This window comes from Desulfobacter hydrogenophilus, from assembly GCF_004319545.1.
GTDB lineage: Bacteria > Desulfobacterota > Desulfobacteria > Desulfobacterales > Desulfobacteraceae > Desulfobacter > Desulfobacter hydrogenophilus.
Genome location: NZ_CP036313.1, coordinates 288356 through 403698 on the forward strand (window position 1 = coordinate 288356; position 115343 = coordinate 403698).

89 protein-coding genes and 1 riboswitch (1 of these 90 cut by a window edge) are annotated in these 115343 nt (G+C 46.7%); of the genes, 43 read left to right on the forward strand and 46 right to left on the reverse strand.

Features of this window, described 5'->3' with window-relative positions:
* Positions 1 to 18: 18 nt before the first annotated feature.
* The 5 genes from thrS to EYB58_RS01395 all read left to right on the forward strand — a co-directional run bounded on the left by thrS (position 19) and on the right by EYB58_RS01395 (position 5429).
* The gene (gene thrS / locus EYB58_RS01375; RefSeq protein WP_111954624.1) at positions 19 to 1932 is read left to right on the forward strand and encodes a threonine--tRNA ligase; all 1914 of its coding nucleotides are present in this window, start codon (positions 19 to 21) and stop codon (positions 1930 to 1932) included.
* Between the two features lie 11 nt (positions 1933 to 1943).
* A complete protein-coding gene (locus tag EYB58_RS01380) occupies positions 1944 to 3017 on the forward strand; it encodes a class I SAM-dependent methyltransferase (protein ID WP_111954626.1) in 1074 nt (357 codons plus the stop codon).
* Positions 3018 to 3055: 38 nt separating this feature from the next.
* On the forward strand, positions 3056 to 3892 hold the full coding sequence (locus tag EYB58_RS01385) for an MBL fold metallo-hydrolase (protein WP_111954628.1): 837 nt from the start codon (positions 3056 to 3058) through the stop codon (positions 3890 to 3892).
* Between the two features lie 260 nt (positions 3893 to 4152).
* Entirely contained in the window at positions 4153 to 4452 is a 300-nt protein-coding gene (locus tag EYB58_RS01390; protein ID WP_242637512.1) for a UvrB/UvrC motif-containing protein, read from the forward strand.
* 251 nt (positions 4453 to 4703) lie between these two features.
* Positions 4704 to 5429, forward strand: a complete 726-nt coding sequence (locus EYB58_RS01395) for a PEP-CTERM sorting domain-containing protein (protein ID WP_207309114.1) — start codon at positions 4704 to 4706, stop codon at positions 5427 to 5429.
* 153 nt (positions 5430 to 5582) lie between these two features.
* On the opposite strand, the gene EYB58_RS01400 is transcribed toward EYB58_RS01395, so the two are convergent.
* Both EYB58_RS01400 and EYB58_RS01405 read right to left on the reverse strand, forming a co-directional pair.
* Entirely contained in the window at positions 5583 to 7640 is a 2058-nt protein-coding gene (locus EYB58_RS01400; protein ID WP_111954630.1) for an Ig-like domain-containing protein, read from the reverse strand.
* Positions 7641 to 7703: 63 nt separating this feature from the next.
* A riboswitch (cyclic di-GMP riboswitch) is annotated at positions 7704 to 7783 on the reverse strand.
* A 322-nt stretch (positions 7784 to 8105) separates the two neighbouring features.
* Complete coding sequence (locus EYB58_RS01405; RefSeq protein ID WP_111954632.1) at positions 8106 to 8714, reverse strand: master DNA invertase Mpi family serine-type recombinase; 609 nt, start codon at positions 8712 to 8714, stop codon at positions 8106 to 8108.
* A gap of 138 nt (positions 8715 to 8852) precedes the next feature.
* On the opposite strand from EYB58_RS01405, the gene EYB58_RS01410 reads away from it, so the two are divergent.
* From EYB58_RS01410 to EYB58_RS01445, 8 genes are all read left to right on the forward strand, one after another.
* Positions 8853 to 11930: a Tn3 family transposase gene (locus tag EYB58_RS01410; RefSeq protein WP_111954634.1), complete on the forward strand. Its 3078-nt coding sequence runs from the start codon at positions 8853 to 8855 to the stop codon at positions 11928 to 11930.
* Positions 11931 to 12239: 309 nt separating this feature from the next.
* Positions 12240 to 13241: a response regulator gene (locus tag EYB58_RS01415; protein ID WP_111954636.1), complete on the forward strand. Its 1002-nt coding sequence runs from the start codon at positions 12240 to 12242 to the stop codon at positions 13239 to 13241.
* A gap of 4 nt (positions 13242 to 13245) precedes the next feature.
* Positions 13246 to 13974, forward strand: a complete 729-nt coding sequence (locus EYB58_RS01420; protein WP_163354310.1) for a response regulator — start codon at positions 13246 to 13248, stop codon at positions 13972 to 13974.
* Positions 13974 to 16886 (forward strand): FapA family protein, encoded by a 2913-nt coding sequence (locus tag EYB58_RS01425; RefSeq protein WP_111954640.1) that lies wholly within the window; start codon positions 13974 to 13976, stop codon positions 16884 to 16886. The genes EYB58_RS01420 and EYB58_RS01425 overlap by 1 nt, the downstream gene beginning before the upstream one ends.
* A gap of 98 nt (positions 16887 to 16984) precedes the next feature.
* Complete coding sequence (locus tag EYB58_RS01430) at positions 16985 to 17212, forward strand: DUF3820 family protein (protein ID WP_211317995.1); 228 nt, start codon at positions 16985 to 16987, stop codon at positions 17210 to 17212.
* A gap of 55 nt (positions 17213 to 17267) precedes the next feature.
* Entirely contained in the window at positions 17268 to 17405 is a 138-nt protein-coding gene (locus tag EYB58_RS01435) for a hypothetical protein (protein ID WP_207309115.1), read from the forward strand.
* Complete coding sequence (locus EYB58_RS01440) at positions 17405 to 22624, forward strand: RecQ family ATP-dependent DNA helicase (protein ID WP_111954642.1); 5220 nt, start codon at positions 17405 to 17407, stop codon at positions 22622 to 22624. Before EYB58_RS01435 ends, EYB58_RS01440 begins: the two co-directional genes overlap by 1 nt.
* Before the next feature lie 178 nt (positions 22625 to 22802).
* Complete coding sequence (locus EYB58_RS01445) at positions 22803 to 23969, forward strand: hypothetical protein (RefSeq protein ID WP_111954644.1); 1167 nt, start codon at positions 22803 to 22805, stop codon at positions 23967 to 23969.
* 82 nt (positions 23970 to 24051) lie between these two features.
* On the opposite strand, the gene chrA is transcribed toward EYB58_RS01445, so the two are convergent.
* The 3 genes from chrA to EYB58_RS01460 all read right to left on the reverse strand — a co-directional run bounded on the left by chrA (position 24052) and on the right by EYB58_RS01460 (position 26607).
* Entirely contained in the window at positions 24052 to 25251 is a 1200-nt protein-coding gene (gene chrA, locus EYB58_RS01450; RefSeq protein WP_111954646.1) for a chromate efflux transporter, read from the reverse strand.
* A gap of 87 nt (positions 25252 to 25338) precedes the next feature.
* On the reverse strand, positions 25339 to 26187 hold the full coding sequence (locus EYB58_RS01455; protein ID WP_111954648.1) for an MBL fold metallo-hydrolase: 849 nt from the start codon (positions 26185 to 26187) through the stop codon (positions 25339 to 25341).
* Between the two features lie 120 nt (positions 26188 to 26307).
* Entirely contained in the window at positions 26308 to 26607 is a 300-nt protein-coding gene (locus EYB58_RS01460; RefSeq protein ID WP_111954650.1) for an AF1514 family protein, read from the reverse strand.
* A 147-nt stretch (positions 26608 to 26754) separates the two neighbouring features.
* Here EYB58_RS01460 and mtgA point away from each other — a divergent pair, with 147 nt between their 5' ends.
* Positions 26755 to 27447: a monofunctional biosynthetic peptidoglycan transglycosylase gene (mtgA, locus tag EYB58_RS01465; protein WP_242637513.1), complete on the forward strand. Its 693-nt coding sequence runs from the start codon at positions 26755 to 26757 to the stop codon at positions 27445 to 27447.
* Between the two features lie 3 nt (positions 27448 to 27450).
* On the opposite strand, the gene EYB58_RS24350 is transcribed toward mtgA, so the two are convergent.
* Positions 27451 to 28554, reverse strand: a complete 1104-nt coding sequence (locus EYB58_RS24350; protein ID WP_111954654.1) for a peptidylprolyl isomerase — start codon at positions 28552 to 28554, stop codon at positions 27451 to 27453.
* A gap of 555 nt (positions 28555 to 29109) precedes the next feature.
* Here EYB58_RS24350 and EYB58_RS01475 point away from each other — a divergent pair.
* The gene (locus tag EYB58_RS01475) at positions 29110 to 30048 is read left to right on the forward strand and encodes a cytidylate kinase family protein (RefSeq protein WP_111954656.1); all 939 of its coding nucleotides are present in this window, start codon (positions 29110 to 29112) and stop codon (positions 30046 to 30048) included.
* Between the two features lie 55 nt (positions 30049 to 30103).
* On the opposite strand, the gene EYB58_RS01480 is transcribed toward EYB58_RS01475, so the two are convergent.
* From EYB58_RS01480 to EYB58_RS01500, 5 genes are all read right to left on the reverse strand, one after another.
* Complete coding sequence (locus EYB58_RS01480; RefSeq protein WP_111954658.1) at positions 30104 to 31066, reverse strand: ketopantoate reductase family protein; 963 nt, start codon at positions 31064 to 31066, stop codon at positions 30104 to 30106.
* Positions 31067 to 31251: 185 nt separating this feature from the next.
* Positions 31252 to 32604 carry a sigma-54-dependent transcriptional regulator gene (locus tag EYB58_RS01485; RefSeq protein ID WP_111954660.1) on the reverse strand — a complete coding sequence of 451 codons (1353 nt, stop codon included), beginning with the start codon at positions 32602 to 32604 and terminating at the stop codon, positions 31252 to 31254.
* A gap of 14 nt (positions 32605 to 32618) precedes the next feature.
* Positions 32619 to 33974 carry a sensor histidine kinase gene (locus EYB58_RS01490; protein WP_163354312.1) on the reverse strand — a complete coding sequence of 452 codons (1356 nt, stop codon included), beginning with the start codon at positions 33972 to 33974 and terminating at the stop codon, positions 32619 to 32621.
* Between the two features lie 196 nt (positions 33975 to 34170).
* Positions 34171 to 35985 carry an SLC13 family permease gene (locus EYB58_RS01495; protein ID WP_165477744.1) on the reverse strand — a complete coding sequence of 605 codons (1815 nt, stop codon included), beginning with the start codon at positions 35983 to 35985 and terminating at the stop codon, positions 34171 to 34173.
* Between the two features lie 143 nt (positions 35986 to 36128).
* The gene (locus EYB58_RS01500; protein ID WP_111954664.1) at positions 36129 to 36692 is read right to left on the reverse strand and encodes a universal stress protein; all 564 of its coding nucleotides are present in this window, start codon (positions 36690 to 36692) and stop codon (positions 36129 to 36131) included.
* A gap of 421 nt (positions 36693 to 37113) precedes the next feature.
* Here EYB58_RS01500 and lon point away from each other — a divergent pair, with 421 nt between their 5' ends.
* Positions 37114 to 39180 carry an endopeptidase La gene (gene lon, locus EYB58_RS01505; protein ID WP_111954666.1) on the forward strand — a complete coding sequence of 689 codons (2067 nt, stop codon included), beginning with the start codon at positions 37114 to 37116 and terminating at the stop codon, positions 39178 to 39180.
* A gap of 83 nt (positions 39181 to 39263) precedes the next feature.
* Here lon and EYB58_RS01510 read toward each other — a convergent pair whose 3' ends face one another.
* Entirely contained in the window at positions 39264 to 40019 is a 756-nt protein-coding gene (locus tag EYB58_RS01510) for an ATP-binding protein (protein ID WP_111954668.1), read from the reverse strand.
* Positions 40020 to 40116: 97 nt separating this feature from the next.
* On the opposite strand from EYB58_RS01510, the gene EYB58_RS01515 reads away from it, so the two are divergent.
* Positions 40117 to 40902: a Crp/Fnr family transcriptional regulator gene (locus tag EYB58_RS01515; RefSeq protein ID WP_341273383.1), complete on the forward strand. Its 786-nt coding sequence runs from the start codon at positions 40117 to 40119 to the stop codon at positions 40900 to 40902.
* On the opposite strand, the gene EYB58_RS01520 is transcribed toward EYB58_RS01515, so the two are convergent.
* Positions 40879 to 41598: a 4'-phosphopantetheinyl transferase family protein gene (locus tag EYB58_RS01520; RefSeq protein ID WP_111954670.1), complete on the reverse strand. Its 720-nt coding sequence runs from the start codon at positions 41596 to 41598 to the stop codon at positions 40879 to 40881. The two genes, EYB58_RS01515 and EYB58_RS01520, sit on opposite strands and share 24 nt — an antisense overlap.
* Complete coding sequence (locus EYB58_RS01525) at positions 41599 to 53355, reverse strand: type I polyketide synthase (protein ID WP_111954672.1); 11757 nt, start codon at positions 53353 to 53355, stop codon at positions 41599 to 41601. It abuts the gene before it with no gap.
* Between the two features lie 209 nt (positions 53356 to 53564).
* Here EYB58_RS01525 and EYB58_RS01530 point away from each other — a divergent pair, with 209 nt between their 5' ends.
* From EYB58_RS01530 to EYB58_RS01545, 4 genes are all read left to right on the forward strand, one after another.
* On the forward strand, positions 53565 to 55049 hold the full coding sequence (locus tag EYB58_RS01530; protein WP_111954674.1) for a sigma-54-dependent transcriptional regulator: 1485 nt from the start codon (positions 53565 to 53567) through the stop codon (positions 55047 to 55049).
* 112 nt (positions 55050 to 55161) lie between these two features.
* Positions 55162 to 56268 carry a chorismate synthase gene (gene aroC / locus EYB58_RS01535; protein ID WP_111954676.1) on the forward strand — a complete coding sequence of 369 codons (1107 nt, stop codon included), beginning with the start codon at positions 55162 to 55164 and terminating at the stop codon, positions 56266 to 56268.
* 183 nt (positions 56269 to 56451) lie between these two features.
* Positions 56452 to 56631: a rubredoxin gene (locus EYB58_RS01540; protein ID WP_111954678.1), complete on the forward strand. Its 180-nt coding sequence runs from the start codon at positions 56452 to 56454 to the stop codon at positions 56629 to 56631.
* A gap of 347 nt (positions 56632 to 56978) precedes the next feature.
* Complete coding sequence (locus EYB58_RS01545) at positions 56979 to 57332, forward strand: DVU0772 family protein (RefSeq protein ID WP_111954680.1); 354 nt, start codon at positions 56979 to 56981, stop codon at positions 57330 to 57332.
* A gap of 91 nt (positions 57333 to 57423) precedes the next feature.
* Here the strand turns inward: EYB58_RS01545 and proC are convergent, their stop codons facing one another.
* A complete protein-coding gene (proC, locus tag EYB58_RS01550) occupies positions 57424 to 58275 on the reverse strand; it encodes a pyrroline-5-carboxylate reductase (RefSeq protein ID WP_111954682.1) in 852 nt (283 codons plus the stop codon).
* A 262-nt stretch (positions 58276 to 58537) separates the two neighbouring features.
* Positions 58538 to 58732, reverse strand: a complete 195-nt coding sequence (locus EYB58_RS01555) for a CNNM domain-containing protein (RefSeq protein ID WP_111954684.1) — start codon at positions 58730 to 58732, stop codon at positions 58538 to 58540.
* A gap of 309 nt (positions 58733 to 59041) precedes the next feature.
* Here EYB58_RS01555 and EYB58_RS01560 point away from each other — a divergent pair, with 309 nt between their 5' ends.
* From EYB58_RS01560 to nifS, 5 genes are all read left to right on the forward strand, one after another.
* Positions 59042 to 59284, forward strand: coding sequence for an Hpt domain-containing protein (locus tag EYB58_RS01560; protein ID WP_163354314.1), 243 nt, complete (start codon positions 59042 to 59044; stop codon positions 59282 to 59284).
* Positions 59285 to 59441: 157 nt separating this feature from the next.
* Positions 59442 to 60251, forward strand: a complete 810-nt coding sequence (locus tag EYB58_RS01565; protein WP_111954688.1) for a TIGR02757 family protein — start codon at positions 59442 to 59444, stop codon at positions 60249 to 60251.
* On the forward strand, positions 60244 to 60969 hold the full coding sequence (gene sfsA, locus EYB58_RS01570) for a DNA/RNA nuclease SfsA (protein WP_111954690.1): 726 nt from the start codon (positions 60244 to 60246) through the stop codon (positions 60967 to 60969). Before EYB58_RS01565 ends, sfsA begins: the two co-directional genes overlap by 8 nt.
* A gap of 84 nt (positions 60970 to 61053) precedes the next feature.
* On the forward strand, positions 61054 to 61638 hold the full coding sequence (gene nifU / locus EYB58_RS01575; protein ID WP_111954692.1) for a Fe-S cluster assembly protein NifU: 585 nt from the start codon (positions 61054 to 61056) through the stop codon (positions 61636 to 61638).
* 17 nt (positions 61639 to 61655) lie between these two features.
* The gene (gene nifS / locus EYB58_RS01580) at positions 61656 to 62822 is read left to right on the forward strand and encodes a cysteine desulfurase NifS (protein ID WP_111954764.1); all 1167 of its coding nucleotides are present in this window, start codon (positions 61656 to 61658) and stop codon (positions 62820 to 62822) included.
* Positions 62823 to 63101: 279 nt separating this feature from the next.
* Here the strand turns inward: nifS and EYB58_RS01585 are convergent, their stop codons facing one another.
* Positions 63102 to 63440, reverse strand: a complete 339-nt coding sequence (locus tag EYB58_RS01585; protein ID WP_111954694.1) for a TusE/DsrC/DsvC family sulfur relay protein — start codon at positions 63438 to 63440, stop codon at positions 63102 to 63104.
* 520 nt (positions 63441 to 63960) lie between these two features.
* Entirely contained in the window at positions 63961 to 64623 is a 663-nt protein-coding gene (locus EYB58_RS01590; protein ID WP_111954696.1) for a prepilin-type N-terminal cleavage/methylation domain-containing protein, read from the reverse strand.
* Between the two features lie 164 nt (positions 64624 to 64787).
* On the opposite strand from EYB58_RS01590, the gene EYB58_RS01595 reads away from it, so the two are divergent.
* Positions 64788 to 65012: a hypothetical protein gene (locus tag EYB58_RS01595; RefSeq protein ID WP_111954698.1), complete on the forward strand. Its 225-nt coding sequence runs from the start codon at positions 64788 to 64790 to the stop codon at positions 65010 to 65012.
* Between the two features lie 237 nt (positions 65013 to 65249).
* Here the strand turns inward: EYB58_RS01595 and EYB58_RS01600 are convergent, their stop codons facing one another.
* Positions 65250 to 65600 carry a DsrE family protein gene (locus tag EYB58_RS01600; RefSeq protein WP_111954700.1) on the reverse strand — a complete coding sequence of 117 codons (351 nt, stop codon included), beginning with the start codon at positions 65598 to 65600 and terminating at the stop codon, positions 65250 to 65252.
* Between the two features lie 16 nt (positions 65601 to 65616).
* Positions 65617 to 65754 (reverse strand): hypothetical protein, encoded by a 138-nt coding sequence (locus tag EYB58_RS23025; protein ID WP_163354318.1) that lies wholly within the window; start codon positions 65752 to 65754, stop codon positions 65617 to 65619.
* Between the two features lie 478 nt (positions 65755 to 66232).
* Here EYB58_RS23025 and EYB58_RS01605 point away from each other — a divergent pair, with 478 nt between their 5' ends.
* The 3 genes from EYB58_RS01605 to EYB58_RS01615 all read left to right on the forward strand — a co-directional run bounded on the left by EYB58_RS01605 (position 66233) and on the right by EYB58_RS01615 (position 70599).
* Positions 66233 to 68215, forward strand: coding sequence for a hybrid sensor histidine kinase/response regulator (locus EYB58_RS01605; RefSeq protein WP_111954702.1), 1983 nt, complete (start codon positions 66233 to 66235; stop codon positions 68213 to 68215).
* Between the two features lie 90 nt (positions 68216 to 68305).
* Positions 68306 to 69052 (forward strand): N-acyl homoserine lactonase family protein, encoded by a 747-nt coding sequence (locus EYB58_RS01610; RefSeq protein ID WP_111954704.1) that lies wholly within the window; start codon positions 68306 to 68308, stop codon positions 69050 to 69052.
* A gap of 884 nt (positions 69053 to 69936) precedes the next feature.
* Positions 69937 to 70599: a rubredoxin-like domain-containing protein gene (locus EYB58_RS01615; protein WP_111954708.1), complete on the forward strand. Its 663-nt coding sequence runs from the start codon at positions 69937 to 69939 to the stop codon at positions 70597 to 70599.
* A gap of 171 nt (positions 70600 to 70770) precedes the next feature.
* Here the strand turns inward: EYB58_RS01615 and EYB58_RS01620 are convergent, their stop codons facing one another.
* Positions 70771 to 71688, reverse strand: a complete 918-nt coding sequence (locus tag EYB58_RS01620) for a TIGR01777 family oxidoreductase (RefSeq protein ID WP_111954766.1) — start codon at positions 71686 to 71688, stop codon at positions 70771 to 70773.
* Positions 71689 to 71922: 234 nt separating this feature from the next.
* On the opposite strand from EYB58_RS01620, the gene EYB58_RS01625 reads away from it, so the two are divergent.
* The 3 genes from EYB58_RS01625 (at position 71923) to EYB58_RS01635 (ending at position 74133) form a co-directional block, all read left to right on the forward strand.
* Positions 71923 to 72138 carry a hypothetical protein gene (locus EYB58_RS01625; protein ID WP_111954710.1) on the forward strand — a complete coding sequence of 72 codons (216 nt, stop codon included), beginning with the start codon at positions 71923 to 71925 and terminating at the stop codon, positions 72136 to 72138.
* A 321-nt stretch (positions 72139 to 72459) separates the two neighbouring features.
* Positions 72460 to 72804, forward strand: coding sequence for an ArsR/SmtB family transcription factor (locus EYB58_RS01630; RefSeq protein ID WP_111954712.1), 345 nt, complete (start codon positions 72460 to 72462; stop codon positions 72802 to 72804).
* A 165-nt stretch (positions 72805 to 72969) separates the two neighbouring features.
* A complete protein-coding gene (locus tag EYB58_RS01635) occupies positions 72970 to 74133 on the forward strand; it encodes an SO_0444 family Cu/Zn efflux transporter (RefSeq protein WP_111954714.1) in 1164 nt (387 codons plus the stop codon).
* Positions 74134 to 74269: 136 nt separating this feature from the next.
* On the opposite strand, the gene EYB58_RS01640 is transcribed toward EYB58_RS01635, so the two are convergent.
* From EYB58_RS01640 to EYB58_RS01660, 5 genes are all read right to left on the reverse strand, one after another.
* Entirely contained in the window at positions 74270 to 75718 is a 1449-nt protein-coding gene (locus EYB58_RS01640) for an APC family permease (RefSeq protein WP_111954716.1), read from the reverse strand.
* A gap of 133 nt (positions 75719 to 75851) precedes the next feature.
* Entirely contained in the window at positions 75852 to 76778 is a 927-nt protein-coding gene (locus tag EYB58_RS01645; RefSeq protein WP_111954718.1) for an SAM-dependent methyltransferase, read from the reverse strand.
* Positions 76779 to 76808: 30 nt separating this feature from the next.
* Complete coding sequence (locus EYB58_RS01650) at positions 76809 to 79145, reverse strand: TonB-dependent receptor (RefSeq protein ID WP_163354320.1); 2337 nt, start codon at positions 79143 to 79145, stop codon at positions 76809 to 76811.
* A 136-nt stretch (positions 79146 to 79281) separates the two neighbouring features.
* Positions 79282 to 80274 (reverse strand): FecR domain-containing protein, encoded by a 993-nt coding sequence (locus tag EYB58_RS01655; protein WP_111954722.1) that lies wholly within the window; start codon positions 80272 to 80274, stop codon positions 79282 to 79284.
* The gene (locus tag EYB58_RS01660; protein ID WP_111954724.1) at positions 80271 to 80798 is read right to left on the reverse strand and encodes a sigma-70 family RNA polymerase sigma factor; all 528 of its coding nucleotides are present in this window, start codon (positions 80796 to 80798) and stop codon (positions 80271 to 80273) included. The genes EYB58_RS01655 and EYB58_RS01660 overlap by 4 nt, the downstream gene beginning before the upstream one ends.
* Before the next feature lie 490 nt (positions 80799 to 81288).
* Between EYB58_RS01660 and EYB58_RS01665 the strand changes: the two genes are divergently transcribed.
* From EYB58_RS01665 to EYB58_RS01675, 3 genes are all read left to right on the forward strand, one after another.
* The gene (locus EYB58_RS01665) at positions 81289 to 82032 is read left to right on the forward strand and encodes a TerC family protein (protein WP_111954728.1); all 744 of its coding nucleotides are present in this window, start codon (positions 81289 to 81291) and stop codon (positions 82030 to 82032) included.
* 29 nt (positions 82033 to 82061) lie between these two features.
* Entirely contained in the window at positions 82062 to 83693 is a 1632-nt protein-coding gene (locus tag EYB58_RS01670; protein ID WP_111954730.1) for an NADP-dependent glyceraldehyde-3-phosphate dehydrogenase, read from the forward strand.
* 81 nt (positions 83694 to 83774) lie between these two features.
* On the forward strand, positions 83775 to 83984 hold the full coding sequence (locus EYB58_RS01675; RefSeq protein ID WP_111954732.1) for a lipopolysaccharide assembly protein LapA domain-containing protein: 210 nt from the start codon (positions 83775 to 83777) through the stop codon (positions 83982 to 83984).
* A gap of 170 nt (positions 83985 to 84154) precedes the next feature.
* Here EYB58_RS01675 and EYB58_RS01680 read toward each other — a convergent pair whose 3' ends face one another.
* The 5 genes from EYB58_RS01680 to EYB58_RS01700 form a co-directional block, all read right to left on the reverse strand.
* Positions 84155 to 84787 (reverse strand): DUF6988 family protein, encoded by a 633-nt coding sequence (locus EYB58_RS01680; protein WP_207309116.1) that lies wholly within the window; start codon positions 84785 to 84787, stop codon positions 84155 to 84157.
* Between the two features lie 68 nt (positions 84788 to 84855).
* Positions 84856 to 85338 carry an adenosine-specific kinase gene (locus EYB58_RS01685; protein ID WP_111954734.1) on the reverse strand — a complete coding sequence of 161 codons (483 nt, stop codon included), beginning with the start codon at positions 85336 to 85338 and terminating at the stop codon, positions 84856 to 84858.
* 143 nt (positions 85339 to 85481) lie between these two features.
* Positions 85482 to 87233, reverse strand: a complete 1752-nt coding sequence (locus tag EYB58_RS01690; RefSeq protein WP_111954736.1) for a hypothetical protein — start codon at positions 87231 to 87233, stop codon at positions 85482 to 85484.
* Positions 87223 to 88728 carry a hypothetical protein gene (locus EYB58_RS01695; RefSeq protein WP_111954738.1) on the reverse strand — a complete coding sequence of 502 codons (1506 nt, stop codon included), beginning with the start codon at positions 88726 to 88728 and terminating at the stop codon, positions 87223 to 87225. The genes EYB58_RS01690 and EYB58_RS01695 overlap by 11 nt, the downstream gene beginning before the upstream one ends.
* A 48-nt stretch (positions 88729 to 88776) precedes the next feature.
* Complete coding sequence (locus EYB58_RS01700) at positions 88777 to 90654, reverse strand: hypothetical protein (protein ID WP_111954740.1); 1878 nt, start codon at positions 90652 to 90654, stop codon at positions 88777 to 88779.
* Positions 90655 to 90919: 265 nt separating this feature from the next.
* Between EYB58_RS01700 and EYB58_RS01705 the strand changes: the two genes are divergently transcribed.
* From EYB58_RS01705 to EYB58_RS01720, 4 genes are read left to right on the forward strand one after another with little or no spacing between them, the layout of a single operon-like run.
* A complete protein-coding gene (locus EYB58_RS01705; RefSeq protein WP_111954742.1) occupies positions 90920 to 91999 on the forward strand; it encodes a flavin monoamine oxidase family protein in 1080 nt (359 codons plus the stop codon).
* Positions 92000 to 92026: 27 nt separating this feature from the next.
* Complete coding sequence (locus EYB58_RS01710) at positions 92027 to 92341, forward strand: YbjQ family protein (protein WP_111954744.1); 315 nt, start codon at positions 92027 to 92029, stop codon at positions 92339 to 92341.
* A gap of 3 nt (positions 92342 to 92344) precedes the next feature.
* The gene (locus EYB58_RS01715) at positions 92345 to 92794 is read left to right on the forward strand and encodes a YbjQ family protein (RefSeq protein ID WP_111954746.1); all 450 of its coding nucleotides are present in this window, start codon (positions 92345 to 92347) and stop codon (positions 92792 to 92794) included.
* On the forward strand, positions 92794 to 93609 hold the full coding sequence (locus tag EYB58_RS01720) for a M48 family metallopeptidase (protein WP_111954748.1): 816 nt from the start codon (positions 92794 to 92796) through the stop codon (positions 93607 to 93609). Before EYB58_RS01715 ends, EYB58_RS01720 begins: the two co-directional genes overlap by 1 nt.
* Here the strand turns inward: EYB58_RS01720 and EYB58_RS01725 are convergent.
* The 4 genes from EYB58_RS01725 to EYB58_RS23740 all read right to left on the reverse strand — a co-directional run bounded on the left by EYB58_RS01725 (position 93602) and on the right by EYB58_RS23740 (position 99528).
* Positions 93602 to 95977, reverse strand: coding sequence for a DUF342 domain-containing protein (locus EYB58_RS01725; protein ID WP_131071980.1), 2376 nt, complete (start codon positions 95975 to 95977; stop codon positions 93602 to 93604). The two genes, EYB58_RS01720 and EYB58_RS01725, sit on opposite strands and share 8 nt — an antisense overlap.
* A gap of 355 nt (positions 95978 to 96332) precedes the next feature.
* Positions 96333 to 97067: a response regulator gene (locus EYB58_RS01730; RefSeq protein ID WP_111954752.1), complete on the reverse strand. Its 735-nt coding sequence runs from the start codon at positions 97065 to 97067 to the stop codon at positions 96333 to 96335.
* A 355-nt stretch (positions 97068 to 97422) separates the two neighbouring features.
* On the reverse strand, positions 97423 to 98241 hold the full coding sequence (gene phnD / locus EYB58_RS01735; protein ID WP_111954754.1) for a phosphate/phosphite/phosphonate ABC transporter substrate-binding protein: 819 nt from the start codon (positions 98239 to 98241) through the stop codon (positions 97423 to 97425).
* 147 nt (positions 98242 to 98388) lie between these two features.
* Entirely contained in the window at positions 98389 to 99528 is a 1140-nt protein-coding gene (locus EYB58_RS23740; RefSeq protein WP_242637443.1) for a transposase, read from the reverse strand.
* A gap of 271 nt (positions 99529 to 99799) precedes the next feature.
* Here EYB58_RS23740 and EYB58_RS01745 point away from each other — a divergent pair, with 271 nt between their 5' ends.
* Positions 99800 to 100657, forward strand: a complete 858-nt coding sequence (locus EYB58_RS01745; protein WP_146617248.1) for a cache domain-containing protein — start codon at positions 99800 to 99802, stop codon at positions 100655 to 100657.
* 71 nt (positions 100658 to 100728) lie between these two features.
* Here EYB58_RS01745 and tnpA read toward each other — a convergent pair whose 3' ends face one another.
* From tnpA to EYB58_RS01775, 6 genes are all read right to left on the reverse strand, one after another.
* Entirely contained in the window at positions 100729 to 101160 is a 432-nt protein-coding gene (tnpA, locus tag EYB58_RS01750) for an IS200/IS605 family transposase (protein WP_131071982.1), read from the reverse strand.
* A gap of 518 nt (positions 101161 to 101678) precedes the next feature.
* Positions 101679 to 102341 (reverse strand): AAA family ATPase, encoded by a 663-nt coding sequence (locus EYB58_RS01755; RefSeq protein ID WP_131071983.1) that lies wholly within the window; start codon positions 102339 to 102341, stop codon positions 101679 to 101681.
* Entirely contained in the window at positions 102338 to 104005 is a 1668-nt protein-coding gene (locus tag EYB58_RS01760) for an integrase (RefSeq protein ID WP_111953193.1), read from the reverse strand. Before EYB58_RS01760 ends, EYB58_RS01755 begins: the two co-directional genes overlap by 4 nt.
* Positions 103998 to 104555, reverse strand: coding sequence for a DNA methylase (locus tag EYB58_RS01765; RefSeq protein WP_111953191.1), 558 nt, complete (start codon positions 104553 to 104555; stop codon positions 103998 to 104000). Before EYB58_RS01765 ends, EYB58_RS01760 begins: the two co-directional genes overlap by 8 nt.
* 2 nt (positions 104556 to 104557) lie before the next feature.
* Positions 104558 to 104914: a CHC2 zinc finger domain-containing protein gene (locus EYB58_RS01770; protein WP_111953189.1), complete on the reverse strand. Its 357-nt coding sequence runs from the start codon at positions 104912 to 104914 to the stop codon at positions 104558 to 104560.
* Positions 104915 to 105168: 254 nt separating this feature from the next.
* A complete protein-coding gene (locus tag EYB58_RS01775; RefSeq protein ID WP_111953187.1) occupies positions 105169 to 105546 on the reverse strand; it encodes a hypothetical protein in 378 nt (125 codons plus the stop codon).
* 183 nt (positions 105547 to 105729) lie between these two features.
* Here EYB58_RS01775 and EYB58_RS01780 point away from each other — a divergent pair, with 183 nt between their 5' ends.
* Positions 105730 to 106164 (forward strand): GGDEF domain-containing protein, encoded by a 435-nt coding sequence (locus EYB58_RS01780; RefSeq protein ID WP_131071984.1) that lies wholly within the window; start codon positions 105730 to 105732, stop codon positions 106162 to 106164.
* A gap of 35 nt (positions 106165 to 106199) precedes the next feature.
* On the opposite strand, the gene EYB58_RS01785 is transcribed toward EYB58_RS01780, so the two are convergent.
* The 5 genes from EYB58_RS01785 to EYB58_RS01805 all read right to left on the reverse strand — a co-directional run bounded on the left by EYB58_RS01785 (position 106200) and on the right by EYB58_RS01805 (position 114870).
* Positions 106200 to 107252 carry a response regulator gene (locus EYB58_RS01785; protein ID WP_111959372.1) on the reverse strand — a complete coding sequence of 351 codons (1053 nt, stop codon included), beginning with the start codon at positions 107250 to 107252 and terminating at the stop codon, positions 106200 to 106202.
* Positions 107212 to 109602 carry a PAS domain-containing protein gene (locus EYB58_RS01790; protein WP_131071985.1) on the reverse strand — a complete coding sequence of 797 codons (2391 nt, stop codon included), beginning with the start codon at positions 109600 to 109602 and terminating at the stop codon, positions 107212 to 107214. Before EYB58_RS01790 ends, EYB58_RS01785 begins: the two co-directional genes overlap by 41 nt.
* Before the next feature lie 18 nt (positions 109603 to 109620).
* Entirely contained in the window at positions 109621 to 110676 is a 1056-nt protein-coding gene (locus tag EYB58_RS01795; RefSeq protein WP_111959375.1) for a PDC sensor domain-containing protein, read from the reverse strand.
* 72 nt (positions 110677 to 110748) lie between these two features.
* Complete coding sequence (locus tag EYB58_RS01800; RefSeq protein WP_111959377.1) at positions 110749 to 113610, reverse strand: bifunctional diguanylate cyclase/phosphodiesterase; 2862 nt, start codon at positions 113608 to 113610, stop codon at positions 110749 to 110751.
* Positions 113611 to 114030: 420 nt separating this feature from the next.
* On the reverse strand, positions 114031 to 114870 hold the full coding sequence (locus EYB58_RS01805; protein ID WP_207309117.1) for a mechanosensitive ion channel family protein: 840 nt from the start codon (positions 114868 to 114870) through the stop codon (positions 114031 to 114033).
* 257 nt (positions 114871 to 115127) lie between these two features.
* Here EYB58_RS01805 and EYB58_RS01810 point away from each other — a divergent pair, with 257 nt between their 5' ends.
* Positions 115128 to 115343, forward strand: partial view of a substrate-binding periplasmic protein gene (locus EYB58_RS01810; protein ID WP_111959378.1) — the 5' end (the start) only. 561 nt of this gene lie beyond the right edge of the window; the window shows 216 of its 777 coding nt (coding positions 1-216); the start codon lies at positions 115128 to 115130; its stop codon lies beyond the right edge, outside the window.

Consider the following 115343-nt stretch of genomic DNA (forward strand, 5'->3'; position numbering starts at 1 on the left):
TAACAGGAAGTAAAAAAAATGATTCAAATAACGTTCCCGGATAATGCAGTAAAAGAATTTGACACACCTCCCACAGGCATGGATGTGGCAAAAAGCATTTCCGAAGGATTTACCCGCAACTGCGTGGCCATGGAAATAGAAGGCAAAGCCATTGATTTAGGCGCTGTCATTGAAAAGGACAGTGCGGTGAGCTTTATCACAGCCAAAGACGACAAGGGGCTGGATATCCTGCGCCACTCTTCGGCTCATGTCATGGCTGAAGCCGTACTCAACCTCTATCCGGACGCCAAGCTGACCATCGGCCCTGTGGTGGAAGATGGATTTTATTATGATATTGATATGGAACCGGTGAGCGAAGCAGACCTTGAAAAAATAGAAGCTGAGATGAAAAGGATCATCAAGGCCAAGGCAGGCTTTGAACGCCGGGTGGTCACACGGGAACAGGCCCTGGCTATTTTCGCCGACAACCCCTTTAAGGTGGAGCTGATCAATGAACTGCCCGAAGGCGAAGAAATCTCTTTGTACCAGAACGGCAAATTCGTTGATCTATGCCGCGGCCCCCATATCCCCAACACCGGTATGATCAAGGGTGTTAAACTATTAAGAACGTCCGGTGCCTACTGGCGGGCGGACCAGTCCCGGGAACAGCTCCAGCGCTTGTACGGCATCTCCTTTTTTGACAAAAAGAAACTCAACGCCTATCTGAACATGATCGAGGAAGCCAAAAAACGGGACCACAGAAAACTTGGCACCCGCCTGGATCTGTTCTCTTTCCATGACGAAGCACCGGGCATGCCTTTTTTTCACGCCAAGGGCATTGACATGTGGAATGCGCTTTTGGATTACTGGCGCATGGAGCATAAAAAAGACGGGTATGTGGAGACCAAAACCCCTGTGCTGATGACCAGAAAACTTTGGGAACAAAGCGGCCACTGGGAGAACTACCGGGAAAACATGTATACCTCCACCATTGATGACGAAGAATACGCCATCAAGCCCATGAACTGTCCCGGCGGCATGATCCTTTACAAAACAAAATCCCACTCTTACAAAGACCTGCCCCACCGGGCCGGAGAGATCGGGATGGTACACCGCCATGAATTTTCAGGCGCGTTGTCAGGCCTGTTCCGGGTCCGGGCCTTTCACCAGGATGATGCCCATATTTTTATGACCCCGGACCAGATCCAGGAAGAAGTATTAGGCGTTCTGAAACTGGCTGAACGGGTTTATGCGCGTTTTGGTTTATCCTTTCACCTGGAGCTGTCCACAAGGCCTGAAAAATCAATCGGCACGGATGAGCAGTGGGAAACTGCCACCAACGGACTTCGCAATGCCATAGAAGCCTATGGCCGAGAATTTATGATCAATGAAGGGGATGGCGCATTTTACGGTCCCAAGATAGACATCCACATCAAGGACGCTTTAGGCAGAACCTGGCAATGCGGCACGATCCAGCTGGACATGGCGCTGCCGGAACGCTTTGACCTGACTTACAAGGGCGCGGACAATGAAAAGCACCGCCCCATCATGATCCACCGGGTGATCTACGGTTCCATGGAACGGTTCTTTGGTATCCTTGTGGAGCATTTTGCCGGCAAATTTCCCCTGTGGCTGGCCCCGGTCCAGGCCGTGATCCTGCCCATCAACCAGGAACTGGCCCCCTATGCAGAAGAAATCCAGCATCTGCTGGCGGTTCATGATATCCGTTGCGACGTAGATGACAGAAACGAAACCCTTAAAAAGAAAATCAGGGAAGCCCAGTTGAACTATATTCCTTTAATCATCACCATCGGTGACAAGGAAAAGGACGACAAGGTATTGTCCGTGCGCACTTTAGACGGCAAGGTCAAGATGGGGGTCACCCACAAAGAGTTCCTGACCAAGGTCTGCACCCACATCAGCGACCGGGTCCTGGAGGGAATTAGTCTTTAATATATTAAATCATGGCTGATTTTTCCGATAAACTGGTACAGATTCTAAATTACGGCTCCCTGAACCTGGGCTTAGGCATAGGCTACGCCCTTGAAATATTTGATGTCATGGATGAAAAAGGTTCCGCCCTGACCCTTGGAGAACTTTCCGGCGCGACGGGTCTGGACATGCGTTATCTCAAGGAGTGGCTGGGCATCATGGTCACCGGCGGCATTATTGAGATGACAAAAAAGCCGGACAATGAGGACACCTTTTTCCTGCCGCCAACCCATGGGGATCTTCTGTGCAGAAGGGCCGGAAACAACAATATGGGGGTTTATACCCAAGAAATTCCCCTGCTGACCGCCTGTGCCATGGATGCCGTAAAACAGGGATTCAAAACCGGCCAGGGCGTTCCCTTTTCCATTTATCCAGATTTTCAGGCATTCATGTCGGAACTGGCAGATGCCAAGCACCGCAAGGTGTTGATCCAGGAATTTATTCCCTATGTTGACCAGGGTCGACTGGAAAAAAGGCTGCAGCAAGGCATCCGGGTCTGTGATCTGGGTTGCGGCCAGGGCGTGGCAGCCTGTCTCATGGCCCAGGCCTATCCTAAATCTGAATTTATCGGCATGGACAACCATGAAAAAGCCCTTGAACAGGCCCGGGCTTTATCCGAATCTTTTGGGTTGTCCAATATTGCGTTCATCAACCAGGATGCGGCTAAAATTTCTGCTCTGCCAAAGTTTAACCAATACTTTGATTACGTATGCGCCTTTGATGCCATCCACGACCAGTCCCATCCGCTGGATGCGCTAAAAGGGGTGAAATACATGCTGCGTGAAGGCGGCCTTTTTTCCATGATCGATATCAAGGCCGCCACCAATATCAAGGACAATACCGATCATCCCATGGGGCCGTTTTTATATACGGTAAGCCTGATGCACTGCATGCCCATCGGGCTTAATGACAACGGCTCGGGCCTTGGCATGATGTGGGGGAAACAGCAGGCCATAGATCTGCTCAGACAAGCGGGTTTTTCAAAGGTTTGTGCCGAAGAGATCCCCAATGATTCATTTAATCTGCATTTTTTATGCGCCCCATAATTTAACCTATATCCCAAAAAACACAGGAGAAACACGCCATGGAAATCACCTGCCTGCTTGAAAACAACACCACGGACCCACAACTTGCATCGGCCCACGGCTTAAGTTTTTTTATCCGCACCGGCACCCGGTCCATTCTTTTTGATATGGGACCGGACAACAAATTTGCAGACAATGCAAAACATTTGGGTGTAGACCTGTCAAAAATGGACATGGCCGTGCTGTCCCACGGGCACTATGACCATGGCGGCGGCATCCCGCAGTTTCAAAAAATCAATGACAAAGCAGCAATCATCATGACCCGGGGGGCCATTGAAGGCAGATACTATGCCCGCTACAAGAATAATGAACCCCGGTATATCGGCCTTGACACCGATGCCATTGACAAAAGCCGCTGCCGGTTTCTTGGTGCGGACCTGGCCTTGTCCGAGAATTTAACCATTATCACAGATTTTTCAAAAAAGGGCTTTATCCCCCAGGGCAATTCAGACCTTTTGATGCAGCAGGAAGACGGGAAACTTATTGAGGATGAATTTTCCCATGAACTGGCCCTGCTGATCGTGGAAGACGGTACCTCGGTTCTGTTCACCGGATGCGCCCACTCGGGCATGGGGAACATGATTGATACGGTTCTTACCCGCACAGGCCGGGATCATATTGACCATGTGATCGGCGGATTTCACCTGTATAATCGCATAACCCGGGTCACAGAACCTGACAACCGCCTGGATATTCTGGTCAATGAATTGTCATCCTATGACGGCACAACCTATTATACCGGCCACTGCACGGGCCCTGATGCCCCGGCGTACATGGCCCGCAAAATGACGCGCCCAATCAACGTATTTGCCACCGGCACCCGGCTTGAAATCTGAAGTTTCACCATAATTTGAGTTTGATTGTCGCTGGATCAGATCGGGTGTAATTGCACATTTAGGGTAAATCCGTCATAGGGTTTGCCCTAAATGTGCAATTACACCCTATTATGAATCAAAACCGGTAGATTCCCTACCGGTCCTGATCCGACTTCAGATTTATAAATCCCTGAGAATGGATGGGGCTGGCATGATATTCCCCTCAAAAACCATGAAATGGTTTTGTCTCTGTGACATTAACATAGGTGAAAATCAGTATCATGTCCCCGGAATTCATGCAGGAGGCGTATAACCAAGCACACGGCATTACACCCGCCACCATCAGCAAAAAGATCAATACCTTTGATTATACTATGGCCGGCATGAATGCCAATACAATGGAAGCGGCCATAAATGAGGAACTCAAAGCCTATGATGCGGATGAGCTGAACCTGGAAGATGTGATCCGAAACCTTGATACCAAAATGAACGAATCGGCAGAAAGTCTGGAATTCGAGCAGGTTGCACAATACCGGGACAAGATTCGGGAACTGAAAAAGATTAAAACAGCCCAGCCATAATCAGTGACAAAATGATCAATGGGAAAATAAAAAGACTATCAATGTTTGTGTATTTTTTTTCTTTAAACTGTGTATTTTTTTTACATATTTGATAACCTGATTTATGTTACCTTCTTTTGATTTAAATAAAGTTTTATAAAATTAAGTAGTTATATGTTCACCTTGATGTTTGGCATTGTAATTGCTGTTATTCTAAAGATACAGAAAGAACTGTGAAAATAATAGCTTAATCATGTGAAAAGGAGAATAAAATGAGAAGAGTAATTCTCTCTGTTCTATTAATTCTTGGCCTCGCGACGAGTAGTGGGGCGTCGACTATATATAACTTCTCCGGTGTATCTGCATCCGGAATAGGGTCGGCTACGATGGACGTTTCTATATCGGGCAATGTCCTAACCGTGAAGTTGGACAATACCTCACCCATTTCGACCAGTACTTCGAACGACAATATTCCCGCCCTCGTTGCGTTTGGGTGGGACCTTGGCAACGATCCCCTGCCAACAATGGTCAGCTGGAGTTTAAAGGCTTTTGATGAGAATTTTGATGAGATCTATATTGACGACCAAGATGGTAGTACTGGTGAATGGGAAATAGATCCAGATGGCAAACTCGAAGGTACCTCACTGGATTTTATCCCCAACAACGATGGTGCTTCTAGCAATGTTGCGGCTGCACTTTACAATCCTGCGGCTGAATTAATTCTTGATTCAGATGGCCAAACTCCACATTATTTTACTCAAGCAGTCCTGACTATGGAATTCGATGATACACCACTTTTTTCCTATGAACAAAATGTAAGCCCGTACGTACGGATGCAAAGGGTTGGTAATGGTACTGCAGGCAGCTTGAAGCTGTATGGGGTGCTGGACGAGGGCGGCGGTGGCGGTGGCGGTGATCCAGTCCCAGAACCAGCGACTTTTATACTTTTCGGCATCGGTCTGTTGGGGCTTGCAAAAATTTCAAGACGAAAAAAATAATTCAGATTTGAACATGTCATAGAAAAAGGCAGGGTGAAAAAGTTCACCCTGCCTTTTTTATTCCGTTTGTTTTTTCGAAAGGATCTTTGTCCGATTTAAACCCTTTCTCTTTTCGTTGCGCGGCAGCCCAAAATCAGGACTACCACTTAATAGCTATTTATAGACCGTTATGGTATCTGCCCCTTCATTGCCCGCTGTATCAAATGCTTTCACTGAAAGCGTGTAAGCGCCTTTTGACAGCTTCCGGGTATTCCAGTTCCAACTCAATTCGCTTTTATATTTTACCGCTTTGAGTTCTCCGTCTATAAAAAGTTCCATCCGGTTGATGCCGCTGTCATCTGAAGCCGATGCCTGAACTGTTACTCGGTTGCCAATGGATGCACCGTCACCAGGTGAAGTAATGGTGACAGCAGGCGCCTCAGTATCTTGAAAGATTACGTTGTCCACGCTCACACTGATTACGCCGGACTGTCCTCGATTCCCGGCTGTATCATAGGCCACGGCCACTAATTCGTAAGTACCATCGGCATAAGCTGTGGTGTTCCAGAAAAATGCATAGGGAGACGTGATGTCTTCATCAAGAAGCTCACCGTCAAGATAGAGTTCTACCAGAGCGACGCCGCCCTCATCCGTGGCAGAGACATCCACAGTGATGCCGCCACTGACCAGCGCACCGCCTTGAATGGGTGTAATCGAAACAACGGGTGCCGTTGTATCATCAGCGCTCTCATTTGCCACAGTCACTGCAATAACACTGGACCAGCCGTCATTTCCTGCGCTGTCATAGGCCACGGCCATCAGTTCATGGTCGCCGTTTGCATAGCCATAAGTGTCCCAGGCAAATGTGTAGGGCGAAGTGGTATCAGAGGATAAAAGTTCACCGTCAACGTATAGTTCAACCCGGTCCACACCCCCCTCGTCCGCCGCTGAAACGCTTACAGTCAAGCTGCCGTTGACGGTTGTGTCATTCTGGGGTGATGTGATGGCCACAGAAGGATCAATGGTATCCTCGTCAGGAACAGCAGCCAATGCAGTCTGGATGCTCTGAAGGGCGTTTATTCTGCCGTAACCGAAATAGTTATCAAACCCTGTGGTGCCAAGATCGACAGCACTCTGGGTGAGGATATCCACAACCTGGACATTGGTTAACGACGGGTTGGCTGAAAGAATCAGGGCCACTACACCGGCGGTGATGGGGGATGAAAAGGATGTCCCGTTCCAGTTTCCATACCCACCACCGCGGGTAGTTGTCAAAATGTATGAGCCTGGCGCGGCTATGTCGATCCAGTCCCCGTAATTTGAAAAACTTGCCAGAGTGTCGGATGAAGTAGTAGCGGATACCGCTACCACATTGGCACAGGCTGCAGGATAGTATGGTGTGTCAGTTGAATAGTTATGGGCACAGGCAAGGATAACCGCACCCTTGTTCCAGGCGTAATTCACTGCATTCTGCAGGGTGGAGGAGTAGCTTGACCCACCAATACTGATGTTTATGACCCTGACGCCCTGGTCAGCAGCATAATTAATGGCTTGGGCGATGTCATAATACGTGGCATAATCATTGGCGTCTAAAACCACCAGGGGCATGATCGGGCTGTTCCATGCCACGCCGGCAACGCCGGTAGTGTTATCGGTCATGGCTGCGGCAGATCCGGCGACAGCCGTGCCGTGTCCGAGAACATCCTGAGTATCTGTATTGTTATCAAGAAAGTTATACCCGGCAATAAGATTACCCGCAAGATCGGGATGGGTGGGATCAACACCGGAATCAATGATGGCGATGGGAACGCTTTGGGAGCCCGTAGTCAGATCCCATCCGCTGGGAGCTGAAATTTGCGGCAGGTGCCACTGGGAAGGGTATTGGTCATCATTGGGCACATACCCTGCTTCAGCAATAAAATTTTCTTCTACAAACTGGATGTTCGGATTCTTTGATAGCGCCTTTTTCACCTGTTCAAGAGCATGCTCAGGCACCTTGATCCGACGTACTTTTATTTTTTCTATCTCTCCGGCCGTGGCAGCACCATGCGAGTTGAGAAGTTTATTCACATCACCTTTTGTAGCGCCCGATTTTACCTGAATCAGTAATTCTCCTGGCATAAATTTTTTACTGCTGCCTGCCTGGACAAAACCAGATCCAGCCAGAACCATTACCATTATGACGGCAATGGTCATTATTGTGTGTAAATTAATTTTTAATGTTTTTTTCATTTTGGACCTCCATTGATTACTTGCCAGGAAACAAGCATCCATAATGGAGGGAAGACTTGTTTCTTCGGCAACTCGGCTATCCGCCAGTGACGGACCCATAAGCTTTGTGTGCCGTGGTTACCCACGGGTTACCTTTGTCGGAAACGTCTATCTGAGAATACAGCAAAATATATACCACCGCCATATAAAAAATTAAAAAATTCCTTACCCCTTTTGCTGGTATACTTTTCCTTTCCCACCTAAATTTTGGTTTTCAACAAGAATTGACATTTTGCGCACATTATTTAACAATTGGTAAGATTCAAAAAGTGTAACAAGAGTTCAGGCAAATTTGACATAAACATTTTGTAACGTTGGGGTAAAACAATTTGGAGTGCATCATGTCCCTCAATGAGCAGAAGAATGCGTGCAATTGAATATTTAGGGGAAATTCGTCATGTGGTTTTGCGAATCAAACTTAGTTCTTCATGTCTCATCTTTGAGTTTTCTACTTTTAATGAAGTTGTCTACCGTCAACCGGTGCACCCCTAAAATTCTTCCAATCGCACTGACGGAAACTTTCTTCCTGAGCAGTTCTTTTATTTCTTCCTCTTTACCGGTAAGCTTTGTTTCCTTAGAGAGGCTTCCTTTGGGCCTTCCCAGCTTTTTACCTTCACTTTTTTTGCGAGCCAGTGCTTCCTTGGTTCGCTGAGAAATCAAAGTTCTCTCTATTTCAGCAGATAATCCAAAAGCAAATGCCAACACCTTGGAATTGATATTATTCCCCAGCTCATATCCTTCTTTGACTGCATAGACCTTGATGTCACGCTCCATACAGTCATGCAAGATGCTCATCACCTCCATCAAATTTCTACCCAAACGAGATAATTCACTGACAATCAGAATATCGTCTTCTTTGAGATTTCGTAGAAGTTCTCCCAATTTACGATCTTGATATTTTTTCGTAGCACTGACGGTTTCCTCAATCCATTCCTTGATGTGGATTTTTTTTGAGTCCGCAAATCTCAAAATTTCATATTTTTGATTTTTCACAGTCTGCTGATCTGTGCTGACTCGAATATATGCAAAAATCATATTATTATCCTTGATGTTATATTAAATATATTTTTAGAATTATTTTATATAAAAATTATATAAAGTAAAAGTATATTTATACAGACAAAAATAAACCATTACAAACGGACGTTTTATTAATCATCTTAAGGAGGTAATATGGCAACTCATCTTAAAATTCTAAATCAGAATGATATTAAAGAATTTGATTTTCCTCCACAATTTAGCGGTGAGGAGAGAAAGCGATTTTTCTATTTACCCAATTGGGCAGAGGAATTGGTTAACAGTTTTAAAACTCCAACCAATCAGGTTGGCTTTGCCTTGCAGTTTGGCTATTTCAAAGCATCCAATAAATTTTTTGTAGCCCGGAAATTTCACCAAAAAGATATTGAATTTATAGCCAAATGCTTGGGTTGTCAGCTCAATGAGCTTGATTTCGATAGTTATACAACGAGAAGCTTTCTCAGGCACCAAGAGCTTATTCTTGCCAATACAGGATTTCGAAAATATGATAATTCTGGCAGAAAATTTTTACAAAAAGAAGCTCAAAAATTATGTTATAGACAAATGAAACCCCGTCTCATGTTTATGTCTTTGGTGGATTTCCTAAAATCTCAAAAAATGGAAATCCCCAACTATCACACATTTTCCGAAATCATTACCGATGCCCTTAGAAATTTTGAAAAAACTCTCATTGAGGATATTGATAAGCACCTATCCACGGAAGAAAAATGTCTCCTCGATGATTTGCTTGAATTCGGGGAAGAGTACATCGACGGAGACAAGCAAGACTCGAAAATCAAGCGGTATAAAGTCACCCTTCTCAAAAAAAGCCATCAATCCACCAAGCCTTCAAAAATAAAATCCAATATCAAGTATTTACAGTACCTTGAAGGTCTCTTCAAAGAACTTGAACCGATAATCAGCACCCTCAATTTGTCGTCAGAGTTGATCCAATACTATGCTCAAGTGGTGATTAAATCGAGGGGCTTTCAAATGAGTCGGAGAGAAAGCCGAAGATATCTTTTATTGATATCTTTTGTGAGCTACCAATATTACAGATTGAATGACGTTTTGATTGATGCCTTACTACAATCCGTCCAAAGCACCATAAATACAACCGATAGAAATCACAAAGAGATTTTTTACAATCAGCGAAAGGAAAGGCATCAAAAACTACATGTCTTTTCCCAGAGAGTGACCAGTCATCTAACCGCCATTGAGCAAGCCCAAACAATCCTGCATGATAAAAATTTATCCGCTGATGAGAAGGTTGAGAGTCTACAGGCGTTGTTTTCTGAAAAATTTGAGCAGGACTCCGTTGAAATTCAAAATCAAGTAAACCAGCTTGGTGCGGAGGCAAAACAGATTACCAAAAATATTGATTTTTATGATCTGCTGGAGAGTAAATCCCTAAAACTGCAAAACAGAGCCTCCGAAATCGTCAAGCATATTCAATTCGATGAGCAAACTTCAAATAAAACTTTATTGCAAGCCATTGAGTATTACAAGAAAAAAGACGGGAACGTGGGGAAAGATCCTCCCGTGGATTTCTTAGACGTCAAAGAACAAAAGGTTTTGATCTCCTCCGATGGGAAATTCAGAGTCTCTCTGTATAAAGTTTTGCTGTTTTCAGAGATTGCGAACGGTATTCGGTCTGGTGCATTGAACCTCAAATTTTCCTACAAATATAGAGCTTTTGATGATTACTTGATTTCTCAAGATGTTTGGGAGGCTAACAAACAATATTTGTTGGAAAAGGCAGGTCTCGAAGGGGTTCAAGATTTTGCGGCGTTGGAAGACAAACTAAAAAAGGCCCTACAAGAACAATTCCGAGAAACCAATCAGAATATTATCAATGGAAAAAACGAATATGCAACGATTCAGAAAGACGGTTCATTAAAGATAAAAACTCCAAAACTGGAAAAAGATATAACCTCCGAAATTGTTTCTGATTTTTTTCCTAAAAATCGTGTCATCCCTTTGCTTGAGGTGCTTTCTACGGTTAATAAGATTTCTCAGTTTACCGACTGTTTTGAATATTGGCAGCAGAAACACGGTCGAGAGAAACCCGATAATAAGGTCTTCTTTGCTGGTATTACTGGCTATGGGTGCAATTTGGGGATAACCAAAACCTCTCAAATTTCCCGCAATATCAACCCATCTGAATTGGAAAATACAACCAGTTGGTATTTCAATCATGAAAACATCATTCGTGCCAATGACAAGATTCTGAGCTTACTGGATCGGTTACAGCTCCCTAAATTATTCAAACGGAATCAGGCTATCACCCATACCAGCAGTTACGGACAAAAATTCAGTATTGGCGTTGATTCCTTGAATGCCAGCTATTCCTACAAGTACTTCGGCAAAGGCAAGGGAGTCAGCGTATACAGCTTTATTGATGAGTGCCACCGGCTATTTTATTCCACTGTAATAAATTCGGCGGAAAGAGAGGCTGCATATGTGATTGACGGATTTATGCACAATGATGTGGTGCAAAGCGATATCCATTCCACCGACACTCATGGGTACAGCGAGATGATATTTGGGGTGACCCACCTGTTGGGAATTTCCTTTGCCCCCCGGATCAAGAGTTTTAAAAAACAGCAGTTGTACAGCTTTGAAAGCCCATCAATTTTGAAGGATCTTGGCTATCATGTATTGCCGAAGGGAACAATTGATCTCAAAATCATTGCTGAACAGTGGGATCAGATTTTACGATTTATCGCCACCATCAAGCTGAAAGAGACTTCCGCTTCGCAGCTTTTCAGACGACTGAGTTCCTACTCCAAGCAGCATCCGCTTTACAGGGCTTTGAAACAGTTTGGGCGGATCATTAAAACCCTTTTTCTGCTCAGATATATCGACGATGTGGAGTTGCGACAAATGATTGAAAAAATGTTGAACAAACTGGAAAGTTCCAACAAGTTTGGAAAAGCAGTCTTCCACGGCAATAATCAGGAATTTCAACTATCCACCAAAGAAGAACAGCTGATTGCGGACGGATGCAAACGGCTTATCGAAAATGCGATTATCTGTTGGAATTATATGTATTTATCCAAAAAAATAAATGACGCCAGCTCTGATGCAAAAAAGGACACCATGACCAAAACAATCAAAAATGGTTCTGTGATTACCTGGCAACACATCAACTTGCAGGGAGAATATGATTTTTCTGAGGAAAATTTAAAAAATCCGATTGAATTTGAACTTCCAGAATTATTGGATCTGTAGGTGCTTTAAAATGGGAAGTGGAATTTCGGCGTAAAACCTTGGGTGTATTGACATTTGATGAAATCCTATGACGGATTTACCCTAAATGTGCAATTACACCCATATATCTATTATAATAAATTTGAAAGATTCTCTTGGTTAGTGTAAACTCTTAAACATCGTAACTCTTTGTAATTTACTTTTTTTTCTTAACGATAAAGGTTGCATCCTGAAGTGTTGCGAAAGGCTCAAACCTTTGCATCATCCAATATATACCGGCCGGCCAGTTGAAAAAATCTTCCCCGCAACAAAACACAAAGGGGTAGCACCATGACAGAGAACGAAATCACATCAGGAAAAAAAATAAGTGTCCTGGTGGTGGATGATGAAAAAAGTATCCTGAAGCTGATACAACGGCTGGTTCGACAGGAAGGGTATGACTGTCTTATCGCTTCAAACGGACTTGAGGCGATCACAGTGATGGAAGAAACAGTGGTGGATGTGGTGATAACTGATATCGCCATGCCTAAAATGGACGGCATTGAGCTGACAAAACAGATAAAAGAAAACTACTCGGCAGATGTTATTATGATGACCGGATACTTCAAAGACCTGTCCTACGAAAATGCCGTTACAAAAGGCGCCAAGGATTTTATTCAAAAACCGTTCAGCACGAAAGAATTTCAGATCCGACTTAATCGGGTGATCAAGGAACGTGAAACCAATCAGGAACTCAAAAAAAGCCTGGAGCGGATGAATGAAATTGTAGACGGGGTCATAAACAGTTTGTCTTTAACGGTGGATGCAAGAGACCCGTATACGGCCGGCCATCAGAAACGGGTGGCACAGCTTGCCATTGAAATCGCCAGATCCATGGGACTTGGGAAAACACAAATCTCCAGTATCCGCATGGCCGGGATTCTACATGATTTAGGAAAAATTGCCATCCCGGCCGAAATCCTGTCAAAACCCAGCATGCTGTCGGACATCGAATTCCGTTTAATAAAAACCCACCCCCAGGTGGGTTACGATATTCTTAAAAACATAAATTTCCCCACACCTGTGGCCCGGATCGTTCATCAGCACCATGAACGCATGGACGGCTCTGGTTATCCTTTGGGGCTTGCAGGAGATGATATTTTACCCGAAGCAAGGATATTAATGGTGGCGGATGTGGTTGAGGCCATGTTTTCTCACAGGCCCTACCGGCCGGGACTTGGTATGGACAAGGCATTGGCGGAGATCAAAAAAAACAGAGGCAAATTCTACGATCCGGACGTTGTGGATGCCTGCCTTAAAACAATGGCCGAAAACTTTAAATTTGACGGGTGATCCATTGAGTGAAACACATACCTATCCAGTTCTGATCGTGGATGATGAAAAACCTATCGCCACGATTATCCAAAGGCTCTTAGAACCGAAAAACATCACAACTGAGTATGCAGCTGACGGTGAACAGGCGTTGCTGAAAATGCGTCAGGCCGCAACCCCCTATTCCCTGATAATCAGTGACCAGAAGATGCCGGAAATGACAGGGGATGCCCTTCTTGAAAAAGCTGCCCTAATCTCACCGGACACCGCAAGATTCATGATGTCGGGGTATACGGATCTATCGGCAATAATTCGGGCCATAAATAATGGGGCAATCAACCGCTTCATTCCAAAGCCCCTGGACAAGGAGACGTTCATCCGGGCGGTTTTAGATGCGGTGGCACAATTTGAGGCCGACGTTGAGGCCAAACGCCTGTTTGAACAGGCCAAAACCCAGAACCTAAAACTGTTTGAACTATATAAAGAGTTGAAACAGGAAACGCAGAAATTTGAACAAGTCATGGATGGGTTGGACGCAGAAATCGCTGAGTTGACCCATAGAATGGATGTGTTAAAACTCGCTGATTTAAAAGACAAAAAGGTACTGGACCGCATTGAACAATCCATGGAAGATAAAAAGTTACTGACCCAGGATAATTTTGCCGGGTTTGCCGCCCAGGTTCGGGAAGAAGTATACATCCAGTTTCAGGACATTGCGATTCGAAACGGTTTGACAATGCCGGGAAAAAACTGATGGAACCCATAAGCCAAGACATGCTGAACTCCGGAATTCTGCTGGTGGATGATGAACACAATATTACAAAAGCATTGCGCAGGCTGTTAAATCGCCATGGGTTCACCACCGTAAATACGGCGTTAAATGCTGAACAGGGATTAACCATCATCCAGAATACGGAGAAACCATTTTCCGTAATTCTGTCAGATCAGCACATGCCGAGCATCAGTGGATACGCATTTTTTAATAAAGTCATGGACCTTTCCCCTGACTCGAGACGGATACTAATGACCGGCCATCATGATTTTGATGTCGCCATGGATGCCATTAACCAGGGGGGGATTCACAAGTACATTACCAAACCATGGGACGAATCTGATTTATTGACGACGCTGACCACTGAGATTGAAATATATCACAGCATCCATGAAAAAAAACGGATTCATGTCATTATCAAAAATCAAAATACACAACTTTACCAACTGGCCAGACAAAAAACCCGGGAAAAAAAAGCATTTAAAAAGCAGGAAGCGGCTAAAAGGAACCAACTGGCATCCATCAAAAAGGTGCTGAACGAATTAAAAAAAACTGAAGGCATGGAAAAAACATTGCCTGGGCTGGACCATGTTTTTTGCGATAAACAAATTCAGAATCAATCCATCCTTATCCGGGCATTTGAAATCCTCAACCAGGAAATAGACACCATCCTTGGCAGTATGGCCCAAAAACACAACCTGTCTTTTCCCACAGGCGGCGGTCATCCAGGCACGACAGAGAAAGAAAGCGGCATGGCATCCCCCCCCGACTACGATCTGATTGATAAAGTCATAGGAATCGCACTCCAAAATGCTATACCGTTACTGACAAACATCCATCCGTCTTTTGGTGACGGAGTTGACATCGAATCGTACACAACAGTTCCGGATATTTGGGAATTGGCCCAAAAAGAGGGATTGATTGAGATGGAACAAATTTTGAAATTGCAGGCACAAATGGCACCGAAGAATGGCGCGCCACCTTCCTACAGGGAGCCTGAAGAGATACTCGCTGCATCAGGAACGATCTCTCGGCTGGATATAAGCCGCCTTATGGTAAAAAGGCGATTTATCCAGACAAGAATTCTGGATAAAGCCAGTTCCCAAAAACTGATTGATCAAAAGCTGATTTCACCCGTCGCCTTGGAAATCTGTCTGTTAGAACAGATGATGCGGTTTGAAAGGAATGGAGAATGCATTCCCGTAAGGGATCTTCTTTTAGAAAGAAATATGATCGACCGTCACACCTGGAAAAAAATGTTTGAAGATGCTGCCGGAACAGAAGTGATGCGTGACCCTGAAAAACCATCAGAAAAGGCGAATCTGACCGAGGATGAGATTCCCATTGAACTGATCGTTTCCTCCAATGGCACCACGGCATGGATCAAAAATAAGGAGCCATTGCCCAAAGAGATCAACACAATGCTGGTTAAGACTTTGCTGGAAAAAAGAGGCGTGATATGCGGTGTAATAGAGGATGAAAAAATAGCAGAGCAGTTAAGGAGGCATCCGGGAGCCGGACAAAAATGGGTCGTGGCAGAAACGCCTTTCACCCAGCCGGAAACAGACGGTAAAATTGAATATTTTATCAATACCCATGACCGGTGTCCAGGAATTTTTAAAGAGGACGGCACCATAGATTTTAAAGACCGGGGGGATCTCCCCTTTGTGAAAAAAGGAGAACTTCTTGCAAAAAAAATTCTCTGGGAGAAGGGTCCTGCTGTCCATAATGTATTAGGCGAACATATCCAGCTCGAACCACTGGAAAAAGTGACGTTAAAAGGGGGGACCGGGACAATGCTCTCCGAAGACGGGTTTGCATTATACGCGACCGACGAAGGCGATCCCTGTCTGGATAACAGGGGAATTGTTTCGGTTTATCAAGAACTTATCATTAAAAATGACGTGGATTTTGCAACCGGTCATATCGATTTTCAGGGCAATGTATTTGTTCACGGTACTATCAAGGATGGATTCAAGGTATCCTGTGCCAATCTGACTGTTAGTGAAATTAACGGCGGCATAGTATCTGCGAACGGGCATCTGAAAGTCTCAAAAGGCATTACGAATGCACAGGTTACGGCCCAAGGAAATGTAACGACCCAATTTATAAATAAATCAAAAATAAAAGCCCTGGGCGATATGACCGTAACCAGGGAGATAATGGAATCCTCAATTTCCATCAATGGGCAATTTCTGAACACGGAAGGCCGAATCATAGCGTCTACCATTTGTGCAAAAATGGGGTTGTTTGTAAGGCTGGTAGGTACGGAAAAGTCATCACCATCCGTACTCAAACCCGGCAGGAACGACTACCTTAATGAAGTTAAAAACAAACTGCTTAAAAAAGAAAATAAGACAAAAGACCTTATTACAACGCTGATCCAAAAAAAGAAATGCTTAGAAGAAAAAAATTTGAACATACATGAAAAAATTATGGTCCATTCTTATTCCTGCGAAAACCTGAAAAAAAAGGCAGCAAAACTTCAGGGTCAGGTGCCGCATATTACAAAAGACAAAAAAGCGCATTTAAAAGAAGAATACAAAGAGACCGTTTTCCGCCTGAAAACGGCGGAAAAGACCATTAGGGCGTTGTTCAATACCCAGGATGACCTGGTGGCTCAAATAGAGGCCCATCAGGAAAGCATTCAAAAGGCCCTGGATGACCAGGCTAAAATTACTGACAGCAAAACGGAAATTGAGCAGTTAAAAAAGCATGATACTGGGGTTCCCAGGGTTCAGATCTCAAAGCATATACAAGCCGGGACCCGAATAATCGGCCCAAATAGCGCCATGACGATTCATCACAATAGCGACGCATGTAACATACTGGAAGTAAAAAAAATTTACGGCAATCTACCCGCAGATAGAGAGATGGTGATCCGCAATTTTTAGCCCGAATTCAAGGAAAGAATCTGCGTTCAGGGGACTTGCGGACTTACGTCGTCATATCGTATTGTTTTGTAGCATATTTTCATAGGATACAGGAGGTCATGAAAATCTTGGGAACCGTTCTTAAACCTGATAAACAGGCCTTTGAGGCACTGACAAAGGCACGAATGCCATTTGGTAAATACAAAGGCTGTCGTCTGGTGGATCTGCCCGAACCCTATCTGGTGTGGTTCAGCAGACAGGGGTTTCCCCCGGGCAAATTAGGGGAGCAGTTGCGTACGGTGTATGAAATAAAGCGTAATGGATTGGAGTACTTATTTAAGCCATGAAAATACTTCACCTATTGTGGGCCATAATCCGGCGTTTCATGATTTTTGCAACCGGATGATGACAGACACAATCAGAAAAAAGCTGACCACCTGCGCCTATGCCCGGCTGGAACCGGACGCAGATGCCTGGAACCGTATCGGCCCAGGCAAAATGAAACTCTCTGCGTTTTTAACCCCAAAACTGTTCCGATAATGGAGATCTCCCAGGATAAAAATCAGGATAGTGACCGGGAATCGGGCGGGAAACCGACACACGCACCAACGAATCTGCCTGCCGACCGGCCCCTTGACCTCAAGACTTGCCTGTGCAAATCCCTGATCATTGATTTCGAAGCCACACCCAATGGCGAGGTGTTTCACATCGGCGCCGTATTTAACGACCGGGTTTTCAATGAAGAGAACATTTCAAATCCAGCCCCGGCACTCCAACAGCTTTCCCGATTTGCACAGGGTGCAAAATATATCCTCGGGCACAATATTATCAAGCATGACCTGGCCCTGGCCAAAGCCCATTGCCCGGATGCCGGAATTCTGTCTTTGATCCCCATTGACACCCTGGTGCTCTCTCCTTTGGCCTTTCCGGAAAATCCCTACCACCGGCTCATCAAAGGATATAAACTTTTGAGCGCATCAAAAAACAATCCTGTGGCTGATGCAAAGCTTTCCACGGTGCTGTTTGAAGATCAACTGGCAGCTTTTCTTCTTTTAAAAAAATGCGAACCCGGGCTCATTGCCTTTTTTGCCTGGGCCTTTGATCTGCCAACAGAAACGTTCCAGGGGATCAGTCAACTTTTTGAAAATCTTGGCGGCGAGAAACCCGGTGAAAGCCGTGCCCGGGATCTGTTTTTAAATTTGTGCCGGGACCGGGGCTGTGCCACGGCGGCCCGGGAAATCTGGGAAGAAATCAACCAAGCCACACACAGGAAACCGGAACTTGCCTACCTGGTTTCCTGGCTGCGGGTGGCCGGAGGCAACTCCGTTCTTCCCGGTTGGATACTTCACGAATTTGACGGTATCGCAGATCTGGTTTTAAGACTTCGGATGGCCTGCGGAAATGACGCCTGTTCCTTTTGCACACAACACAACAACCCGGAACGTCTTTTAAAAAAACATTTTGGTTTCAAAGCCTACCGGGCCATGCCCGACGGCCGGATGCTCCAGCGGGAAATCGTTTCGGCCTCCCTGTCCGGCCGCCACCACCTGGCCATACTGCCCACGGGCGGCGGCAAATCCATCTGCTACCAGATTCCGGCACTTCATCGGTACGAACGCACAGGGGCACTCACCATCGTCATATCACCGCTCAAGGCGCTAATGAAGGACCAGGTGGACAACCTCAATCATGCCACCGGCACCCAGGCAGCCGCCGCCATCAACGGCAGCCTGACCCTTCCCGAACGGGGGGCTGTGGTGGAGAAGGTGCGATTAGGCGACATCGGGCTTTTGTACATCTCTCCTGAACAACTGCGAAACAAAAGCGTAGTGGAGCTGATCGCCTCCCGCCAGGTGGGCTGCTGGATTTTTGACGAAGCCCACTGCCTGTCAAAATGGGGACATGACTTCAGGCCCGATTACCTAAACGTGGCAGACCTCATTGCCGACCAGAAAAAACAAACAGGCCGAATGCCGGTGATCGGAGCCTTCACAGCCACGGCCAAAAAAGATGTTAAAGAAGAAATCCGCCAACATTTTAATGAAAAACTCGGCCTTGACCTGGATAGCTTTGAAGGGGGTGTAGACCGGGAAAACCTTCACTTTTACGTCTATCCTGTCACAGCCGCTGAAAAATACGATGTCATTGCCCGCACCCTTCACGATAATCTGTCGGAAACAAAGGGCAGCGCCATTGTCTATTGCGCATCCCGGAAAGGCACCGAAGCGTTAAGCCAGTTTCTCAATGAACGCGGCATTGTCTGCCAGGCCTTCCATGCAGGCCGAACCGAACCGGACAAACGCAACATTCAAGATGATTTTTTATCAGGTACTATCCCTGTGATCTGCGCCACCAACGCCTTTGGCATGGGCATCGACAAAAAAGATATCCGGCTGGTCATCCATGCCGATATCCCGGGCTCCCTTGAAAATTATCTCCAGGAAGCCGGCAGGGCCGGACGGGACCAGGACCTTGCCGACTGCATCCTGCTTTATGAACAGGATGACATTGACAACCAGTTCTCCTTGAATGCCTATTCAAAACTCTCTTTGCAGGATATCAAAAAAATTCTCAAGGTATTAAAGGACCGGGGCAAAAAACATCCCGAAATCGTAATCACCCCGGCAGAGATCCTTCGCCTGGCAGGATATGAGCATATGGGCGGCGATGATCAAAGGGCCAGAATTGCCGTGGCCTGGCTGGAGAGACGGGGCTTTATCCGGCGCGATTTCAACCGCACCCTGTTTTTCAAAGGGGTGCCTTTGGTGAAAAGCCTGGATGAGGCAGAAAAAAAACTTAAAACGCTCAATCTGTCCAGAACCGTTCAGTCGGTATATATGACGCTTTTACAGACCCTTTTTAATGAAAGCAAAAACGCCCTGATCTCGGCGGACATGCTGTGCGAGGCATTAAGCCCCATTGAAAACCTGCCGGAAAAATACCTGGACCCAGGCACCATCATAAATGAGCTGAACAACATGGCCAATGCAGGATTGATCCGGGAAGGGGCGGTGATGACCGCCTTTATCCGGCCAAAGGGCAAAAACAACGCCGGGGATCTATTAATTTTTTTTTCCCGCATGGAAAAGACCATGGCCGACCTGATGGCAGAACTCTCCCCGGAATCCAGTGCAGACAAAGCCGACCTGATCAACCTGCGTCTAGTGGCCCAGCGTCTCAAGGACAAGGGCTTTGAAACCGCCACCACAGATATCTGCACCACTTTGCTGCACATCCTGGCTGCCGACCAGGGGGAGTCCGGGGGTAAAAGTCTGAAGATCGCCGGTAAAAAAGGTGCGGAACAGCAGCGGGTCTTTGTCAATGTGCCCTGGCAGATTTTAAAGGAACGCATGGACCTGCGCCACCGGTGTGCCCGGGTTTGCATTGACGCCATTATTAAAAATCTTGAACCGGAACTTAAAGCCGCCCGGAAAGAGATCCTGGGCCAATTTTTCATCTCGGACATCATCCAGGCCATGACCCAGGACATTTTTCTATCCGGGTTTAAGGGAAACGGCAACAGATTGGTGGAAAAAAGCTTGCTGTTTCTCCACGATACAAAAGTGATCACCCTTCAAAACGGTCTGGGGGTATTCCGCCAGGCATTTACCCTGTCCATGGAAGAGGCGGCTCTGCCCCGGCAGTACACCCGGGGAGATTACGAACCCTTGTCCCAGCACTATGATCAAAAAAATGTCCAGGTACATGTCATGGAAAAATATGCCGAATTCGGCATGGAAAAGATCCGCACCGCCCTGGACTTTGTCCGGGACTATTTTCAACACTCCCACGATAATTTCATTCTCAGGTATTTTCCCGGACAGAAAAAAATCATCACCACGGCCATGACGGCCAAAGCCTATGCAGATATTATCCAAAGCCTGGGTAATAAGGTACAAGAAGCCATTGTGGCCGCCCCGGAAAACAGGAATCTGCTGGTGCTGGCAGGTCCTGGCTCGGGAAAAACCCGAACAATCGTCCACCGGTGTGCCTGGCTGATCAAGGCACGATCAATCAACCCGGAAAGTATTCTTGTCCTGTGCTTCAACCACGGCACCATGATCGAACTTCGGGCCAGAATCAAAGCCTTGACCGGAAAACGAGCGGCCCAGGTGACGGCCATGACCTTCCACGGTCTTGCCATGCGCATCACGGGCCGCTGCCTGCTGGACCCGCACAGTGGACAAAATCAGAACCGGGAAATTGATTTCAACACAGTGATTGACGAAGCCGTTGAGATCCTTGAAGGCAAAAGACAAATCTCCGGAGTGGACACCGACCAGACCCGGCAGTACCTGCTGGCCCGGTACCGTTATATTCTGGTGGATGAATACCAGGACATAGACGAACGCCAGTACCAATTTATTACGGCACTCACCGGCCGACTGGCTGACGACGACGATACAAAAATCGCCATCATGGCTGTGGGGGATGATGACCAGAGCATTTACGGATTCAGAGATGCCAACGTCAAATTCATCCACCGGTTCAAGGAAGATTACAAGGCCCGCGAATCTTATCTCACCGAAAACTATCGCTGCCCCCACCCGGTGATTGAAACAGCCAATGACCTGATCGCCAGAAACAGGCAGCGCATGAAAACCCAGTCACGGTGCCGGATCAATGACAAACGAAAACACCTGGCCATGGCCCATGACAAGACGCCGGAAAAAGAGCGGGTGGCCATGGTCTGCTGCCGGGATATCCAAAGCCAGGCCGTATATACAGCCGGCTGCATCAAAGAACTTTTGGACCAGGAAGGCACAACGCCCCAAGACATTGCCGTGATCTCCCGCCAGGGCATTGGATTTCCCGCCCTTGTGGCGCTTCGCATGGCCCTGGCAAGGCTTGGCATTCCCATAAGTTACAGTCTTACATCCAGCCCTGGATTTCCGCTGTTCAAAATCCGGGAATTCCAGGAAACCTTGTATTTTTTAAATGAACACAAACATGAAAGCATGGCCCCAGAGGCCTTAAAAAAAGCGGTGATGGATCTGTTTAAAAACAGGTCTTCATGGACGGCGCAGGTCGGGGGTATTTTAAATGATTTTTGTTCTGTCATCAGCGGCACAGAGATTTCGGTTGTCCAGGCAAGGGAATTTTTCCTGAGCGCACTGATTGAAGAGAAACAGGCCCGAAAAACCGGCACCGGCGTTTTCACCGGAACGGTCCACAGCATCAAGGGCATGGAGTTTAAACACGTGTTTATCCTGGACCACGGCTGGAAAGATAGCGACATCGAAGAGGAGCGCCGCCTTTACTACGTGGGCATGACCCGGGCCATGGAACATCTGACCCTTTTTGCCGTTCAAAATTCAGGCAACCCTCACACCGCCGTTCTGGCCCGCCACCCCTTTGTCTACTGCAAGCAAACACCAAATGCCGAAATAACAGGCTTTTCAAAAAATGTGACCATCTCAATTCTTGGCATGGAAGATCTTTACATCTCTTTTCCCCAACGGTTTTCCCGGGATCACCCCATCCACGAACACCTGGCCACTCTTAGAACAGGAGACCGTATATTTCTGGAAAGAGACGGTGCCTATATCCGCATCCTCAACCCGGACCGTCAATGTGTGGGCAGCCTGTCCCGGAAAGGCGTTGAAAAATGGGAACACCGCCTGCCCGGCATCATCAATGCCCGGGTGTTAGGTGTGGTCATCCGCAATGCCGATGAAAGTGAGTTACCACAGAGACCCCCAACAGACATTGAACAATGGTACCTGCCCATTGTGGAGATTCTTCACACGAACGATTAAACTCTAATTAAATTGAATCCAACGCAACAAAAAAACATTAAAAATTAGGGGTTCTTTGATAGACATCTATTCAGATCAATGATACGAAATAAACGAATTTTACCCCAATGAAATTGATTATCGGCTTTATACTCGAAGTACCCGTTTGCTATAGTAAAATCATATTTTAGGTATCATTATGAATAAGAATATGAATGAAAAAAAAATTAAAAATGAGAATAATAGAAAAAGCGATCGTAGATATAGAGATCACATAGTCATTTTTCACGGTTTCTTATACGCATTGGTTTTTAAAACTATTGTCACAGATCTTATAGAAAATTGTTTTAAATATCATTCGTCTCCTTATTATTTGTTTCTTTATTTATCATTATCATGGGATCTATTTTTGTTGTTGTTCTTATTAGAAAGTTGGTGGGGCGTTTTACGGGACAGAGATTCGCTAAAAATAAGATTTTTGAGTCTTTGTTTGCCTCTTCTACATCCTGCATTGTTACTTCTCACACATTTATTTTTGAATAAACAGCTTTTAGACGTGTTTCCAAAAAATGAATTTGTGATGTATTCCTCAATTTATCCTTTAATTATTACTGATTTTATTATTATTGTATTTTTGATTCGAAAAAATTGTTATGATCGCTACACAATCATAAAACCATCCAATAAATTTAGGTTATACTCGGGTCTTTGTTTAATATTCATTTGTTTAATATTTTCTTTATTATATCAAAAGAAAATTCTTCCTGACAATTGGTTAACTAACGATATCTATCCTACTTTATGGACTATATTTCACTTATTAGTAGCCTTGATTGGTATGCTTTTAATCGCTTTATTTCTTTTTTTGCATAGAGATTTGGCATTTTCATTAAGCATACAGAGTGACCGAGACAAATTTTTTTATGAAATTCATAAACAAATTTTTTTGACGTTTAGAATCCTAAAAACAAAAAACTTTGATTTGTCTCAATCTGACAAAGGTTTTGGCTATATCGTGTTTTCGATGGGTGTTGAAAACATGGATAGTTATAAAGGTTTGCCCAACTTGTTAAGAGGGCATGACACTATTCATGCAGTCACGGAAAAACGATTTTTTAGTAAAAAAATTTCGATAATAACGGTTTTTCCAATTTTGAATAATCAAAACGATATATTGAAAATAAAAAAGCGGCTTTTTGAAAAAAAAATAATCTCCAATCTTATTGAGAGTGGCTACATAACCTACCATGACGTTGAAAAAAATATTTTAAAAACTTCAAGTAAAGTTACAAAAAACAATGTAAAGACCTATATAGAAGGAGCTATATATCCAATCAGCAACTTTGAATTGAAAAATATAACTTAGGGAGTCACAAATAAATTTTGAAATTTTCAGGCTGGTGGTTTGCTGCTAAGCCTACGGTCAGCCGCTTCTATTCTCGTAAGCCTTAATAAAGCAGCACCCCAATAAGCCCGGCACAGGGGATGATATAGGCGATATCAACCTTGAACCGCATCAAGGCGGCCAGGGCCGCAAAAAAGATGACCGGTGTGGCCCAATGGTATTCACAGCCACGGCCGATGACCACGGCAGCGGCAAAGACCATGCCCACCAAGGCTGCACGGATTCCGGTCAAAGCAGCCTGCATAGTCCCTGAACCCTTAATCCGGTCCAGGACCTGAGAGGCTGTGATCATGAGCAGGGCCGAAGGAAAAAATATGGCAAAGGTGGCAAGGGCGGCCCCGATGAGACCTTTAATTTTATACCCGATAAATGCGGCACTGATCAGAATGGGGCCCGGGGTGACCTGACCCATGGCAATGGCTGATGTAAATTCCGGCAGGCTGACCCAATGCAGACCATCCACCACAATCTCTTGAATCAGCGGGATAAATACAAATCCCCCGCCAAAGAGCATCAGGCTCATGCCAGAAAAAGTCACAAAGATCCTGGCCAGGGAATTATTTTCCAAGCCGGAAACCGGGATAAAAAAAAGAATCAGAAAAACAGCCAGTATCCCCAGCCCCAGGTAAAATCTGAATTTAGATATACCTGAAACGACCAAAAACCGATCCTGGGACACAATTGCGGTATCCGGTTTTTGCCCGGTATATAAAATCAAGCCTGCAAGCCCTGCCCCCACAATAATCATCAAGGTGGTGTAAAAGCCGCCAACACCTAAAAGGATCACTGCGGCAGACAGGCCCAGAAAAAATCCGGACCAATTGGTTATGGCCTTTTTGCCCATGTTCCACGCCGTAGTGATGATAATGGCGGTAACGGCGGGTATAAAACCGGCAAACAGCTTGCTGACCACCGGAATCGCACCATAGGTAAAATAAATGTGGGATAGCCCTATTAAAAGAAAAAATGAAGGAAGGATCACGCCTGTGACACTTAAAAAAGCGCCCCAGCCACCCCGGAGCCTGAACCCTGCATACCCGACGGTATTTACAGCAACGGGGCCGGGAAGCAGCATGGCTAAAGAAACCCCGTTGAGCATATCCTTAGTGGACAAAAGGCCGCGTTTGCGAATCATTTCATTTTCCACCACGGCGATCAGGGCTGTAAAGCCGCCAAAAGCAATGCAGCCAATTTTGACAAACACCAGGAAAAGAAACCAAAGGGAAACTTTTTTATCTGACATTTGCCCTGATTCCTTTGGGTTCTTTATTTGTCTGCCTGCCTGCCATCTATTTTATCTTTTCAGGTTCATCTTGTCAGATTTATAGAGTCAAGGCATGGGATCAAAATGAAGGGATAGCCCGACACCGGCATCTTTCAACGGCGCCACCCCGGCCAGGGCAACCTTTGAATTTAGATCCGTGCAGTGACAGGCATGAAGCGCCAGGGGCGTGATCTGCTTGAAATAATCCAGGGTTCCTGCCATCTGGGAGGCCGGCGGATTGAGCAGATGAAAACCACCGATGATGTCAACGATCCGCTCTTCCCCACACACCTGTTGGGCATGGGAAACGATGTTGCAGATTCCTGCATGGGAACAGCCCGTAATAATGACAAGCCCCTGGTCCGACTTATAGGCCAGGACAGAATCGTCCAAAATCAGATCCGGAACAGGTCCGTCAGGTGTTTGCTTTATCCCGATGGGCGTTTGGCCCTCAAAGGTATTTTCCCTGGGGATTTCACCTAAAAAAACAAGGCGGGGGCTTAAGTTGACAGGGGTTTTGGTCAGGGCCAGTTCCATGTGCCGACCGGCTTTTTCCTTTGTCACCAGACACCCGATCTCCGATAGCCCGTCAACACGCACGGAAGAAAAAACTTCCGGATGCGCCACAAGTTTCGGATGTTTTACGTCCAGGCCTTCAATGGTCCGTTCGGTCAAGTAACGGATAAAAGGGCCCAGCCCCCAGGTATGATCCAGGTGGCTGTGGGAAAGGACCAGAAAATCCAGACAAGACAGATCCTTTCCCAGTTTTTCGGCATTTTTTAAAAACAGATTTGAATAACCCAGGTCAAAAAGAACCGTTACATCTTCATCTTCAATCAGAATTGACAACCCTGGCTCGGCTGTCAGATACCGGTCGATAAACGTATTATTGTCCACCAGCAGGGTAAGATCCATTATGTGTCCTTTAACGGTATAGATGCCACCTAAATATTACACGCGTCCTTTGGCCTGATATGCAAGGCTCTGGACATGCAGCATTAGGTGGCAAGTTAATTGACGTAGTACTTAAAATGCTCAAATTTTAAGCACCATGAACAAATAGTCTCCGTCATTAATATCAATGGTGAGGTTTGCGCCCCTGCCCCTTGCATACCGAATCCAGAAAGGTTGGTCACTGACGCCGCACTCATAATCCGGATAGGTCTTCCCGGTAATCCCGTTTTTCCACGACAGAATCATGGGATGTGAACAAAGCTCAAGTGCCCTTTCTTTGGCCGCCTGTTTGGCCGCAGCGAAATCCAGGTCTGGCAAATTAATATGCATATTGATATATTCTTCGCACTGGTTTTGGGGGATACTGCCAATCGCTACCATAAAAACCTCCATATATTAGGCATAGGTTTAAAATCAAGGTTGCACGTGCAGTTTTCAGTACTACATGAAAAGATAAGCTCAGATTTGCGGTTTGGCAATCTTCTTAAAAATTGAAAACCGAAATACCGGGACGTAACCCAATAAAAAATGAAGAAACGATTAATGACCTGGATAAAAAAAATTATTACCGGACTGGTTATTGCCGTGATGGCGGCCACCTTTTTCCAGGTCATAATTTTCAGATACGTCAATCCGCCCTTCACGGTCAACATGATCTATGAAAAGGCCATTGCAGCCCACAAAAATATGCCGTTCAAGCCCAGGTCCTATAAATGGAAAAATTTAGAGCAGATATCTGTGTATCTGCAGCAGGCAGTGCTGGCCTCCGAAGACCAGCGCTTCATGAGCCACCATGGATTTGATTTCAGGGAAATAAAACTTGCTCTGAAGGACATCATCACCAGAAAAGGATTTAGGGGGGCATCCACCATCAGCATGCAGACAGCCCGCTCCCTTTTTCTGCCTTCAAGCCGCTCTTTGACCAGGAAACTTGCCGAAGCCTGGTACACGGTCCTGATTGAACTGGTCTGGGATAAAAAAAGAATTCTGGAAATGTATCTGAATACCGTGGATTGGGGAAAGGCCAATGTAGGTGCCCAGGCCGCAGCCCAAGCCTATTTCTCCTGCGATGCCAAAAACTTAACGGATAGACAGGCCGCCCTTTTGACCGCCATCCTGCCAAGCCCCCACAAATGGTCCGCAGTCTCCCCCGGCACCCATGTCCGGCTGCGTCAAACCCGCATATTACGGCAAATGAAAAACATGCCGGTACTTAAATAATGATTATTGAAAGTCTACCAGTTCTACGTCGAAAATCAGGGTGGACTTGGGCGGAATCGCACCAGGATACCCTTGCTCTCCATATGCCAAAGGATAAGGAATCAACAGTTGCCGGGCCTCGCCTTTTTTCATGCCTTCAATCCCGATATCCCAGCCTTTAATCACCTGTCCCTGACCTAATACAAATTCAATGGGTTTACCCCGATCTCTGGAGGAATCAAACTTTTTGCCGCTGGTGAACATCCCGGTATAATGCACCTGCACTGTGGCCCCGGAGGTGACGGCAGGGCCGGTGCCTTCCTGCACCGGTACATACATCAAACCGGATTCGGTTTCCACGGCATCAGGGTATTTTTCATGCATTTGTTTTTTAAACGCTTCCATATATTTGGCTCGGCTGTTTGTAATATTGGCCCTGCTGTTTGCAATAATGGCATCAAATCCGGCCTGGTCGGGTCTGAAAGCCTTAGCATCATCTCCGATTGCCATGATCTCAACAGTTTTAATTTTATCTTCTTTTTCAATGGCATTGACCACCGCCATGCCCTTGACTACCTTGCCGAACACCGTATGTTTGCCGTCCAGCCAGGGTGTGGCTTTATAGGTAATGAAAAACTGACTGCCGTTGGTACCAGGGCCGGCATTGGCCATGGACAAAATTCCGGGGGCGTCATGTTTTAATTCAGGGCTAAATTCGTCCTGGAACCGGTATCCCGGACCGCCCCGGCCCGTGCCTTCCGGGTCTCCGCCCTGGATCATAAAATCAGGGATCACCCGGTGAAATGTCAGTCCATCGTAGAACTTTTCGCCCTTTTTAACATTTGTATCCATTTTTCCCAGGGCGAGCCCGGCAAAATTGGTCACAGTCAACGGGGCCTGTTTGTAAAAAAGCTGGAGAAGGATGGTCCCTTTATCGGTATTCATTTTTGCATACAAACCGTCTGCAAGGTCAGCCGCGTCTTGGGCCAGGGCGCCGGAGGGAATCGTGGTCAAAGAGAAAAGAATCCCCCAGACCAGGACGAATCTTAATATTTTAAAACTAATCTGATTACAACAATCTAAAAAGGTGCCATGGCCGAGCTGGGCCGTTTGATTATTATTTTTCATCTGATGTATCCTGAGTTTGATTTTTCTTACTCGAGCATCAAGTTTTTAGGTAATTTGTTCAAATTCAAGGCGGAAATGATTTTTAACCGGAGGTTAATATACAACATATTTTAAGGATTAAAAATTTTTTCCAACGCCGAAGTTGGGCAAATTAACAAAAACTGATCATCGAGTCTTATGTTACCGGGCAATCGAAGCATTTATGATTTGCGGCCTTAAGTCCCGGTGCCTGAATCCAATTTCGGATCGAATATTAACATGTTTCTGTCAAAACACAAACGCCTTTAACCTGAATGTTGCAAAATTCAATCCGGTATTTAAATATGAAACACAGAGCAATATATCTGAATTTAAAGACAAATCACATCATATCACACAAATAGTTGCACAATGCAACACGCCATCAAAACAAAACCAAACAATTCACATCAAAATAATTCCAATAAATTAAAGCGATTACATATACTTACGCCTCCGGCACAATAGTTGCCATAGTCATTAACTAAAAATTCATAGAATTTAAATAAAAAAGGGCCGTTAGCAAAGGAGGCAGACATGAGTGTCATCACATTTTTTGGAAGATCCTACACAGGTAAAGCACAACTGGCACAAAAGGCAGCAGACGTACTGGGTTGTAAGGTATTGTACGACCAGGACATCATTGATGCGGCAGCTAAAACATACAATTTGGAAAAACGCAGCATTGAACGCAGTATTTTTAAAGATCCGCCGTTTGCAGATCGGTATACCCCGGCTAAAGCGAAATGCATCGCAGCGGTAAAGTCTGTTCTGGCTGATAAAATCGAACATGGACCTGTTATTGTCAGCGGATTTTTAGGTAAATTAATTCCTTCAGAACTGGGGCTGCACATACTGGTCACAGCGCCAAAGGGTTTTAGAAACCGGAAAATACAGTGCGAAACCGGCAACAAAAAAGGTGTTGACAGAAAAAAGCACCTGGAGTGTAGTGACCAAGCGTTTTTACGCTGGTCCCTTTACCTGCGTTCAGCTGAAAGCCGCAGACCCATGGATTGCGACGGCATTGTGAATGTCACCACCACCGGGCAAACCGATCTGATTGAACTGATTTCCAATACTGCATTAAATAAAAAAGAAGAGATGACTCCCCAAGAATTTACCCTGTCTGCTAAGGTCTGTCGCCTTATGGCTGAAAAAGGCCATCAGGTTTCAGTGGCAGCTCGACAAGACCAGTTGGACCTTATTGTCCACAAACCCGTACTGATGTTTTCCAGGTACGGCAAAAAACTGGCACGCCTTGTCCAGTCCGTCAGCGGGGTAAAGAAAACCAACACGAGGACCGGCAGGCTATTTTACCAAACAGATATCCTTCCGGGCAGCCATTATTTCAAAACCCCGACATCAGCCCCCATTAAAAAACAGTATGAACAGCTTTACGCAAGGGTTACCGAACACCGCCCTGCCTTTATAAACCGTACAATGGCAGAGCAACAACTTATTGCCGGCCATGCCTGATACAAAGGCGGCATTTAAACGCCGCCTTTTTTTCAAATTTTTAGGCGCACAGACCTTAAACTACAGGCTGCATATATTCCGGCTTGCCAATTGTGATTTTTTCTTTCACCCGGATCAAATTTAAAAAAGTACTGTTCACAGGTGTAGGAATTGTGTCTTCTTTGCCCATAACCTCAACAGCACCCGCAAAAATTTCCACTTCTGTTTTTCTTTTGGCCTCCATATCCTGGAGCATGGATGTTTTTCCATCCGGGGATAAGGTATTGAGCACGTCCACCCACTGATCAATGTCGGAGGGCTGAAGATTGATACCCCTGTGCCGGGCCAGGGCCACCACCTCCTGCATCAATGCGACCATCAGCGCCCGGGCCTCGGGCAAATTCTGGAAAACACCATAGGGAGCACCGAGCACGGCAGAGGATTGGTTGACGCCGACGTTGACCATAAATTTCCACCACATGGTTCTAAGGATATCCGGTGAAATTTCGTTGGGAATACCACCCATATCCAGGGCACTTTTTATCTGTTCCAGCCGATCTGTGTCATCTGCATTGGAAAGATCCGGATCATTCCCAAATATAATTTTGCCTGGATTGGCAAAGGTAAAACGATTATTTTCATGCACCGCATCAATACCGACGGCAATGGCAGGAACAATCTTTTCATAGCCGCAGACCTGACCGAGCAGTTTTTCACTTTCAAGCCCGTTCATCACGGACAGCACCAGGGTGTCCGACCCTGTCAGTGCGTTGATATCTTTGAGCACCGATTCCGTCAGATGGTGGTGTTTCAGAGCCACCAGCACCAGATCAAAGGAGCGCTCCACCCGATCGGGATGTACCACTGGAATTGTGTAATCCCTGCCGTTAACGTTGATGGTGGCCCCATCAAGGCGGGCAAAGCGATCCCCCCGAGCTGCAAAGCAAACATGGAGATCTGAGTTATCTGTAAATAAACGTGCATATGCCGCGCCCATGGCTCCGGCTCCGAAAATGGCGATTCTTTCTATGGCTTTCAACTTTTTTTCCTTAACGTCTTTTAAATTTATCAACTATTGGCTTTATCAAGCAGTAATTTTATGCTGTTCAAATAGGCGATATTTTGACAAGATTTGGAAACATCGTCAACAAAACGCTGAACTTCTGCAATGGGATAGTCTCATACCAAAATATCAGAATTATAGAAACCGATGGAAAATGACTGTTATTCCAATTTAAACGCTTTGATCTTGCGCCACAAAGAGACCCGGTCGATCTCCATTATTTCGGCAGCCCGGGTTTTATTCCAGTTGGTCTGTTCCAACACCCACTGGATATACCGTTTTTCCTGCTCCTTCATGGTGGGAATTTTGCCTTCCGGGGCTGTGCGGTAGGTTTCAATAGCCAGTTGAGTAAGATGATCGGGCAGTGCCTCGGGATATATCACTTCGCTGTTTTCCATGGCCACGGCGCGTTCTATAATGTTTTCAAGTTCCCGGACGTTTCCCGGCCAGGCATAGTTGGCAAGTAAATCCATGGTGATCCGATCAATTTCCTTGATGCTTTTTCCCATATCCCGGTTTTTCTTTGCCAGAAAATGATAGGCCAGAAGCGGAATATCCTCTTTTCTGTCTGCCAGGGCAGGCAGTATGATGGATGCCACGTTGAGCCGGAAATAAAGGTCCTGGCGGAAATGGCCCTGATCCACCTCGTGGCGCAGGTCCCTGTGGGTGGCGGCAATGAATCTTAAATCCACGCCGAGGGTCTGGGTGCTGCCCACCCGCATGATCTCTTTTTCCTGGATCACGCGCAGGATTTTGACCTGCATGGAGGGCGGCATATCCCCGATTTCATCAAAAAACACCGTGCCCTGGTCGGCAAACTCAAACAGGCCTTTTTTGGTTTTCATGGCACCGGTGAAAGCCTCTTTTTCATGGCCGAAAAGCTCATTGGCCATGAGGTCCTCTGAAAATGAACCGCAGTTAAAGGCCACCATTTCATGCTTTTTCCGGCTGGAAAGACTATGAATCGCCCTTGCCACAAGTTCTTTACCCGTGCCGCTTTCCCCTAAAATCAGCACGGAGATATCGGTCTGGGCCACCTGGGCAATGGTCTTTTTCACTTGAAGCATGGACGGACTGTTACCGATAATTTCGGGCAGCTTTGCCTTCTGGTCGAGCTGCTTTCTAAGCGATTGATTCTCCATTTGAAGGGATCGCTTGAGAAGGGCCTGTTTAATAATCTGCCGGACCTCATCTAATTTATAGGGTTTCGCAATGTAATGATAGGCCCCTTCTTTCATGGCGATAACAGCATTATCGACAGTGGCGTAGCCGGTGATCATGATGACTTCAGCGTAGGGCTGCAGTTCCCGGCTGTGTTCAAGGATCTGCATGCCGTCAATTTTCTTCATCTTGTAATCGGTGATAATCAGATCAAAAATCTTGGATTTGATAAGGTTCAACCCCTTGGTTCCGCTGTCGACGGCAGTAATCTTGTATCCATCCTTGAGAAGAATGTGTTCAAGATTTTTAAGAGCGATCTGCTCATCTTCGATAATGAGAATATGTTCTTGCATGGTGCTCCCTAATGTCACTCCGGCAGGCTGACGGTAAAGATTGTACCTTGGCCAAGGGTGGAATTTACGCGGATTGTTCCGCCGTGCTGCTCGACGATGCCGTGGATAATGGAAAGTCCTAGACCCGATCCCTTTCCTACTTCCCGGGTGGTAAAAAAAGGATCAAAAATTTTGGCCAAATGTTCTTTTTTTATCCCGTTGCCCGTATCCTGAACCGTAAAAATAAAAGCATGTGCCTGACTGTCCTTGAACGCTGAAATGGTCAGACATCCGCCGTTCTGGTCCTCCATGGCAAATACGGCATTAATAATCAGATTAAGCAGTACCTGCTGGATGCGCCGGGGATCCATGCGCCCTTCAATATCATCGGGAACGGTGATTTCCAGGTCAATATCCGAAGGGATATCCCCTGTAATAAGATGCATGGTGTTGTTGACCAATTTTTTAAACAGGACCGGCTCAAGGCTGAAATCACTTTGCCTGGAAAAATCAAGCAGTGCCCGGATAATTTCCTTTGACCGGTTGATCTCCTGTTCAACATTTGCCAAAAGCTTTTTTTTATACTTAATATCCTGGTCTTCAATTTCCTCCTGGATGATCTGGATACTGGTGGAAATATTGTTTAGCGGATTGTTCAGTTCATGGGCGACCCCGGAAGTAAGCGTGCCTAAAGATGACATTTTCTCGGCCTGGATAAGCTGGGTTTTACGCCGACCCAGCTCTCCAATCATATCATTCAGGCTTACGGCCAAAGATTCAAACTCGTCTCCGGTTTTTATTGCCGGAATTTTATCATAATCTCCCTTGGCAATGTGTTTAATCCCGGTTTCAATAGCCTTTAAGGGCCGGTTAAGCTTGATAACCAAAAAAATGGCGGCCAGCACCGTGAGGATAAATAAAGAGAACAGGGAAAACATCAGGTACTGCCTGGACCGGTCCAGCAGTTCAAATACCTTTTGTTTCTCTGTTTTTACCACCTGTTCAATATCAGTGGTGAACTCCCGCCCCAGCTGGGTCACCGTATTTTGAATCTGCAAAGACTGCGCCAAAGACACGGTACCTTTTTGATACAGATCTGCCAGGGTTTCCATGTTGCTGCGGTACGCATTGATGGCCTGGTTGCGTTGCTCAAAGGAGGGATCATTTGTCACAAAGTCAGAAAATTCTTTTTCAATAAGCGCTTGTTTTTCATCGATTTTACCGATGTATGACAGGGCCATGGACAGATCCTTGATGTCCTTTCTTAAAAAAAAATTTTTTTCGTAACGCCGGGCCTCGAGCACCGTATCCAACAGGTCCCGTTTTTTTTCAATGAGCACCAGGGTATTCAAGACCATGGAATTACTATAGTGGTTCACAAACCATATCATGCTGTTGACCACCATGAAAACCAGGAAAAGAAAGGATATTTTATGTCTAAGACTGAATCGCATAATCAATTTATATATATGTTCGCTATGGGAAACAAGGCCATAGCCGGTTTAATTGTTATCTCTTGACAATAAAAGGGCCGATCGGACACAAAGTCATCCGATCGGCCCGGGGGAACACCATTATTTTTCGAGTTTAAGAAATACCGTAGAAAAAATAGATCACGGCCAACTCCACAACAAGGAACAGCACAGTCATCACAGCACCGGCCTTGGTATAATCAATGGTCCTGTAACCACCCGGCCGCATGATCAGGGCATTAACCTGGTGGGTCGGCAACACAAAGGTGTTGGATGCGGAAATCCCCACCACCAGCGCAGCCATTCTCGGATCAGCCCCGGCCATGACAGCCATGTTCATGCACAGGGGCACCAAAAGCACCGTGGCCCCCACATTGGAGATAACCAGAGTAAAAAAGGATGCCATGACACCCACAACCGCCAGAAGAACGATGGGGGAAGGCGTTCCGATCAGGTTGAGCACGGTTTGGGCAATAAACCCGGCCGTGCCGGTCTTCTCAAAGGCAATACCCAAGGGGATAAGTCCTGCCAGAAGGAAAACCGTCATCCAGTCTACGGACTGATAGGCTTCGTCAACGGTGAGAACACCTGTGATGATCATGCCAAGCGCCCCGGACATAAGCGCCACTGACAACTGGATTTTTAAGACCACGATCTGAAAAAGGGCAAGTGCAAGCCACCCTACAGCCAGCATTGCTTTCTGGGGCCTCAAAATTTCGCCTTCCAGTTCAGAGGCGAACATTAACGATTTTGGGGCCGGCCGATTTTTAAGAATATGAAATTTTTCCCAGGGTCCCTGAAGCAGCAGGGTATCCCCCATGGACAGCCGGATATTGGTCAGTCCGGAATAGTACTTGCGGTTGTCCTTGAACAGCACCAGAGGATTAAGACCGAACATCTCTTTGAAATCCACCTCGTTCAAGGTTTTTCCGATCAGTTCGGACCTGGGAGACACAACAGCCTCCACCATGCCGGCATTGGTGTTTGCAAGGGACTCGGAAAAGGTATCCAGAGCCGGCTTCATTTCCCAGCTATATTCCGCTGCCAGCCGGTCAATATTTTCCTTTTTACCCACCACCACGATATCGTCGCCGGCATTAATGCCTTCGTAGCTGTGGGGCACATGGTTGGTGGTCCGGGTGGCGGGTGAAGAGATGCCAATGACCGTAACAAGAAATTGAGGCCGAATGTTTAGATCATCCAGAAGCCCTGTGGTGCCGCTTGATTCGGGCACATGCATCTCGACCAGGCTGTTGACCCCCTGGTATTCCTGGATCAGTACATCTGATGCGCCTTTGCCGGCATCGCCACTTGCGTTTGGAAGAATGAACCGTCCCAAAAACAGAAAATATAAAAGCGCCGTAAGCAACAGACACACACCGATGGGGGTCTGGGTAAACAATCCGAAAGGTTCAAGCTTTTCACCGCCCAAAACCATAAGATCGTTGAGCAGGATGGTCGGGCTTGCACCCACAAGGGTCAGGGTGCCGCCGATAATGGCGCAAAACCCCATGGGCATCAGGATGCGGGAAGTGGGAATGCCCACCCGCTTGGAGATTCTCTGGGTGGCGGGCAAAAACAGGGCTGCGGCCCCAATGTTCTGCATCATACTTGAAATAACGCCCACTGTGCCTGAAACCAGAAGCATGATCTTGGCTTCGCTTCTGCCTGCCAGGGCCAGGATGGGCTTGGCCACCTTATTCATAACGCCGGTTTTATCCAACCCCGCACCAATGATAATTACGGCAATAATGGAACAAACTGCATTGGAACTTAAGCCCACAAAGGCTTCTTTGGGAGAGATCAGTCCAATCAGGGGAAGAAGGACCATCATCATTATCCCGACCACATCCACCCGCACCCATTCGAACACAAAGAGGCAGATAACAAAAACCAGGATGATCATGGTCATAATCATATCAGGTGTCATTTAAAAAAACACTCCATTCAAAATTAACTATTATTCAGCACAGGTGCTATTCACCTTCATTTCTGTAGATAAAGCACAGCACCGCTGTAAACAAAATGAGACTAAGACCGATGACAAAATGAGCACTCATGAAAGATATCCTCCTAATTAACTGAATAAACGCAAAGCCGCTGGGCAATCCGGTCCTGGTTGACGGCAGCATCCCTTATCGCAGCAGGACGCTTGTTCTCGGAAATAATAAATTCAATATGCCCGCACTCTTTGGTGATATCGGCAATGGCATGGTCAACACCGGCCTGGCTTGTGGTATGGGCAAATTTCAGGCCCAGGTCTGCAGCCTTCGCCTCGAACTGCGCCACATTTTTTGCGGCCGTCTCCTTAAAATCGGTGTACAGTTCTTCCTGGGTGGTGGAAAAAAATGAGGTCACGTCATAGGTCAGATTGGCCGCATTCACCGCAATAATGCCATAATCCATTCGTTTTGCCATATCCAGGGCATAATCAACCATCTCATCGGAAAAACGGCTTTCAAGTGTGGCAACCACCAGGTTTTTCCCCTGGTTTTCGCTACATAACATGCATTGATCGGTATAAGTATCAGCATCACTGTTAACGCAAGGCTGGGAAAACGTAATGGTTTTTCCCGTATTGCCGTGTTTTTTGCCAAGAGTTAAGATTCTATCCTTTAATCCATTTAAAAACTGCATACGTAACCATCCTCCTTATAGATGTATTGGGTTTATCATCGTTGTTGACAAATAATGAGCAAGTTGCATACCAGTTTCCCCAAAACAGCCAGAACAGCCTATATAGCAAGGGTTTTCATAAGCTTGAGGCCGACCTCGCGCCCCCAGTGGCGTTGCATAATGCAATATTTTTTAAAATAATTATTTAAAGCCTTACCTCGCGCCTGTTTACGGATATTGCAATTCTCAATGTCGGTGTTGCGTAATGAAACAATTCATACCTGATTCGCCTTTTATTTTTGTTTGAGGAGGTGGGGAAAACCCTTATGAAATCATTTCTCAAAAGACCGCCGCACTCCCAATCAGGCATCAGGCATGGTAATTGCTGCATGCTAAAAAAACTTAATGATTTTGAAGAGTGAAGAGAAAGGGCTGTCAGAGGGTGAAACGAATCTTTAAAAAAGAGAAAGAGACTCAGGTTGTTGATACTGGAGCAGAAGAAGTTGCCGCGCTGCGCGAGGCCGTGCTGGACCAAAAAATCCCGGCCGAGGTTGAAAAAATTTTGCTCAAAGAGATTGAGCGGCTTGAAAAGATCAACCCGACTGCGGCAGAGTACACCATCGGGCTCAACCATATCGACTATGTGACGACCCTACCCTGGAACCGATATACCCAGGATAATCTTGACATCCAGCGTGCGCAAACAATCCTGAATTCCGACCATTACGGGCTTGACGAAATCAAGGAGAGAATTCTTGAACATCTAGCGGTCCGGCAGATGAAGCTGTCCCGAAAAAATACCATTCTTGTGGTTGATGATGAGCAGATCACCCGGATGAACTTAGAACATGTCCTGTCCAAGGAGGGCTATGAAGTCAGCACGGCTGACGGCGGCATCCAGGCCCTGGCTTTTTTAAAGGACAAAACCGTGGATCTTGTGATCACGGACCTTAAAATGGATAAAATTGACGGCATGGCACTTCTGGAACGTATAAAGGCCACAAGCCCCTCCACAGAAGTTATCATCATCTCCGGCTATGCCACGGTGCTCACTGCCGTGGACGCTATCAAACGGGGCTCCTTCCACTTTATTCCCAAGCCCCTCAAACTTAATGACATCCGGGAGACCGTTAAAAAGGCCCTGGGCAAAAAAACAGGACTCGTGGAAGCCAAGGGGCCTGTGATCTGCTTTGCCGGCCCTCCGGGCACGGGTAAAACCTCACTTGGCCAGTCCATTGCCCAAAGCCTGGAACGTAAATTTGTCCGAATCTCCCTGGCAGGCCTGAAGGATGAGGCCGACATCAGGGGACACAGGCGTTCCTATGCCGGCGCCCTTGCCGGACGAATCATCCAGGAAATCCGCCGGGCCGAATCGTTAAATCCCGTGCTCATGCTTGATGAAATCGATAAAATAGGACAGGATTTCAAAGGTGATCCTGCCTCAGCCCTGCTTGAAGTGCTGGACCCCCAGCAAAATTCAAAATTCATAGACCATTACCTGGACATCCCCTTTGATCTTTCCAAGGTGATGTTCATTGCCACGGCCAATATGGTGGCACGGATACCAGGGCCTTTGCTGGACCGATTTGAGGTAATTTCCATGTCCGGGTACACCATCGAAGAAAAAACCCACATTGCCCAACGCCACCTGATCCCCCGGGCCATGGAAGATACGGGGCTTTCGGGATTTAACCTTGAATTTACGCAAAATGCGCTTTGTGCCATCATCAGGGAACACACCCGGGAGGCAGGGTTACGAGGCCTTGAACGTAAAATTTCCGCTATCTGCCGCAAGGTTGCCCGGCGATATCTCGATACGCCGAATGCGTCCCGGCAGATAAAAATTGATGAGAGCACCGTGGAAAAACTTCTGGGCCCTGCCAGATACCACTATGAAATTGCAGGGGCAAGGGACCGGGTGGGATGCGCCACAGGCCTTGCCTGGACGGAAAGCGGCGGGGAAATTATCTTTGTTGAGACCACGCGGATGATGGGGGCTGAACGCCTGATCCTCACCGGATATTTAGGCGAAATAATGAAGGAATCGGCCCAGGCCGCCTTAAGTTACATCCGCAGCCACACGGAACAGCTTGGTCTGGGGGCTGACTTTTTCCAGGGCCGGGATATCCACGTTCATGTCCCTTCCGGCGCCATTCCCAAGGACGGTCCGTCAGCCGGGATGACCATTGCCGTGGCGCTGGTTTCCCTTTTAAAGGATATTCCCTGTCCCAGGGATATGGCCATGACCGGTGAGGTGACGTTAAGCGGCAGAATCCTTCCTGTGGGCGGCATCCGGGAAAAACTGCTTGCAGCCAAAACCGCCGGAATCAAGACAATCATCTTCCCTGCCAAAAACCAGGCTGAAATTGCAGCCATGGATGACAGCCTCAAGCAGGGAATAAAAATCTTTTCGGCAGGTGAACTGGACGAAGTGATCCGGCAGGTGTTGGGCCAACCCGCCATTGATTCGGCTTCAGTCTCACCGTTGATAAAAAAAAGCCGGCAATGATTGTCATAAACAGACCCAACACAAGGCACTACGCCATCTTTGACAATCGTTGGCTCTTTTGTATTGGCGAAACGGTTGAATTTTCATACACCGACAAGCGGTGAAACAGAAGCGTCTGACAATGGTTGGCCTGTCGTTGAAATGGTTACCCGGTGAACAGGAATGCTTTCACCTGATTTTTCCATGGCGCGCTCAACGATCCATTTCATTTGTGAACAGCAAGGAACTTCCATGACCATCATGGTGATACCCAGGATATTATTCCGGGTAAAAATGTCTGCAAGCTTGTCAATATAAAGATCTGCATCATCAAATTTGGGACAGCCTAACATGACGACCTTGCCTTTTAGGTAATCTGAATGAAACGACGGTGCGGCAACAGGAACACAGTCTGCTGTGATCAGCAGGGTTGCATCTTTTAAAAAAGGGGCTGTAGCGGGAATCAGCCGAAGCTGTACCGGCCAGTGTCCTAAGGCGGAGTCTCCAGTGGACCCGGCAGTCGGCACCCCCATTCCCGGTACCGGGGAGATGGGAAACATTGTTACCTGCTGTGATGGGCAACCCTTAGATTTTTGGGGGGCAATTATTGATTTTTGTGCATCAAGCCGTGCGTGTACAGCCTGTTCATCATATTCGTCAGCCCGGCGTTCAATGAGTTTAAGCGCACCTCTGGGGCAATCGCCAAGACAGGCACCAAGCCCATCACAATATTTATCGCCAATGACCTTTGCCTTGCCGTCAATGATCTGGATGGCCCCTTCGGCACAGGAGGGCACGCAATTACCGCAGCCATCACACTTTTCTTCGTCTATCTCTATAATTTTACGGATAATTTCCATGGGCTACTCCTTAAAATTTAAATTGAGTTTACATCCTGGCTTGAAGTTACTATAGACAAAAAAAGAAAACCTTGATCTGGATCAAGCCGTTAATTTTTTGCTGTTATCCAGATGCCCAAATCAAACCATTGCTGAAAAATATTTCGGGAGGCAAAGAATCGAAAAATATCTGCATATCATTCCCCTTTTTTCAGGGCTGACGGAAGACCAAAGTGAAACCCTTGCCGCGTTGTCCAATGAATTAACCGTCAACAAAGGCGAAATCATATTTCAGGAAGGTGACAGGGCCGAAGGATTTTATATTGTGGCAGCAGGCAAAATCAAAGTATTTAAAATGTCTTTTGAGGGAAAGGAGCAGATCCTGCATATATACGGACCCGGCCATACATTCGGTGAAGTTCCTGTGTTCCAGGGAAAAAGCTTTCCGGCCTCTGCCATGGCCCTGGAACTTTCAACCATTCTTTTTTTACCCCGGCAGGCGTTTGTCCAGCAAATTGGAAAGTCCCCCGCCCTTGCTATGAATATGCTCGCAGATCTGTCCAGGCGCTTAAGGGAATTTACGGTTCAGATTGAAAATTTAAGTCTGAAGGAAGTGCCTGCCAGGCTGGCCGCTTATATTCTGACCCTGGCCCAGGAAGGGGCGGGGCATTCACAAATGGTGCCATTGCAAAAAAAATCGCAAAAAGCACGCCTGCCGTCAGCCAGCGTGTCGTTGCCTGTTTCCAAGGTTCAACTGGCAAGCCTCATCGGCACAACCCCTGAAACCATTTCCCGTGTGTTAAAAAAGATGGGCCAGGCCGGATTTATCAAGGCGAAAGGAAAAAAAATTTTGATTCCAGATCAGGAGAGACTGGAAGAGTTATCCCATACCGGTCGTCTTTAGAAGTGGAAAAACCACCGAAAAAATAATGTTCTCCCGCTGGTATGATTTTACGAGAACGCCATCAATAGGGTTATGATTTTCATACAGCGTTTTATCCAACCATTCAATTTTTTTTGCAGAAGTTCTTAAACCGGTACGCCGGTATTTGAGCAAGGCTTCTTTGATGGTCCAAATTTTCAGGATGGTTTCAAGATCTGCCTCGGCGTAGGCGCGTTGCTCTTTATTTGAAAAGCCGGCGTGTAAAAGTGCCGGGATATCCACAGGGCATATGGCCTCCATATCGACACCCAGGGCATTGGCTTTTCCGCACAGAGCGGCCAAGGCGTAATCCCCTGAATGTGTAATGGATATGGCGTAATTAAAGGATGGCGCCAGGCCTGGTGCCCCGAATGCGTCATTATGTATCTCAATTGCATCCGGGGACAGGCCTGTCGCCTGCATGACAAGGTTTTTTACCGCCCATCGACCGGCCAGACGTTCCACCTGCTTTTTCAGGGCAAACAATTGATTTAACCTGTTCAGTTCCGCCGGGGAAAGTACTGGTTGTGCAAATTGATCCGGACGGAATTGGCAGCCGGGCTTGGTTTGGTAACCAGGCCCGACGATTTGGGGTAATAACGTCTTGAGCATTTCCGGGATGTGAACAAGGCAAAACTGGATGCCTTGTTCCCGGAACAGCAGAGTCATGCGTCGCATCTATCCGGCCATAAGGCTTTTTCCTGCCTGCTTGATTATGGACATATCCGGACGTTCCTCTTCGGTTAAGCGATCCACCCGGACCATTTGAAAATCCTGGATATCAATGATCACACGACCCGAAGGTTCTGCCAACTGCATATGATAGGTTTTGGTGTCACTGCCCTGGGCCATACGCCGGGTCACGCAGAAATAGGGCGTATTCGGCAGAACCGTCCCTGCAAATGATGCCTTGCGGATGGTATAAGGCAGCACCACGTCGGCACTGGTGAAAAATTCCAGTATGCCGCCGGTTTGGAACATGGCATCCATGATCACCACAGGGGTGGCAAATTCAGGATAGGTCCGACCCTTAAAAAATTCGCGACCGGGCCGCCATTGAACCACGGTGACCAGGCTATCCTGGTCCAGGGCGGCCAACTGATCCACGGAGCGAAACAGCCCGTCCATGAACAGGCGGTCAGGGTGGTAGATCTGTTTTTGCCATTCGGCATCGACCTTAAATTCAGACAACGCCGGGATGGATATCTCACCCAGGGCAGGTAAATCCGTCCCGATTTTAAATTTACCTTGGTAATGCAGGGTGTCCTGGACAGAGGCTTTGCCTCCCGGGGGGGTAAAAACAGAGTGGATCTCAGTATTTATTAAGCCGTCCGGCGTTTTTTCAGCATAGACCTCAATGTTTTTCGGACGATTTTTTAACAATTTGATGCCATAGGGGATTTTGAAATCACTGACTTCGAGGACACGCCCTTGGGCACCGTCATATTCCAGAGCCGCTTCAGCCATGGTTTCCAGACCGGTTGCCCCTAAAAATAAAGGCACACCTTTTCTGGCATGGTCGAAAAGGAAAAGATCCCTGTCCGCTTCCAAAAGGCGTTTGAATTTCAGACTGTCCCGGCCGGCATCCTTTTCCACGGTATCCAGGAAGGGACCTATGGCAAGCAAGCCGTCCGGGTCAAATGCGGCTGGATTGTTTTCAGGAGGCGCACCAATCAAAATTTCATTGCTGACCGGATTGAGCAGCTCTTCCTGGAAAAAACGAACCCCTTGGGCCACCGGAAGAAAGGCAATGCCTTTTTCCTTTAGCACGGCTTCAATAGTGCCCTGGGCAGCCATACCGATCTCGGCCCAGGCAGTCCACTCAAAAATCTTGTAAGTCTGTTCCGGTGTTTTCAGGGCGCTGGCCTGTATCATGGCTGCCATCATGTCGTTTCCGGCAGTGTAGTCTGACTGGGCCTCATTGCCGAATCTGGCCGTGATGGATGAAAACCCGATGAGATACCGGCAGCTTTTGTTTTCAATGGCGGCCAGTACATTGGCCATTCCCTTGACTTTGGTGTCAAAAACAAGATTGAAATCATCCATGGATTTTTTTTCAATCATAATGCTTCGGTCCACACCAGCGGCATGAATCACCCCGTCAATACGATCGTATTGGTTAACCGCTTTAAGAACGGCGTCGGGGTCTGTGACATCCACGGCATGGTAATCCACTGTTTTTACTCCGGCGCGCAATTGGGCCAAATTTTCCCGGGCCGTAAGAATCCGTCGCAGTCCGGCCGTTTTATTTTTCAGTTCCACGGGTTTAGCTTTCGGATGTATGGACTTAAGTGCGGCCATGATTTGTGTGTCATCCATGGCATCGGTCACAGAAATTTCCAATTCATCTTCCACCCGGCTGCGTCCTAAAATAACCAGGTTCATATCCGGACGAATAACCGCCTTGAGCAGTTCATAGGTGATGCCCGCAGCGCCCCCTGTAACCAGCAAGGTATCGGTATCTTTGATAACGGATGTCTCCGGCCCTTGGGGCTGGGATTCCTCGGGACTTCCGGTCTTTGCCCGGATGCCGAATCTTACACCCTTTTCAATGCCCACCTCCAGGCGGGTGCTGGCGCTGAACACTTCGGCCATAAACATGGCGGCTGCTTTATTCATATCCGCAAGCTCATTTTTATCCATGAACTCCACAAGTTTTACCCCTGTTTGCGGGTACTCTTTGGCTACGGTTTTCAGCAAACCTGAAATACCGCTGAACACAGGAAAAATATGATCCGGTGCCGGTTCCTTGAAACGAGCCAGGGCAGACTGAACCGATAGGGCTGCCAGGCGGCCGCGGGATTCATCCAGGCGGCTGCCGAATGCTTTGCACAACAGGAATAAAAATTTAACTGATGCGCTCTCTGCCGCCAGGTTTTCACCTGAATCCATGGCAAAATCCAGGGAATGAAGGAAAAAGATCCCTGAAAGGGCCTCATGGTCTGACTTGATCCGGGAGATAACGTCTTCGGCACCTTCAACGGTGTTTAAATCAACAATGTAATCATCCTGTTCACTGTTACCCACACAGATGACCTGCCCTTTGTTGTCTTTGATCAAATCCGCCACAGCCCGGCCAAATCCCTGGTTGTCCATGGTGATCAAATAGGTTTGACCTTCAAAACTACGGTTGTCTGGTGCAGAGTTGGGCAGTTTCCGCAATCCAAAGGTATAACGTTGAATTCCAGCATTCTCCGAGGCTTCTTGGGTCTGGCTTGACTGCCCGGAGAGCTCAGTTTCAGCTGCTTGGGCACTGGGAGCTGCCGGTGCCTGCGGGGTATCGGCATTGTTGTTGCCCTCCCCGGCGAGTTCACCCTGGATATATTCACTGATTTTACTGATGGTATTCAATTCAGACAGATTGATATCTTCGGGAACGGACAGACCGTATTCTTTGGTGATCTTGCCGAAGGTCTCCACCTGTTTGACCGTGTCAATGCCCAAATCCGCCTCCAGATCCAGGTCCGGTTCCAGCATATCAATGGTGTAACCGGTCTGCTCGGCGATCATGGCCGTGATGTCTCCCGTGATGTCCGGACCGCTTTTAGCTCCTGAAGCCGGTGCCTGGGTTACGGTGCCGGATTCGGGCTGCTCCGGGGTGTCCGCCGTTTGAATGCGGCTGCCGATATACTCGGCAATTCTTCGTATGGTATTCAGTTCCGAAAGGCTGATATCCTCGGGTACGCTCAGGCCAAAGGACTTGGTGATCTTACCGAAAGTCTCCACCTGCTTGACCGTGTCAATGCCCAAATCCGCTTCCAGATCCAGATCCGGTTCCAGCATATCAATGGTGTAACCGGTCTGCTCGGCGATCAAGGCCGTGATGTCATCCATGACGGCCGGACCGCTGTCAGCACCTGAAACCGGTGTCTGGGCAACGGTGCCCGATTCTGTCTGTTTCGAAATGCCTTCCGTTTGAATGCGGCTGCCGATATACTCGGCAATTCTTTGTATCGTGTTCAGTTCCGAAAGGCTGATATCCTCGGGTACGGGCAGACCAAAGGACTTGGTGATCTTACCAAAGGTCTCCACCTGCTTAACCGTGTCAATGCCTAAATCCGCTTCCAGATCCAGATCCGGTTCCAGCATATCAATGGTGTAACCAGTCTGCTCGGCAATCAAAGTTGTGATCTCCGCCGTGATGTCCGGGCCGCTGCCGGAACTTGAATCCGGCGTATGGGCAGCTGCACCGGCGGCAGGCGCTGCCGGGCTGTCCGCCGTCTGAATACGGCTGCCGATATACTCGGCAATTTTCCGTATGGTATTCAGTTCCGCTAGGCTGATATCCTCGGGTACGGGCAGCCCGAAAGACTTGGTGATCTTGCCGAAGGTCTCCACCTGCTTGACCGTGTCAATGCCCAAATCCGCTTCCAGATCCAAATCCGGTTCCAGCATGTCATGGGTATAGCCGGTCTGATTTGCGATCAGGTCGGTGATTTGGCTTAAAACATCTGTGGCCGCTGCATTGCTCGCAGCTTTTCCGGACTGTTGAGCCCCTGCAGATACCGGCTGTTTGGGTTCCTCGTGTGCCTTTGATGTCCGGCTGTCAGGAACCTTGTGTCCGGCGGCATCACTGCCTTTTCCCTTGATATTCTCCTGGGCCATTAAGTCCGGTTGCCTCTCCTTGGGAAGAACGCACAGGGTTTTATTTATAATGCCCAGCATGGGCTTAGCGCTGCCGGTAATCCGGACCAGCCACTCATGGTAGGCCGGGTTGTTCTCCACGTCGACTTCCTGGACCCGGTCCATCATTAAAAAGGCAAAATGAGATCCGAAACCAGCGCTGAAATGCAGCCCAAAACGATAATCGCCATGCCCTGATTGCGTAAAATTCAAATCTGAAAATTCGGCGGGAACATTATCCAGGTTGGCCACAGGCGGAAACGTCTTTTTCTGCAGACCTTTGACCAGTATGGCATCTTCAATGCCTGCGCCCAGGGTATGGCCCGTATATCCCTTGGTGTTGGTGATTGCGATGTGCTTGTAATCGTTGGGGAACGCGCCTTTCAACGCCTGAACTTCAGCCGAGGCACTGCCGCCCCGGGCCGGTGTAAAGGTCTCATGGGACATGAATACCAGTTGCTTGGCCATATCCGTGCGGGATATGGCGTTTTGTCTTTCCACCCGGCCCACGAATTTATTAAGTTCACCGGCAAGGTGACCCACATCAATGCGGGAAGGATGAAATGCACTGTTTCCAATATGGGAACCTAAAATCCGGGCCTGGCCGTTCAACCCCCTGTGTTTCAGGGTATCTTCGCGTTCCACAACGATCCCCACCGCACCGGATCCTAAAATTGTGCCGTTTCGGTCCTCATCAAAGGGTTTGGCTGCGTCGGAAACCACTTCCTTGCTGGTGGCAGCGCCCATGGCCAGAAATCCGGACCCCACCCACGGCATTTGGGCATCACTTGTGGCCGCTTCCCCACCGATGACAATCACCCTTTCACACCGGTCGTTTCGAATCCAGTCCTGTGCCACGCCAATGGCCTGGGTGGTGGATGCACACGCCCCGCTTAGATGAATATTGGGTCCCTTAGCGCGGATAAGCTGGGCAAAATGTGCGCCGCCCAGAGACACGATGTCAAAAAGGATATTACGTTCAAATTTATACTGGCCGTATACTTTGCGCCGCTCACGAATCCTGAAAAACCAGTCCGTAATCACATCCTTCATATCCCTGTCTGCGAGATTCTCCATCAGATGATAGTAGATGTTTTCCAGCTCATCATAGGGTTTAACGTAAAACTTGTTGTAATAATACGCATTGAGATGATGCAGCAGGGTTTCAAAACCTGGGAAAATACCGGTCATGATAACGCCGGTTGTCTCCTGCATCTCTTCGGGCAAGACAAGTGCGTCCGGGATGCGACTGCCGGTAGAGGTTTTTTTATACCCTTGGACCAAGGGTATATGGGCGTCTTTCAAGGCTTCAATCCCTGCTGCCATGGCCAGTTCATCCACGAGGTCAAACTTGCGGCTGATGCCGTATTCTGCAGACAGATCAAAATACCCGAGTTTTCCGGCCAGTTGGATCACATCCTGGGTGCGCACAATATCCATAAACCTGGCATTTCCGTTGGGTTGCTTGTATACCCGGGTAATGTTCATGTCCACGATTTTGTCTTTCTCTTCCTGGGTCAGGGGTTCAATGAAATTATTCCCGGCCAGAATACGGTCAAAGTTTTTTTCATTGAATACCTGGTTTCCTTTGCCCGGAAGGCCCACAGCAACACCGGCAACACAGACAGAACCGGTATACAGGCCTAAATTTTCAACGGCCGCCAGGGCATTTTTCTGCTGAAACGCCTGATATTCGCGCTGAAGTGCTTCCTGGACCCGCGTTTTATTCTGTTCTATAAAGGTGTTAAACGATATGTCTTTGTTCATCATTTCTTTTAGATCGTCTGATTTTTTCAGACCTTCATCTTTAAAAGATTTATTATTTAGGTCTTTAGGCTCAAAGTTCATCAATTCAAGGGGGACGGATTCATTTGCCGGGGCAATGTCCTCTGCCTTGGGTGTGATAAACCGCTCTGCGGCCTGGTTGAAACTTTCAAGCTCACCTTTTTTGGCATCTGCGGTGGGCATGGATTCCGGATTTTCAATGGAGATGTTTTTCAACAGGTTACACAACAGTCTGCCCGGGCCGATTTCAATAAACCGTTTGCAGCCTTGGGCATGAACGCCTTTTACGGATTCAACAAATTCTACCGGGGAGACGATCTGGCGTGCCAGATGGGTCCGGATCATCTGTTCATCAGCCGGATAGGGTTTGGCAGTCAAATTAGAGATGATTTTATGGGCATTTTTAATATTGAACTGCACGGACTCAAGGGTCCTGGCCATATTGTCGGCTGCAGGTTCCAGCAACGGGGTGTGGAAGGGTGCGGACAGGGCCAGTTTTTTATGAAAAATATCTTCGCCCTTAAGATAGTCGCAAAAAAGGTCTATACCCTGTGTTGTGCCGGCAATGGCGGTCTGTTTTTCGCTGTTTTTGTTAACCAGCCAGACATTTTCGACACCGGACTTTTCAATCATATCCTGTGCCTCTTTTTCCCCGTCAAAAACCACCATGATCCCGCCGGGGTTTTCACTAGCTGCCCGGGCCATAAAATCGGACCTGGAAATCACAAGGTTCATGGCCGTACTGAAATCAACCAAACCTGCGCAGTAAAGGGCGGAATATTCTCCGACACTGTGTCCGATATAAAAATCAGGCTCAAAGCCTTTAAGCTGCAATGCATGATAGATGGCCGCCGTGGACAGGAAAATAGCGGGCTGGGTATTTTCCGTCTGGTTCAACGGGGAACCGCCGGCATTCATGATATCCAGCAAAGATGCGCCCCGGCGTTCCCGGAAAATGGCATCCCCCTGATCCATCAGGTCTTTAATTTCAGGCTCAGCCTGATAAAGGGCGTTCAGCATGCCTGCAGACTGGGCACCCTGGCCCGAAAGCAGGGCCGTGACGGCAGCGATCCGGACTTTGTCCGGCCAGACCCCGGGAGTGACAGCCGGCTGTGCCGCAAAAGCGGACGCCTCTTGGGAACGCAGGAACCGGGGCAACCTGCCAATGATCACATGGGCGTGGTTGCCGCCGATACCGTTGACATCAGCACCTAAAAGCGCACCATCGGCAAGCGGTGTGATCTCTTTGACCGGATGCAGCCAACTATCCTCTTTTATGAGGGTGGAGTTGGGTCTGTATCCGTGGGTGGGCAGCAGCACCCCTTTATCCGACATCATTAAAAGCCTTGTCATGACCACGGCAGGATTGGCTGCTTTAAAATACCCGAACTCGGTTTTGATATTACCGTATGCCACGGGATGGTTCAGGCTTTTTTCAATGGCCTGTTTTTCAACCAGATCCAGGAACGGATTGGACACACCAAATACATCCAGATATGCCAGATGGGGTTTCCGGGTTTTAAATGCCCCGGAATCATTTGAGAGCACCTTTTCATATTTGTTTTCAGACGGGGACAGTAAATGCTCAGGCGCACTTGCCGCCATGTTCAGGCATTTTAGTTCACCTATAATAGGCATGTCGTTCTGCTTTGCATATTTATAGGTGGTTACGACCAGACAGGCCGCACCCTCGCCCATGACATATCCATTGGCGTTATTGTCAAACAGGCTGGGTTCGGTTTCCGCCAGAATGCCTAGGCGTTTAAATGCCAGCAGCACCCCCGGATACAGGTTAGTATCCACACCGCCGGTGAGTACGGCATCCAGATTGCCTGCACGCAGATTTTTAACCGCCAGATCCAAGGCCATGGTGGCCGAAGCACATGAGGCATCCACCACAAAGTTGGTGCCCTGGATATTATAATGTTTGGATATGCGGGCAGACACAATGTTTGACAGCATCCCGGGGATGCTGTCCCCGTTCATGGCAGGATACTTTTTGCCTAAAAGATCGCTAACGTGGTCTGCAATGGCTGAAAGGGTATTTTCATCCACCTCCGAAATAGACCGGATCATGCGCTGGAGCAACGGCATCCGGATGCGAATAACGGATTCAACATTCCGGGTTCCGGAAATTGTGCCCAAAATAACGCCGATTTTATTGCCTGTAGTCAGTTTATCCTGAAGACCAGCTTGTTCAAGGGCCTGGCCTGCCGCATCCAGACCGAACAACTGGGCCCGGTCCATGTATTTCATGGCGGAAGGCGGAATCTTAAAGGTTTTGGGGTCCAGCATGAAATCGTCAACAATACCGTTTTTCATCATAGGCAGGCGAAAGCCCGAATTTTCGTCCTCTTCGGCATAGCACGCATTGGCCAGGCGCTCGGTGGGCATAGGCTGGTAAGCCTTTTTCCCTGAAACCATGGCATCCCAGAACGCGTCTTTATTTTTGGCCTTTGGCAGGACAACCCCCATACCGGAAAACACGATCCTGTCGTCATTGGGATCATGGTCAAGATCTGTAAAGATCCTGCGGGAAAGCGTTGTATCGGTTTTGTTGAACTCGCTAACCACGGCATGGTAGTTAATGCCCCCGAACCCATAAGCGCTCACCGCTGCCATGCGCGGACCATTGGCCGGCGCATCCCAGGGTTTAGGATCTCCCAGGACAAACAGGGATGAGTCCGTCATGTCGATTTTCGGAGATATTTTTTCAAATGTACCGTTGGGGGGCAGAATCTGATGGTTTAGGGCCAGCAATGTTTTTATCATGCCGGCCATGCCGGCAGCCCCAAGTAAATGACCAATCTGAGATTTAATGGTTGATACGCCAATGGATGCGCCTGAATCATACACCTGACGCAGGGTATCCATTTCCACGGCATCCCCCACTTTTGTGCCGGTTCCGTGGGCTTCGATAAACTGCACCATCCCGGGGGAGAATTCTGACTTTATCTTTTCATGACAGCGCTGAAATGCTAATTTCTGCCCCTCTTTATCCGGGGCTGCAATGCCCTTGCCCTTTCCATCAGAAGAGGAGGCAATACCCTTGATTACACCAAGGATGGTGTCTTTTTCCCGGATGGCGTCTTTGAGACGTTTCAGGATCAGGACACCGGCCCCTTCGCCCAGGATAAACCCGTCAGCCCGTTCATCAAAGGGAAACGACCCGTTGGCGGACAGGGTACCCATTTTGCAAAATCCCACAAATGATTCCGGTGTCAGATTGGTGTTGACACCACCTGCAATCACCATGTCATGGGTGCCGCTTAAAAGCTCATGAATCCCGCACTCAATGGCGGACAGGGCTGTTGCACACGCGGCATCCACCACGTAATTGGTGCCGAAAATGCCCAAATGATGTGCAAGGCGAGCCGCTTCCATGTTCAACGTGACACCGTGAACAGGTTCATAAAGCGAGCCCTGGGACATTTTGATGCGCAACTCGTCAATGATTTTATTTTGTTCCGTTTCGGACAGTGCATTGAATTCAGGTGTATTGCGCAGGTAATGTTTAACTTCGGGGAAAAAGTATTTAAAATGCAGATCCGATGCCATTTCATTGCCAAGGCAGGTGGCCACAATAACCCCCGCGCGATTCTGTACTTTTGGTACAATTCGGTTATCATCGGTTAAAAGATTTGCGTTTTCTACTGCCTGGTAAGCGGCATGCAGCAGCATTTGCTGGCTGCGGGACAACTTGGATGCCTTGGCCGATGAATACCCGAACCGTTCATTGTCAAATTGGAAATCATTTACTAAACCTGCGATCTGTGTATAGGACTTATCCTCGGCCTTTGGATCGGGATCATAGTAAAGGGATTTTTCCCAGCGGCTATCAGGTACCTTACCAATACTGTATTTTTTATTAATAATATTCTGCCAGAAGGTGTCTGTGTCATGGGCGTCAGGAAACACACAGCCCATGCCCACCACGGCAATGTCATCATTGATCTGACCGTCGGCAGATGTCAGGACTTCAAGCCCATTAAGCCGGTCAATCATCGAATCCTTCTGCAGGAACAATTCCTCATGGATTTGGGCGATGGTGGTCTGGTTTTCCAAGAAAAGAAGACCTTCACCGGTCATGAAATTTCCGTTTTCCCGCTGTTCTTCATCGGTGTACAAAATCCATTGGCCGTCGTTTTCATGACTGAAGTCAGGGGTTTTGCCTTTGGCGCTGATGAGAAGTGAACCTAAATTATCCTTTTCAAAGGCGCTTTTGCGTGCGCCCAAATTCATGGCCCCATCTGCCAGACGGCAATGCTCGTTTCTCATGATCTGACCGGCAAAGGTCGTGTTGGCGGTGCGGCAGTTAAGCCCCACAGTGGAACCGATGATGGTGGTGCGGGTGTGTTCCTGGACCACCTGCTGGTAAACGGGCGTTAAGGCGCCTGATTCAACAATTTCCTTTGTGAACAGGTAGGCGGTGCCCAGTTGAATGCCGATGTTTAGCCCTTCCTTTGCCAGAAGCGCTGTCATGGCGGATATGAAATGGGACCCGGCAGCACTGATAATGCCCCCGGCAAACAGGACGTTCACATCAGACCGTTGATCCGAAGGCAGATCCAGCAGGGTTTCTATGCTCAGTTCCCACAGCACCATACTGGACAGGCTGCCGATATGACCGCCGGCTTCATTGCCTTCCAGGATAAAACGCCGTGTTCCTTTTTCAAATGCGTTTTTCAGGACGCCGGGCATGGGGGTGTGAAGATAGGCCCGGGTGCCGCAGGCTTCCAATTCATTGATCTGGGACGGAATGCCACCGGCAAAAAGTGCAAAGGGGGTTTTTTTGGTTTTGATCAGGTCCAGGTGATGATCCAGGGTGGGGTTAAAGGCTTTGATGCCGATCATGCCGGCACCAAATGCGGGCAGGTCATCTGATTTTTCCGGCAGGATTCCGGCTGCAATCTCCACGGGAAGACTGCCTAACGCAAAGAAAGGCAGACCGCCGTTGTCATAGACCGCCTTGGCAAATTCTTTGTTGTCGGAGATGTTGGCCATGGGACCCTGGGTGATGGGAAAACGGGTGCCGTGCTCCTTTGCCAGGGAAGTGTGTTCTTTTAAGGGATCAAATTGCTCCACAGCGTTCAGGGCATCTCCCACAGAAGTGAACAGGGCCTGAATCATTTGTGTCAGACCGCTGCCGCGCTTTGCAAAGTGTTTGGCAAAGACTGCGTCCTGCCCAAGATAGAACAGGGACTGCATGGGAGCGTCATTATCCTGGCCCAGGCATGCCATATTTTGTTCAATTTCAATTTTAATAAAATCCAGGTTCTCTCCATCTGCTTTTTTAATACTGATTTTTTTGATCAGATCCTGGACGATCTTTGTCCCGGGTTTGGCAAACACCCGGTGCTGTGTGTTGACGCCGCCGTCTAGAATGACAGTGTCAGTCTCTTCCATTTTTCCAAGGGCATCTTTAAACGTCCCGGAAACAGGTGAATCTTCAGCTAAATAGAGCTGGGCATCCAGAACCAGGCCGGCGGCTCCGGCGACAAAAAATCCCGGTGCCGTATGAAACCCCACGCCACCGTGGACAAAATATGGCAGGTCACTTTTTCGTGCATAATACTGACTTAACATAAAGCTTGATGTGGAAGATGCTCTGCCGCCGGCTTCCCTGCCTTTTAAAATGATCCCATGGGGATTGATCTCTTTTAGAATGATTTCAAGCCCAGGGTCATAAATTTCCATCATCAGAATCTCAGCATTTACCGCTTGGCGTTTGATGAGTGAGTCCGGGTTACGATAGGCAACAATAACACATTCGGGCAGATCTGCCGTATGCTGTTCAAAATAGTCCCATATCTCTTCATCCTCCGCATAAATACGGATACCGTGGCGCAAATTTTGATTTTTAAGCTGCCGGAGCAGGTCGGAAAGTTCTGATGTGCTTATAAATTCCGTGTCCAGAACAGGCATGGCACCAGCCAACCAGATGGTTTTAAAAAAATCAAGATCATATGTTTTTGGGGGATGATATGCCAGCAAAGGCAGGCGGGTGGTCAGTATTCTATTAAGCACAGGGCTTCTCCTTGTTATTTTTCAGTTCACTCCGGCAATTGCAAACAAAGATCGTGCCACGCATCTACATAAGTATGACAACATACTGAATAAATAAGAAAAATAAATTTTATTTATTTAAAAACAAAATTTGAGTTATAAACCATTGTGCAAAAAATGTATCCATGCCATACAATAAATGGACAACAACTTAATCGTCGGATCAAAATATGAAAGAAGTAACCGAGTTTCTACCCGAAGAACTGGATTTTTTTAAATGCGTTCACAACGCCGGAGCTGCCAACCCCTTCGGCAGAGATCGTGTTCTACGGGAAGCTGAAATTGCAGGTGTTTCACCGGATAGCCCCAAAGAAATCAGGGTGCTTAAGGCGTGTCAGGCCGTGGGGCATCGCCTGGCGCAAATACAAAAGCGCGGCAGAATCAATCTTAGTCATTTTACGGGAGAGAATCAGTATTTTTTACGGTCTGTATTGCTGTTTCACTTTTTCCACCTGTTCAGAAAACAGATCGACAGCCTGATCACTCGCCAGCTTGATAATGCCGAAGAGTCCCTGGAAGCGCAGTTTGCGCCGGAGGCCCTGGCCCTTTTGCGCGGCTGGGGATTCGGTATTGAGGAGAGCCGGCGCTTCATTGCCCTGGCGTATCAGTTTCGTCGAGCATATTATTTTATTTTCCGGCACCTGGTAGGGCGCAGTCGGTGCATGCAGCAACTGCGGCGGGATCTGTGGCAGAACGTGTTCACCCATGACATCCTTATGTATGACCAGTATTTATGGAACCGTATGGAAAATTTCTCCACCATGTTGTTCGGTGAAACCGGCACGGGCAAGGGAACCGCGGCTTTGGCCATGGGGCGCTCAGGCTATATCCCCTTTGATGAAAAGGAAAACAAGTTCACCCATAATTTTGTGAATACCTTTACCACGCTCAATATCAGCCAGTTTCCTGAAACCATCATTGAATCCGAGTTGTTCGGCCATGTGCGCGGCGCTTTTACAGGGGCTGTCAAGGACCATAAAGGGGTATTTAGCCGTTGCAGCCCTAATGGATCTATTCTACTGGATGAAATCGGCGAGTTGTCCACCCATGTTCAAATAAAACTGCTCAATGTGCTTCAGGAGCGAGTCTATTCACCCGTGGGGAGCGATGAAAAACATAGATTTAACGGCAGGATCATTGCCGCCACAAACCGAAGCATCCGGGAAATCCGGGAAAAGAAGATATTCAGGGATGATTTTTACTATCGCCTGTGTTCCGATATCATCACGGTGCCGCCCCTGCACAAAAGGATTGCCCAGGATCCTGAAGAGCTTTCGGATCTTCTGGCACACACGGTGACCCGTATTGTGGGACAACCTTCTTCGGAAATTGTCTCCCGTGTACTTGGATATATCGAATCCAGCCTGACCCTTTCATATCCATGGCCGGGCAATGTGCGGGAACTGGAACAATGTGTCAGGCGTGTGGTGCTGCGCAACGCATATGAAATAAATGAGACGCCGACACCAGCGTCCGAAACCGATGCTTTAACCCGGCAAATTCAAGACGGCCGTATCAGTGCCCAGGACCTGCTTGCCCATTATTGCACCCGCTTATATGAAAAACACGGCACCTATGAAGCTGTTTCCCGCATTGCCGGGCTGGACCGAAGGACAGTGAAAAAGTATATTGATTCATATAGTCAGGTTCATTAATATAATGATAACCAGTGCTTTTCATGGCTTTTCAATGCATTTTGTGTGAAACTTGCAGTACTATGATTTATTAAAATTAACCAAATTAAAACGACCATATAAGGAAAAATTCATGTCAAGTTCATTTGGAAAATTGTTTCGTGTTTCAACCTTTGGTGAATCCCATTGCCCCGGAGTCGGGGTCGTTGTGGACGGGTGCCTGCCCGGCATGTATTTGACGGAACCCGATATTCAGTACCAACTCGACCGCAGGCGTCCGGGTCAAAGCACCTTGTCAACAGACAGGCAGGAATCGGACCAGGTGACCATCCAGTCCGGCACGGAACTTGGTCTGACCCTTGGCACACCCATCAGCCTGTTTGTGCCCAATAAGGACCATCGCCCAGGGGATTATAAATCCATGGCAGATATCCCACGGCCCTCCCATGCGGATTTCACCTATCAGTCAAAATATGGCATCCGGGCCTCATCCGGCGGCGGCCGTTCTTCTGCCCGGGAGACCATTGGCCGGGTCTGTGCCGGGGCCATTGCCGAAAAGATGCTTAACACCGCACTGGGTATTGATATTGTAGCCTGGGTCAGCCAGGTGGGGCAAATCAAAGCACCGGAAACCGATGGCTTAAATCTTACCCGGGCCATGGTGGATGCCAGCATGATCCGCTGCCCGGATGCAGATTCGGCAAAGGCCATGGAGGCGGTTGTTTTGCAGGCCAAAGAAGACAAAGACTCCATTGGCGGTGTGGTATCATGTATCTGCACCAATGTGCCGGCGGGCCTTGGCGAACCGATATTTGATAAACTTGAGGCACTTTTGGCTCATGCCATGCTTTCCATTCCGGCCACCAAGGGGTTTGAAATCGGATCAGGGTTTGCCGGGGCGCAGATGCGCGGTTCTGAGCACAATGACCCCTTTGTTAAAAAAGACGGCCGACTTGGCACAACAACCAATTTCAGCGGCGGCATCCAAGGCGGGATCTCCAACGGGGAACCCATTATGTTCCGGGTGGCGTTTAAACCCCCGGCCACCATCGGACTTGCCCAGGAAACCGTGGATTTTCAAGGCAGGCAGGCCACACTTGCGGCCGAGGGCCGGCATGATCCCTGTGTGGTATCCAGGGCGGTACCCATTGTGGAAAGCATGGCTGCCCTCGTGCTGGCCGATGTCATGCTGCAGCAGCAGGCCAGGTTGGCAGGTACGGCGCTCATGAAAAAGCAATAGCGACATCACAATTTTGAATCAAAATACCGGGGTCCCATATATTTGATTTAAAAGTGGCACATTGATTGCTAATATATTCTCAAATTCGTTGGAAGAATGTCTGCCTGGAAACAAAAATTATGTTTTAGTTTAGGGCAGATGAAAATTTGAACAACAAACATATAGAAAATATAAGGAGAAATTATGTCAGATCCCAAGGATATGTACCAATGTCAGGTTACCAATTGCGGATTCATTTATGATCCCGACAGGGGTGATCGCAAAGGGAAAATTAAAAAAGGCACAAAATTTGAAGAGCTGCCCGAAGACTGGCGCTGCCCAATCTGCGGAGCCAGTCCGAAAAGTTTTAAGTGCCTGGGCTAAAAATACGGTCCGGCGATATTCGGCAAAACGCTGCCGGATAAGGTGATTAAAAAAAAACAGACGTCCTGTCAGGGTAAAACCGGCAGGACGTTTTTGATTTAGGACCGCATTATTAAAACATTTTTGATTTTCTTCAGATCGTTAGACAGTATAATAGAGACATATATGTCTCTATTATACTGTCTCGATTTTTGTCTCATTATAAATTAATCATTTAATTTACGCAATTCGATTTAATTACAAACGCCTGTTATCATATAAAAAACTTTAATTATTCACAACCTGGCACAGGATTTGCTTATATACTTTTCAGAGTTGAAGAATAACCGCAAAAACAGGAGGCTTCTATGAGACTCAAAGACATAAAAAAAGACTATAACCTGATTAACTCCGTGGATTGGGAGATGACCCCTGAAGAAGCCATTGCCCTGCATCTTGAATGGGGGCCGTTACGTTCCCAGAGCTACTACAATTCCAGGGACAATAACAATGAAACCGTTTATTTTGTTATCAATACCTGGAAGAAAACCCCCATCCTGACCCTTGTCAGAAGAAAGGGGTTTGATTCCGAAGAAGTTGGCAATTTTGATCTACCCGAAGATGTTGTTTCGGAATTCATGCAGGGCATCGGCAAATATAAAGGCGTTTATGCCGTGGAAGGAAAAGTCAAAGATTGGCTTAGAAAGGAACTTGATGCATAATCCGCCATCGACTTATAACCACCTGCGTTAAGTTCCTTTTTTCAAAACCGGAAGATGGGCTGTCCTGAGCATCTTCCGGTTCTTTTTTATATTAATCTTCCGCGTTCTTAATAAAATCATTCACCATCATGTCACCCAGTTCCTTGGACCGGTTCGTAGCGGATTCAACGGCATTGATGAGGGTAGTACGAAGGCCGCCCTGTTCAAGGGTGTGGATGCCGGCAATGGCCGTGCCCCCTGGAGAGGCCACCCTGTCTTTGAGCTGCCCCGGGTGTTCCCGGCTTTCAAGAAGCATGCGTGCCGCACCCAACACGGTCTGGGAGGATAAAAACAAGGAATCTTTCCTGGACAACCCCATTTTGACTCCGGCATCAGCCATGGCATCCACAATGGTGAAAATATAGGCCGGGCCTGATCCGCTTAATCCGGTGAACGCATCCATGAGTACGTTTTCCTGGATAAATACGGTTTTCCCCACGGAATCAAAAACCGCCCGGGCAAGTTCCACATCACCGTCCTGGACAAACTGCCCCGAACATACCGCTGTGGCGCTCTCTTTGACAAATGCGCAGATATTGGGCATGGCCCTGATCAGACGCAGCTCCTTTTTAAGACCTGCGGCAATGGCGGCCAAAGGCACACCTGCAGCAATGGAGATCACAAGCTTGGATTTGTCCAGGGCCGGCGCCGTCTCCTTGAGCACGGAACCCAGAATCTGGGGTTTGGTGGCATAGATAATGATTTCTGATTTTTCACAGACTTCAATATTGTCGGATGTGGTTAACACCCCGTATTTTTCATGAATTGCGTTGAGTGTCTCGGGAAAAATATCCGAGCAGATGATATTTTCGGGTTTGGCTGCCTTAGACATCACAAGCCCGCTGACCAGAGCCTCCCCCATGTTTCCGCTTCCAATGAAGCCAATTTTTTTATCTTGAAGCATTCCGTCTCCTTTTTGGGCTGAAGTAATAATAAGGAGCCTATACTATGGCCCAGTCTAAAAGCGTGTCAAGGCAAATATCATCCCTGCATGACACAACCCCATACAACTTGCCTGCAGTTTGATGCCAATTTCATTATTAAAACCATTTTCTTCTTTATTGATCAAGTCTTCAAGTTGAAATCATCTCTTAGGACTGAGGATTTAATAACATCCGAAAGGGTTTTGGTTTAATACCTGTAATTAAGCAAGTCAGAATCTCAATTTAGGAACTAATTAAATCCGCAGTCTTTAGCCTCAGCAGTTTTTCCGAATTTTTATTTCCGCCGGCAGCTTCCACTTCCAGCCGGAGCCTTCCGATGCTGAAAAGGGCAAGATTCATTCCGGAAAATATGGCTGATTGACTGATACAAAAAAAAATACCAAGCCATGTCATCAAGGTTACAAACGAATTTTCCATAATATTTCTCCCGGTCTTTTGTGTTCAGAGTTATAGGATCTCAACCAGATATTTAAAAAGCAATGTCTGCGATTGGTCGGAATTGATGATCTCAGGAATAAGCGGATTGATGCGCTCGCTGTATGGACTTCCACTTGAAAGGCCGATAATGACTTTGAGAAAATCAAAATTCAATTGTATTTTTATATGAAAGTCTGTGTAACTTCCATAGATCTTTCAACTTTTGTTGTGGGTTGAGCCTAGGTGTTGATAGACCGGAAGGCACTGGACAATATTCGCTCATTACAAAGCCAAGGGGATGCGGACATATTGAGCCGGATTATTAACTTGTTTCTTGAAGAGACTCAGAATCAATTGGAGAACCTACAGCAAGCCATTCGCGACAAAAATGCCGATACTGTCTATTCCATCGCCCATAGTCTGAAATCAAGCAGTGCGAACCCTGGGTGCTATGAAATTATCAGCCTTGCTCAAAGATCTGGAGGAAAGAGGAAGGAAAAACGTATTGACGGATACGCCCAGTTTGTTTCTACAGATAGAAAACGAATTTAAGAGAGCAGAACAATTGCTGCAAGCTGAAATAAATGGTTCATAAGCCTTTGGCAATTTATGTCTCAAACTCCATTATCTATTGATTTAATATCACAATCTATCATTTTCAATGTCCCTCACGGCATCAATTGGCCCCTATTTTGCTTAATGTCTTCACATGAAAATTGGCGTACGGAAACTAAGATCAAAACTGGACCAACTTTATTCGACATACAATCAAAAACAGTATGTTGATCCTGATCCATTGCTGTTTCTCTATAACTATCCGGATGTCCGGAACAGGGAGATCGCAGGGATTATTGCCTCAAGCCTGGCATATGGCCGGGTGCCCATGATCATGCAGGCTGTGTCGGTCGTGCTTGATAAGATGGGGCCTGATCTTCGCGGATTTATAATGAATGCCGATCCGGAAAACATCGCCGGCATGTTCCAAAACTTTAAATACAGGTTCGCCACAGGGAACCACTTAAGCGCCATGATCATGGGGCTTAAGGCGGTTATTGACGATTACGGATCCCTGGGGGCCTGTTTTATTGCAAATCAGGCGGATGAGACAGATCTGTCTGAGGGACTTGCCCGGATCAGAACACAAGTTCTACGAGCAGGGGGTGCCGGGCATCTTCTATCTGATCCCGGGAAAACGTCTGCCTGCAAGCGCAGTCACCTGTTTTTAAGATGGATGGTGCGCAAAGATCAGGTGGATCCAGGAGGCTGGCCCAATGTGCCGACAGCAGCGCTGACCTGTCCTGTGGATGCGCACATGTTTAAAATCGGCCATATGCTTGGATTTACAAAACGCCGCAGTGCCGACGGCGTCTGTGCCGCCCAGATTACCCAAGGCTTCAGGCGAATATGCCCTGATGATCCGGTGAAATATGATTTCTGTTTGACCCGTTTCGGAATCCGTGACGGACTTGATATGGCTCAACTGAAACGATTTTTAAAGGACGATGATTATCATGTATAAAGGATATGAGCTGCCGCCTTTAATCAAGGGAAAGCTTTTGAAACGATATAAACGCTTTCTGGCCGATATTGAACTGGAAAACGGTGAGATGGTCACGGCCCACTGCCCCAACTCGGGATCTATGAAAGGCTGTGCCCGGCCGGGTAGCGAGGCGTGGATATCACAAAGCACCAATCCGAAACGAAAGCTTAAATACACCTGGGAACTTACCCGGGTTGACGGCACGTTCATCGGTATTAATACGCTGGTACCCAACCGGCTTGTCAAGGCATCTGTGGAAAACAATCTGGTACCGGAGCTTTCCGGTTACAGCCGGGTGACCTCGGAAGTAAAAACATCCGAGCACACCCGTCTGGACCTGATGCTGGAAGATGACAATAAAAAGCCGTGTTTTGTGGAGATCAAAAACTGCACCCTGGTGGAAAACGGGTTGGCCAGGTTCCCTGATGCTGTTACCAAGCGGGGGCAAAAGCATATCCAGGAACTAGTAGGCCTTGCCGCCGGCGGACACAGGGCGGTTTTGTTTTTCCTTGTCCAGCGTACAGATGCCGATACCTTTACCCCGGCTGCTGATATTGATCCTGAATATGCAGAGAAATTGATGCAGGCCAGATTAAAGGGTGTTGAAATTATTGTACGGGATGTTGTTTTTAATCTGGATGTAGATCCGGCACTGATTCGCCTGGATCGTTCTTTAAATTTTTTCGAACCTGATTGACAAACTACCACTATGTAGTATCTTTCAGAAAAGACATTCATCCTGTTAAAGGGATGAATGTTATGGGATAAAAGGAGAGCAGATATGTGGAATTATTCAGAAAAGGTTATGGAACATTTCTTGAAGCCAAAGAATGTGGGAGAGCTTGAAGGGGCCAACGCTATTGGAGAAACAGGATCTTTGAACTGCGGCGACGCACTTAAGCTGTATTTGAAGGTGAACGAGAATGAAAGAATAATAGATGCCTCCTTTATGACGTTTGGCTGCGCGTCTGCTGTGGCCTCCTCCTCGGCGTTAACTGAAATCATCAAGGGTATGACCCTAGATGATGCAGCCAAAGTAACCAATGACGACATTGCCGATTACCTGGGTGGGCTACCCAAAGAAAAAATGCACTGTTCGGTCATGGGCCAGGCGGCCCTTAAAAAAGCCATTGCCGATTTCCGCGGGATTCAAATACTTGAAAAGCCCGGAGAGATGATATGCGAATGCTTTGATGTCACAGATCTTGAAATTATTGATGCCGTTAAAAACAATGGCCTTGAGAACACCGAGGATGTGACCAATTATCTTAAAGCCGGCGGTGGTTGCGGCAAATGCCTGGACAGAATCGAAGAAGTTGTCCACAAGACCATGGCAACCATGGAAGCACATTCGGAAGCAGAGTGATTAAAAAAAGGATTGATATGATTTACATTGATAATAACGCCACCACCCGGGTAGCTGACGAAGTGATCCAAGAAATGCTGCCGTATTTAGAACAATTTTACGGTAACCCGTCTTCAATGTATGGTTTTGCGGATACCGTAAATAAAAAAGTTCAGCAGGCTAGGGCACAGGTGGCAGAGTTTATCAATGCAGACCCTGGGGAAATTATTTTCACCTCCTGCGGGACTGAAAGCGATAATGCAGCCATTAACGCGGCCATCAACGCATTTCCGCAGAAAAAACATATTATCGCCACAGAAGTTGAACATCCGGCCATCAGAAGTCTTTGTTTTCACCTGCAGGACAAAAAAGGGTACAAGGTGACCTTTGTGCCGGTGGACAAAAAGGGCCGTCTTGACTTTGACACCCTTTACAAGGCCATGTCCGATGATACCGCCATTGTTTCTGTCATGTGGGCCAATAACGAAACCGGAGTGATCTTTCCCATTGCCGAAATTGCAGAAAAGGTTAAGGAAAAAGGGATCTGGTTTCATACCGATGCGGTTCAGGGTGCGGGAAAAATTCCCATTGACGTTAAGGCTGCGGGGGTGGACATGCTTTCCCTGTCAGGACATAAAATCCATGCACCCAAGGGTATTGGCGTGCTGTATGTCAGAAAGGGAATTAAGTTTTCGCCTTTTCTCATTGGCGGTCACCAGGAAAAAGGCCGCAGGGGCGGTACGGAAAACACAGCCTCTATCATCGCTTTGGGCAAGGCCTGTGAACTCGCAAAAGCCAATATTCCCCTGATGAATACACAGGTTCGAGAAATCCGGGATTATCTTGAGACCCGGCTTTTAGATGAAATCCCAGCGACGTCTGTGAACGGGGACAGGGGAAACCGCCTGCCCAATACCCTGTCCATCGGCTTTGATGCCGTTGAAGGCGAATCCATCCTCATGCTGATGAACCAGGCCGGCATATGCGCATCTTCCGGTTCTGCCTGCACCTCGGGCTCCCTGGATCCATCCCATGTGCTCATGGCCATGCAAGTGCCCTTTAAATCCGCCCACGGCACTATTCGGTTTTCATTGTCCCACTATAATACCAAAGCGGAAATGGACACCATTGTAGAGACCCTGATACCGGCCATCGACAGACTGCGGCAGATGTCGCCATTCTGGAAGGATGGTAAAGTCGTGTAATTAATGGTTCTTTGCGTTAGTTGCCGTATCCCATTATTTCATTCTATTTTCCTGAAAAACGGTGAAAAACCAGGTCAGCCCAGGGCTGTTATTTAGCAAGATTAAACGACCACCGTCTTGAAGACGGTAGGTTTAAAGCACGGCGGTCTAAACCACCGTCTGAAAGTGAAACCCCTAAAAGACGGTGGTTTTGATCACAGGCTTTACAAGGGCTAAAGCCGTCCCAATAATAAATTAAAACTGTTGAATCAGCCTTAGGACCGCTTTATATAAGAACGCTTATGCCGTGGTTTTAATTTTGGCAAATACCTCAGGAGTAGGTTTAGGGAGGCCAGCTATCTTCCAAGCTTTAACCGGATCTGGAAACTGTTCATAGTTACAGTTTTTTGCTTGGCCCACATTTTTACACACCGCCCTGAGGATGGGAAATGCCTCAAATTTTTCATAATAGTCGCGCATAAATTTTAAAATTTCCATGCGCTCCATGCTCAGTGGACATTCATCATGAATCCCTTCTTTATCCGCCAATGCGCAGGCGATTTTCTCTGTCCAGGATTTAAAATCCTTGAGATACCCTTCCTCATCCAGGTGCAGTTCAAGATCTTGTGGGTTTATCATGGGCCACCTCCTTGAATTGGGTTTATGTAACTGTACAACTTTACTATTTTATTAAAATAAGCACCAAACAGGTTTTGTAAACAGCTCACTTTATCTGAGCCTTCTCACAAAACAAGAAGAATTTTGAAAAGCAAACGAATACCTGTTAACACTACAGCGACACTTGGACGCCTAATTTTTTAGCCATTGCTAAGCTTAAGCAGTTTTTTTAGCTTTTGTCTGAGTCGAAAAAGAAAGTGCTGCGCCAACATGACATAAAGCATGTGCCGAAGCCTGCATCACAGCCTACCCATCGGGCTGGAAATGTTTTAATGACCGATTTCATTAAATCAGATGCGATCTGGTTTTTTGTTGAAAACTCAAGTTTTCCGGAATAAGGTTGCTTTTCCACAGTTTTTCATGATTTTTGTCAAACCATAATTTAGGCATATATAACCGAGAACCCATTAGCCCATATCCTTTCTCTCCGGCATAGCCTTTGGGCAAACAGCGGTATTCATACCATTTTTTCTCGCTGGTTTCAGGGAGAAAGCAGCCGCGCCCTTGCCCGGGTTTCCAGGACAACAACTGTCCCATATTTCCCGGTAGTCAAGCGGATGCGCACGACACCCTCGGCAAGCAGATCGGTGACAAATCCGGTCACATACTCACAGACAACCTGGGATCGAGTATCTGAGGTGTCAGCAGTCAAATAGTCAGGCACGGTTTCCACAAGTTTCCAATTATCGGAATCGGTCTTGTCCAGGGCAAAGGAGACATACTCTTTTACATCGCCAGCCCCCTCATTGACCAGGCCGTCTGCATCTGTATCCGCATCCAAAAAGCCGTCACCGCCCACGGTCCGGGCGCTGTCGACCATGTCCAGGGTCCGTTCTGCCACCTTAAGCTGATCGCCTTCTTCGGTAGGCAGAACAATTTCATCGGTATCCCCAACAAACCGGACCATGCGGGCCATGGCAAAATCAGCGGTCCCGCTGGTCTGGGAATGATCATCGGCATCTCCCATGGATTGGACCAGGGTCGCAACGATCTGGGTCAAGCCGGTCATGAGAATCCCCAGGACTATCACCGCAATCATCACTTCCACCAGGGTCATGCCAACAACTGAGCCATGGCAAAAGAAAATCCTGCCGGATCGGCCAGGGGGGATAGAATCACCTGGTATACAGGAAAAAATTTTCATTTTGCAAACTATAGTACAACCTGTTTTGCAGATCAATATCCAGGATGAATTCGAACCGGGTATCCGGATTCCCCATGGATAGTTCGCTATTTTTCTGATAGCTTTGCAAGTGGATTAAGTCAACGGTCTGGCGTACGAGCCAATTAAGTCGATGGGGATGGGGTATGAAAAAACCTTTATCAACGATCAGCAACAGCTACGGGTACCTGATGATGGACCTGATGGTGGCCATACTCCTGATGGCCATTGCCATCGCTCCCATGATGAATTCGTTTTTCCCGTCGTTTAATGCCATGTTTGGCAAATATTTCTGGTGTGTTTACGCGCTCAGAATATTCAAAAATACATTTTTAGAGGCCAGTAGGCCGTGTTTTAGCTTTCATTCCTAAACTGATTGATGCGCACCGGCGAAAAATGTCGATAGAAGTAGTCCTTCCAATATTGAGGGTTTTGATGATGTCAGAGATGGGGTTTGGGCAGGTCTGATGCCACGTTAAATCCGGGCGGGGTGCACTGTTTCGCAAATCTGCCGGAACTGACTGCATAATTGAAGGTCAACCGGGATAGGGCCCCCTCACCGGGGAGCCCTGCCAAACCACTCGACATACAGATACGAGTCAAGTCCCTTAGAAATTAAAAACCTTTGCCTCTGCGGCCATATCAATAAGGTGAGGACCGCCGTCCAGCTGCATATTGGTGAAAAAAGCGGATTCATCAAGACCGCGGTTTTTCGCGCACGGGGTACAGATGCCTGTGGTGACCTCATTTTCCACCAGATAGGGCAGATAATCGGCCGGGCAGTCTCCCGTGTCTGTTTTGATGCTCAGGTCTCTGTCCTTATTGGCCCACATAACACCGCCATCAATGAAAAACATATCCACATGATGTCCTTTTGAGTGCGCGATTTTGGCAAACTGGAAACATCTTGTGGCAGACTCATTATCATCCTTGCCGAGAACAAACAAAAAATTAGCCATTATTTTTTTTCCTGTATCAGTGTGTTGAAATTTTATAAAACCGTCTGTGTAATCTTACAATGCCCAGCTCGCCGATGCCTGTTTTCACCTGACGATGATGTTCCTTGACTTTTTCCGTGCGCAGTTCAAGGGACAATTCAAAATCTTTAGCCATGAGCATGGGCGCTTTAATCGCGCTTCGTCCCCCCCCATTGGATTCAACACCATTGGGGTTGGGGCTTTTGCTGATCCGTACGTATATTTTCCTCCATCATCGGTTGGGCATGTTTTCGGGCAATGGGATGTCGTAATCCTTTCCGGCCTTTATAAACGCCGGGGGCTCTTTTTTGTCAAGATTTTTAAGCGTTCAGGTTGACATCATAACAGCCTTCATCCTATACAACAGAAAGGTGGTGTTTGGATACGTTTGAACCGGTAGAGCAATAGCTTAGGACCGCAGATTAAATAACTTGAACGAAATAGCTTGCCTTTTGGCCCATCTACTTCGTTGCATCAAAGGCCCAATAAGCCTGCTATTCAACCTTTAATGCACCTTATAGATGAACCAAAATTCGGCGTTATTTCTGCTCAACTTATTTAATCTGTGGTCCTTAATACCATAAAGAGACAATAGGGTATAGACCCGTTTGAGTATGAGACCTGAACAGATTCTCGTTGTTGATGACGAAAAACGAATTGTTGACAGCATTACCAGATGCCTTACCAGAGAAGGGTTTCGCGTCTTTTGTGCTTATGATGGTCTGCAAGCAGTCTCCTTGTTCAATACACAGAAAATTGACCTGGTCTTGATGGATATTTCCATGCCCGGTATGGATGGATATGAGGCCATGGCCAGAATGTTTGAGGTGGACCCCGAAGTCCTTGTCATTATTATGACCGGATTTGCCTCAGTGGCGTCTGCGGTCTCTGCCCTGAAACAGGGTGCCTGGGATTACCTGAAAAAACCCTTTGAATTTGATGAGTTGATTAAAACCGTTAATAACGGCATTGCCCAGCGACATCTGATCGCTGAAAAACAATTCTACGCCGCGCGCCTTGAGGCCTCTGAAAAAAAATACCAGTACATGGTTGACAATTCACCGGATCTGATTTTCACCCTGGATGAAACTTTTTGTTTCTCTTTTGCCAATCAACAGTTTGAAACCCTCCTGGGGTATTTGCCACTGGAACTGAAAGGAAATTCGTTTGACGCGATTCTCCACGAGGATGACCGCTGCAAACTCACCCGGTTGTTTCAGACCGACGGTCCGCCCACCCGAGAGCTGTCTCCCGGCTGCAACATTGCCCTGAATCTGCGCTTTAAAAAAGCCGGTGTCGAAGAAAACAGGTATGATCCTTATTCCGCCTTTGCATTCATGGAGATGAAGGCCTCGGTTCTTACCTCGCAGGATATCAAATCGGCCCATGAGTTCAAGGGTGTTTATGCTGTGGCCAGGGATGTCACCGAACGTATGCGGCTTGAGGCCCAGCTTCGCCAGGCCCAGAAAATGGAAGCCATCGGTACGTTTGCCAGCGGCATTGCCCATGATTTCAATAATATCCTTATGAGCATACAAGGATATGCCTCCCTGGTTAAAATCGGGTTTAACCGTGAGTCAGAAGAATATAAACGGCTGTCCAACATTGACGAATATGTTCACAACGGCGCCGAAATGACGCGTCAACTTCTGGATTTCTCCCGGAAGAACAGCCGACAGGCAACCATCACCTTGAATATAAATTATCTGCTTAAAACCTCAGCCAAAATGTTTGGCCGCACCAGAAAAGATATCATCATTCGCGAAGAACTGGATAAAAATATTTGGCCCATAGTGGTGGATGAAATTCAGATCAATCAGGTGCTTATGAACCTGTTTGTCAATGCGTGGCATGCCATGCCCAAAGGCGGCCGGATTACGGTAAAATCTCAAAATTTGGTCATAGAGAGCGAGCACGCCCAAAAAACTGGTCTTGACCAGGCTGGTGATTATATCAGGGTCTGTGTGGCAGACACCGGTACAGGCATGGACAAGGAGACCCTTTCGCGCATATTCGATCCCTTTTTTACGACTAAAACCCAGGGCCGGGGAACCGGCCTGGGGCTTGCCACAGCATACGGGATCATCAAAGCCCACAAGGGCTCCTTTCAGGTCAAGTCCTCCCCCGGCAAAGGCAGTATATTCATGTTTTTTCTACCCGCTGTAAAGGACCGCGCGTACACAGATCATGTCCTGCCTTTGACGAAAAATAAAGGCCGCCTTATTTCGGGCAAAGGCCGGGTGCTTTTGGTGGATGATGAAAAAGAGGTGATAGAAGTCTGCAAAGAGATGCTCGAAGCCCTTGGCTACGAGGTACTAATTGCCGGTGCCGGTGCCCAGGCCGTATCCGTAGTTCAAAATGATGTCAAAGGCATTGACCTGATGATTCTGGATGTCGTGATGCCAGGCATGGGCGGTGTCCAGACCTATGACGCTGTGCGGCATCTGAATCCGGACATCCGGGTGCTGGTCTGTTCCGGGCTTGCGCCCAAAGAAGATATCCGACAAATGATTGACAACGGCTGCAAGGATTTTTTATTGAAACCATTTGACATTGCCACGCTGTCGGAAAAAATTGAATCCGTATTTAGTGCCTGAAGGCAAACCCGTGTTTGGACGAAAAGTTGCCCAGATGCAACGCTGCAGATGGGTGACTTTTCGTTCAAACACTATATATTGAGGAATACAATGACCTATACCATTCACCCCGTTGCCATGGGGACAAAAGTATTTGACAAAAGCATGATGACCTACCAGTACGGGCAAGGAGAAACCTATACCATTCCCATTTTCTGCTGGGTAATCAAAGGCGGGGACAAAAATATATTGGTGGACACCGGCGAAATGAATCCCATCCAGTCTGAACAAAGGGAACAAGCCATTAACGGGAAAATCTATACCTTTGAACAGGGCTTAAAAAAACACGGGCTGGCACCTGAAGACATTGATATTGTCATCCATACCCATCTGCACAACGATCATTGCGAAAATGACTATAAGTGTGAAAACGCCACATTCTACGTGCATGAGCAGGAACTTGAATCCATCCACAATCCCCACCCCTTAGATTATCGGTACCTGGAAGATTATATCGAGGATGTGGAGGAAAACGGGCAAATCAAAATAGTGACGGAGGACACCCCCATTGTTGACGGCATCTATGTTAAGCATACGCCGGTCCACACCAAAGGGGGCCTGACCGTATTCATTGATACACCAAAGGGCAAAGCGGCCATCACCGGCTTCTGCATCATTGAAGAAAATTACAATCCCCCGCCGGAAATCAAAGGCATGGAAATGGAGGTTATCCCACCGGGCACCCATGTGGATGCCTATTCGGCCTATGATATCATGGTGCAGGTAAAAAAAGAGGCGGATATTCTTATCCCTCTGCATGAACCCCGGTTTGCTTGTGGCGATCCCCTGGGCATTTAAGGATAAGGGACTCAATGATATTGAAAATCTAAACGGGGGCTTTTGACAGACGTCAACGGTATCGTTAGTGTCTATACTGATAAGGCTCGACGAGCTTTCTTATTAATATCAGAATAACCGTCGAGCCATACAACACAACAAACGTAATTCTTAATAACAGCCATGGGACGACTTTATCACCCGACTCAGAAACCGACCACAACAAATATTGAAAGTCTCTTTTTTCGGGGTTCTGACCATTAAAGACCCCATGCCGGCTCGCTATCATGAGGGCCTGGAAAGTGTCCATTGTTTATGGCATGTTCTAATGCTATTTTTTCTTCATTTCCTTCCCGCAACACGTTAATGGAACGCTGCAGGCATCCTCGGACCCCGCAGTGCAGGAACATGGTTTTGTCACTTTTAATTCAAGGCCGCAAGATTCACATGTGTAAACATCGCCTTCTTTCATATCGCAACAATTAGCCATTCGTCTACCTCCTTTGATTTGGTGTTCAATTTAAGAATAAATATCCCCGCTGAAATTTTTTAGAGATATGCGCATAGTGAATATATTTCAGCAATACGTTATAATTTACTTGCATTTATAATTGATTACAATGATTAATTTTGACTATGGTTCCCAAGCCGGAGCTTGGCAGGTGGTTATTCGTCATTAATTTTCACCCCTAAAATTTAAACACCATTTAATTTTTCATATCCCAAAGCAAATATAGTTCAAAAGCCTCCCGTAAAACCGAGGCAGACAGCGTTTATCCGGATGAGAACAGCATTTTTAGGTTGCCATAGGGGCATGGCATATGCAATACAACGTATGTTGAAATGCATTTAAGCAAGCAGAATTAAATAAATAATGACACACTAAAACGTTAAGGAGGAAATCAATGAAAAAATGGCAATGTTCTGTATGCAAATACATTCATACAGGAGACGACCCCCCTGAGAAATGCCCGGTGTGCGGGGTCTCCGCAGACAAGTTTGTGCTCCTTGAAGAGGATGCAACCCCTGATACATCAACGGATGCGCCAGCGGCCGATGAAAACAAAACCGATGCCCCAAACGAGACCGATAAACCGGATCTATCAACTTTAGACAAATGGGGTCGTGTGAAGGTTTATATGGAACAGGCGACGGACCTGATGCTTCAGCACCATGCCCATCCGATGTCGGTTCATCTGCCCAACGGGGTCATTCCGGTGGTTGCAATCCTGATTGTTCTGGCCTGGTTTTCCGGTTCGGAGATGATGTTAAAGGCCGGATTTATCAATTTGATATTTGTTCTTATTTCCCTGCCTATCGTTGGGTTGACAGGCTTTCTTGAGTGGAAGGAAAAATATAATCAAGCGCAAACTAATATATTTAAAATAAAAATCGCCGCTGCATCCGTAACCGCGGTCTGCTGCATTACGTCGATTATTTGGTATCTGGTCAACCCAGAAGTGTTGGCATCGTCCGGTGCCTGGCTATTTGTCATGATTAACCTGCTGATGCTTGCCGGAGCCGGCGTGGCCGGATATATCGGCGGGAAACTGGTTTTCAAGGAATAAAAGGGATCCGATGGCCGCGCTTTAAATACGACTAAACCTTCGGCGCAATATCTGAATTTATTTTTTCCCAGTTCCTTAAAAACGAGACATACATATACGTATCAGTGAACAAATCAAAACACCCGGGTACCAGCGAAACCATTTGCGGCTCGGGTGTTTTCATCAGATCATTTATTTCGTATTTCCCGATTTAAAAATCTGTGTTAACGCACGGTCAACGGTGTCGTATTTAAACCTGAATCCGGCTGTTTCTAGAGCAGCAGGAAGCACTTTCTGGCTACAAAGAAACGAACTTCCAAGCTGCCCCATGAATAGTCTGATAAAAAATGCCGGGGCCGGCATGAACGCCGGGCGGTGCAATGCCCGTCCCAATTCTTTGGCGAACTCTTTTTGTCGGATGGGGACCAGTCCTGTGAAATTATAAATTCCCTGGGCATTATGTTCCATTAAAAAGAAGACGCCTCTGACCAGATCATCCATATGAATCCATGGGAACCACTGATCCCCAGACCCCAAAGGCCCGCCCACGAACATCCTGAAGGCCCGAGCCATCACGTCAAGTGCTCCCCCTCCGGAACCAAGAACCACCCCGAATCTCATCACCGCCACGGTTGCACCCTTTGATGTTGCTCTTTTTGCCTGCGCTTCCCAATCCCGACACACCCGGGCCAGAAATCCAATGCCGGACGCTTCTGTCTCAGTCAAAGGTGTATCACCCCGATCACCGTAAAATCCTGCGGCAGAGGCATTAATCAACTGTCCATAAAAGGTGCCGGGCATGGCATCCACCAGATTTTTTGTGGTTTGAATCCTGGAATCATAAATGGCTTTTTTATACGCCTCTGTCCAGGGCTTAAAAATATTTCGTCCCGCCAGGTTGACGATGACATCCGATTGCGCCACAAGAGCCTGCCAGTCCCCCGGCCGAGAGGTATCGGCACTGGTCCAGAAAAAATGATCATTCGCATCAGCCATGGGATGGTTTAGCGACGTGCCGAGTCCATTTACCTGCCAGCCCGCATCCAGATATTTTTGTGCAAGGGCCTGACCCACAAAGCCGGATGCACCGGTGATTAAAACCGTTTTCATGTGTTCCCCCCCCCTTTTTTTTTCGTTTGTTATCAACAATCGAATCATAGGAATATCTATAAGCACAATTTGAGCCAATCCGATCGGCAATGTTGCCGTAACGCCCATTCGATGCTTTAAAAAAAAGGCTTGCATATCTTTTATTCGGTATTAGTTTTTGGGAAAGAAGGATTAAGTTAAAACTAATTATATAAGCTTTAACTTAAAGAAAAATATAAATATAAGTAGGCCGACATGAGAAACAATATATGTACATCAGAAAATTTTTCTAAATACTTTTTAAGCGGTCTGTTCGGCGTATTTGCCCTTGGACTTGTTGTACTGGGATTCACCTTTCTGCCGATTATCGGTTTTGTTCTTGCCCTGCCGGTGGTGGCCATTGCATTCGTTCTGAGTCGCACACGGCTTAACGATCAGTGCGAGCTTGATTTCAAAAACGATGTTTCCTGACAGGTCCTTGTAATTCGGTTTTGATAGTTTTAAAAGACTGGCTTTTTTCTAATCGGGCTTATTTTAAGGACGAGTATCAAAGGGAGGGTCGGTTTAAAAATAAGAATAGCTAAAAAAGAGGCCTGCCGCTTTTCGGGATAATAGCATCTTAAACTCGGAATGCGGCGGGTCGTTTAATTCACTTTCTCCTAAGGCCCAAGTTCAAAATAAAACCCAACGAAAGAGCGTCTTGCGAAAAAGGATTGTTTATTGTACTCATGGAGCACTAAGGAGCGCAGATTAATAATTTTTGAAAACCGTTTTAATGATCGGATGACAAGTATGGACACCTGCTCAAAGAAATGCATCGACCCGGAGGAGGTAAAAAAAACGCTTAAAACGATGCCGTCACCAGATACCATTTTGGGGCTCTCCGAGATATTCAAGGCACTTGGAGACCCTTCCAGGATAAGAATAGTCACAGCGCTTCTGGCCCGGGAACATTGCGTGTGTGATCTTTCCGTACTTTGCGGCCAGAGCGAATCTGCCGTATCCCACCAACTTCGGGTCCTGAGAACCCTTCGGATCGTTAAAAACCGACGCCAGGGAAAAACTATATATTATTCCCTGGACGACGACCATGTGCGTTCACTGCTTCAGATGAGCATTGAACACATATCCCACTGACATCTGATCCTATCCACCAGTTACGCCGATTTCCTGACAAACCCGAATTTTCTCCAATGGTAAAAACTTTTTCCTTGAATATATGAACAACAATTCATATATTCATATGAGAACAGGCAGGTGAGTATAATTATTGACAAAAAATAAAACAAAGACAAAACCATAATGATCACAATAAAAAATATCATTCTTGAAATATGGCATGTTTACCTGGATGTGTCGGTATTCATGCTTTTCGGCTTTCTGGTGGCAGCTTTGCTCTACGTATTTTTCAAACCGGACCGGATAAAAAAATATTTAGGTGAAGGCCGGATAAAACCGGTGCTGCGCTCAGCCTTGTTCGGCATCCCTATTCCCTTGTGCAGCTGCGGGGTGATCCCCGTGGTTACGGGCTTAAAAAAACAGGGAGCAAACGATGGCGCTGCCCTGGCGTTCATGATCGCCACCCCGGAATCCGGTGTGGATTCCATTGCCGTATCCTGGGCAATGCTCGATCCGGTAATGACTGTCATGCGGCCCATTGCAGGATTGGTCACAGCCATATCCACCGGCATTACCGCAAACATATTCAGCAGCCGGGATCATAAAAAAGCATCCATTACACCGGACCCGTTTTTTGAACAGGGCCCTCATCCGGAACATAACTGTAACTGCGGTGGCGAAACGTGCGCAAATACCCACGGCGCGACAGTTCATGAACAACCCCTTTTAAAACGTCTGGCACAGGGGATGAACTTTGCCTTTGGCGAACTTCTCACAGATATCGCCAAACCCTTTGCAATCGGGGTATTCATTGCCGGTATAATAACCTTTTTTTTTCCTTCCGGGATCAGCACATGGTCCCAGAATAATCCATTCCTCTCCATGCTGGTCATGCTGGTCGCCGGCATCCCCATGTATGTGTGCGCCACGTCATCAACCCCCATTGCCGCAGCGTTGATCCTTAAAGGACTGAATCCGGGCGCCGCACTGGTATTTCTACTGGCAGGACCGGCCACCAATGCCGCCACCATGGGGGTGGTGAAAAACATTTTCGGCACCCGGGCCCTGGCGATCTATCTTGGTATGATATCCATTTGCTCCCTGGCAATGGGTGCCCTGCTCGACCTGATCTACAGGCTGCTGGCCATCCAGCCGACCGTAGTGATGGGGAAGGCGGCTGAAGTGGTGCCCTACGGCGTTGAACTAACCGCAGCCCTGATCCTGACGGCGCTCCTGGCAAGAAGCCTGTTAAAACGGCAGGACTGCCACGACCACGACCACGACCACGACCACGACCACGACCACGATCATATGCACAATACGAAGGTCCCCATGGAAAAAATATAAGCTTTTTGTTCATACAGCCGCAAGCAATCATGTTCAACCCCAATCACCCGGGCAATTCATGGGATTTTTTTAGATCTGTTTAAAAATTAGGGGATTGAAGCGAAATCTCATGGGATTACAGCCGATTCATCTATTTTTAAACAGGCTCTTGATATTTCCGAGTAACGGCCATGGGCTGTTTTATATTTTCAAGCCTATGGATAATCCCGCTATCTGATTTTACAATACCGGCCCTTTGCCAAAATAGTGCATAAATTGCCACACCCGCTAAAATGGTTAAAACACCAAATACAACAGCCGTGGGCCGGCTGACAATGGAATAGCAGATAATCCAGATATTTCCTGCTATAAAAAATAAAGGGATAAAAGGATACCCGGGACACCGATAAATATCTGGGTTTTTAACAGATGGTCTGGGAAGCCTGAAAAGGCCTGCCACGGTTAAGGTTGCACACAGTGACAGGGTAAAGCCAATATAAATCAACAGCTGGTCAAAGGCAGCCAAAAGGATCATACCGATGGCCACACCCCCCTGGAACAGGATCGCTCGACGGGGGGTTCTTCTGGTTTCATGAACCTTTGAAAGGGAAGAAAAAAACTGCCCATCCCTGGCCATGGCAAAATAAACCCTGGGCCCTGCCATGATCATGGCACTGATCACCGACAACAGCCCAAAGGCCACGGCAATGCCGAAAACCGCCCCGATGTTCTGTCCAAAAAGGGCAACAGCCGCCACTTTACCAATCTCCAGAACGCCTGTTATCCTGTCCGGCGGCAATGCAAAAAGATAAACAAGATTGAGCAGCAAATATAATCCTGTGACAATGATTGTTCCCAAAATCAAGGCCAAAGGGAGGTTTTTCCCCGGATTTTTGATTTCACCACCAATGTATGCCGCAGCATTCCACCCACTGTATGCAAAGGAGACAAAAATCAGTGCCACGGCAAATCCTGAAGAACTGAATGAAGATGCCTTTGGTATTTCCATGACCTCACCAATGCCCCGTGTTCTCATCAGAAATCCGGCAATGATAAACCCTATGATCAAAACAATTTTGAACAGGGTTAAAAAATTTTGAACCTTTTTCCCAAAATCCAGGCTGTGGCAATGGACCAAAGACAGCACAGCAACAATCGCACAGGCCAGCAGGGATGCGGGCGAAATGCTCAGGATTTGTGCATCCAGAATTTTAAGCGTGAACCAGGGCGTGCTCTCCTGGCCTGCAATATACGCGGAGAAAGCAATGGCTGCGGCTGCAATGGGGGCTGAAAAACCCACGATCAAAGATATCCAGCCGGAAAGGAATGCCGGCAGCGGGCCAAAGATTTGATACAGATAGGCATATTCTCCGCCCGCCTTTGGAAACCGGGAACCCAGTTCACCATAGCAAAGGGCGCCTGCCAGGGCAAAGCCCCCCCCAACCAGCCAGCAAGCCAGAAGGGCCGGGCCGCTGTCAAGCTCTGCCATTATAAAACCTGTGGTGGTAAAAACACCGGTTCCCACCATATTTGCAATAACCAGAACCAGGGCTGAGGCAAGGCCAATGTCTCGTTTCAGCCCGTTGGCGTCGGTTTCAGGGCTCATCTGAAAAAATCTCCAAAATATATTAGATGCCCAAACACATATTTGGCAGTAAATGAAAAATAGTGCAAAACAGTTGTCATGGTATATTCCTCTTTATTCAAACACGATAAAAGGCCAGATCAGCCTATCACTGCTATTTCAAAGCGGTGCCTACATAAAGCAAGTAGTTGGATATCCGTTCCTGGCCAATGGTTTCCAGGATTGTCCCCATAGTACTTTTTATGACCCGTTGTTTTTTCCTGGAGCCGGCCCAGGAAACAATGGCCACAGGTGTATCCCCAGGAACAAGGGGATTGAGGCCATCAATAAATCCGTTAAGATCACGCACCATGAAAAACACCAGAGTCTGCCCGGAATGAATCATGTTGGCGATCATTTTGTCCCGGCCGTTCTCCAAGCGCCCCAACGTCAGGGTGATTGCCTTGGCGTTACCGGCGACCATACTGGTTTGCAGGACGGCATTGGCGGCATTAAAACTGGAGATACCGGGTATAATTTCCGGATGCAGATCGGAAAACTCACGCATGTACTCAATGTGCGGGCCAAAGATTGTGGGGTCGCCATTGTCTATAATTGCCACATGTTTGCCTGCAGCAACCGCATCCCTTATAACTTGGCGCGTCTTTTCCTGCATGGCGGCAAGTTCTTCCGGGGATTTATGCCACCTGGGACCGTGGCCGGTATTTTTTGCTTTTTTATCTTTCAGGCCGGATTTGGGATTGTACTTATCCTGATTTTTTGCATAAAGCTTATGGCCGGCATTGTAAATCTCTTTCCCTTTTAGCAAATCCCCATAGTAATCGATGCGACCGCCCATGGTGAAAATAATATCCGCGTTGGTAACTGCCTGCCTGGCACGGATGGTCATATTGTCAGCATCACCGGTTCCCAAACTGATGAGCTTCAGACTACCTGTTTTTTTGATTTCATTGGATGTGGTAATGGTGCCGGTTACGGCATCTGCACCATGATCCCCGGATGTGGCGTAGCCTGCCGTCATAAAGGTGGCGATAACAAGGGCAACGGTAAAACAGGCAAATTTTGATCTGGAATGATTCATTTTATTAACTCCTTTGATGTTTTTTTCAAGTTAGAACTGATATGTCACAGCCAGGCGGATATCCCGACCCGGTTCTGAAATGGCGCCGTAGTCTCCTTCAATGGAGGTCTGGTCGCAATAGTCTTTGTCAAAAAGATTATCCACAGCCAGGGAAAGGGTCAAACCCTCTATGGCTTCGGGCTGCCAGGAGGCCTGAATGGCATGAAGGACATAACCTGGACGTTCGTTGTCCCCCTCGGGCACTTTTGTCAAATCTGCCACGTAGGTCAGGGTATACCCAAAGGTCAAGTTGGGTTTGGGATTCCATTTTAAATCCCAGATCAGCTGGTCTCCGGTGGCTGCGGTCTTTCGGCGGATAACCCCGGCGGGATTTCCGTCGCCGTCCTCGGTTTCAAAACTTGAAAATGCCAGCCGGGTCCGAAACTGCTTGATTGACCACGCAAGATTTACCTCATACCCTTTTGAGGTCAACGTGTCCGGATTATTGTAAATGGCTGTGATGGGCTGCCCCATGCGGCCCCCTGATTCCACTTCAATGGTGTTGGTCAGCCGGGTGTTGAAATAGGTAACGCCGGCGCTTAAACGATCTTCAGGCAAAAAAAGACCGGATGTGGCATACTTGACACCTGCCTGGCGTGTGTTTGATTCTTCGGGTTCCACCGGATTGCCGTTGTTGATTTCTACATCATCCTCAATCAGGGATAACCACTGGATGGGGATGATACTGGAGCCGCGAACCGCTTCACTGTATCCACCAAAGACTGACAGACCGGTTATAATTTCGATTTCACCGTTGATATTGGGAGATATTTCATTCCCTGAAACGGTTTCAGATCCATATTCAGAAGAATAATCGTCGAACCGGGCGCCCATGGACAGACTAAACCGACCAAAGTCCATTCGTTCCTGCAGGGCCAGGCCGAAGTTGTCGGAACTATTCGTGGTTTCCTCGCTTCCGTTATCATAGGAGCCATCTTCTTTGAAATAATCCATGGCTGCGGTGAGATGATGCCGGGTGGTCCCCAGTTCAAAGAAGAAGGTGTTTTTGGCGGAGCCGCCATATTCCGTGGTATCAACCGTGTTTCCCGCATCTATGTTTTCAAGGCTGTTCTCATTGCTGTAAAGGTTGAATTTCCAGTCAATTAAAGGATTGGTCTTTGGCGAATAGCGATGATCCAACGTGTAGGAGCTACGTTCCATTTCCTGCTCTACGGCACTTTCCGTGTCTGATGCTTCGCCGATATCACTGCCTGTTCCGCCCCAGTTTGAATTCCCGGTGGCGGTGTTTTTTTGGGCACTGAGCCGCAGGCTATGATCGTCCCAGTCCAGCATACTAACCTTAAACAGGTAATCGCGATCGTCCCCGGCCGTGTTGAGAACATCCCTGCCGTCACCGTTTTCATAATCGTCCCGGTTTGCTCCTGAAACGTGGGCCAAAAGCCCAAAATGGTCTTTTAACACGGTATAGACCTCGACACTGCCCAGGATGGCGTCGTCCACGCTGTTATAACCGGTTTTCAGGCGTGCACCGCTGGTTTTCCCAGGCAGCAAAAGATCCTGGGCATCCAGGGTTTCAAAGCTGATGCTGCCGCCCAGCGCACCGGGACCCTGGTCCGCACTTCCCATTGTCTGGACTTCCACTTGTTTGAGCATGCTTGGATCAAGTCCGCCCACACTGCCGTGGTGCTGAAATAGTGCCCGCCCCTGCCGGGCGCCGTCAATGGTCATATTAAGGTTGGTGCTTTCGATACCCCGTAAATAAATTCTCTGGGCGTTCCGGCTGCCACCGCCCACAACCACCGACGGGGTGCCGTCAAACAGGTCGGAAACGTCCGAGGCCAGGTTCCGGTTGATCTGTTCAAGGGATACGATTTCCTTTTCCCTGTTGCCGCTGACCACAATGGCAGGCACTTCAATATTTTTTTGTGAAGAATTGGTTTCCAGCGCATTGGTTTGATCGGAGGCTCCGGTCGCCTGGGTTGACGATACCGGGTCCGCCTTGGGTTTAAGTATCCATCCCCCGGAGCCTTCCAAGGCAATTATACCTGTACCATCCAAAAGGGCCTCAAGCCCCTGTGCCACAGGATACGATCCTTGCAGCCCTTTAGTGCCGGCTCCATCCATCAATGCCTCATCATAAAAAATATTGATACCGGCACGGCGGGTAAACTGTTCCAGCGCCGATCCTAAAGGCCCTGGGGCAATGTTATATTGTTTGATATCCGTTTTTGTAACCGTTTGGGCAAAAACACCTGCCGGAATACCTGCCAACACCATTAACAACAAGACCGCCGCCCCAAACCTTAAATGCCTGTGACTTTTGAGCTGGTACATTTTTATCAGCCCATAAAAAAATCGTACAATCACATCTTCCTCCATTTCTAATATTCAACCAAGTCAAGTCAAAGCTAACTAGTACAATATTATTTATTTTTATTAGTTGAGCCGAAGCAAGATACAAAAACCTTCATTTTTTTTAAAAAAAAATATTTAGATAAAAAAATTACTGCAGGGAAGAGCTGATATAGATGCTGTTGTCGGTTTGGGACACAAGTTTGATGGGTAAGGTCTGGGACAGAATCTCAAGGGCCTTGTCCGGATTATGCACCTGATATATACCAGACACTTTCAAGACCGTTACCCGGGAATCCCATGAAAGTTTTTCCGGTTTATACCTGGACAGTTCATCCAGAAGTGTAGACAGGGGCATGCGTTTTGCCACAATGATGCCGTCAACCCAGTCTGCCGCCATTGGGGAAGAATCGGCAATCTGCCGAATCTTTTGAACGTCAAACTCAAAGGTTTCGCCTTTCCGGACTGAAAGATTGTAACCGGATGCCATTATCCTTACAACGTCTTCCAGGACACAGACCCTGGCGCTTTCGGGCATAATGCGGACACAAAATTTTGTACCAAGAGCCTCTAACGGGCCAAAGGGTGTTTGTACAAAAAAGGGGCGATAAAAAGGTGATTGGGTATCTTTACCGGTGGTAATAAGGACTTCTCCTCTTAACAGGCGAATCTGGCGGCGGCGAAAGGTGAATTCGGTACTGACGGTTGTATTTGTGTTCAACTCAACCACCGAGCCCTCGGAAAGGCGCAGAGTCCGGCGGCCACCCACAGGGGTGCCGGCGGTTAAAAATTGCCTGCCACCGAAAATGTTGTACTTTATTCCCCATCCTGCTGAAAAAAGGAACATGCCCCCTATAAGACCGAGCTTAATGGCATTTCTTCTGGTAAGCTTACGGGAAGGGTGCTTTTTTTCAACCGTTTCAAAAATATCTACAATATCCGAACCCGGCAGAATGTCAAACCCCTGCTGGGACGATTGTATCTGCTGCCAGGCCTCTTTGTTGCGGATATCAAGTTCAAGCCAATGTTTAAATGCCTGTCGGGTCTTTTCATCCGGCGTGTTAAAACGAATCTTTAAGGTCCAGTCAATGGCCTGTTCAAGTATCTTCTCAGGCACCCGTATTTCATGCCGCTGGCTACTCATGATCTATTATCTTGATTGGCCAATGCCCGGTGGCAATGGCGCAGGGCAACTGAAATGTCCCGTTCCACAGTACTCTGGGAGACCCCCAGGTGCCGGGCAATGCGGGGGCAGGTCATGCCTTCGACCCTTGCCAGCAGAAATGCCGTTCGCGTGCGCGGTTTAAGCTTTCCTAAAATCCGGTCAATCTCTACAAGGGCCTCGATAACTTCAAGACGTTCTTCCGGGGAGGGTTGCGCCTGTTCCGGAACTGCGGCTTGAATCTTGCGCCAGGCATCCTCAATATCCCGGCGACGCCAATGGTCAATCACAAGCCCCCTGGCAATCCTACCCAGGTAGGCCCGGGGACGGCGGACAGTAACGATTTCCGACCGGCCAAGAAGCCGCATAAAAACATCCTGGGATAGATCCTCAGCCGTCTCAATACATCCCAGCTTCCATTTTAGCCAGTCCCGTAGCCAGGTCTTGTGATCAATATAAAGAGATTGAACTTCTAATCGGACTGTCTGTCTCATGGTCAATGACATTTACATGGCTTTCCTTTCTTTGTAAAAAACGCAACATCAAAGAAAGTTACTTAAAGCAAATTTTATTTTATATCAATAAAAAAATAAAATATAATAACAATCATGATTCTGGCAAAAAAAATTTAATACAAACGATTGCGGTCTCCCTATTCGAGTATTCAAGAGAATGATGAAATAATCACGAATAAATTTATCCAAAAATTCTTGTTGGATAATTTTCATCGTGTTATTCTCCAGAAAATGTCGTTCTGAACTGCTATGATCAACAAACGGATCGGCCGCATGGGGCGGATCTTAAGGGTACAAGGCCTTTCAAAAATTCATGAAAGACAGGGTTAAGCTTCTCCACGCCATCCAGGACGTGTATCTTAAAAAGCAGGTGAGCATTGCCTGATATCACCAGCAAATGTATGGCTGCCAGGTGGCCCCGGGCGGCGCTGTCTTTCACAACGGGCCGGCAGCACCAGCCCCGTCAACAGGAGCCTGTTTCATGTTTGAATGGATAACCAGCATAGAGGCATGGGCTGCCTTGGGCACACTGACTGTTCTAGAGATTGTCCTGGGAATTGATAATATTATTTTTATTTCCATTGTGGTGGGCCGTTTGCCGGACAATCAGCAGAACGTCGCCAGGAATATAGGCATCCTGCTGGCAATGGTTTCCCGTCTTGCCCTGTTGTTTTCAATTGCCTGGATCGTTGGGCTGACAGACCCTTTTTTCTCAATTTTAGGAAAAAACATTTCCGGACGGGATATTATTCTAATCGGCGGGGGCCTGTTTCTCCTGGCCAAGGCCACCCATGAAATTCACAACAGCCTAGAAGGGGCCGGTCAGGACCCCCCGACAGGAACCGTTTCCAGCCTTGGGAATGTCCTGGTTCAGATTACAGTCCTGGATATGGTGTTCTCATTTGATTCTGTGATTACGGCTGTGGGACTTGCCAGGGAGTTTTCCGTCATGGCCATTGCCATCATACTTTCTGTGGGGGTGATGCTCCTGGCAGCAAAATCCATAGGTAACTTTGTTGAAACCCATCCGACCATTAAAATTCTTGCCCTGTCCTTTTTGATCATGATCGGTGCGACTCTGGTGGTTGAAGGGGCCGGCATCCATGTGCCCAAAGGATATATTTATTTTGCCATGGCGTTTTCCGTCATGGTCGAAATGCTTAATTTAAAATTGCGTAAAAAACAACAAGCGCCCATTAAATTGAGACAAACACTCAAAAGATAACAGCGCCCAAGTTAACAAGTGAGGAGCATATGAAACAAAACAACGAGATACCTTGGCAGGACCTGTTTCCAATGGCCTCTGACATACCTGAATCCATTTTAAAGGATCTGCCCTGCATCCAAACCCAGTATCTGATCAATGGAGAAATCCGGAACTGGGATGGTCCCCGCCAGGAGGTGCTGTCGCCTGTCTGGGTGGCCACAGACAAGGATCCGAGTCCCTTTTTTATCGGAGAATATCCCTTGTTAACACAAGCGGAGTCACAGCAGGCACTGGATGCGGCTGTGGCCGCCTATAATCATGGCCGCGGTTTCTGGCCGACCCTGTCTGTGAGTCAGAGAATTGAGCACATGGAAACATTCACATTTCGAATGATGGAAGAAAAGGACCGGGTGGTACGGTTTCTCATGTGGGAGGTTGGCAAACCCCTTCAGGATTCAATCAAAGAATTCGACCGGACCATCCAATACATCAAGGAGACCCTTGCGGCGCTCAAAGACCTGGACAGAACCGGTTCCCGGTTTACCATTGAAGAAAAAATCATCGGCCAGATCCGGCGCGCCCCTTTGGGGGTGGTGCTGTGTATGGGGCCCTTTAACTACCCTCTCAACGAAACCTTCACCACTCTGATACCGGCCCTTGTCATGGGAAATACCGTGATTCTAAAACCGCCCAAACACGGCGCCCTTCTCTACGCGCCTTTGCTCAACGCCTTTTGTGATGTTTTCCCCAAAGGGGTGATCAATATCATTTACGGCCAGGGCCGGGAAATGATTCCCCCGCTCATGGCATCGGGCCAGATTAATGTCCTGGGATTGATCGGGACGAGCCGGACAGCCAACGAGCTGAAAAAACAGCACCCCTATCCAAACCGGCTTCGCTGTGTTCTGGGGTTGGAGGCCAAAAACCCAGCCATTATTCTCAACGGAGCGGATCTGGACTTGACAGTCAAAGAATGCATTCTGGGCTGCCTTTCATTTAACGGCCAACGGTGTACTGCCCTTAAAATTTTGTTTGTCGAACAACCTATTGCCCAGGAATTTCTTGACCGATTTGCTGCAGCGATGAATGAACTGGTCGTCGGCATGCCCTGGAAGGAGGGCGTGTTTGTGACACCTATGCCAGAAAAAGGCAAAGCCGATTACCTGAGGGCTTTAGTCTCAGATGCAGTTGAAAAGGGCGCCGGCATCGTCAACAACGGCGGGGCCAGGGTGTGCGGCAGCTTTTTTTCCCCGGCAATCTTGTATCCGGTCACCCACAAAATGAGGGTCTTTCATGAAGAGCAATTCGGGCCGGTGATTCCGGTTCTGGCCTTTACCGATATCAAAGACCCCATTGAATATATGATCCATTCAAATTACGGCCAGCAGGTGAGTATTTTTGGCAATGATCCCGACCAGGTGGCAGAAATGATAGACCCGCTGGTAAATCAGGTATGTCGGGTCAACATCAACTGCCAGTGCCAGAGGGGGCCGGATACCTTTCCTTTTACCGGACGGAAGGATTCGGCGGAAGGAACCCTTTCCGTGTCTGACGCCCTGCGGGTTTTTTCAATTCGAACGCTGGTGGCGGCCAAGGAAACGGATCAGAACAAAAAAATCATTACGGATATCGTCCGACAGCGTAAAAGCAAATTTTTGACAACCGATTTTATTTTATAAAAAATGCCATGGCTGTACGCTAGGGATACTCTTTTTTTGTGTTTCGGCATTTTACCCTGAAGATATGAAAGGAAGACGGCCTTGTTACAAAAAATAAAACTCATCTCAGGATTGATTTTAGTGACCATCACATTGGTTATTTTTTTTCAGAACACTCAGGCTGTGGAAACCCATTTTTTATTTTGGACGATGACCATGCCCAGGGCCCTACTTCTGGTAATCACCATGCTCATTGGTATTTTTGTCGGCATGTTGATCGCGTTTGCCCTGTCGGGGAAAAAGCGCCAATAGCGGAAATTTTTAATTAGATCTCTGATCAGGGGGGGAGGAATAATATAGAATGGTCAAATCAGGGGGACACGATATAAAATTAATGATTTAGTAAAGTGTCCCCGGAATTCAAGAATGATTTAGTAAAGTGTCCCCGGAATTCAACCCCCGGAATTCAGAAATTTCGTTTTTTATATTTTTTCGTCGGGTAAACAATCCTTGAATTCTCTCTGAATTATGGGCATGAGACCTCTTTTTGAAATATCATTTGCAACAATTATCAAAAACATCGCTGCCATTATAGAAACTCCATTTGATGCTTTTACTGTTTGAATAAGTAATTGAACAGGGTAGCCTTTACTATGTCTTTGGATTGCATGAATACCTCCATGGATGTAAGAACTAAGCGGTTTCCAAGAATATTCTTTGAACTCAAGTAATTGATCTAATAGGATTTTAGGGGCCTTGCCTTCAAGCTTTTTTAACATTTCAGATAACATTGGTAGTTTTTGGGTCTTTCGTGCGCTCTCAGCAGTAAGTTCTGACATCAACTTTGAAACAGCAATGTCAGATGCTGAATAAAAAACCCATAAAGCTCTTACAAAAGCCTCATACTGCAACCTGAGAAGACCAATAGATGAAGTGAAGTTACCTGATGCTAAAAGCATTTTCAAGCTTTCAGCATGTTCAAATGAAACGATGCTTAAGATCCTGCTTGCTTCGTTCTTAGGTGAATGGGATAGAAACTCAGTATTAATGTTTTGGAATAATTTTCTTTCAAATTCTACTAAGCGACTTAATAGTTGATTAATTTTCATTTCCATTCAAATCATAACAGTTTAATTAGACAGAATGGGCCAATATGTTGATAGACGGATTCTGCCTATTGTATTCACAGCTTGTAACCGATCATCCTCAGAAAATCTTTGCGTTTTTGAATATCATCCTGTGTTTCAACGCCTTTGGAAGAAAAACCGTCCACCACCCCCAGGATACCCCTGCCCTGGTCGGTCTGGGCCATGATTACCTGGGTGGGGTTGGCTGTGGCGCAATGGATGCGCACCACCTCGGGAACAGCTTGGATGGTGTTCACGATGTTGATAGGGAACATCTCTTTCATGAAGATAATAAAGGTATGGCCGGCTGACAGGGCCTGGGCGTTCTTTTTTGCAAGTTCCAACATCTCTTCATCCGTGCCGGAATGGCGGATCAGGCACTCCCCGGAAGCCTCGCAGAACGCCACTCCGAATTTGGCGTTGGGCACGGTGCAGACAATGGCCTCATGAATATCTTCAACGGTTTTGATAAAATGGGAATGTCCCAGGATAAAGTTGAGTTCTTCGGGATTTTCTATGGTTACGCTGATCAATTCCATTATATGTCTCCTCCTCGGGATTGAGTATTTTATTTTACCACGAAGGACGCGAAGTTCACGAAGATTTTAGAATACTAAACTTCGTGCTCTTCGTGAACTTCGTGGTATTAATATGAAATCATCTTAACTATGTAACACTGACCTTATTCCAGTGACAAGGCGCCCCATGACAGATCAAACGCCTGGTCGTTCTGCTCCAGGTTAGTGATCATAAGCGACGGCATAATCCATGCCTGGCCGTCATTGCTCTGGGCCACCCGGATTACGGGAAAAGCGGTCTGCCGGGCAATGGTTTTTACCGTCAGAAACCGGGTGCTGTTTTCCCCTTCCGGAAATCGGGTAAACGCCAGGTGGTTGACATTGTTGTGTTCTGCCGATTTCTTGTAATTTTCAAACTCTTCCATATTGTAGATCCGCCCAGGAAGCACCTCCATCTGGGAGGTGGTCCGGGTATCCGTGTCCATGGAAATATAATATTTATGGTCATCCACACAGATTTCATACCCGTCATAAAGTGTGTACACATTGCCGAGAAGGGTAATCAGTTTTTCAAAATGGGATATTTTTTTGGCATAGCGCTCCCCTTCCTGATTTTTGCCCACATGCCGGTAATCGGCCATAAACAGGCAATGCTCGGGCAACAGCAGCAGTTCATCCTTATTGAACTCCTTGAGGATGTGCTTTTTAATGGCTTTTCTGACCTTTTCCGATTTGGTGGGGCGGCCTGAAATCAAAAAATAGATGCCGGACAAATTTTTGTCCTTGCGCCATTTATTGAGTAAGCTGGCCTGTTTGCCGCACAACAGTTCCAGAAACCGTGAAAAATCCCTTCCGATGAACCGATCATTGTCCCACCAGGGACCGGTTTCCTCCGGGGACCTATTCTGGGCAAAGGTGTCTGCAAAATATTCCCCGGCCTTTCTTTCGGAAAAGGATTCCTTTCGGTTCAGGGCTGTGGTAATGCCAAGAGCCGGGTCCTGGAAGGTATTGGCTAGAAGAACGCTGACATCTGTGGTCAGCCCGCCAATGTCAATGTGGCACACCACAAACTGAAGATTTTCGGCAGTGGGGTCACGCTGGGCAGCCTGGGAAAAAATAAAGTCCACTTCCTTTAAATCCGGCAGCCGGTCTTTTTGACCGGACAGGTCCCAGAACGGTAACAGCTTGATCAGGTTCAAAAAATAAAGCTCGCACGCCCCGCTTTCATCGGCAGAAATATTAACAAAGGTTTTACGCAAATGCCTAAGATCACTTGGAAACAACCATTTCCATTTCCGGTCCGAGGATAGGTTCATGCACACGGAATAGATATTTTCCCTGTATCCGTTTCTTAAATTTTCAATGAACAGATCCGGTACCGTAACCCGAATTTCTGTGATCACCGGAATGGCAGGGCCGTTCCAGGGCCGATCCTTATTCGGGTCGGTGATATATTTGAAACTGTGTTCAAGAATTTTTTTGATGTAAAGCTTAAACTGAGGCACATCGCCCCGGTAAGCGGCAAATTTGGAGGCAAATTCATATTTGGCGCTTTTAACTATCTGGCTTGAGCTGACATGCTCTTCACCCATATTGGGCACAAAGGCAAAATCTCGCTCATCACCGGAAGGCGGATTGATAAAGGCCGAAGGAAATCCGCCCTGGGCATCGGAGTCGCCATGGACTACATACTGCCATGAGTCGGTGATTTTATCCCGGCCAAAGCTGCAGGGCCAGCACAACACACTGGTTCGGTAGGAGCCGAAATCAATGAAAAGAATATATTCCTCGTGGTTCTGGATGTCCCTTGGGGTACGCCCGGCAATGGTTTCATAGTAAAGTTTACCGTCATCCTCCAGCTCCATCTGGAACTGATCCACTTCCTTTTTCTTGCTTTTGAACAGGTTAAACCACATCTTGGGCATCCTCTTTAATACGTCTTTCTACAAGGGTGAAATCGCCGCGTACCAGCATGTTGGGAACGTAAAATTCCGCCATGTTCATGATGATGTGGGGCAAATCCTTTTCCGCTGCACTCAAAAAACCTTTGTTTTCCGAGTCCAGTCGCTGGTGCATATTTTTCCACAGGACATCGGCAATGGCCTGGCTTTTGGGGGTGTCGGCCAGAAACTGGTCCAGGTACTGGGTGAATATAGCGTTCCAGAACCCTTTGTGGTCCTCAATCAGCCCCTCTTCGTTGTATTGGATCTCCCGGTCAAAAAAGTGCCGCAGGCTTTGGTAGGTATCGTTGAGAATGGATTTGCGCATGCGTTCCTTGACGTCGGCCACCTCATCATAACTTTCGATTTCATAAATCAGATCAACGGCCTGGGCATGCACCTTTGAAGCTTTTTTGATCCAGGGCATCAGAAACATATTGTCAAGGGCGTCTCTGATATTGGAGGTGGTGCAAATGTCGCCGAGCATCTGCCTGGACCAGGCGATACCGCCGTCCTTTTTGATCTCGTCCTTTATTTCACGTAAATTTTTGTACCGGGACAGATTGCGTATCCAGGTATCCACGTGGGGACCGGGGGATATAAAGCTCACCGGGTATTCGCTGTTGCAGGGGTTGATCAGCTGAACCACGGCTTCAAAGGATTTATAGCTTTTGAAATCGTTTTCAAGATCCTGCTCCACATTGGTGTTTCCGCAATAGCTTGCCACGGCACTGTCCCCCTGCAGGGACAGGATCAATGGCAGTTTCTGATACGCGTGGGTGGTCTCCAGCACCATGCGATATTTTTTGAGAATGGCATCCAAGGGGTGGCCCGGGGGGATGGCGATTTTATGCTGGAAACAGGCCACAAGAATGCCCGGATAGCGCTCCAAGCAGTCCAGCATATTAGCCTGAAACCTTTCATGACGCTCCTTCTGGAATTCAACGGCGTCCGCACCCTCTTTAATGCCGGGATATTCAATGGCCGGCAATGTCATGGGGGTCTGGTCTTCGGGCACGGCCACCCGGATGAGATAATCCTCCGGCTCTGCCCCGGAAGAAAGGTCATACAGGCGGTTGAACTGCTCCTGGGTTAAGCGGTCCCGGATCACATTACCCGTGGAAATACTGATCTGGCTGACCACCACTTCGTCGGTCCAGGATACCGGTTCCACAAGACAGGGAACCGCCGTGTTCTCCGAGGTGTTGCGCTGCTTGACCGCAAACAGCCCGCGAAGCGTGTCATTGTCAAACAGGTCCAGAAGATAACTGGTCTTAAAGGATTTATCTGTGCCCGTAATATGGACATATACGGGCAAATCCGTTTCCGGTGCCGTTTTCAAGCACATTTGGCAGCGTTCAATGACCTTGTCCACTCGGTCTGTCTGCCGGGCCGGCAGCTCGGCAAGTTGCTGAACAACCTCCTTGATGCCGTTCTGGATTTTCAAAAGCCGGTCTGTGTTGTCAAACATATGATTAAATAAAACTCCTTGATGCTGAATTTTTCAAAACGTTTGGGCCTAGGGAATCTTCACAATCTGATAATTTCCGTCTTGGGCCTTTACGATTTTAAGCTCGGTGTCGTTGGCCTTGAGGGTCATGTCTGTAATGTCATGACGGAAACACAGGGTGATGCTGTCCCTGGATACCATAAAAGTAAACGGGTTGAACAGGTTGACACTGGCCTTCTCAAAGGTGGTTGAGGTGCCATCCCTGAAGGTTGCCTTAAAGCTGTCCAAGGGCTCAAACAAGCGAATGATATTGGTGGTGCCGGGCGTAATCGTGACGGATTGAACCGAAAAACTGTCATCCTTGGAAAGCTGAATCAAGGTGGTATTAAACTGGATGGGGTCCCGCTTTAAAGACACATTTGCCTTCTGTTCAAAGGATGACTTGGTGATCAAGTTGGACAGCACCAGGCTTGTGATGGGATCATTGGTCTGGATACCGTATTTTCCCTTTGCATCCCCCATGAGCAGTTCCCGATGGACACTAACCTTAATCCGGTCCTGGGAGACCCTGGACAACTTCAGGGTGTTGATCCGCTTTTGAATGATCTCAAGCTGGTTGGTCTGGCCGGTTTCCGTGCTGAAATAGGTCAGGGTGCTGTCCGATAGTTTCAGTCCCCCTGCCTGGTTGTCATCAAACGCATACCAGGCCATGTCCGAAGGCAGTCCATTGTCAGCCAGCACCAGGTGTCCGATACGTTTGGGCACCAACGTGGCGCTGCCCTGGTGGAAGAAGGCTGCAAAATCAAGATTACCGGAACTGTTGCTCCGGGTGAGCAGGTACCAGGATTTACCGTTAAGTTTTGTGTCAATGCGAAGAGGCGTAAAGGTGTATACATTTTCCAGAAAGCCCTTCATCTTGTAGCTGATGCGGTCACTGGCCATAAGTTCTGCAAAGGCATTTTCATCCCGGATCTTTTTGAAATCATGGTAGGAGATCATGTTCCGCTTCATGTAATTGGAGATTTCAGTGTGCTTGATGTTTAAGTCCCCGACCTTGAAATAAAAAATATTGGAAGCATACCCGGACTGGATGGTTGAATAAATCCGTGCCTGACGCATGAATTCCGTACCTGCCAGAACCTCCCTGCGGGAGCTGATCAATTCATCAACCTGACTGTTATAATTAAAATATACAAACAAAATAAGCCGGTTGCCCCGGTTCATGTCCGTCTCTCCGTCCTGACGGTAATCGGGCAGGGTCATGGTATGCAGCATGGACGAGACATATTCAGTTTTTAAAAGCTTTTTAGCCACATCTTTCTGTTCCGGCTCTCCCTCAGACAGCCAGGCATGTAATTCGGGAAATACGGATTCGTAAAACTGCATTTCAGGACCGGAATCCTTGCCGATGCTGCTGACAAAGGGAATCGTTTTTAACAGGTTGCCATATTTGAATCCGGCAAAAACGGCCAGAGAAATAAACAAAAGCGCCGCAATCCAGGGAAACCAGCGCCGTTTCATTTTGCTGATGCCTTTTTGCTTCTGGAGCGTCGAAAGCAGGGCAGTGACGCGTTCCTTACCCATATAGGTGTCATCATGCACCACGTTGCCCCCGTAAGCCACAAGGCTTTTCTTTTTATCCGCAGATCGGAAAAAAGCCCAGGCATACCCGATATTATCGCCTCTGGCAACACGGACCGTCAGGTAATCCACCAGGGCTTTGCGTTCCGACCCGGTGAGCTTATTAATGGATACGGGCTCCATGTCCGGATCAAGCTCGATCATCCCATTCACCGGAATAATCCGGATTTCCATCTGGGGGGCAATGCTCTGGTAGCGTCGGACATCCTGGAAAAAAGTGCACTCCGGAGGGATCTGTGCCTTGTATATTAATGGACTGTCACTGACCTTTATAACCGACAGTTCAAACTCACTTAAACGTGCCATATGGGGTAATTCTCCTTAAGCAATAGCCTTGTTCTTTTTACCGTACCTTTTTATCACTACCGTCCTGATAAAGCAAAAAAACATATCATATAAGTAACTGAAAAAACAGGGTTGAAAAAAGGAAAAAATGATTTAAGCAAAGCGTGTTGACCTGCATAACTACGGTTGATACAGGTATATTCATTGTCAAAATCGTTGATTTTTCAATTTCAAAGGGGCATAACCTTTTCATTAGCCTATTCACCCCAGTGAAATTTAAAAATTTATGAAAAAAGTTGATACAATAATTGTCGGAGCGGGACTAAGCGGCATGGCCTGTGCCGCCCGGCTTGTGGCGCAAAATAGATCCGTGATTGTTCTGGAAGCCAGATCCAGGATCGGGGGCAGAATTTTATGCCCGGCACATCAAAATTTCTTTGCAGATTTAGGTCCCTCCTGGTTCTGGCCCATGGTCAACCCGGAAGTATCCGCCCTGGTACAGGATCTGGGATTAAAAAGCTATCCCCAGTTCGAACAGGGTCTTGCATTGTTTGAAACCAAAGCAGGCGATATCCAGACCGTATCCGGCTGCCCCATGGAACCGCCGGCCTTCCGCCTTGAGGGCGGCATGATGGCCCTTATCAAAGGACTGTTTGCGCAAATTGGGGCACAGATCATCCGCCTGGACCACCCGGTCTGTGAAATCCGGCATCTGGACAATGGGTGTCGGGTCACGGTGGGGCACCTTGACCAGCCGCCCAGGTGTACACTGTCCGCTTCAAATGTCATTCTTGCCCTGCCCCCCAGGCTTGCGGCCCGGTCTATTCTATTTACCCCGGACCTTTCCTATGACCTAACCCAGGCCATGCTGAAGGCATCCACCTGGATGGCCGGACATGCTAAATTTTTTGCCCTGTATGACCAGGCATCCTGGCGCATGATGGGGCTTTCCGGCCAAGCGTTCAGTCAGCGCGGCCCTCTTGGGGAGATCCATGACGGATCCGGTGCCGGTGATAGTCCCTATGGGCTGACAGGCTTTGCAGGTATTCCTGCCCTGAGAAGGAAGGACGAAAAAACCATGTCCCGAGCCATCCTTGACCAGCTTGCGCAGCTTTTCGGACCCGATGCGGCACTGCCCCTGGCCCTTTATTACAAAGACTGGTCCAGGGAATCGTTTACGGCCACGGAATACGACAAAAAGTCCTGCCACAACCATCCTGAATTTTACCCGCCAGGCGGAAAAACAAGTATCTGGAACAACACACTTCACTTTGCAGGTACCGAAACCGCAGGCCAATTCGGCGGCTACCTTGAAGGGGCACTTGTCAGCGCCCGGCGGGCGGCTGATGCGGTGTCAATCAATTAAATTTATAAAAAATCCAGGAGAAAAAAAATGCTGATGACAAACACCGAAGAAATACCAGGAAAAAGAACAACGGCATTCCATGGCGTGGTGTCGGGCAGTACGGTGCGGGCCAAACATGTGGGCCGTGACCTGATGGCATCATTTAAAAACATTTTTGGCGGGGAGCTTAAGGGGTATACCGAGCTTTTGCAGGAATCCCGGGAACAGGCCATCGAACGGATGATTTCCCAGGCCGAGCAAATGGGGGCCAACGCCGTTGTCAATCTCCGCTTTTCAACTTCGTCCGTGGCTGCAGGGGCGGCCGAACTTTACGTTTACGGCACTGCCGTTACAGTGGAGTAGGTCATGGAACAGCTGATATTTTTTATCATTTTGATCATGCTGGGCTATTTTTTCGGACGCAGGGCTGAATCAAAGCATTACCGGTCCATTGAAGCGCGGGAAGAATTCTGGATAACCCGGCCGGCCAGCACATACAAAACGGTTAGCCAGTCAGGGCGCACCATTCGGAAAAGCGAACTGGTCTCCGGCAATGTGGTCATCTCCGTGGATTATTTCAAACGCATTGCAGCAGGCCTGCGCAATCTTTTCGGCGGTGAGGTCCGCGTGTATGAAACGCTGGTGGACCGGGCCCGGCGTGAGGCGTTGCTGCGGCTGCATGAATCCTGCAGCGACGCAGACGAAATCATAAATATACGCCTGGAAACCTCATCCATTTACAAGGGCAAAAGAAAACAGGTGGGGTCTGTGGAGGTCCTGGCTTTTGGTACCGCTGTTTATTTTGAAGAAAGCTAATGGATTATAAGCCGACGCGGCCCGAAAACAACGACAATATTTCCCGGGACAGCCCGGTCAAAGAGGCATTGGTGCTGTTGTCCGGTGTGATTGCCTTTTTCCTTGTTGCCTATTGTATACTCGGATTTATGGTGGACTGGGCCGTCGCCCGGATTTCGCCTAAAATGGAAGCTGCTATTTTTTCCGGATTTCAGGTCCCCCCGGGCATAGGCCCCACGGAAGATCTGTCCTGCCAGAAATCGTTCCAGCGCCTTACAGACGGTTTACGAAAATGCTGTGATATCGATTATCCTGTGAAAATTATCGTCATTCACTCGGATACAGCCAATGCCCTGGCTCTTGCCGGAGGTTCCATTGTGATTTTTTCAGGGATTTTTGACGTGGTCCGTTCGGAAAACGGCATTGCCTTTGTGCTGGCCCACGAACTGGGACATTTCAAACATCGTGATCATCTCCGGGGCATGGGCCGCGGCATTGTACTCACGGCACTGTCTGCCCTTTTAACAGGATCCGGTTCAAGTATCACCCAACTGACGGCACCGGGTGTCCACCTGACCCAGGCCCGGTATTCCCGGCAACGGGAAGCCATGGCCGACGCCCAGGCCCTGGAAACTCTGGTCTGTTACTATGGTCATGCCGGAGGCGCCACTGAATTTTTCCAAGCCATGGGGTCAGCGCATGATCCGGGGCGGCTCATGCCGTATTTTGCTTCCCATCCCGAGTGCGAGTCCCGCATTGCCGCACTTAAAAAAGCGGTTCAAGACCAGCTTTTTGACATCCGGGCGGTAACGCCTTTGCCGGCGGTGTTTAATTAATTTCCATTACATAATAAATCATACCGCCTTCATCCTTACCCATTTCCCTTATAAGACATCGCGAAAAGGACTTCTCCAGGATTTTATTCGAATGGGGCGCTTTAATTTTTGTCTTGGATTGAATGTGCTTTGATATATTCAGCGCAGGTACGGGCTCGAACTTGTTTGAAATATGCTCCAAATTTCCCAATTCTTCAACAAGTTGCCTGTTTGAATTTTCCAACGCCTCGATTTCAAGCTCTTTTGCTAAAATATCATGATGTATCTGGTCCTGACGTTCAAACCATTCGTTAATTTTTTCCCCTGCATTTTTCGCCTTTTTTTCCAGTTTCAAAATCGCATCTGAAATGCTTTTTAATGCAGCGATATCTTTTGTTTCGTTTAAAGCAAACCTCTTTTTCTCAAGTTCCCGAATCTCTATCTGGGCACGATCCTGGATATGTGCATTCTCCGTTATGGTTCCGTGAAGCGACTTATCCACCTCTTTCATCTGACTGATCTCCGATGCAAGCGCTTGAATCATATCCCGGTTCATTGAAAGCTTAGATTTTATCTTATCACCCAAACGGATTAAATGTTCATCCAGCCCCACAGTCAGAACCGACGGCGCTGCAGATTCATTTCCCACTGTTCCGGCTTTAATCCCAAGCTTTGCCGACAAGGTCGAATTAATAATAGCACCCCTTTCATTGTTGCAGGCCCCGCTCAAATAAATGGTAGAATCAACAATCTCTTTTTGAACCGTCAAATCTCCAAACGAGTTTATTGTTGAGTTGTGAATGTATTTGGCCTGGATGTTCCCCTTAACATGAATAAGCTTTGTATCCACAATGCCCCTTGAAACGTTCAAATCCCCTGATAAATCGACCTGTGCACCGCAAATGTCCTTGGCTGTGAGCGAAACGCACTTAACCGTGAAGCCTTCCTTAACCGTGCCCGGAACAATGACGTTGCCATTGAAATCAATATTACCGGTTTCAAACCCCACATCACCATCTACCTTGAATTCCTTGTTGACTGAGACAACTCCCATAACATCCAGGTGCGGTTCGCCCCGTGTAGTTGAAAAAATTTTAGTCTTTTCTTCGTTAAACCGGGTACCCGGACCTGCAGAAAAAGCCGGATCCACAGGCTCCGGCACAGGTATTTCCAGACCTTTAACATCCAGGCCGGGTTTCCCCGGCTCAGGAAGGATCTTGGAGGCCAGCATAAAGGCCTCTTCCACAAGGGGAACTTCTCCTCTGTCCCTGTAATCCATGCTTCCATCTGGATTCAGTCTGCCTGCGCGCTTGAAATTGATTGGGAAATAATAGTGAATTTCTCCATGGATTGGCGGAACCGGCTGTTTCCCCTCAGCAATAAGTAATTTTTCTCCTTTTCCGGCATCTCCATAAAGCCATTTTTCGATGGACGATTCTTCTACGATGCCAAAAAGAATCCCTTTTTTTTGAAGAAGCTGTTCTATCATGTAAACCGTTACTGTTTCCGGGGCATCTTTCTCGAGCCGGATATAAGCCCTTATCCTATTACCTGAGAATTCAATGGTAAAATATTTTAGGACATCCAGCTGTTTTGCGTCCGAAGCGCGCGATGGTTCACGATTGGCCCGCCAAACCATTACATTCAAAAACGCCGGAGTCAGTAGACCTGCAAGGGATTCGTATTCAGAGACATCAATGGTCTGATCCAATTGATCAGCATGGGGTGTCAAGGCGTCATCAAAAAGATCTCTTTCTAAAAGCGTAAATGCCTCGGACTGCCCTCTTTTTGAAAGAATGCGTAAAAAAATATCCCTCACACATTGTTTTAAATCATCAAATGCCTGCTTGAAGCCTAATGAATTAAAACTGATATTTTCTTTTTCCAAAAGAGTTTTAAGCTCTGGTCCGCGTTCTAATTCATCGTCTCCGAAAAGGCTCTTAAGCCTGGATTCCAGAACTCTGATTTCCTTTTCTTTTTGTTGAATTTGGGCCGCATACAGCGTCTCTTTTTTTCTTAGATTGCCAGCGATCTGAAACAACTGCTTATTCTGACGCTGGATGGTTTTCTGCAGATTTTTTATTTTTCTGCCAGCTTCGTATTCATCATGCCGCAGTCTGACCTGAAGAAAAAAGTCTTCATTCGTAAACGGCAGGGGCAGACAGGCATGAATCCCGGCAGAATTTATTGCATTAACAAAAGATGGCAGCGCGGAAGGGGCTGCCACCAGGAGTCGCTGGGTTTCCGGAGAAATGTCTTTAGCCTCTGCCAGAATGGTCTTCTGTCCTTTTTCTATTTCAACATATCCTTCAATAATGAGAAAATATGGAGAGGCCGAATTCTGGACCAGGCGTTGCAGACCATCAGCCGGAGATTTAAAACAATCCACTCGAAAACCTTTTTCCGACAAAAGTCCGGTTTTCTTTTTAAGTATCCCTTGGGGGTCAATTATCAGAATTTTATGTTCCTGTTGTTTGGTTTCGATGGTAAACGCCCCTTTGCTTTAGGAACACGAAAAAAAGACCTCTCCCCTTTTCCGAGCCCCTTAACTTCAAAATAACGGTCATGACCGGCCTGGTCTTTCACAGAGGTTAGGCCACAACAAATTATGAAAAAAACTAAGCGGTTAGTTCAGCTCTTTCATATAACGGCCATGGGCCGACCTGGTTTATCAATACCCAGGCACAGCCCACAACAAAGGTTGAAAGATCTGAGTAACTTACCCAGACTTTCATATAAAAAAATTATACTTTGTCGTTCAGTTCGTTCTCTGTGGGCATAAAGAACCCGGTACGGGCGGCAAGATCTTTAAATTCTAGAAAAAAATCTTTCATCACAGCCCGATAGCATAACGCGATCCTGTCTTTTTCAAACATCTGGTTCTCCTCAAGCAAATTTTCTATCTGCGCGCAATAATCTGCCTCATCAACCCCTTTTTCCAATCGTTTTTTTAACTGAAGGATCTGTTTTTCTTTTCGAACAATCACCCGTTTATGCGCAGTCGCCTTTTGTTGAAGCTCCTGGCTTAAATTATACAGACGGGTGTTTTGTTTTTTAGCCAGCGCAAACAGGTTTCGATTCTCAACAACCAATTCGTAATATTGCAATCCTGACTTGATCATCTCCAATAAATCATTATTGTCCCAGGGTTTTGTAATAAACCGGTGAACAGCGCCGCGATTCACCGCATCTGAAATCGCATTGATATCTGCATAGCCGGTGATCAGAAATCGCACAGTCTCCGGGGTAATGGCCCTGGCCTTCTCCAGAAACTGGGTGCCTTCCATTCCCGGCATCCTCTGATCCGAAAGTATCATGGAAAGTGGATGATCTATTTTTTGAATAAAATCAAGTGCCTGGAAACCGGAAGCCGCGTAAAAAGAACGGGCGCCTATCTTTTTAATCAAACGCTCAAGCGCTTTCCCGATTTTTTCCTCATCATCAACGATCAAAATTGTATGATTAAACCCCTTGGTCATCTGGCTCCCATAGATAATGGCATTAGAATCATTGATTCGGATATTTTTTCGTGAAATTTGTTGCTTATGGATAAGTTTAAGTCATTTTAAATCTTTTCTCAAGAGACTAAAATGACGAATCAGGGAAATCGCATGAAACTTGCCATGTACAAAGGTGTGGTGCACCTTCCTACTGAACGATATGCAGAAATATGAGTTACGACGCAGTTTGAATTCAGCCCAAACGCTCCGATTTACAAAGATTATTTTCCCCTGCCGTGAAACAAGTAAAGTAAACGGTCAACAGTTTTTAGCGGAATAAAAGCAGGCTTGAAATTATTCGCCGATTAGGCCTTGCCGCAGAATACGAAGATAGCTATTGTTTGCGACGCAACCGATCAATCACCTCAATGATGGTCGCTATGTCTTCATAATTAGATTTTTGCCCTTTGATGAATCCCGTGGCGCCGGGTTTAAATGCGCTTAAGACAGAGGACGATTTGAGATTTAATAATGCTGTTTCAAGCCGATTTTTCAGGCTCAGATCAAAATTTTTTCGAACCACGATAACAAAGTCATAAAACGGTTCGCTTTTATGCAAAATTTTAAGATAATTCGGATACTGAAGATACACACTCTCCTTGATACCACCGGCGTCATATTTTCCCAGGATCACATTTTTGGCCACCTGGTCGTGTTTACCTAAAAAATTATAATTTCCCAATCTTGATAACACTTTGTGCGTATGAAGGATATGTGCCGGCACGTAAAAAGAGAGCGTCGAATAAGGAGAGCCAAAGGCAAATTTCTTTTGAGCTAACTCGGTGATATCCGTTATTTCAGAATCTTTCCTGACAACGATCACGCTGTTAAAATAAGGGGTTCCATCTGAAACCAAGGTTGCGACAATCTCCACACGATCCTTGATTTTCACATAGGGTGCGGGGCCGATGAACCCCATGTCAAGATCGCCATTGACAAGTTTGTCCATGATCTCTTTGTAATCCCTGCCCAATTTGAGAGAGATCCGGTCGTTCAAACAATTTGAAAGATAGACCGTTATGGGTGCCATTCTTTGAGTAAGCACAACCGGATCAATTATGGATATTACGCCAAACTTGATCTGGGACATAGCATTCAGCGTAAAAGTCTGATATATGATGACAATTATAGTTAATATTTTAAGAACCTTCATAAATTATTCCTGTATAATATGCGAAATACACAATATGTATTTATAGCGGTGATTGTCCTCTTGTCGCTATTGGCCGTACATAATGCCAGAAAGAATGCTGCCATCTATTTTATTGATGATCATTCTAACAGAATCAATTTAAGCTGATTATAACGGATTTGGGGGACCCGTCCGTAAGCCTCCCAATGAACCCGAAATCAAAAGGTTCTGAAGCCAGTTTTCGTGGTACTGAAATCCGTTAATTCTTTCAAAAGAACTCACATGGCCTTTGTGCTTTACCGTCCATGGATTGAGCGGGGCAAAATTTTGGATAAGCGCCCAGGCACGTATGCTGAGATTGGCAGATTTCATAGTGCCGTGAAAATATTTGGTACTGAATAAATGACGATCCATCCGTTGCATCAGCCGGTCAACCATGTTGCTCGTTCTATGTGCGCCAGGAAAATCATAGGCTTGGGAAAACTGTGGAAGATTATCCCTAAGCTTCTTGATTTTAACTGAAATGACGTCTGGAACTTCATTCTCCGTATTTCGACACCATTCGGAAAGCCTCCGAACTCTTTGTGAGAATGATCTTTTGGACTCTGCCCTGAAGCAATCCCATAATCTGGTAGCCGCATCCAGGAAATGCTCCTTGTATTTTTTGCGTGAGCGATCACGTATGCCAATAAAAATGTGCAAAAAGCAGGATAGCACGGCTATCTTGGGAAACAGCTTTTTCCAGGCCTTCTGCGTTGACCGCCATCCGTCGGTATTGACAGTATCCGGCTGATATTCCGGATTAATGCATTCAGCCTCCTCTTTAAAAACACCGTATGCTTTTTGAAGATCTTTACCGGATGCTGTTTCCGAAACACTGGCTCCTAAAATACAGTTATTTCCGACCGTCGTGGCAATATAGGTCTTTTCTCCCAAAAGGCGGGTATGTTTTTCATCAGCAGAAAGGTGCTGGGGTAATTTCTCTGGGGACTTGATAGTGGTTCCTACGAGGCTGTACCGGCCAATAGTTGCTTCAAGACGATACCAATACATGGGATTTTTCCCGAAACAGTGGCTCAGAGCCCAAAATGGAACAGCAAACTTACGCAAAAATAACGGTTTTTCAACATCTTTCACAAATCCAGTCATATACGGCATGGCAAAAGACGGCCTTATTGTGTAACTGACACCAGCTATGACTATCCTTCTGATTTTTAATTTCAGTTTTTTTGAGACTCTGATCTCCTTCATTGTGTATCCGCAGGCGATTTCAGGCGGAAAAATATTAGGATGCTCCTTGATTACCATGTCTAATATTATCCGAAATTGGATGGCATGTTTAATGATGCTGTAATATTGTGCTTGACAAACGTGCATACAAATAGTTCGATTCAGTCGGGGAGCGATGTTAGAGGCAGGAGTCATAATTTTCCTTAGTTGTTATAGTTGCTGTTCGCACTTCAACCATAACTCAGGAAATGAATTTTTTCAGCCTATTTCATCGCTCCCCGACTCAGTCCCCCAAATCCGTTATAATCAGAATTTAAGTTATCAATTTGCCTTAAAAAAAACGGGGCTTTTGGCAGACATACTTTATCGCCAATATGAAGAGGTCATCGGCAAAATGCTTAATGACTATAACAGGGCTTCCCCTGATGAGAAATTCAAAATAAGGGAGAAAATGCTGGATACGTTTATGCCTGTATATGAAAATATTCAGGAACGGGGACTCAGGCGTCTTCAATTTCATCTGGTGGATGGAACGAATTTAATTCGATTCCATAAACCGCAGATGTTTGGGGACCCCATGCTGCCGTTTAGAAAAAGCCTCCAGATGGTGAATGAAACACAAAAATTCGTATCCGGATTTGAAGAAGGTCGATTTTGGACAGGATTCAGGTATGTGTACCCTGTTTTTTTTAATGGTCAACACCTGGGCACCGTGGAAATGGGATTTGATTTTGACGCAATTAAACGTGAAATGGCTACGTATACGGGTACTTACCTGGTCATGTTCCTTAAAAAAGATATTGTTCAAAAAAAACTGTTTAATAAAGATGAAATCAAAAATTACCGGGTGTGCAATATCAATGATAATTTTATCGTTGAAAAGAACTATCGTCCCTTAATTAAAAGGCACACTAAGCTTTGCGAATGTTTTTCTTCCAACCCCATAGATGTACGCCAAAAAATGGACACTCTGACGGAATTTAACGAAGTGATTCGAAACAATAACACATTCAGTTTAATCCATTTTCTACCAATAAGAAACATTGCAAACGATAAGGTTGGCTATATTGCCGCCGTCATAGAAAACATTGCTGCGCCGTCGCTTACTTACTTTTTTTATGCAAAAATAGTTATTGGGGCCGTATGTCTGATATTATTGATGCTGTACTGGAACAATCGGATCAATAAATTAAACCAAAAGTCATGACCCCCAGTGAAACTGGGGGCTTGATTGTTAACCGCTCAAAGCGGTCTTTTAAAAGCGCCTAAAGGCGCGGTTTAATCAAACAAGTTCATCTGTTCGCAACGTTGATCCTCTTTTTCTTGATGCCGGATATATGCTCGAACAATTTGTTCGTCGATTCCTACTGTTGATGCAAAATAACCTCTGGCCCAAAATTTTTCACCATTATAGTTCCTTTTTTTACCACAAAACTGACGTGCTATCTGAATAGCACTTTTCCCCTTGATGAACCCAACTACCTGAGCCACGGCAAATTTGGGTGGAATGGAGATCAGCATATGAACATGGTCTGTCATCAAATGTCCTTCTTCGATCTCGCATTCTTTTTGTTTTGCCAAACCATGTAGTATTGACCCCAGTTCCCGACGTAATTGCCCGTAAATAACTTTCTTCCGATATTTTGGAATCCAAACCACATGATACTTGCAATACCACTTTGAATGCTTTAAACTTTTATAATCTTTCATACAACCTTCCTTTAATAGCTTTGAGCGGCTAACTTAAGGAAGGTTGTTTATTTTCAACTCCCGGAACTGTCAAACTTTTCGAGTCCTCCACCGGAGGTGGAGGTTTACCCAATAGAATTACAGCAAAAATCGGATAAACTCAAGATTCTTTCCGTTACGGACACCCTGACCGGGCAGTACAACAGATTCAAAACGGAACAAATCCTGTTCAATGAATTCGAGCGGTTCAAACGGTTGATGAGATTCAAATAATGTAACGGTATTATGGATTTAAGATTCTAACAAAAATGTCAAATTTGTTTTTGATTTAAACTTGTTGTAGCGAAACACCAATAAAAGCAGAGTTACAAAATAATGTAACGGCGTAAGAAAAATTCAATAATGATCTGTGGTTTGGCGTTTTTCAAAAATGAATCAAACAGAAATCGGCGTCAAAACATATGAGGATAAAATACAGGCAGGCCAACCTCGGATTATACCAAGGATGGCCTGTTAATGCAGATAAGTTGTGGTAAGGATTATTGAGGAGGGAGATCTGATATAAATTCCAGGGCAAGATTAATATCAACAAATTGGTGGTTTAACTCCTTTGCCCTGTCCCGGCAGTCTGTACAGATTTCTTTAAATTTGCGCATATCGCCCTTAACGGACATATAAATCTGTTCAACGGCTTCCTGCTGGATATCTTTGTATTTTTCAATGAAGTCCTCGACCTCTATGGGATACAAAATCAGGGTTTTCAACCGGCTGAGTATATCAGGATGGTTCCGGCTCAAATAAGTTCTCACATTCGGAAGTCCTGCAAATACGATGGGAACCCCGGCATCAATAATCCGTTTAAGATATGGCCAAACCCGGGTGTCCAAGTCATTGGCCTCATCTATAATGATAAAACAATTGGAGAGATTACAGATCATTTTCAGGTACTGGGGAGTTCGGCGGTAGGTGGCGGTGGCCTCATAATTTAATTCCTTAAGTATCGCGGCCAGGGTTTCATGTATGTTGAACAGAGACTCAACCCATACAGCATGGAGCTTTTTGGGATGCAGCAATTTTAAAAACCGAGTTTTTCCTGCACCAAAATCACCCTCCATGAGCACGCTTTGGCCTCTGTAGATCCGGTTATAAGTGGCAGCCAAGTATGAGACCCTTCGTTTATCACTGATAAAATCCTCTTTCATGTTATGTCTCCATGGGATGCATAAATGGCTACATGGTTCGTATTTAACGATTTTTGGCAATCAAGCATAAATGCATTGAACAGGGCCTGATTTTTACGGTCATCCGGCTGGTTTATCTTTTTTGTGTAATCCGCGTACCTTGATTGATTATGATCAAGCACTTGTTCCGCCCGGGCCAGGGTGAGGCCCTTATGAAAAACGTCGACTAAAACAGGCCGGTCAACGGCCATATTGTGCTTTTCTAAAAGAGCGATAATGGTGTCAAGTTCATCAGGCGGCACAGGCGAAGGTTCTGGTGCCGGCGGTCTGTCAAACGGCTTTTTTGCAATGGCTTCGCCCAACAGTATACCGTCTTCACCCTGCTCAAAAATAAAAAGCTTGTCCTTGTATTTGGATATTTTCACCGGTGTGCTTTTATGTTTGCTGAACTTATCTGCACCACGGGTCACATAATAATCGCGCTTGTCATGGCGGATGGTCCTGGTTTTGGATACGGTGGCTTTGATTTTCCTGTAGCCGTATTTCATATATTCCTGAACCTGGTCCGGGGTAAAATTCAGGGTATCTGCCTGGTTTGATAAAAAATCATCAAATTTCTGTGCCGGCACCCAGGCACTGACCACCCCGTCTTCGGTAAAATAATGTTGTGTATGATTATGTTCGTTACGATATTCGCTGAGCATAGTGCTGCTCCTTAGTTCCTGAAGGCTTATATCAAGAAGGGTTACAGTAATTTTTTCCTTTCTTCCCCGCTTGAAGTCATATTCGGTAACGGTTTTCACAATCCTGTCCTCAAAGGCTTTGATAATACGTATTTCAAAATTGTGCAGGCTCCGGTGTGAAGATTCTAGATGTGCCTTATCTTTGGGTGAATACGCCTTTGAAAAATCCGGTGCCAAATAGAAGCCTTGCGGTGTAGAATGCTTCAGGTTAATGGCATTGATGGGGCGTTTTAGATTTAAAAATCCTTTTGCCTGGTCAGGTCTGATACCAATTTTTTGCAAAGGCAAAGGGGTACTCAACAAAAAACGGGTAAAAAGATCCACAGAGTTCAGGCTGCTTTCGGTAAAATAAAAGTCCAGAATAAACATTTTCCTGGAAGCGGTATCAAATATTTCAATTACCTGTGGTTTTTGCCAGTTACCGTGTTCATCTCTGATCCTTAAATATTGAAATTTACAGCCGTCAACCTGGATCAAAGCAAATACCGGCACCGACTTGAAGGCATGCATTACCGGGACCTGATCCTGCTTATCCTCTTTTTCCAGGTAAAATTTGAGATTTTCCCTTTTGACACATCGCCGAAGTGCCGGAAGACTGATGGTTCTGCCCAGCTCTTGTTCAAGCCAGTGATGATAATTTTTAATGGTTCTGGCTTTCCGGGTGATAAAAATGAATCCCTGGGATGAGGGGTCGCATGACGCCTTGACCATCTCAATAAACCGTCTTTTGGTTTGCTCATCTATTGCTCTGGGCCGTCCGCTGCACTTACGGCCTTCCATAATTCCTTTTTCAACCAGTAAAAGGGGCGCCGGGATAATTCCGGTTTTCTTGTACTGGTCCTTGTAATATTTTTTGGACCGTCTCTTGGTAGATCCGGTTTTATTCATGATTTTTTTGTGCAGCAGTAAATGAAAGCGGTCATCAATAGTCAGGTCATCCATTATCTGCCCCCTTTGATACAATCTTTTCGTATATGACCCGATGCCACAACAATGCTGCCTGGCGGGAGGTCTTCTGCCAATGATCATGCTGAGCCACACGGACCTGTTCAAGCATTGCCTTTACAACAGCCATGTATTCATGGGTAATTCGATCTGTCAGATCCGGTTTACTTACCGGAGCCGTTTTCTGGTCCTCAATAAATTTTTTGATATTTCGTGCGGTCAGTTCCATGCCACTGTTTATAATCGCCCTCCAGATACGGCGTTGTTCTATGGAATCCATTTGAGTAAGGGGGCGGATCTGGGATTCGTTGGCCGGCAGTTTGTCTCCAATTGGAGACAGGTTGTAAATTACTTCATAGGCTCGAATCAGCCGGTAAGCATGGGCTTTGCCCATATCCCACCGTGCCCTGGTATATGCCTCAAATGACTCAAACAGAGCCTGCTTGTACAAACGATTCTCACGAATTTCTTTCAAGGCTTGGCCGATTTTGTAAAAACATTCTTGATTTCGACCAATCAGGGTTTCAAGCTCAAGCAGCCGTTCCATACTCACTGCCCTCCCGGCATAGGCCTGCCGACCATAGCGGCAAGGGCCGTCAATTTTGCGGCCTGAACCTGGGGTACAGTATTTATTTGTTTCAAAAACAAGACACTATCCCTAAATCCATAGCCCTTGATTTTCATGACAAGGTCAATGGTATTAAAATTTTTTTCGCATCTGAAGCACCTGGCCAGGTTCGTGGCTGGATTTACAGCGGTTTGAAATTCATTGCACAAAGGGCATAGAAAACGAAAATAACCATCTCTAATCTTGGATAGAATCTGTAAATGGTCCCTGATCAACACATCTACAGGGATATTGTTTCTCAGTTCAAATAATTGCCGGGATGAAAATCTGTTTTTCACAAGACACCTCCTTATTTTTAAAATTTCAGGTGCTTTTTTATATCACCGGTTAGAGTCGCCTGTCAGTTGCCTCTTAAACTGAGATAGAGATTATTCTGTTGATATCTACTTGTATTATCAGTTGGTTATCCTCATGATGTCTCTTAGAATCAAAACTCGATTAGTCTGTTAATATCCCTTTATATTACAATGAGTTATTCCAATCATGTATCTTAAAATCTATACTCGATTAGTCGTTTATGCCAGAGGGTCTTTTATGGGAATCCCTGTATTTTTTCATTGTTATGGCTGATAACCTGGGTAACCAGATATTGAATGATAATTGCCGGCTTGATCCCGTATTCTGCTATAATGACTTCCATTGGCAAAACAGGTTTTGTCTGTTTTTGATATGAAAGCGAAGGAAGGTTCCCAGATGTTTGTTGCTCCTCAGCTTCTTCAAGTTTTTTTGCCAGATAATTGTTTTTGCAAACAGCTTTGTTTTTCCTGTTCCACTTTTCACATTGCCTTCGATGAAGCTCTTTTTGGCAAGCCGAACGACATGTTTTCTGCCGCCCTTTTTGTCTTACATCAGGGGTGAACCATTTCCGGCAAATAGAGCAAGGTCGTCTTCCACGTGAATTCTTTGCCATTATTTCTTCTCCAAAATTTGAATCAGGGAGATTATATGTACCAAATTTTGAAAGAAGCAGCGGCGAGGTCTATCGGCGGGATAGGCGGGGTATGATTTTTTATTTGATTGGCGGGATATAGCGGCGGGATATCTGCCCGTTACATTATTTCGTCATGAAACTGCGGGGTACGCGTTACACTTTTTGAATCTTACCAAACGGTACGGTGAAAAGGTTTGCGTGCTTATGCTCGATATTGATAAGTTCAAGGATGTCAATGATACGTTCGGGCACGATTGTGGTGATGCGGTGCTAACCCAATTGTGCTCTCTGGTAAGCAAAAAGTTACGACGTGTAGATGTATTCGGCCGGTGGGGTGGAGAAGAATTTATCGTGATCTGTCCGGGGACATCCCTGGAAAATGGTGTCAAGGTTGCTGAAAGTTTAAGATCAAAAGTTGAGGCCCATTCCTTTACGCCTGTTCCCCAAGTCACGGTCAGTCTTGGTGTCAGTGCTTTTCATAAGAATGACCATGCATACTGCGATGCCCTGAAGCGGGCTGACGTTGCATTATATGAATCAAAACGCACAGGCAGAAACCGTGTATCCAGCAGATGCGATGAGAAAAAGATCAACTAAAAACATATTTGGATGGTTTTCTTCTGATCCCGAGCCTAATCATCCGCGTATTTTTTACGGATTTTGAGTATTTCGCTTTTAATAAAAAAGAATGCATCCACGACTTCCGGATCAAACTGAGTTCCCCGATTTTCTGCAATGATCCGGAAAGAAACATCCAGGGGAAATGGTTCTTTATACGGACGTTTCGTGGTCAGTGCGTCAAAAACATCCGCCACAGCGATGATTCTTCCCTCCAGTGGTATTTCCCTCTCTTTAAGCCCCCTTGGATACCCAGTCCCATTCCACCATTCATGATGCGTCAGGGCAATGGCCTCGCCGAGCCTGATAAATCCCGTTTTTGAATTTTCCAAAATTTTTGCACCAATCAAGGTGTGTTGTTTCATGGTCGTGAATTCATCGACTGTCAACCCTCCTGGTTTTAGAAGGATACTGTCGGGAATACCAATTTTCCCTACATCATGCATGGGGGCGGCATAAAGGATGGATTCCACAATTTTTTCGGATAACCCTATTTTGCGCGCAATGGCCGCGGAGTAATTACTTATGCGATAGATATGGGACCCCGTGTCTTCGTCCCTGTATTCAGCCGCCTTTGAGAGAATATGAATTGTCTCAAGAGAACTCTCCTTGATTCTTGAAAAGGCATTTTCCAGTTGCTGTGTCCTTTTGGCTACTTTATCTTCCAGTTTTCGATTTTGATCGTAAAGGGCCATGTGGGTTTTTACCCGCTGCAAAACAATGGGCGGACTAACCGGTTTAATGATGTAATCCACGCAACCGAGAGCAAACCCTTTTTCCTCCTCCTTGACGCTGGAAAACGCGGTAACAAAAATGACCGGGATTTGCCGTGTGACCGGATCTTTCTTCAAGAGGCGGCAGACTTCATAGCCATCTATGCCGGGCATCTGAATATCCAGAAGGATAAGGTTCGGAGATGCTCCCTGGGCTACGATACGCAGGGCCTTTTCACCGCTGGTGGCAATCTTGAGCCGGTAGTTTTTCTGTAAAATACCCACCAGCACATCTATATTCTCCGGGCTGTCTTCAACGATCAAAATTGTCCGTTTTCTGTCTTGATCTTCCATGTGAGTACCTTTCTATTGCCGACAAAATCTCATAATGGGCCGAAAGTGCCCCTTCAAAATCGTATCTTTGCAACTGTTTTTCCACCTCGTCCAACACCTCCACAACCGAAGTGCTTTTCAAAGCGGCTTTGATTTCATCCAATTTCCCTATCGCTTCCAGATCGCTCTCCTTCAGATATGCCTCGAAGGCTGTCAACAGGGGCAGCACGGTGTCGACATCAATGGGAAAACCTCCCGCCTTTTCGCCTATTATGTTGCAAGCTCGCTGATCCATTTTACAGCCATCCTCCGCCAAAACGGCCGGCGCTTCGTTTTTTACGGCAACACGTTCCACTTCAAATTCCACGGAAAAGGAAAACTCGCTCCCTGTTCCGGGGGTGCTTTGCACTGCCAACGTACCCGCCATGAGTTCGATAAGTCGCTGACTGATGGCAAGCCCCAGGCCCGTCCCCCCGTATTTTCGCGTAGTGGAGGTGTCCGCCTGGGTAAATGCGTCAAACAGGAAATCCAACTGGTCGGCACATATGCCGATACCTGTGTCCTTTACCGAAAAATAAAGCCTCACCTTTCTATGGGTCTGTTTTTCCAGTAAGACCTTGATGACGACATCTCCGCTTTCCGTAAATTTTACGGCATTTTCAGCAAGATGAAACAGGACCTGTTTTAGCTTGGGGCCATCCCCCAAAAGTGATTCAGGAATTTTCGAATCAAAATAGAACAGGACCTTAAGTTTTTTTTGCCCCAAAAATTCAGATAAAATATGGTCTTTCACCTGGGACATGATCTCACTGAATTGAAACGCCGCCTTTTTTACCTGCATTTTACCGGTATCAATTCTGGCATAATCCAATACTGAATTGAGGATGACCATCAACGCCTCGGAGGCCTCAATAATAGTTCTTAGGTAGCTTTGTTGCTCGGAAGTCAGTTGGGTATCCAGTGCCAGATAAGACATACCGATTATGTGGTTCATGGGGGTCCTGAACTCATGGCTCATATTGGCCAGAAACTGACTTTTTGCACGGTTGGCTGCGGCTGCTTTTTCGGCCAGATCATGGGCCAGCGCCGTCTGTTTTTTTAAATCCGTAATATCGACAAAGGTTTCCAGAAGGCTTTCCCGGCCCTCATATTCCAGCGGAATTACGGTTTTCAGGATATTGCGCTGTTCACCGTAAACCGTCAGAATAACGCTCTCGGATCTGTGAATTTCCTCTCCATTGTCCATGATGGGACACGCCCCCGTTTCATTGGGACAGAACTGTGGATGACAGGACTTTCCGATCAAATCGGAAGCCACTGTTCCCGCCATGCCGGCGGCAAGCTCATTGGCGAATTCGATGGTACGCCGTTTTCTGTCGATGATAAGCACGCCCGCCTGTATGTTCTGAAATATTTTCGTTATCTTTGCTTCGCTTTTTTTCAGTTTCAATTCGGCGGCAATCCGTTGCCACAAAATGAAAAGGAATACAACAATCACCAGAACGATGATCAGCAAAAAGCTCCCGATAATGGCCGCCATTTTCATCTTCACACCGGCAAGCCATTCATCTTCACAGACGGAAAGAACAACCCCCACTTGTTCTCCGAATATGCTGATGGGATAGTAGGCGGACAACACCCGCATCTTCTCCCCGCCTAAAGAAATCGTATGTATCTGTTCGCCAAGGTAGTTGGCCGCAATATCATCAACGATGCTTTTTATCCCATCCACCTGCCGTTTTGATTCAACGACAGCCCGCTGATCAACCAGAAAAGTGATGATTTTTGCGTCCATGTCTACGCACCAGGGCCAAAACTCCCGGCTGATATTGCTTTTGATCAATTCATTATAAATAATCCGGGGAAAATCCATCCGAATTTCGATGGTCCCGACTTTTTTTCCGTCCTTTCGAATATCGCTAAAAAAATGAAGCGTGTCCTTCTCAAGGTCGTAAACGGTTCCATCTACCGCAACCCGGGGCGAATCGTTTTTACGGATTTCGGAGATAAAAAAATAATTATCTTCGCTGTTGTACAATTCACGGAAATCCGATGCGTTGAACACCTGAATGGAGGATAGGATATTCTGATATTTCGAATAGAACCGCCGCACCGGGTTGATAAGATCATAATCCGTTCTCTCCCGGGTCAACAATTTATGAAATGGAATGGTGGCAAGGGCATACTGAACGTCTTCTTCGAATTCGTCGGCAAATCCCTGAAGATTTCGGCTGCTGATATCCACCTGGTGCGACAACAGTTCGAAGATGTGCTTTTTTTGCACATCAACAATGACATAGACATTGTAACCGGCGACGACAGCCGAAATAAGCACAAACACAAGGGGAATGATCAGGTATTCTTTTTTCAAAGCTGCATCCAAGTTTAATCAGTAGATAATCTGCAACAACTTCCAGTCCAGCTCGGGGATATTCACCGACGTAACACGAAGCGTTTTGCCCGCGTTTTGAAACGTCACCTCAGTCTGATTTTCTTGAAAGATGCGTTGTGCCATCTTCCGAACCTGCCGGGATCTACTTTTCAAAAGATTGTAATCATCTGTCCTGTAGGTATCCGAACGGATAGTTTCCAAGTATTTGTGATTTTCCAGGGGAGGCAGGGACAGCAGCATCGTCAAATGATCCTGGATGGACACGACGGTAGCCGAAGCGTCCAGTAAAACCAAATTCCCGGTCTCCCTGTCAATGTACCGATCCGTGATGGTATTGATGGTGACATCCAGTCCCGGGACGCCTTCAAGTTCCCCGTCCACATAAACGGGTGCAATGGCGGAAACCATCCACCCCCTTCCCGCCGGGTCCACGTAGGGTTCCTTGACCCACACAGCGCTCTTTTCCGGGTTATGCTCCCCGTCGGCAAGATAATAAAAATTGTACTTGGGGATATCCATTTTAGGCTCATACTGGGTGATCACGTCGAAGTAGGGATAAATGCGGTTGTATGAATTTTTATCGTTGTAATAGGACTGAACGACTTCCGGGTATTTTTTCACAACCTCCATCAACCGGCTTTCCAGGGGTTCCGTGCCATAGACAATTTTTCTGATCTCTTTACTGACGGGCACGACCCCCGACACAAAAACAGCACTCTTTCCGTCGTCTACCGGCTTGTAAAAAACCCCGTTGTCATGGAGTTTATATCCAGCCGGGTCAACCCTCGACGCATGTTGTACCATGGTCTTCGGTATGTACAGGGAGACCGTAAATTCCGCCAGCTTCGAAACTTCCACCCGAATCTTTGAGAAATCATCATTGATCCGATTTCCAATCTCGCTGAGTCTGTGGTCATCCGCCGCTTTCTTTTCGGCAGACGGCCCGCAGGAAAAACAGAAAGTAAGAACCAGCAAACAGACAGACAGAACCTGCAAGCGTTTAATAAAACTCCGGATCTTTTCCCAGCTGAACGTGTTGACGGATGGATTCATATGATCTCCTTTTGATTGCATGTGCCGATACTGAAAGCCATGTATCGTTATTCTTCTCAAACCCCAAATTGATCAGACATGTGGCAACCGGTGTTCTGACAGCCAGCACTCAAGTTCGAGCAGGGGCATGGGCCGGGCAAAAATATATCCCTGAATATCCATGTCTCCCAGCTGATTCAAAATTTTCAGCTGCTTTTCGTCTTCTACGCCTTCAGCCACAATACCCATGTTCAGTTTGCTAGCCATCAGTACAATAGTTTCAACCAGGGCAAGGGCATTGTCATCATCAACAATATCGTCGATAAAGGATTTGTCGATTTTCAAAGTGGTGATGGACATCTGTTTAAGATAGGCCAGGGACGAATACCCCGTACCAAAGTCATCAATGGCCGTTGAGATGCCTATCTGAGACAATTTTTTAAGCCGGGTCATGGTGGTGTTGATATCCCGCATTAATAAAGATTCGGTGATCTCTATTTTCAGACGGTCTGGCGGGTATGAGGTCTCTTTTATTATGCCTGCGGCCATTTTTTCAAATGAGGGTTCATCCATCTGACGTGCAGAAACATTGACGGACAGCATCAGGTCCAGTTGATTTTTTTCTCTAATCCGGCAAATCTGTTCAACCGCCTTTTTCAAAATCTGTTTGCCAATGGGAATGATCAGTCCGGATTCTTCTGCCAGGGGAATAAACCGGCCAGGGAGAACAACGGCCCCATCCGGTTTTATCCAACGAACCAAAGCTTCAAGCCCCACCGGCTTTAATGTCCTGATATTAACCTGGGGTTGAAAATAAACTTGGAATTCATCGTTTTCAATGGCCGTGCGCATGTTCATTTCCATCTCAATTCGCTGGTGAATCTTTTTGGCCATTTTTTGTTCAAACAGATAATATTGGTTCCGGCCTTTTTCCTTGGAGTGATACATGGCAAGATCTGCATGGCGCAAAAGGGTCTCCGCATCATCGCCATCTTCGGGGAAAACGGAAATACCGATACTGCAGGTGACATGAAAAAATTTACCGTCAATATTAAAGGGCGCTGAAAATGACTCCTGAATACGTTTGACCATACGGATAATTTCCATCATATTGTCCACATCCGTGACCATGATCATAAATTCATCCCCGCCGAGCCGAGCCACGGTATCACTGGCCCGAGTGACGTTGTCTAACCTTTCCGCAGCCTCTTTTAACAATTCATCTCCTTGGGCATGCCCTGCCGTGTCATTGACGTTTTTAAAATTATCAAGATCAATAAAGATCAACTGAATCATCTTTGCATCACGCCGGGCTCTGATTATGGCATGTTCAAGCCGATCTTTGAGCAGCGTACGGTTGGGAAGACCTGTAAGCGGATCATGGTAGGCCATATATTCGATCTGTTTCTCTTTGGTTTTCATTTCGGAAATATCATGAAACACGGCCATGTAATTTTTCGCCTTTCCATTTTTATTCCGAATGGCACTGATATTTAAAAATTCCGGATATGCCTGTCCGGATTTTTTACGATTCCAGATTTCCCCGGACCATTGGCCTTTTATCGTCAGGACCTGCCACATGGATTTATAAAAGGCGTGATCGTGTCGATCCGATTTTAGAATCCGGGGATTTTGTCCGACGGCTTCCTGGGCGCTGTAGCCGGTGATGTCAGTGAAAGCCTGATTTACTGCCTGAATATTTCCATTAAGATCGGTTATGGTGATTCCCTCATTGGCATTTTCAAACACTTTTTCAAATAATTGAAGCCGGATCTCAGTCTCTTTGCGGATGGTATTTTCTGTGATCAAATTTCTTTTATACGTTTCCAGCCGCCCTACAAATTCGTTGAAACTGGATTCAAGATCGCCGATTTCGTCTTTGCGTCGACTGTCCAGCGGCTGTAGCTGCCAGCCCTGGTTCATATTGACGTTTAAATGGTCAATCAGACGGGTCAACGGCCGGGTAATGGAGGTGCTTACTGCAAGGGATACAAACGCAATAACGGCAATGGACGCGGCCAGGATAACAAAAAAAATCCGGCGCATTTCCAAAAGCTGTGCAAAGGCTTTTTCAGTATACGTTGAAGACGCAATAATCCAGTCAAACTCCGGTATAAAATCAAACGCCATCAATTTTTCTTTGACAACCTGATCTTCAGGGTTTTTCCAGAAGTAGCGCACCATCCCTTTTTTCTGTGCAATAATTTCTCGGATCTGTGTTTTATTTTCAGCGGTTGCGTAATCCATCATGTTGCCGGTTAATTTAGGATGAATGATGATGTTGGCCCGGCTATCACAAACAAAAGCGTAGCCGGTCCCCAATATATCCATTGCCAGCACGCTGTCTTTAAAATCTTCCACGGAGACAAGCTGGGAAAATTCCAATTTATACGATGATGCTGAGATGATCCAGTCCCAAGGTTCAAAATAAGTCATATGCAATGCTTTGGGGTGTTTTTCATTGTCCTCTGGGTTTTTCCACCAGTATTCCAGGTACCCGTTTTTCTGTATCAACTGTTTTTGGATGAACCCCAATTCAGCATAATTCTGCCCTTTGACATCCTGTTTAGGATGGACTTTTATCTCTCCTGTGCTGTCGATAACGTATATGTACCCGGTCCGGCCGATTTTTTCACTCAGCAACAAGTTTGCGGCCTGTTTTTTTGCCTCTTTTTCGGTTATCAGGTGATCCTGAAAATCCTGGTAAATGTGATCAATAATTTCCAGATTTTTTTCAGCAATGGTGCGCAGATGAATTTTTATGGAAACGGTTCCTACCGTTTTGATAAGGGCTGTGATCGACGCGTTGGAAAGAGTCAATGCATTTTTTATCTGGTGTTCAAGATGGCTTTTTACATGGATATAGTAAATGGTGAAACCGCATAAAAAAACAGCTGTGGCAACCAGCGAATAGATAAAAAACAGCTTGATCCGTATGGACAAACGTTTTGGCATATTGAATCTTTTAATTTACAGATTTTGATTTGCAACCGGTTTATATATCGGAAAGTGTATTGCAAAATGTCTGCGAAATCAAGTTCAAGACTTAGGACTGCAGATTAAATAAGTTGGGCAAAAACAACGCCGAATTTTGATTCATCTACAAGGCGTATTAAAGTTTGGATAGCAGGCCTATTGGACCTTTGATGCAACAAAGCAGATGGGCCAAGAGGCAAGCTATTTTGTTCAAGTTATTTAATCTGCGGTCCTTTAGCGCCTTCTACCCCAGGTGGCCAAAATATCGGTACGTTTAATGGAAACAACTCATCTGGTTATGGTTGAAAAGAAAGATCTGTGGAACCGACACAGATCTTTCAACTTTCGTCATGGGTTAAGTATAGGTGTCGATAGACCGACCAGGTCAGCCCATGGCTGTTATTCTTTGATTTCCTGGTACATATGAACATCCTGCTGGGGAAAGGGAATACTGATACCATTGGCATCAAGGGCCAGCTTGATGTTTTCATTGAGAGCAAAATATACCCCCCAGTAATCCCCTGTTTTAACCCAGGGCCGGACCACAAAATTAACACTGGAATCCGCAAGTTCAGACACGGCGATAAGTGGCGCAGGTGTGGGGAGAATTCGTTTTTCTTCTGCCAGAACACCCTGAATAACCTCTTTGGCTTTTTTTATATCATCACCATAACCAATGCCGATGACAAGATCCACCCGGCGGGTGGGGTTGGCCGTAACATTTGTAATAACATTGGACGTAATGCCGGCATTGGGCACGATCACTTTTTGATTATCCGGGGTATTCAACTCCGTGGTGAACAAGGAGATGCTCACAACATTTCCGGCCACCCCGCCAATATCCACATAATCATTGACCTTGTAAGGTCTGAACATCACCAGCATCACGCCCGAAGCGAAATTGGACAAAGAATCCTTCAAGGCAAGACCAATGGCCAGACCGGCAGCACCCACAATCGTCAGAAAGGAGGTGGTATTGATACCCAGCTGGCCTGCGGCAGCAATGACAACCATCACCATAAAAGTATAGTAAACGATGCTGTCAAGGAACCGCACAAGTGTGATATCCACCTTGTTTTTTTCCATCAATTTCATGATCAGATTAGTAATTCTTCTAGCCAACCATTTCCCTATCACCAAAATCAGCAACGCCGCAATGATCTTTACAGAGTAAGTGGTCACCCAGTAGGTCACCATCTCTATATATTTTTCAACGTTGATTTGTTTCAACCACTCCATGTTGTCTCCTTCTCAATTTTTCTATAGTTGTGGAAAATCGTCTCCCGGCCCAGCTTTTTTACCGGTAATATTACTTACTACCTATACACAAGTAAAAACGTTGTCAAACTAAACAGCAGAGTATAATCAATTTTCCACCCCCGTCATCAAGTTGAATAGCATTTTGTAATCCGGCGCAAAATCAGATATAGTTATGTGTTAAGTATGCAATGAGCGCTTCACTGAAGCCCTGTAAGATACGGAGACAACGGATACTTATGTTTAATTTTTTTTGCAGACTCAGACGCATTTTTTTATTTATAGGCATTATTTTTTTCTTCGCGCCACCCTGTGCCGGAAGTGCACCGGTGCTCAGGCTCGCCACAGATCCCTGGCCCCCCTATTCTTTAGGACAGAAAGGGGGGGCGTTAGAAAGTGGGTATACGTTTGATATCGGCACCGAGGTGAGTAAACGCCTCCATTGCACATTAAAG

Bases quoted from the DNA above. Each gene is read 5' to 3' on its own strand.
- thrS (WP_111954624.1), top strand. From the start codon at position 19: ATGATTCAAATAACGTTCCCGGATAATGCAGTAAAAGAATTTGACACA.
- EYB58_RS01380 (WP_111954626.1), top strand. From the start codon at position 1,944: ATGGCTGATTTTTCCGATAAACTGGTACAGATTCTAAATTACGGCTCC.
- EYB58_RS01385 (WP_111954628.1), top strand. From the start codon at position 3,056: ATGGAAATCACCTGCCTGCTTGAAAACAACACCACGGACCCACAACTT.
- EYB58_RS01390 (WP_242637512.1), top strand. From the start codon at position 4,153: ATGTCCCCGGAATTCATGCAGGAGGCGTATAACCAAGCACACGGCATT.
- EYB58_RS01395 (WP_207309114.1), top strand. From the start codon at position 4,704: ATGAGAAGAGTAATTCTCTCTGTTCTATTAATTCTTGGCCTCGCGACG.
- EYB58_RS01400 (WP_111954630.1), bottom strand. From the start codon at position 7,640: ATGAAAAAAACATTAAAAATTAATTTACACACAATAATGACCATTGCC.
- EYB58_RS01405 (WP_111954632.1), bottom strand. From the start codon at position 8,714: ATGATTTTTGCATATATTCGAGTCAGCACAGATCAGCAGACTGTGAAA.
- EYB58_RS01410 (WP_111954634.1), top strand. From the start codon at position 8,853: ATGGCAACTCATCTTAAAATTCTAAATCAGAATGATATTAAAGAATTT.
- EYB58_RS01415 (WP_111954636.1), top strand. From the start codon at position 12,240: ATGACAGAGAACGAAATCACATCAGGAAAAAAAATAAGTGTCCTGGTG.
- EYB58_RS01425 (WP_111954640.1), top strand. From the start codon at position 13,974: ATGGAACCCATAAGCCAAGACATGCTGAACTCCGGAATTCTGCTGGTG.
- EYB58_RS01430 (WP_211317995.1), top strand. From the start codon at position 16,985: ATGAAAATCTTGGGAACCGTTCTTAAACCTGATAAACAGGCCTTTGAG.
- EYB58_RS01435 (WP_207309115.1), top strand. From the start codon at position 17,268: ATGATGACAGACACAATCAGAAAAAAGCTGACCACCTGCGCCTATGCC.
- EYB58_RS01440 (WP_111954642.1), top strand. From the start codon at position 17,405: ATGGAGATCTCCCAGGATAAAAATCAGGATAGTGACCGGGAATCGGGC.
- EYB58_RS01445 (WP_111954644.1), top strand. From the start codon at position 22,803: ATGAATAAGAATATGAATGAAAAAAAAATTAAAAATGAGAATAATAGA.
- chrA (WP_111954646.1), bottom strand. From the start codon at position 25,251: ATGTCAGATAAAAAAGTTTCCCTTTGGTTTCTTTTCCTGGTGTTTGTC.
- EYB58_RS01455 (WP_111954648.1), bottom strand. From the start codon at position 26,187: ATGGATCTTACCCTGCTGGTGGACAATAATACGTTTATCGACCGGTAT.
- EYB58_RS01460 (WP_111954650.1), bottom strand. From the start codon at position 26,607: ATGGTAGCGATTGGCAGTATCCCCCAAAACCAGTGCGAAGAATATATC.
- mtgA (WP_242637513.1), top strand. From the start codon at position 26,755: ATGAAGAAACGATTAATGACCTGGATAAAAAAAATTATTACCGGACTG.
- EYB58_RS24350 (WP_111954654.1), bottom strand. From the start codon at position 28,554: ATGAAAAATAATAATCAAACGGCCCAGCTCGGCCATGGCACCTTTTTA.
- EYB58_RS01475 (WP_111954656.1), top strand. From the start codon at position 29,110: ATGAGTGTCATCACATTTTTTGGAAGATCCTACACAGGTAAAGCACAA.
- EYB58_RS01485 (WP_111954660.1), bottom strand. From the start codon at position 32,604: ATGCAAGAACATATTCTCATTATCGAAGATGAGCAGATCGCTCTTAAA.
- EYB58_RS01490 (WP_163354312.1), bottom strand. From the start codon at position 33,974: ATGATATGGTTTGTGAACCACTATAGTAATTCCATGGTCTTGAATACC.
- EYB58_RS01495 (WP_165477744.1), bottom strand. From the start codon at position 35,985: ATGACACCTGATATGATTATGACCATGATCATCCTGGTTTTTGTTATC.
- EYB58_RS01500 (WP_111954664.1), bottom strand. From the start codon at position 36,692: ATGCAGTTTTTAAATGGATTAAAGGATAGAATCTTAACTCTTGGCAAA.
- EYB58_RS01510 (WP_111954668.1), bottom strand. From the start codon at position 40,019: ATGGAAATTATCCGTAAAATTATAGAGATAGACGAAGAAAAGTGTGAT.
- EYB58_RS01520 (WP_111954670.1), bottom strand. From the start codon at position 41,598: ATGCGACGCATGACTCTGCTGTTCCGGGAACAAGGCATCCAGTTTTGC.
- EYB58_RS01530 (WP_111954674.1), top strand. From the start codon at position 53,565: ATGAAAGAAGTAACCGAGTTTCTACCCGAAGAACTGGATTTTTTTAAA.
- aroC (WP_111954676.1), top strand. From the start codon at position 55,162: ATGTCAAGTTCATTTGGAAAATTGTTTCGTGTTTCAACCTTTGGTGAA.
- EYB58_RS01540 (WP_111954678.1), top strand. From the start codon at position 56,452: ATGTCAGATCCCAAGGATATGTACCAATGTCAGGTTACCAATTGCGGA.
- EYB58_RS01545 (WP_111954680.1), top strand. From the start codon at position 56,979: ATGAGACTCAAAGACATAAAAAAAGACTATAACCTGATTAACTCCGTG.
- proC (WP_111954682.1), bottom strand. From the start codon at position 58,275: ATGCTTCAAGATAAAAAAATTGGCTTCATTGGAAGCGGAAACATGGGG.
- EYB58_RS01555 (WP_111954684.1), bottom strand. From the start codon at position 58,732: ATGGAAAATTCGTTTGTAACCTTGATGACATGGCTTGGTATTTTTTTT.
- EYB58_RS01565 (WP_111954688.1), top strand. From the start codon at position 59,442: ATGAAAATTGGCGTACGGAAACTAAGATCAAAACTGGACCAACTTTAT.
- sfsA (WP_111954690.1), top strand. From the start codon at position 60,244: ATGTATAAAGGATATGAGCTGCCGCCTTTAATCAAGGGAAAGCTTTTG.
- nifU (WP_111954692.1), top strand. From the start codon at position 61,054: ATGTGGAATTATTCAGAAAAGGTTATGGAACATTTCTTGAAGCCAAAG.
- nifS (WP_111954764.1), top strand. From the start codon at position 61,656: ATGATTTACATTGATAATAACGCCACCACCCGGGTAGCTGACGAAGTG.
- EYB58_RS01585 (WP_111954694.1), bottom strand. From the start codon at position 63,440: ATGATAAACCCACAAGATCTTGAACTGCACCTGGATGAGGAAGGGTAT.
- EYB58_RS01590 (WP_111954696.1), bottom strand. From the start codon at position 64,623: ATGAAAATTTTTTCCTGTATACCAGGTGATTCTATCCCCCCTGGCCGA.
- EYB58_RS01595 (WP_111954698.1), top strand. From the start codon at position 64,788: ATGAAAAAACCTTTATCAACGATCAGCAACAGCTACGGGTACCTGATG.
- EYB58_RS01600 (WP_111954700.1), bottom strand. From the start codon at position 65,600: ATGGCTAATTTTTTGTTTGTTCTCGGCAAGGATGATAATGAGTCTGCC.
- EYB58_RS23025 (WP_163354318.1), bottom strand. From the start codon at position 65,754: ATGGCTAAAGATTTTGAATTGTCCCTTGAACTGCGCACGGAAAAAGTC.
- EYB58_RS01605 (WP_111954702.1), top strand. From the start codon at position 66,233: ATGAGACCTGAACAGATTCTCGTTGTTGATGACGAAAAACGAATTGTT.
- EYB58_RS01610 (WP_111954704.1), top strand. From the start codon at position 68,306: ATGACCTATACCATTCACCCCGTTGCCATGGGGACAAAAGTATTTGAC.
- EYB58_RS01615 (WP_111954708.1), top strand. From the start codon at position 69,937: ATGAAAAAATGGCAATGTTCTGTATGCAAATACATTCATACAGGAGAC.
- EYB58_RS01620 (WP_111954766.1), bottom strand. From the start codon at position 71,688: ATGAAAACGGTTTTAATCACCGGTGCATCCGGCTTTGTGGGTCAGGCC.
- EYB58_RS01625 (WP_111954710.1), top strand. From the start codon at position 71,923: ATGAGAAACAATATATGTACATCAGAAAATTTTTCTAAATACTTTTTA.
- EYB58_RS01630 (WP_111954712.1), top strand. From the start codon at position 72,460: ATGGACACCTGCTCAAAGAAATGCATCGACCCGGAGGAGGTAAAAAAA.
- EYB58_RS01635 (WP_111954714.1), top strand. From the start codon at position 72,970: ATGATCACAATAAAAAATATCATTCTTGAAATATGGCATGTTTACCTG.
- EYB58_RS01640 (WP_111954716.1), bottom strand. From the start codon at position 75,718: ATGAGCCCTGAAACCGACGCCAACGGGCTGAAACGAGACATTGGCCTT.
- EYB58_RS01645 (WP_111954718.1), bottom strand. From the start codon at position 76,778: ATGAATCATTCCAGATCAAAATTTGCCTGTTTTACCGTTGCCCTTGTT.
- EYB58_RS01655 (WP_111954722.1), bottom strand. From the start codon at position 80,274: ATGAGTAGCCAGCGGCATGAAATACGGGTGCCTGAGAAGATACTTGAA.
- EYB58_RS01660 (WP_111954724.1), bottom strand. From the start codon at position 80,798: ATGTCATTGACCATGAGACAGACAGTCCGATTAGAAGTTCAATCTCTT.
- EYB58_RS01665 (WP_111954728.1), top strand. From the start codon at position 81,289: ATGTTTGAATGGATAACCAGCATAGAGGCATGGGCTGCCTTGGGCACA.
- EYB58_RS01670 (WP_111954730.1), top strand. From the start codon at position 82,062: ATGAAACAAAACAACGAGATACCTTGGCAGGACCTGTTTCCAATGGCC.
- EYB58_RS01680 (WP_207309116.1), bottom strand. From the start codon at position 84,787: ATGGAAATGAAAATTAATCAACTATTAAGTCGCTTAGTAGAATTTGAA.
- EYB58_RS01685 (WP_111954734.1), bottom strand. From the start codon at position 85,338: ATGGAATTGATCAGCGTAACCATAGAAAATCCCGAAGAACTCAACTTT.
- EYB58_RS01690 (WP_111954736.1), bottom strand. From the start codon at position 87,233: ATGTGGTTTAACCTGTTCAAAAGCAAGAAAAAGGAAGTGGATCAGTTC.
- EYB58_RS01695 (WP_111954738.1), bottom strand. From the start codon at position 88,728: ATGTTTGACAACACAGACCGGCTTTTGAAAATCCAGAACGGCATCAAG.
- EYB58_RS01700 (WP_111954740.1), bottom strand. From the start codon at position 90,654: ATGGCACGTTTAAGTGAGTTTGAACTGTCGGTTATAAAGGTCAGTGAC.
- EYB58_RS01705 (WP_111954742.1), top strand. From the start codon at position 90,920: ATGAAAAAAGTTGATACAATAATTGTCGGAGCGGGACTAAGCGGCATG.
- EYB58_RS01710 (WP_111954744.1), top strand. From the start codon at position 92,027: ATGCTGATGACAAACACCGAAGAAATACCAGGAAAAAGAACAACGGCA.
- EYB58_RS01715 (WP_111954746.1), top strand. From the start codon at position 92,345: ATGGAACAGCTGATATTTTTTATCATTTTGATCATGCTGGGCTATTTT.
- EYB58_RS01720 (WP_111954748.1), top strand. From the start codon at position 92,794: ATGGATTATAAGCCGACGCGGCCCGAAAACAACGACAATATTTCCCGG.
- EYB58_RS01730 (WP_111954752.1), bottom strand. From the start codon at position 97,067: ATGACCAAGGGGTTTAATCATACAATTTTGATCGTTGATGATGAGGAA.
- phnD (WP_111954754.1), bottom strand. From the start codon at position 98,241: ATGAAGGTTCTTAAAATATTAACTATAATTGTCATCATATATCAGACT.
- EYB58_RS23740 (WP_242637443.1), bottom strand. From the start codon at position 99,528: ATGGTAATCAAGGAGCATCCTAATATTTTTCCGCCTGAAATCGCCTGC.
- tnpA (WP_131071982.1), bottom strand. From the start codon at position 101,160: ATGAAAGATTATAAAAGTTTAAAGCATTCAAAGTGGTATTGCAAGTAT.
- EYB58_RS01755 (WP_131071983.1), bottom strand. From the start codon at position 102,341: ATGAAAGAGGATTTTATCAGTGATAAACGAAGGGTCTCATACTTGGCT.
- EYB58_RS01760 (WP_111953193.1), bottom strand. From the start codon at position 104,005: ATGGATGACCTGACTATTGATGACCGCTTTCATTTACTGCTGCACAAA.
- EYB58_RS01765 (WP_111953191.1), bottom strand. From the start codon at position 104,555: ATGGAACGGCTGCTTGAGCTTGAAACCCTGATTGGTCGAAATCAAGAA.
- EYB58_RS01775 (WP_111953187.1), bottom strand. From the start codon at position 105,546: ATGGCAAAGAATTCACGTGGAAGACGACCTTGCTCTATTTGCCGGAAA.
- EYB58_RS01785 (WP_111959372.1), bottom strand. From the start codon at position 107,252: ATGGAAGATCAAGACAGAAAACGGACAATTTTGATCGTTGAAGACAGC.
- EYB58_RS01795 (WP_111959375.1), bottom strand. From the start codon at position 110,676: ATGAATCCATCCGTCAACACGTTCAGCTGGGAAAAGATCCGGAGTTTT.
- EYB58_RS01800 (WP_111959377.1), bottom strand. From the start codon at position 113,610: ATGCCAAAACGTTTGTCCATACGGATCAAGCTGTTTTTTATCTATTCG.
- EYB58_RS01805 (WP_207309117.1), bottom strand. From the start codon at position 114,870: ATGGAGTGGTTGAAACAAATCAACGTTGAAAAATATATAGAGATGGTG.